The following is a 114,679-nucleotide window of genomic DNA, read 5'->3' on the forward strand; positions in this document are numbered from 1 at the left end:
TCGTCGCCGACGGGGCGCGGCAACCGGCTCTGGCGCACCTCCGTCCGGGGCGACCTGGACGACCTGCTCGCGCGCACGGGGCGGCCGATCGCCTACGGCTACCTCGACCGGCCCTACCCGGTGGACGTCTACCAGACCGTCTTCGGCACCCGTCCCGGGAGCGCCGAGATGGCGTCCGCCGGGCGGCCGTTCACGCCCGAGCTGGTGACGCGGCTCGTCACGGCCGGGGTGCAGTTCGCCCCGGTCACGCTGCACACGGGGGTCTCCTCCCAGGAGGCCGGCGAGGCCCCCGGTCCGGAGTGGTTCGAGCTGCCCCAGGCGTCGGCGAGGGTGGTCAACGCCGCCCGGGACGACGGAGGTCGGGTGGTCGCGGTGGGGACGACCGCGACCCGCGCGATCGAGTCGTCGGTCCTCGGCCGGCGCGTGGTCGCGAGCCGCGGCTGGACCTCGCGGGTCGTCACCCCCGGCCGGCCGCCGCGGGTCGTCGACGGCCTGGTCACCGGCTGGCACGACCCGATGGCCTCACACCTGCTGCTCGTCGAGGCGGTCGCCGGCGAGCGCCTCAGCCAGGCGGCGTACGACGCCGCGGTGGCCGAGGGCTACCTCTGGCACGAGTTCGGCGACGCGGCGCTGCTGCTGCGACGCTAGGGATCCGAGCCTGCCGCGGGGAGGCGTCGAGCCGACGAAGTGGCGTTCGCGGCTCGGTGCGCTACGCTGGGTCTTGTTGAAGGGTCGGCACCACCGACCTGGCCGCGCACCATGCTGCGGCTCGTATCTCGTTTTCCTGGTTTTCGGTTCGCTGGACATCAGTACGGAATGGATGTCTTCAGCAGCTCGGAGGCAACGTGCCCCCGATGCGAGAACAAAGGAACATCATCATGGCTCAGGGCACCGTCAAGTGGTTCAACGCTGACAAGGGCTTCGGCTTCATCGCGCAGGACGGCGGCGGCGAGGACGTGTTCGTCCACTTCTCCGCGATCCAGTCCTCCGGCTACAAGTCGCTCGACGAGAACCAGAAGGTCGAGTTCGACGTCACGCAGGGCCCCAAGGGCCCGCAGGCGGAGAACGTCAGCGTCATCTGACACACCCCGAGGAGCCCCGACCGCGCTGCGGTCGGGGCTCCTCGTGCGTCCGGGGGTTGACGTCAGGTGCACCTGAGCATCCACGATCGACCCATGACCGACGACCAGCCCCTCGTCCGCGAGCTCCGGATCACCCTCACCGTCGACGACTTCGACGCGGCCGTACGCCTCTACCGCGACGCGCTCGGGCTGCCCGAGGTGGCCGACTGGAGCAGCGAGCAGGGACGGGTGCTGCTCCTCGACGCGGGTCGCGCGACGCTCGAGCTCTTCGACCAGGCGCAGGCCGCGATGGTCGACGACCTCGAGGTGGGGGAGCGCGTCTCGGGCCCGGTGCGGCTCGCCCTGCACGTCGCGGACGCCGACGCCTCCGCCGCGGCGCTCGTCGCGGCCGGCGCCACGCCGGTGGCGCCCGCCGTCGACACCCCGTGGGGAGACCGCAACGCGCGGGTCGCGGCCGCGGACGGCATGCAGCTGACGCTGTTCACCCCGGGTGCGGGGTCCTGATCATCCACATCGCCGGGTCGGGGAGGGCGCCGAAGCCGACGTCGGCATAGACCCCGTGCGCGTCGTGGGTGGCCAGCAGCGTCCGCCTGACCCCCAGGTCGTCGAGGTGCTCGACGACCGCCGCGACGAGGCGGGTGCCGAGCCCGCGCCCGCGGTGGCCGCGGTCGACGTACACGTCGCACAGCCAGGCGAAGTTGGCGTGGTCGGTGACGACGCGGGCGTAGGCCACCTGCCGCCCGCCGGCGAACGTGCCGAAGTTGAGCGAGTGCTCGGCCGCGGTCGCGACGGCCTCCCGCGAGCGGCCCGTGGCCCAGTAGGCGTCGGTGCTGAGCCACTGGTGCACGAGGTCGAGGTCCATCGCGGCGGACCCGGTGCGGATGTCGAAGGCGTCGGTCACGGGACACATCCTGCTGCCCGGTCGTTGCGCACCGGGGCGGGCGCGCGGTCAGGTCCCGGCTGACATGGTGGGGGGATGAGCTCCCCCATCGTGACCTCTCCCGTCGTCGTCGTGACCGGTGCCAACGGATTCGTGGGCAGCCACGTCGTCTCCGCGCTGAGCGAGCGGGGTGCGACGGTGCGTGCCGTCGTACGCCGCGTCGGCACCGCACCACAGCACCCGGGCGTCGAGGAGCACGTCGGCGACTTCGCCGACCCGGCCTTCGCCGCGACCGTGGTGGCCGGCGCCGACGCCCTCGTCACCACGGTCCACCCGCTGGGCAGCGGGCGCGACGACCAGCGACGGGTCGGCCTGGACGGCACGATGGCGATCGCGGAGGCCGCGGTCGACGCCGGGGTGCCGCTCCTGGTCCACGTCTCGACCGCCGGCGTCTACGACCGCAGTCCCGGGATGGGCGACGTGGACGAGTCCTCGCCGCTGGTGCCCGACGACGCGTCGGCCTACGGCGTGGTCAAGCGTGACGTCGACGCGGCGCTGGAGCGGCTGGGCGGGGCGACCCGGGTGCTGCTGCGCCCGCCCGCCATCCTCGGCGTCGGCGACACCTCGATCTGGAACTCGATCCGCCCCGCCGAGATCCGCGACGACGAGGCCCAGCGGCACGGCAACCCCGACCAGGCCTTCGCCTGGGTGCACGTCACGGACCTCGCGGACCTCGCCGCCGACCTCGCCACCGGCGCGATCGCGACGGCGGACGACCCCGAGGCCGGGCCGGTCGCGGGCGGGTGCACGCCCGTCAACGTCGCCGGGGGCCCGGCCGCCTACCGCGACTACCTGGGCGCGGTGACCGAGGCGCTCGGCCTCGAGCCGGTCTGGGAGGAGGGTCCGGCGTGGACCGGCCGGATCGTCTCCGACCGCGCCCAGCGCTGGGGATGGACTCCCCGGATCGGCCTCGCCGACGCGCTCGAGGAGCTGCGCCAGGGCCTGCGCGGCTGAGCAGGCCCCCGCCGCCGACCCGGCGCGGCCCGGCCGGCGTCAGACCGCCGGTCGTGCCTCGACCAGCGAGATCGTGGAGATGGTGGGCACCACCCGCGTCATCCGGAAGCCCGCCCGCTCGAGCAGCGCGGCGTACTCCTGCTCGGTGCGCTCGCGTCCGCCGACGAAGAGCAGCATGTCGAGGTCGAGGGACTTGGTGAAGTCGGGGCCACTCCCGGGCGCGACGACGCCCTCCATCAGCAGCAGGGTGGCGTCGGCGGGCGCGTGGTCGCGCACGGTGGACAGGAGGGCGAGTGCCCGGTCGTCGTCGAGATCGTGCACGACGCGGCGCAGCACGTAGAGGTCGCCGTCGTCGGGCACCCGGTCGAAGAACGACCCGGCCTCCAGGCGGCACCGGTCCAACACCCCGGCCTCGCGCAGCCGCCGCTCGGCGACCGGCAGCAGCGCTTGCTGCTCCAGCAGCACGCCGTCGGCCTGCGGGGCGGCGCCCAGCATCAGGGCGAGCAGCTGGCCCTGGCCGCCGCCGACGTCGACGATCCGCCGGAAGGGAGCGAAGTCGTAGGCCGCGGCGACGGTGGGCCAGTCGAGCGCAGTGAGCCGCGACATCGCCTCGTGGAAGATGTCGGCGTAGTCGCGCTCGCGGTCGAGCAGCTCCCACATCGACATCCCGTGCACCGCCTCCGCCTGGGCGGTGCCGGTGGTGATCGCCTCGGGCAGGCGGCCCCACACCGACTGGTAGCGCGGGTCGCCGATCATCAGCACCACGGCCCGCATGGAGCCGTCGACGTCCGAGCGCATCGTCTGGCCGAGCGGCGTCAGCGCGAAGGTGTCGCCGTCCTGCCGCAGCAGCCCCAGCCCGGCGGCGGCCCGCATCAGCCGGTGGGTCGCGTCGGGGTGCGTGCCGAGCCCGGCGGCCACGTCGGCTCCCGTCCTCGGCCCGGCGGCGAGCTCGTCGGCGACACCGAGCCGCGCGAGGGCGTACGCCGTGTTGGCGCCGATGAGGCCCGAGACCAGCTCGAGCACGCCGACCTGCGGCGGCACCATGCGCCGGGTCAGGCCCTGCATCGCCGTGCGGGCGGAGGTGGCCGCCCGGGCGACCCGGACCGGAGGAAGTCTGCTGCTCATGAGGTATCCCCTACGATAGTCAGTGATACTGACCAATATGGTCAGCAACGCTGACCAATGTCAAGGGGAACGATGGACCTGGCCACGCTGATGTACGTGTCCTACCGTGCGATGGACGAGCGGGTGCTGCGAGCCATGCGCGAGGCGGGCTACGACCTCACCGCTGCGCAGTCGCGGCTGGCGCAGCGGATCGCCGACGAGGGCTCACGGCTGACCGAGCTCGCCGAGCGCGCCCAGGTCACCAAGCAGACCGCCAGCCTGCTCGTCGCCGCCCTCGAGCGGGAGGGCATCGTCGAGCGGGTGCTCGACCCCGACGACGGTCGGGCCCGGCTGATCCGGCTGTCCGCGCGGGGCCGCGAGGCCGCGCGCCACGCGGGGCAGGTCGTGGCGGCCGTGGAGCGGGAGTGGACCGATCACCTCGGCCCGGACCTCGCGGACCGGCTGCGCGAGGCGCTGGTGCGCCTGCGCGAGCTGACCGACCCCTACGTGTGAGGCGGCGCCTCGCGCAGCGTGCGAGGCTCGGTGCATGGCTGACCGTGCCCTCTCGCCCGACACGCTCGGCGCCTGGCTGGTCAAGGCCAGCGGCGCCGCACCGTCGACCCGCGAGCACGTGCGCGCCGGGTTCGCCGAGGTGGAGACGTGGTGCGCGCGTCCCACCTACCGCACCGACCTCGTCTCCGCCGGGCAGTCGGTCCTGCTGTGGGTCAGCGGGCGTGAGGCCGACCAGCCGGCGGGCCTCTACGCCCACGGCCGGACCACGGGGCCCGCTCGCGACGGCGTGATGCCGATGGTCCTTGCTCCGCTCGGCGACCCGCTGCTGCGCTCCGAGCTCGTCGGGCACCCCGACCTCGCCGCGATGGAGGTGCTGCGGATGCCGGCCGGCAGCAACCCGTCCTACGTCACGCCCGAGCAGCTCGCGGTGTTGGCCGGGATGCGTCCGGAGCTCGTCGAGCTCCCTGGACCGCCCGGCCTCACCGGATGACCGCCCACCTGCGCGCGCTCGCCGTCCGCACCGCGGACGTGGAGGTCGCCGCGACCTTCTGGGGCGGCCTGCTCGGCTGGCGCCGAGCCGGTGCCGGGCTCCTCCCGGACGCAGATGCGCCCTTCGGCATCACCTTCGTCGACTCCGCCGAGCCGGTCCGGCTGCCCGCCCAGGTCCACCTCCACCTGACGAGCAGCTCCTCGACGCAGCAGGAGACCGTCGACCGGGCGATCGCCCTGGGTGCCGCCCATCTCGACGTCGGCCAGCTGCCCGACGAGGACCACGTCGTGCTCGCCGACCCCGAGGGCAACGCCTTCTGCGTCGTCGAGCAGGGCAACCGCTGGCTCGCCGGCACGCCGTTCCTCGGCGAGCTCGCGTGCGACGGGACGCGCGACGTCGGGGTGTTCTGGTCAGCGGCGCTCGGGTGGCCGCTCGTGCACGACGAGGACGGCGAGACCGCGATCCAGCCGCCCGGGGGCGGGCCGAAGATCGCCTGGGGCGGGCCGCCGCTGGACGAGCGTCGTGGACGCAACCGGATGTGGTTCGACCTGGTCACCGACGACCTCGAGGCCGAGGTCGACCGGCTGGTGGCCCTCGGCGCGACGCTCGTCTCGCGCGGCGACGACGTCGAGCTGGCCGATCCCGACGGCAACGAGTTCCACCTCCGGCGGGAGTGACCACCCTGCAGGCAGTTGGGCGGCTCAGCGCTGGAGCTCGACCGCCTCGGGCGTGTGGAGGCGCACCATGAAGCGCCCGGCGTGGGCCGGGACGGTGGCGCGGGTCAGTCGGGACACCACGACCATCGTGAGGAACGACGCCGGCACCGACCACGCGGCCGGCTGGCCGAGCAGCGCCGCGGTCCAGCCGGTCGACGACGACGTGGCGAGCGTCCACGCCACGGCCGCGCCCGAGCCCAGGCCGCCCACCAGCAGCCCGGCGACGGCGCCGGCCGGCGTCAGCCCGCGCCACCAGATCCCGAGCATCAGCAGGGGAGCGAAGGTCGAGGCGGTGACCGCGAACGCGAGCCCGACCGTGCGCGCCACCGCCACGTCCTGGGCGGGCAGCGAGAGCAGCAGCGGGACGACGACCGCGATCACCGCGGCGACGCGGAAGGCCGCCACCCCGCCCAGGCGCCGAGACCCCCAGCGCCGTCCCGTCACGTCCTGCGACAGCACCCCGGCCACCGCGATGGTCAGGCCCGAGCTGGTCGAGAGGAACGCCGCGAACGCGCCGGCCGTGACGAGGCCGGTGAGCACGGCGCCCACCGCGCCGCCCACCATCAGGGACGGCAGCTCCAGCACCAGCACGTCGGAGCGCCCCGAGACCAGGCCGGGCGCGTAGATGCGCCCGAGCGCGGCGTAGACCGGCGGGAGGACGTAGAAGACGCCGAGCAGCGCGAGCACCGCGAGCGTCGTACGACGCGCCGCCCGGCCGTCGGGGTTGGTGTAGAACCGCACCACCACGTGCGGCAGGCCCATCGTGCCGAGGAACGTCGCGACGATCAGGGAGTAGGTCGTGTAGAGCCCGATGCCGCCGCCGGGCGAGGCCAGCGGGATCGACCACGAGTGCGGGGCGGCTGCCGCCGGGTCGGCCGCGCCGTCGGCCACCCACACCGCCATCAGCACGAAGACCGGCACCAGCAGCGCGGTGAGCTTGAGCCAGTACTGGAAGGCCTGCACGAAGGTGATCGAGCGCATCCCGCCCGGGCTCACCGACGCGAGCACCACCAGGGCGACCACCAGGGAGCCCGCCCAGGGCGGCGCGCCGATCGTCGCGCGCAGGGTGACGCCGGCGCCCTGGAACTGCGGCAGCAGGTAGAGCCAGCCGATCGCGACGACCAGCACCGAGCAGAGCGTGCGCACGTCGCGGGAGCCGAGCCGCGCCTCGGCGAAGTCGGGCAGCGTGTAGGCGCCCGAGCGGCGCAGTGGAGCGGCGACGAGCACCAGCAGCACCAGGTAGCCCGCGGTCCAGCCGACGGGATACCAGAGCATCTCCGCGCCGAAGGTGAGCAGCAGGCCGGCGACGCCGAGGAACGAGGCCGCGGAGAGGTACTCCCCGCCGATCGCGCTCGCGTTGAGCCGAGGCCGCACCGTGCGCGAGGCGACGAAGAAGTCGCTCGTCGTGCGCGAGATCCGCAGCCCCCAGGTGCCGATGACCAGCGTCGCGATCGAGACGAGGACGACGGCGACGACGCCCGGCACCATGTCGGTGCTCACGGCGGGTCCGCCGGTCCGGGGGTGCCGGCCGACCCGACGAGGTCGGCGAAGTCGCGTTCGTGGCCCTCGGCGCGGCGCAGGTAGAGCCAGCCGAGCAGCACCAGCCACGGATAGGTCAGCACCCCGAGCAGCAGCCACGCGAGCGGCACCTGCCACACTCGCGCGTCGCCGAGCGAGGGGACGAGGTGGAAGAGCAGCGGCAGCATGCCCACGGTGACGGCCAGCGCGGCGAGCACTCGCAGCGCGAGCATGAGCTGCTCGCGCAGCAGTGAGCGCATGAACACCTCGCCCAGGGCCGTCTCCGCGTCGATCTCGCGCGTGCCGACGGGGCGTACGACGTCCGCGCGACGCCGCGGCGGTCCGGTCACCCGGACGCGCTCGACGGGCGGCTCGCTCATGTCTCGCGCCGGGTGAGGACCGAGCGCAGCTCGCGGGTGTGGCGCCGGCTCACCGGCAGCTCGGTGCCGCCGATGACGACGCTGACCCGTCCGCTCTCGCTGCGCACCTCCTCGACGTGGGGGAGCGCGACCAGCACGGACCGGTGGATGCGCACGAAGCCGGCCGCGGCCCACTGCTCGGCGAGCGACGAGAGCGGCGTGCGCACGAGGTGGGAGCCGTCGGCGGTGTGCAGCCGGGCGTAGTCGCCCTGCGCCTCGACGTGGGTGATCTCGGATCGGCTGATGAACCGGGTGACGCCGCCACGCTCCACGGGGATCTGCACGTCGCCCGACGGCGCCGGGGCGGCGGCCTCCACGACCCGGCGCACGGCCTCGGCGAGGCGCTCCTCGCGCACCGGCTTGAGGACGTAGTCGACCGCGCGCAGCTCGAAGGCCGCGACCGCGTGCTCCTCGTGGGCGGTCACGAACACCACCCGCGGCGGTGACCGGAAGCGCGAGAGCACCTGGGCGAGGTCGAGGCCGGTGAGGCCGGGCATCTGGATGTCGAGGAACACAGCGTCGACCTCCTCGGCCTGCAGCACCCGCAGCGCGTCGGTCGCGGAGTCGCTGCTGCGCACCTCGCCGATGCGCGGGTCGCGGCCGAGCAGGAAGGCCAGCTCGTCGAGGGCAGGACGCTCGTCGTCGATGACGAGCACCTTCAGCTGTGTCATACCTGCACTCCGGGGGCGAACTTCGGCACCCGGACGATCACCTTGGTGCCCGCCCCGGGTGCGGTCTCGACGACCAGACCGTAGTCGTCCCCGTAGGCGTTGCGCAGCCGCGCGTCCACGTTTCCGAGCCCGATGGAGTCCATCGACGCGTCGCCGGCCAGCGCCTGGCGGACGCGTTCGGGGTCCTCGCCGGTGCCGTCGTCCTCGACCTCGAGGACGCACTCCTGGCCGTGGTCGCGCGCGACGATCGAGAGCCGGCCGACACCGTCGGCCTTGTCGGCGCTGGCCTCGAGGCCGTGGCGCACGGCGTTCTCCACGAGCGGCTGGATGCACAGGAAGGGCACCGCGACAGGGAGCACTTCGGGCGCGACCTGCAGGGTCACCTGCAGCCGCTCACCGAAACGGGCCTGCTCCAGCAGCAGATAGCGCTCGACGGAGCGCAGCTCCTCGGCGAGCGTCGTGTACTCGCCGTGGCGGCGGAAGGAGTAGCGGGTGAAGTCGGCGAACTCGAGCAGCAGCTCGCGCGCGCGGTCGGGATCGGTGCGCACGAAGCTGGCGATGGCCCCGAGCGAGTTGTAGATGAAGTGCGGGCTGATCTGCGCGCGCAGGGCGCGCACCTCGGCCTCCATCAGCCGGGTGCGCGAGAGGTCGAGCTCGGCGAGCTCGAGCTGGCCGCTGACCCACGACGCCACCTCGTCGGCCGCCCGCACCAGGCCGCCGGTGGTGTGCGGGGCGCCGACCACGAGCGCTCCCACGAGGGTGTCGTCCACGACGAGCGGGCTGACGATGGCCTGCCGGACCTGGCAGCCGCCGTCGTCGCAGACCAGGGTGCGCGCGTCGACGATCATCGTGCGCCCGGTCTCGGCGACCTGCCCGATCGTGCCGGGGAGCTGGGGGCGGTGGTGGCTGCCCAGGCCGTCCCACGCGAGCAGCCCGCTGGTGTCACCGAGGCCGGCGGCCGGGGTGCCGAGCAGCGCGCGCAGGTGGTGCACCGAGCGCTGCGCGCTCGCGGTGGTCAGGCCCTCGCGCAGGGCCGGGCTGGCGAGGGAGGCGTTGTGGAGGGCGCGGAACGCGGCGCGGTCCGCCTCGCCGCCCAGCGACGTGCGCCGCCATCTCCAGGCCATGGCGAGACCCTAGCGGCCGCAGGTCGAGTGCCGGGCCACGCGCGTACGACGGCGGGCTCGGCACGCGACCCGCTCGGGGTCAGCGCTCGCAGCGCCGCTCGCGCTCGGCGTCACAGCGGTCGCGGCCCTTGCCGCCGTCGGCCCGGTCGCGGCCCGGGCCGCCGAGCAGCACGTCGTCGCCGCCCTGGCCCCGGATGTCGTCGCGGCCGGGTCCGCCGCGCAGGACGTCGTCGTACGCCGTCCCGATGATCTCGTCGTCGCCGGCCCCGCCGAACGCGGACACCCGGCGGTGCGGGCACTCCGGGCGCGGGGTCGCGCGGTCGAGGAAGGTGACGAGCTCGTCGTCGCCACCCAGTCCCCGTAGCACGCTCTGACCGCACGCGGCGCCGGCCAGGCGGTCGACGCCGGGCGTCCCCAGGAGCGTGACCCGCTGCGCGACGCCGTACAGCATCCGGGGCGGGACACCGATGGTGGTCACGACGCGGCCGTCGAGGCGGACCACGGCCTCCCGTCCGTCCATCACGAGCCGGCGGCCGGGGGCCACCACCTTGATCCAGCCATCCGTCCGCCGGGCCGTCAGCGTGCCCACGATGTCGGGGACCGGTGCGCCGCGGGCGATCGTGTAGGTCACGAGGTCACCGCCGCGGTCAGCGACGACGGTGTCGTCGAGGCTGGCCTCGATCCAGTCCTCCTTGTCGCCTCCATGGAACACGTCCCGCCCCGGTCCCAGGTCGGTCTGCGTGTTGGACCCCGTGGCCGTGGCCACGACCACGTCGTCTCCGGGTCCGGCGTCGAGGTCGACGCCGCTGGGGTAGGTGTCGTTCTCGGCCGTCGTCACGCACACCACGTCGTCACCGTCGCCGGCGACCACGGGCTGGGCGCTGTTGGTGACGATCACGTCGTCACCGGGCGTGCCGGCCAGCTCCTCCCGGGGCGTCCCCACGATGGTGGCGGTCAGGCCGAGGCAGGTGGGCGGGTCGGCATCCTCGACACCACTCGCCGTCGCGGTCGGCCCGAGCAGGGCGAGGCCGAGCAGGGCGCAAGCGGTCAGTGACGTCGTACCACGCATGGGGCCCCCCGAGATCTGGTGTCAGCCGGTCGCCGGTGGGACGCACCGTATCCGCAGAAGGTTGTGGGCCTAGCGGAAGTCGATGAGCAGCATGTCGGTGTCGGTGCCGTCGCTCACGACGGGACCGTCGGGGTCCTCGTCGTCCGGGGCGGGCCCGGTGTCGTCCGGGTCGACCACGACCGCGCGGTAGCAGCGGGTGACGTAGGGGATCTGCATCCCGTCCATCCCGCGGCCGTAGTCGTCGTAGAAGGCGCGCACCCGGGCGAGGTTGTGCTCGCGCTCGTCGGGCTCCATCGCCGCGAAGCTGGAGCGCGAGCGCGCCAGGTCGAGGATCGTCTCGCGGTTGACCTCCTGCCACTGCTTGAAGGTCGCCTCCTCCACGAAGCCGAAGAGCTCGCTCTGCACGAGGTGGCCGGCGGAGCTGGTGTCGAGGTCCTGGCGACCGAGGAGGTCGCCGAGCCGGCGGACCCACGGGATGCGCTCGTCGCGGCTGTTCCACACGAGCGCGAGGTGGCCGCCCGGCTTGAGCACGCGGGCCGCCTCGGAGAGGGCGGCCTCGTGGTCGAACCAGTGGAACGCCTGGCCCACGACGACCACGTCGACCGAGCGGTCGTTGGCCGGGAGCGACTCCGCAGCCGCGACCTTCGCGCTCACCTCCGGCACCCGCTCGCGCAGCACCTCGAGCATCGCCTCGTCGGGCTCGGTCGCGAAGACGGCGTGGCCCTGGTCGACCAACGCGCGGGTGAGCTTGCCGGTGCCGGCCGCGAGCTCGAGGACGACCTTCGCGTCACCGCCGGCGAGCCAGGCCACCGCCTCGGCGGGATAGCCGGGCCGGCCACGGTCGTACGCCTCGGCGACGGGCCCGAAGGACCGTGCGAGGTCGACGGTGGCGGAGGTCTCGCGGTGGTCGTCGCTCATCCGCCTCAGGCTACAAGCGGGGCCCGGCCCGGTGCGCCAGCGACCTGCCCCGGGCGAGCGCCGATCGTTCGGGGGGCCGGGCGGGATGAGCCGGCGCCGGGGTCGGAGGTGGTCGCGACTACCGTCGTCGCCATGACCGACCCGCTCGCCTGGCTCGTCGACCTCGAGGGAGTGCCCTCGGCCTACGCGGCCACCCGGGACGGGATCGACGCGATGCTGCGCGACCGCGGCCTGCGGCGCACGTCGCCGGAGCTGACCGCCGAGTCGCTGCTGCGCGGCGCCCACGCGAGCGCGGTGCTGGAGGGGTCGTCCTCGACGCTCGAGGAGGTGCGCGCGGGCGAGGCCGACGAGATCGCGGCCGACGCCGTCCGGCTCTCGGCGTCGATGCTCGCGCTCGCCCCGCTGCTCAAGACCGCGCCGCTGCAGGCGATCGCGCGGCTGCACACCGTGGTCGCCTCGTCGGCGCTGCCGCCCGACCAGCTCGGTCGCCCGCGCGATGCCGCGTCCGCCGACCGGCTGCGCGGGGTCGCGGAGCTGCTGCTCGCCGACAGCGCGGCGCCGGCCCTGCTGGTGGCCGCCGTCGCGCACGCCGACGTGGCGACCGCCGCGCCGTTCGCCTCCCACAACGGCATCGTGGCCCGCGCGCTCGAGCGGCTCGTGCTGGTCTCGCGCGGCGTGGACTCGAAGTCACTCGTCGTCCCCGAGGCCGGGCACCTCGCCCTCCGCGCGGCGTACGAGTCCAACCTGCGCGCCTACAGCGAGGGCGGGCCGAGCGGGGTGCACGCGTGGGCGCTCTACGGTGCCGAGGCGTTCGCCGCCGGCGCCGAGGCGTCACCGTTGCGGGGCTAGGTAGCTGCGTCCGGACGTGCGAGCGGCACCCGCTCGCGTAGATCGGGTGCCGCCGCCGACACGTGACACCGTGGCTACCAAGCGTGCACTTCTCAATCGCTGCCTCGGGCGGACCCCGAACTGGCCAGCACCCCATCGGATGGGTGGATCGCCGCGTGGGTACCCGGATCACGTGCTGCTGTGGAGTTCTGCTTCAGTTCTAGCCCGGTCCGCGGCGACCTTCAAGGGTTGACTTTGCCCGGTGCCGGTGGGTCAGCTCAGCCGGCCGCGCGCCGTCGGTGGCTGGCCCAGATCAAGCCGCCCGCCGCCACCGCGCCGCCGACGGCGAGGGCCGCCAGCGTGGGTCGGGCCGGGGGCACGGGGAGCCGGCGGCGCAGGGCCACCGGGCGGACGAAGAACAGCACGGGCCAGTCCCGGGCGGCGGCGATGCGGCGCAGCTCGCGGTCGGGGTTGACGGCGAACGGGTGTCCGACGACCTCCAGCATGTGCACGTCGGTGACCGAGTCGCTGTAGGCGTAGCACTCGTCGAGGTCGTAGCCGACGGTCTCGGCGAGGTGCTCGATGGCCCGCGCCTTCTCCTCAGCGTAGGCGTAGTAGTCGATGTTGCCGGTGTAGTGGCCGTCGACGATCTCCATCCGGGTGGCGATCACCCGGTCGGCGCCGAGCATCTCGCCGATCGGCTCGACGACCTCGACGCCGGAGGCGGAGACGATGACGATGTCGCGCCCAGCGGCCCGGTGCTCCTCCATGAGGGTCACCGCCTCGTCGTAGACCAGCGGCTCCACGATCGTGTTGAGCGTCTCGTGGACGATGTCGCGCACCGTGGCGACGTCCCAGCCGGCGCACAGCTGCGACATGAACTCGCGCATCTTGTCCATCTGGTCGTGGTCGGCCCCGCCGGTGAAGAAGACGAACTGGGCGTACGCCGAGCGCAGCATCGCGCGCCGCGAGATGAGCCCGCCCGCCTGGAACTCACGGCTGAAGGCCAACGTGCTCGACTTGGCGATGATCGTCTTGTCGAGGTCGAAGAAGGCCGCTTGGGGGCGGGTCATGTGGCCATCGTAGGCGCCGACCCGCGACGCCGAGGGCTTGCGCCGTTCTCGGTCGGGCCAGCCGACGTCCACAGGTGCCGGCGTACGGCCATCGTCCACAGGCCGCGCGGGTGCGGGCTTCCCGGCGTCGCGCCCGGCGGCGACGCTGGCCGCATGTCCGTCCTCCTGATCACCCGGTCCCCGATCGTCCACGACTCGGTCGTCCCCCTCTGTGCGGCGGCGGGGGCCGGGGTCGAGGTGTGCGCCGAGCCGGCCCTGTCACTGGCCGCCTGGCGCGAGGCCGACCTCGTGCTGGTCGGCGACGACCTCGCCGCCGCGCTGGCCGGGCTCGCCCCGCCGCGACGGGCGGGCGTCCACGTCGTCGGGGTCGGCCTCTCCGACACCGCGTTCCGCTCCGCCGTGGAGCTCGGCGCGACCTCCGCCGTCGACCTGTCGGAGGGGGCCTCGTGGCTGTCGGAGGAGCTCGGCGACGTGGGCGAGCGGGCCTCACCCGGTCGTCTCGTCGGGGTCGTCGGTGGAGCCGGCGGCGCCGGTGCCACGACGCTCGCCTGCGCGCTCGCCCAGTGGCACGCGCGGCGCGCGCCCACGCTGCTCGTCGACGGCGACCCCCTCGGCCCCGGGCTCGACCGGCTGCTCGGCATGGAGGACCTCGCCGGCGTCCGGTGGGAGGCCCTCACCGAGACCGCGGGGCGTCTCGGCGCGCGTGCCCTGCGCGAGGGGGTGCCGCGTCGCGAGCACCTCGGCGTCCTCACCTGGTCGGGGCTGCGCCGTGCACTCGACGCGACCACCGCCCGCCGGGTCCTGCCGGCCGCGGTGCGCGGCCACGACCTCGTCGTCCTCGACCTGCCCCGTCACGGCGGCGCGGCGCGCGCCGAGCTGGTCGATCGCTGCGACGACCTGCTGGTGGTGACGCCGGCCACCGTCCCCGGCGTGGCGGCCGCCGCCCGTCTCGTCGCCGACCTCGGCGGCGCCGGGCGGGCGGCGCTCGTCCTGCGCCCGGGCGGGCTCGGTGACGCCGACGCCGAGCGGGTGACCGGGCTTCCCATCGCCGCCGTCGTCCCCGACCAGCGGGGGCTGGCCGCATCGCTCGACCGCGGCCTGGGGCCGCTGACCGGGCGCGGCCCGCTGGCGCGTGCCGCCCGCGACCTGCTGGCGGCCGCGGCATGAGCCATCCGAGGGTGGCTCCGTTGACGACGACCGGCACCACGACCGGGACCACGACCGGGCAGGCCGCCGGGCCGACCGCGGTGCCGACGGTGCCGGCGGTGGTCCTCGACGACGTGCGGCGCCGGCTGGCGGGCTCGGCCGGCGAGCTCACCCCGCACCGGGTCGCGGAGGCGCTGCGCGCGTCCGGGGCGCCGGTGGGCGACGCGACGGTCCTCGCCGTGCACGACCTGCTGCGCCGCGACGTGCTCGGGGCGGGTCCGCTGGAGGACCTGCTCCGCCTCCCCGACGTGACCGACGTGCTGGTCAACGGCCCCGACGAGGTCTGGATCGACCGCGGCGGCGGGCTCGAGCGTGCGTCGGTGTCGTTCCCCGACGACGCCGCGGTGCGCCGCCTGGCGCAGCGGTTGGCGGCCTCGGCCGGGCGCCGCCTCGACGACGCGACCCCGCACGCCGACGTACGCCTCGCCGACGGCACCCGCTTCCACGCGGTGCTGTCGCCGGTCGCGCGCTCGGGCACGGTGCTGTCCCTGCGCGTCCCCCGGGGTCGGGTGTGGACCCTGCCCGAGCTGGTCACGGCCGGAGCGGTGCCGCCCGACGGCGCGTTCCTCCTGGAGGAGATCGTCGACTCGCGGTGCGCCTTCCTCGTCACCGGCGGCACCGGCACCGGCAAGACGTCGGTGCTCTCCGCGCTGCTGTCGCTCGTCGATCCCGGCGAGCGCATCGTCCTGGTCGAGGACGCCAGCGAGCTGCGCCCCGACCACCCGCACGTGGTCGGGCTCGAGGGGCGCCCGGCCAACATCGAGGGCGCCGGGGAGATCTCGCTGCAGGTGCTGGTGCGCCAGGCGCTGCGGATGCGACCCGACCGGCTCGTCGTGGGGGAGGTGCGCGGCGCCGAGGTCGTCGACCTGCTGGCCGCGCTCAACACCGGCCACGGCGGCGGTTGTGGCACCCTCCACGCCAACTCCGCCGCCGACGTCCCGGCCCGCGTGGAGGCGCTGTCCCTCGCCGCGGGCCTGCCCCGCTCGGCCGCGCACAGCCAGCTCGCCTCGGCGCTCGACGTCGTCATCCACCTGGGCCGCGGCCGCGACGGGCGCCGACGGGTCCTCGAGCTCGGGGTGCCCGAGCGCGACGCCTCGGGGCTCGTCGCCCTCCGCACGGCGGCGACCTTCGAGGCCGACCGCGTCGTGCGCGGACCGGCCGCGGGTGCCCTGGCGGCGCGGCTGCGATCGGTGGCGTGGTGAGCGCGTGGCTGCTGGCGCTCGTCCTGGCCGCAGCCGTGGCCCTCGCGGTGCCGCCGGCGGGTCCCGCGCCGCCCCGTCGACCGGGCCGGAGCGGCCGGCGGGGCCCGGCCCGGGTCGTGGCCGCACGGATGCCATCGGGCCGGCGCGCGGTCGCGGCCGACCAGGCCGCGGTGCTGGAGGTGTGCGACCTGCTGGCCGCCGACCTCGCTGCCGGACGACCGCCCGAGGCCGCGCTCGCCGCGGGGGCTGAGCGCTGGCCGCCGCTCGGCCCCGTGGTCGAGGCCATGCGGTTGGGCGCCGACGTCCCCGACGCGATGCGCCGGCTGGCGGCGCAGCGGCGGGGCGCCGGCGACCTCCGCTGGGTGGCGGGCGCCTGGCAGGTCGCGCAGCACTCCGGCCACGGCCTCGCCGCGGCGCTCGAGCGCACGGCGGAGGGCCTGCGGGCGCGGCGTCGCACCCGCCGCCTCGTCGACTCCGAGCTCGCCTCGGCGCGCGCGACCGCCCGGCTCGTCGCCTGCCTTCCCGTCGCCGTGCTGCTGATGGGCTCGGGTGCCGGCTCCGACCCGTGGGCGTTCCTCCTCACGACGCCGGTCGGCCTGGTGTGCGGCATCCTCGGGCTCGCCCTCGTCGCGCTCGGCCTGTGGTGGATCGAGCGGCTCGCCGACCGGGCGGCCGCACCGTGACGTGGGTGGGCGTGGTGTGCGCCGCGCTGGCGGTGGCCGTGCTCGTGCAGTCGCCGCCGCGGGTGGGCCGGGTGAGCGGCCCGGCGACGCCCCGGCTGCGGCCGCTCGCGGTCGTGGGTGTCTCGCTCGGCGCCTGGCTGCTCGTCGGCGGGCTCGTCGGGGCGCTGGCCGCGGTCGCGGCGGGCGTGGGGGCGCGCCAGGTGCTGGCCGCCGCGGAGGCGCCGTCCGCGCGGCGCGAGCGCGAGGAGGTGGAGCGCTCGCTGCCACACCTGGTCGACCTCTTCGCCGCCACACTGCGCGCCGGGTCGGCGCCGGTGCCCGGGCTCGCGCAGGTGTGCGCAGCGCTGCCCGGACCCGCCGCCGACCGGCTGGTCCCGGTGGTGGAGCGCTCGCGATGGGGGGCGAGCGCTGCCGACGCCTGGTCGGCCGTGGCCGACGATCGCGAGCTCGCGCCGCTCGCCCGGGCGATGGTCCGCTCGCACGCCACCGGGGCGTCGGTGGTGCAGAGCGTGGAGCGGCTGGCCGACGAGCTGCAGCGCGAGTCGCTGGCCCGCGCGGAGGACGCGGCCCGCCGGGTCGGGGTGTCGGCCGCGGTCCCGCTCGGGGCCTGCCTGCTGCCCGCCTTCATGCTCCTGGGCGTCGTCCCGACGGTCGCGTCGCTGTTCGGCTCGGTGGCCCCGTGAGGCGACCGGGCCGGTTTCCGTCCACAGCCCGGCCGTCCCGGGCGGCCTCCACAGGCAGCCGGTCGGGCGGGTGCGCGGCGCCGCTCCACCCCCGACCGTGGTGTCGGCGGGGCTCATCGGGAGCCCCCGACGACAGGGGAGCACATGTTGGTCCAGCGTCACGACGAGTCCGGCATCACCACCGCTGAGTACGCCGTGGGCACCGCGGCCGGGGCGGGGTTCGCCGGCCTGCTCTACACCCTCCTGACCGGCGCGTTCGGCGACCAGCTGCTCGAGCGGCTCTTCAAGCACGTCATGAGCCTGCTCGGCATCGGCTGATGCGTCCGCTCGCCAGGGACCACACGGGCTCGGCCACCGCCGAGCTCGCGATCGGCGTCCCGCTGCTCGTCGCCCTGACCGCCGGACTGGTCTGGATGCTGGCGCTCGGTGCGGCGCAGGTGCGGGTCGTCGACGCCTCGCGGGAGGCGGCGCGCGCGGTCGCCCGCGGTGACGACGTCGCCGCGGCGACGTCCCTGGCGCAGCGCATCGCGCCCGAGGGCGCCCGGGTGCGGGTCCAGGTCGGCGAGGACGAGGTCGTGGTCACCACCACGGCGCGTGTCAGGGGGCCGGGCGGCCTGCTGGGGTCGCTGCCCGGGGTGACGGTCTCGGCCGACGCCCTTGCGCTGGCCGAGGCGTCGTGACGCCCCGGCCCGCGCGAGCCGAGGATGCGGGCGGTGCGACCGTGCTGGTGGTCGCGATGGCCGGCGTGCTGCTGTTCGTGACGGCCGGGCTGGCCGCCGCCGGCGGGCTCGTCACCGCGCAGCGGCGCGCGCAGGGCGTCGCCGACCTGGCCGCGCTCGGCGCCGCGGCGGCGCTCGCCGGCAGCAGCGCGGCCGATCCGTGCGCCGCCGCCGCTCGGGTCGCCGGCGCCCACGGGGCCGCCCTGGAGCGCTGCGGGCTCGCCGGCCCGACGGTCACTGTCACGGTGGCGGTCGCCGGACCCGACGTCCCCTGGCAGGAGGTGCGGGTCACCGCCGACGCGCGGGCGGGGCCGGGGTGAGCACGGGGCCGGGGTGAGCACGGGGGTGAGCAGGGCGGGTGGTGGTTCGCTGCGCGCCCGACTGGGGCCGGTGCGGCACTCAGACCGTGACCAGTCAGCGGTGGACAGACCGGCCGGCCGGCCGGGGCAGGGGTCAGGGAGTGTCGCGGCGCTCGGGGTCGTCGACGCGGCGCTCGGACTCGACCCGCTCGAGCTTCTCGTTGAGCTTGTTGAGCTCCTTGCGCTCGCGGCGGTGGGCGATGCTGCGTCGGGTGCCCCACTTGAGGATCGTGAAGCCCCACAGGATCGCGGCCCCGGCGGCCACCCCGACGAGGAACGACTCGAGCGTCGTGACGTCGAAGCCGAGGAGCTCGCCCCCGCTGCCCGGCTCGCTGACGAAGATCGCGGAGAGCACGGCGATGCCGCCGAGGATGAGGAGGCCGAGGCCGAGGATCACCATGGGGCGAATCTAGTCCTGTCCGGCGGTCCGCGGTGCCCCCGAGAGGAGGGCATCGAGCAGGAGGATCGCGCCGTCCTTGTCGAGGGGGTTGTTCTGGTTGCCGCACTTGGGCGACTGGATGCACGACGGGCAGCCGGTCGCGCACTCGCAGCTCGCGATCGCCTCCCGGGTGGCGTCGAGCCACGCGACCGCGGTGCGGAAGCCGCGCTCGGCGAAGCCGGCCCCACCCGGGTGGCCGTCGTAGACGAACACCGTCAGCAGGCCGGTGTCGGCGTGGCGCGCCGTGGAGACGCCACCGATGTCCCAGCGGTCGCAGGTCGCGAACAGTGGGAGCAGCCCGATCGAGCAGTGCTCGGCCGCGTGGGCCGCGCCCGGCACGTCCACGGCGGCGAGTCCGGCCTCGGCCACGACGTCGTCCGGCACCGTCCACCACACGGCCGTCGTGCGCAGGGTGCGCTCGGGCAGGTCGAGCGGCTCCTCCGCGACCACCTCGCCGGAGGGTTGGCGGCGCTTGAGGAAGGAGACCACCTGGTGGGAGACGTCCACCTCGCCCAGCGCGAGCTCGCAGCCGCCCCACGAGCGGCGCTCGCGGGTGGCGACGATGCCGATGTCGGTCACCTCGCGGGCCGTGGTCGTGTAGGTGGGCTCGTCGCGTCGCATGGTGGCGACGTGGTGCTCGAGGTCGAGGTCCTCGACCAGCCAGGTCTCGCCCTGGTGGACGTAGACCGCACCGGCGTGCGCCTGGTTGTGCGCGCCACCGGCGTCGACCGTGCCGACCACCCGGCCGGTGCCGGCCTCGACCAGCTGCACCGGCGACCCGCCCGCCGACCGGATGTCGGCCAGGTCGGCGGCCCGGCTGCGGTCGGTCCAGAACCATCCCCGGGGACGGCGGCGCAGCAGCCCCAGGGTCGTCAGGTCGTCGACGACCTCCCGGGCGCTGGGGCCGAACAGGGGCAGGTCGGTCTCGGTCAGCGGCTGCTCCTGGGCGGCCGCGCAGAGGTGCGGACCCATGACGTGGGGGTTGGCCGGGTCGAAGACCGACGCCTCGACCGGGGCGCCGATCAGCTTGTCGGGGTGGGTCACCAGGTAGGTGTCGAGCGGGTCGTCCTTGGCGACCAGCACCCCGAGCGCGTCCTGTGCGCCGCGCCCGGCCCGCCCGACCTGCTGCCAGAACGCCGCCCGGGTGCCCGGGAAGCCGGCGATGAGCACGGCGTCCAGGCCGCTGATGTCGATGCCGAGCTCGAGCGCGTTGGTCGCCGCCAGCCCGACCAGGTCGCCGCGACGCAGCGCGGCCTCGAGCGCGCGCCGCTCCTCGGGGAGGTAGCCGCCGCGGTAGGCCGCGACCCGCCCGGGCAGCGACGGGTCGACCTCGGCCAGCAGCTCGGAGGCCGACATTGCGACCTGCTCGGCGCCGCGCCGCGACCGGATGAACGCCAGGGTGCGGACGTCCTCGGCGACGAGGTCGGCCAGCAGGTCGGCGACCTCCGACGCCGCGGCCCGGCGCACCGGGGCGCCGTTCTCGCCGGCGTGCGAGGTGAACGGCGGCTCCCACAGCAGGAGCGAGACCCGGCCGCGCGGCGAGTCGTCGCGGGTCAGCGCGACCACGTCGAGCCCGGTCAGCCGTGACGCGGTGACCTCCGGCTCGGCGACCGTCGCCGAGGCGAGCACGAACGTCGGGTGCGCGCCGTAGATCGCGCACACCCGCCGGAGCCGGCGCAGCACGTGCGACACGTGCGCGCCGAAGACGCCGCGGTAGTGGTGGCACTCGTCGACCACGACGTACTGCACCGACCCGAGCAGTCGCGACCACCGGTGGTGCGCGGGCAGCAGTGAGCGGTGGAGCATGTCGGGGTTGGTCAGGACGTACTCGCCGAAGTCGCGGGTCCAGTCGCGCTCCTCGCGCGAGCTGTCGCCGTCGTGGGCGGCCAGTCGTACGTCGAGGCCCAGCGACGACAGCCCGGCGAGCTGGTCGTGGGCCAGCGCCTTGGTGGGCGCGAGGTAGAGCACCGAGGCGCCCCGCTCGCCGCGCGGACCCCGGGCCGCCCGGATCGCCGAGAGCGCCGGGAGCTGGTAGGCCAGCGACTTCCCCGACGCGGTGCCGGTCGCGAGGATCACGTGGTCGCCCGCGTGGGCGGCGTCGGCGGCCACGACCTGGTGCCGCCAGGGCCGCGCCAGGCCCTGGGCGGCGTACGCGCCGCGCACGTCGTCGGGCACCCAGTCGGGCCAGTCCTCGTGCACCGCCTCGCGGGCCGGGAGCACCTCGAGGTGCCGCAGCCGGTCCTCGCGCCCGGGCACGCCGGCGAGCCGGCGGACCAGCGCGTCGACGGGTGGCAGGACGCCGGGGCGGGAGGGGTTCACCCACGCAGTCTGGCAAAGGGCGGTGACGCCCGCCGGAGGTGGCGTCCGCCACCAACGCGACACCATGTGGAGAGGACTCCTGCGCAACACGTGGGACTCGTGGTTTGATACGACCCGAAAGAACCAGGGGCACGTGCGTGCCTGAAGGCGCACTGTCCGAACGAATTCGGGGACCGGGGAGCAGTCGTGGATCTCACCCTTGCGACACGCGAGGTGGATGGCCGTGCCGTCGTCGCGGTGGGCGGCGAGATCGACGTCTACACCGCGCCCAAGCTGCGCGACTGCATCACCGAGCTCGTCGGAGCCGGCACCTACGACATCGTCATCGACCTCGAGGCGGTCGAGTTCCTCGACTCCACCGGCCTCGGTGTGCTGGTCGGAGGCCTCAAGAAGGTCCGCGCCCACGACGGCTCCCTCGACCTGGTCTGCACCCAGGAACGGCTGCTCAAGATCTTCCGGATCACCGGCCTGGCCAAGGTCTTCGTGATCCACGACTCCATCAGCATCGCCCCCGGCGCCTGACCCACCGGCTGTCCCGCAGCCCGGCCCTGCGCCGCGCGCCACCACCCCTCCGGACGTGTCCGGAGGGGTTTTGTCATGCCCGGATCCGGCGCCCCAGTGTGGTCTGGGTCACGCCGCCCCGTGATCTGGGTCACGTCTGCGTAGACTCCGGCGCGTTCACGGATCTTTTCCAGCAGCAGCTCAAGTCCGAGGAGGACACGCATGACGGGGATCTTGCCCGCGGTCGTTGCCAAGCCCGAGCTCGAAGGCGGCAACCTCGTCCTGGTGGTCGTCGTCGCCCTGATCGCGCTCGCCGCGCTCGGGTTGGCCGCGATGTTCAGGTCGCAGGTGCTCGCCGCGGGCGAGGGCACCGACAACATGAAGACGATCGCCCAGGCCGTGCAGGAGGGCGCCAACGCCTACCTGCAGCGGCAGTTCCGGACCCTGGCCATCTTCGCCGCGATCGCGTTCTTCGCGCTGCTCGTGCTGCCGGCCGACGACACCACCGTGCGCATCTTCCGCTCGGTGTTCTTCATCATCGGCGCAGGCTTCTCGGCGGCGGTGGGCTATCTCGGCATGAACCTCGCCGTGCGCGCCAACCTGCGCGTCGCTGCCGCCGCAGAGACCACCGGCCGCGAGCCCGCCATGACCATCGGCCTTCGCACCGGCGCCATGGTCGGAATGCTGACCGTCGGCCTCGGCCTGCTCGGTGCCAGCCTCGTCGTCCTGTTCTTCCAGGACGAGGCGCCCGACGTGCTCGAGGGCTTCGGCTTCGGTGCCGCGCTGCTCGCCATGTTCATGCGGGTCGGCGGCGGCATCTTCACCAAGGCTGCCGACGTCGGCGCCGACCTGGTCGGCAAGGTCGAGCAGGGCATCCCCGAGGACGACCCGCGCAACGCCGCCACGATCGCGGACAACGTCGGCGACAACGTCGGCGACTGCGCCGGCATGGCCGCCGACCTCTTCGAGTCCTATGCCGTCACGCTGGTCGCCGCGCTGATCCTCGGTTCGCAGGCCTTCGGTGACAAGGGCCTCGTCTTCCCCCTGCTGATCCCGGCCATCGGTGCTCTCACCGCGGTCGCGGGCGTCTACCTGACCAAGCCCAAGGCGGACGAGAACGGCCTGACGACGATCAACAAGTCGTTCTACATCTCGTCGGGCATCGCCGCCTTGGCGAGCGTCGTGCTGTCCTACCTCTACCTGCCGAGCAGCTTCGCGGAGTTCACCAACATCGCCGTCGACCTCGCCGGCGCCGAGGGTGACCCCCGCTTCATCGCCGCCTCCGCAGTGGTCATCGGCATCGTGATGTCCGCAGGCATCCTGGCCCTCACCGGCTACTACACCGGCACGGAGTACCGCCCTGTCAAGGACGTCGGCAAGACCTCCCTGACCGGCCCGGCCACGGTCATCCTGTCCGGCCTCTCCGTCGGCTTCGAGTCGGCCGTCTACACCACGCTCGTCATCGGCGCCGCGGTCTTCGGCGCCTACCTCCTCGGCGGCGCGGCCCTCACGGTGTCCCTCTTCGCCGTCGCCCTGGCGGGTTGCGGCCTGCTGACGACCGTCGGAGTCATCGTCGCGATGGACACCTTCGGTCCCGTCTCCGACAACGCGCAGGGCATCGCTGAGATGTCCGGCGACGTGAGCGAGGAGGGCGCGCAGATCCTCACCGAGCTCGACGCGGTCGGCAACACGACCAAGGCGATCACCAAGGGGATCGCGATCGCCACCGCGGTGCTGGCCGCGACGGCGCTGTTCGGCTCGTACGCCACGTCGGTGTTCGAGTCGCTCGCCGAGGCCAACGTCGGCATCGACGAGGCCTACCTACTGGACTTCAGCGTCTTCAACCCGGCGGTCATCGTCGGCGTGCTGCTCGGTGCGGCCGTGGTGTTCCTCTTCTCCGGCCTCGCCATCAACGCGGTCGCCCGCGCTGCCGGTGCGGTCGTGATGGAGGTCCGCCGCCAGTTCCGCGAGATCCCCGGGATCATGGAGGGCACCGGTCGACCGGAGTACGGCAAGGTCGTCGACATCGTCACCAAGGACTCGCTGCGCGAGCTCGTGACGCCCGGCATCCTCGCGGTGCTGGCCCCGATCGCGGTGGGCTTCGGCCTCGGCGCGACCGCCCTGGCCGGCTTCCTCGCCGGAGCGATCGGCACCGGCACGCTGATGGCCGTCTTCCTGGCCAACGCGGGTGGGGCGTGGGACAACGCCAAGAAGCTGGTCGAGGACGGCCACCACGGCGGCAAGGGCTCGGCCGCCCACGAGGCCACGATCATCGGGGACACCGTCGGCGACCCGTTCAAGGACACCGCCGGACCGGCCATCAACCCGCTCATCAAGGTGATGAACCTGGTCTCCCTGCTCATCGCGAGCGCGGTCGTCTCCCTGAGCGTCGGCGACGACCAGAACGACGTCCTGCGCATCGTGATCGCGCTGGCCGCGGTCGCGATCATCACGGTGGCGGTCGTCATCTCCAAGCGGCGCGAGGTCGCGATCGCCGACGACGGCGACAACTCCGGGTCCAGCTCGCTGGCACCGCACCACGCCTGACCCGCTCCACCCCGGGCCCCGCGAGGGGGCCGGGTCGCTCCACCCGCCCCGGCGGCCGGTCGCTCCTGCGACCGGCCGCCGTCGGCGTTCCGGGGTAGGACGGGGCGGGACTCGCGAGCCGACGGTCGTACGCAGGGCGCGACCGAGGCGTCAGCCTCCCGGACGCCACCAGTTGCGCTCGCCGAGCAGCGTCATCGCGGCCGGCAGCAGCAGTCCGCGGACCACCGTGACGTCGAGGAGGATCGCCACGGTCATGCCGACCCCGACCTCCTTGACCGCGACCAGCTCGCCGGCGGCGAACCCGATGAACACCACCGAGATGGCCAGCGCGGCCAGCGTGACGACCGGTCCGGACGCGGTGATGCCCGCGAGCACCGCGCGGTCGTTGGCTGCCCGGGTGCCGGGTGCGGGGACCGGCCGGTTGCGGCGCGCCACCGGCGGGAGGTCCCACTCCTCCTTGATGCGGGCGACGAGGAACACGTGGTAGTCCATCGAGAGCCCGAAGGCGAACATGAACAGCAGCAGCGGCGTGGTCAGGTCGAGGCTGCCGGTCGCGGTCCCGCCGAGCAGCGGGCCGCCCCAGCCGTGCTGGAAGACCAGCGTGACGACCCCGAGCATGGCCGCCAGCGAGAGCAGGTTGAGCAGCAGGGTCTTCACGGCGATGACCGGCGCCCCGGTGAGCCGCAGCAGGAGCAGGCCGGCGACGAGCACGACGGCGGCGACGGCCAGCGGCGCTCGATCGGCCAGCGCCGCCCGCGCGTCGACCAGCTCGGCGGCGGGGCCTCCGACGTGCACGCGTACGTCGTCGGCGAGCGCGCGGACGTCGGCGACCGCCCGCTGTGCCGCGGGTCCGCTGGTGGTGCCGCGGGGCATCACGCTGTAGCGGCTCCAGCCGTCGGGCAGGCCGTCGCGCAGGAAGACGTCCTCGACGTCGTCGAGCGCGGCCATCCCCTCGGCCAGCGCGGTGAGCCGCGGATCGTCGGGCGGCGCGTCGACCAGCACGTCGATCGGTGCGGTCGCGACGTCGGGGTAGTCGCGCTCGATCACCTCGACGACGGTGCGGGCCTCGCTGCCCGGGGGCAGCGACCGCGCGTCGGAGGCGCCCAGCTCGAGGCCGAGCAGGGGCGTGGCCAGCACGAGGAGGAGCCCGGTCGTGGTGACCAGCACCGGCCACGGCCGCGCCTGCGCCAGCCGGGCGAGGCGGGCGAGCACCGAGCGCTCGGGCGGCCTCGCGGGTCGTCCCCAGGCGCCGCGGTCGGCGGCGGGCACCCGCCGGTGGGCGACGGACAGCAGCGCGGGCGTGAGGGTGAGGCCGGCGGTGGTGACGACGGCGACCGCCACCAGCCCGCCGACCGCCATCCCGGTCAGTAGCGGGTCCCCCAGCAGGAGCAGGGCGGCCACGGCCGACCCGACGGTGACGCCCGAGACCAGCACGGTGCGCCCGGCGGTGGCCAGCGTCCTGCCGAGCACGGCCTCGAGGTCCGGACGGCGACCGGCGGCCGCGCGCTCCTCGCGGAAGCGGGCCAGCACGAGCAGGCTGTAGTCGACGCAGAGGCCCAGGCCCAGCACGCTGACGACGTTGACCGCGAAGTCGCTCACCGAGGCGACGCCTGCCAGACCCGCGAGCGCCAGCAGCGAGACGGAGACCGCGGCGAGCGCCGTGGCGACCGGCAGCACGCCGGCGACGAGTCCGCCCAGGGCCACGGCGAGCAGCACGAGGAGCACCACGAGCGCCGCACCCTCGCCGCGCGCGGCGTCCTGGACGGCCTGGTCGGTGAAGGTCCGCTCGGCCAGCAGGTCGCCGCCGACGGCGACGTCGGGGAAGGGGGTCTCGCGCAGCGCGTCGGCGATGCGGTCGGCCAGGGCCAGGGCCTCGTCGTCGCCGAGCGCATCGTCGAGCCCGACCTCCACCACCGCGCTGCTGCGGTCCTCGGCAACGAGCTCGTAGGCACCGGTCGTCCACGGGTCCCGCACGTCGACCACGCCGGGCAGCTCGCGGATCGCGAACAGCACCTCCCCGGCCGCCTCGCTCGTGGCGGGGGCGACCGGGTCGGCGCCCGAGAGCAGCGCCACGACCCGTTCGCCCTCGGTGTCGAGGGCGTCGAGCCGCTCGTCGACGACGCTCGACTCGGCCCCGGCGCGCGGACCGACGTCCTCGGCCTGGTCGAAGACCGATCCGCCCAGCACGGCACCTGCCACGACCAGCACCGCCCACAGGGCCAGCACCACCGTCCGCCGGCGGTGCACCCACCGGCCCATCCGCTCCAGCACGCGGTGACTCTAGTCACGGCCGCGGCCGCCGGGGGCGGACGTCGGCTGATGGCCCGGACGCCGTCAGCGCTCGCCGAAGTGCGGTCGGGTCAGCTCCTCGGCCAGCCCGCCGAGCGCGGTGTGGTCGTCGGTGTCGCCGGTGTGCGGCCCCTGCAGCCACTGGGCGAACGACCAGACCTCGGAGAGGCGCCACTCGAGGTCGAACAGCCGCACCATCTGCGGGTCGTGGTCGACGTCGCGGCCCTCGTGCACCAGCGTGGCGAGGTCGCGCTCGCGCGGCGCCAGGAGCAACGACTCCCAGTCGACGAGCCAGGTGCTGCCCCGGGCCAGCCACTGGTTGCGCACGTGTGGCTCACCGTGGGTGACGACGTACGTCGCGGGGTCGGCGAGCTGGACCAGGCGCCCGTGCTCGCGTGCCCACCCGCCCACAGCGGCGAGGTGCTCCAGCAGGAGCCCGCGGGCGGCCGGGCCGAGCGGCCCGACCCAGTCGCGCTGGAGCAGGTCGCGCAGCAGGATCGACAGGTCGGACGGAATCTCGGTCCCCCAGGCGCGTGCCGTGGCCGGTGCCGGCGCGGCGTGCAGGTCGGCGAGCATGCCGGGCAGCTCGGGGACGGACGCCTCCGGGCGTCGCCCCTGCAGCCAACCGGTCACGCTCGCCGTGCGCGCGCCGAGCGGCACGGTGAAGGCGTCGTCGGCGCTCGGGACGGACGGCCACACGAAGGGTAGGTCGAGGGCGGCCGCTGCGGCGTACGCCGCCTCGAGGGTCGCCCGCGTGTGGCGGGGGAGGTCGGGGTCGAGGGTCAGGAACAGGATCGGCTCCCCGGCCACGTCCACCCGCCAGTGGTGCGCCCCCCACCCGACCGGCAGGTGCTCGACGGCATCGGCGCGCGGCTCCCAGTGCCGACGGACGAGCGCCAGCACATCGTCATCGGTCACGTCCGGGGGGCGTTCGAGCACCCCGGCATCGTGGCACGGTCGTCTGGAAGGCTGGGGCCATGCCGTCCGACCTCGACCTCGCCGCCCCGCTGCGCGAGGCCCTGCTCGCCGCCGACTTCACCTACGACCGGGTCGCCGAGGCCATCGGGGAGGAGGCCCACCGCGCGCTCGGGCGCAACGAGACCCTGCCCGCGCTGCGGCGTACGACGTCGGGCTCGGCGCTCGACACCCTCGTGCGCCTGTTCCTGCTGCAGGCGCCGGTCGCGCGCGACGCGGCCGAGCGGGCGTTGCCGGGCCTGGTCGACCGGCTCTGCAACGCCGGCCTGCTCGAGCAGAGCGTGGCCGAGGTGGCCGCCCGCACCGACTGCCGGCCCTACGCCACCGACGAGCGCGACCTGTGGGTGGTCTCCGACCTGACGCCCGGCCTCGACGGTGCGCCGGTCGCCGTCGGGCCCGACCACGTGCTGGGCATCTCGAGCGCGTCGACGAGCCTGGCGCAGCTGACCATGCGCGAGCCGGTCGACAGCGCGCTCGACCTGGGCACCGGGTGCGGGGTGCAGGCGCTGCACCTCGCGGCCCACGCCGGCACCGTCGTGGCCACCGACGTCAACCAGCGCGCGCTCTGGATGACGCGCCTCAACGCGGCGCTCAACGAGGTGGAGGTCGACGTCCGCGGCGGCTCGTTCTTCGAGCCGGTGGCCGGCGAGCGCTTCGACCTGATCAGCACCAACCCGCCGTTCGTGATCTCCCCGGCGACGGGGGAGCGGCTGGTCTACCGCGACTCCGGCCTGCCCGGCGACCGCGTCGTCGAGCACATCGTCCGCACCGGGCCCGACCACCTCACCGAGGGCGGCTGGCTGCAGGTGCTGGCCAACTGGGCGATCGTGGCGGGCCGGCCGTGGGACGAGCGGCTCGGCACCTGGCTGCGCGACGACTGCGACGCGCTCGTCGTGCAGCGCGAGACCCTCGACCCCGCCGCCTACGTCGAGCTGTGGCTCAAGGACAGCGGTCACCACGGTCGCCCGGGCTACGCCGAGCGCTACGACACGTGGCTGTCGTGGCTGGAGGAGGTCGGCATCGAGGGGGTCGGGTTCGGCTGGATCAACGTGCGCCTCGGCGGCACCGGTCAGGTGGGCTCGCGCCACGACCTGCTGGAGTGGCCCTACGACGTGGAGCAGCCCATCGGCCCGGCGATCCACGCGTGGGGCGAGTCGGTCGCCGACCTGCGCGACCTCTCCGACGAGGCGCTGCTCGCGACCCGGCTGCGGGCCCGCGAGGACGTGCAGCAGGAGACGGTCGGGCGCCCCGGCGCCGAGGATCCGGAGGCGATCGTGCTGCGCCAGCACCGCGGCTTCCGGCGCGCCCGGACCGCCGACACGGTCGAGGCCGCGCTCGTCGGCGCGAGTGACGGCGACCTCACGCTCGGCCAGCTGCTCGGCGCCCTGGCGACCCTGGTCGGGCGGGACGAGGCCGACCTCCGGTCCGGCTACCTCCCGGTGGTGCGCGAGCTGGTGGGCGAGGGCTTCCTGGCGCTCGGCTGAGCCGTCGCGCCGGGTCGGGGCCACCCGACCGGGTGGGGTGGTCGGTGCCCTTGTGCCGGGAGGTGACCAAAAGACGATCGCTCGTTGACGTGACCCCGCTCACATGCCTACGTTGCAGATCGGCTCCTCGCCACCTCGGGATACAGGAGAACCATCTGATGAAGCACCACCTCCGCGCAGGGCTCACGGTCGCCGCCGGCGCCGCCCTCTGCCTGCCCCTGCTGACCGTGACCACCGTCGCCACGGCGCACGAGGGCCACAGCGACTCGACCGCGCCACCGCCGTCCAAGCAGTTCCAGAAGGTCACCCTCAACGACCGGCCGGGGGAGCCGCTCGACCTCGCCGTGCTGCCCGACGGCGACGTGCTGCACACCACCCGCGCCGGCGTGATCTGGCACCACGACGCCCAGACCGGCACCAACCGCGTCGCCGGCCGCATCCCGGTCTACCTCCACGACGAGGAGGGGCTGCAGAGCATCGCCCTCGACCCGGGCTACGACGGCAAGAAGAACACCTGGGTCTACATGTACTACTCCCCGCCGCTCGACACCCCCGCCGACGACGAGAGCACCGCCTCCATCAACGAGGGCGACGCGCCGGAGACGGGCACCAAGGCCGACTTCGAGCGCTACGACGGATTCCTGCGGGTCTCGAAGTTCCGCTTCGTCGACGGCCAGGTCCAGCTCGGCACCGAGCGCAAGGTGCTCGACGTCCCCGTCGACCGCGGGATGTGCTGCCACGTCGGCGGCGACATCGTCTTCGACTCGGCGGGCAACCTGATCCTGTCGACCGGCGACGACTCCAACCCGTTCCAGTCCGACGGCTACGTGCCGCTCGACGAGCGCGCCGACCGCAACCCCGCCTTCGACGCCCAGCGCACCGCGGCCAACACCAACGACCTGCGCGGCAAGATCCTGCGGATCACCCCCAAGGCCAAGGGCGGCTACACCATTCCCAAGGGCAACCTGTTCCGCCCCGGCACCCCGAAGACGCGCCCGGAGATCTACTCGATGGGCTGGCGCAACCCGTTCCGCATCGAGATCGACCCCGAGACCGACAACCTGTGGGTGGCCGACTACTCGCCCGACGCGAAGAAGTCGAAGGCCGGCCGCGGTCCCGCCGGCCACGGCAAGTGGGCGGTCGTCGACGGGCCCGGCAACTACGGATGGCCCTACTGCGCCACCGCCAGGATGCCCTACAACGACTACGACTTCGCGAAGAAGAAGAGCGGCAAGAAGTTCGACTGCGCGGCCCCGGTCAACACCTCGGTGCACAACACCGGCAAGCGCCGGCTGCCGCCGGTGGAGCAGCCGGAGGTCTGGTACTCCTACGGCAAGTCCAAGCAGTTCCCCCAGCTCGGCAAGGGCGGCATCGCCCCGATGGCCGGCCCCGCCTACCAGTTCGACCGCAAGCTCACCCGCGGCAAGAACCCCGTCGCGTGGCCCGAGCGCTACGACGGCACCCCGCTGTTCTACGAGTGGACCCGCGACTACATCAAGGGCATCCACGTCGACGGCACCAAGGTCGGCATCGAGGACGTGCTCCGCGGCTTCGTCGTGGACAACCCGATGGACATGGAGTTCGGCCCCGACGGCGCGCTCTACGTGCTCGAGTACGGCGACGGCTACTTCGCCGAGAACCCCGACGCGCAGCTCGCCCGCATCGACTTCGTCGGCAAGGGCGGCAACCGCAGCCCGATCCCGAAGATCACGGCGGAGCCCACGGCCGGCCGTGCGCCGCTGACGGTGGCGTTCAGCAGCAGGGGCACCAAGGACCCCGATGGGGACAAGTTGCTGCGCTACGCGTGGGACTTCGACAGCGACGGCACGGTCGACAGCCGCAAGCGCAACGGCACCTTCACCTACACCCAGGACGGCAGCTACCGCGCCTCACTGAGGGTCACCGACAAGGGCGGCCGCTGGGCCTCGGCCGACGTCGACGTCACCGTGGGCAACCAGGCGCCGGAGGTCGAGTTCGTCACCCCGGTCGAGGACCAGGCGTTCCGCTTCGGCGACACGGTGTCCTACGAGCTCAAGGTCACCGACGACGAGCCCGTCGACTGCAGCCGGGTCACCGTGACCTACGTGCTCGGCCACGACACCCACGGCCACCCGCAGTCCACGGCCACGGGGTGCTCCGGATCGCTGGTCACCACGGTGCCCGGTGGTCACGACCCGGCCACCGACGACCTCGCCGCCGTGTTCGTCGCCGAATACACCGACACCGGCTCGCAGCCCGGCCTCAGCGGCTACGCCGAGGTCGTGCTCGACCCGGCCGGCTGACGCAGAGCCCCGAGAGTCCCCCGACAAACCAGGAAGAAGGCTCAGATGTGTTTCGGATATGACGGCGACGCCGCCCTGCGCGAGTCGCTCGAGAGGAAGGGCGCCAGTCGGCGCGGCCTGATCCGCGGCGCCGCGGCGGGCGCGGCCGGCGCCACGGTGCTCGCCGGGAGCCCGGCGTTCGCCGGGAAGCCCGGGCGTCACCCGGGCAAGGGCCGCGGCCACGACCACGGGCGGCAGAGGGAGGTGCCGACCGACCTGATCAGCATCCAGCTCTACACGCTGCGGGACGCGATGACGGATCGGGCGGCCATCCTGCGTCAGCTCGACCAGCTCGCGAAGTTCGGCTACGAGCGCGTCGAGCGGGCGGGTCTCTACCCGAAGGAGACCGGCCTCGACACGGCGGCCAAGCTCAAGGCGGAGTTCGACGCCCGCGGCATCTGGGCCTCCTCGAGCCACGACGGGATCAGCACGGTCGACGGCGACGCCACCCGGCTCGACCCGGCCAAGCTCAACAAGAAGCTCGACGACGCCAACACGTTCCGCCAGAAGTACATCGTCGTGCCCTACCTCAACTCCACCAGCAAGGCCGACTGGCAGCGGTGGGCCGAGCAGATGAACACCGAGGCCGCTGCGGCCAGGCGGCGCGGGCTGCGCTACGGCTACCACAACCACGCCCACGAGTTCACGATCGACCTCGGCGGCGGCCTGACGCCGTGGGACATCCTCACCAGCGAGCTCGACCGTCGCCTGGTCCACCTCGAGGTCGACCTCTACTGGGCCTACACCGGTGGCGTGAACACCGGGGCGGCCGACCCGCTGCGGTTCGCCATCGACGTCATCCGCTCGGCGCCGCAGGAGGTCCGCCAGTACCACGTCAAGGACCGCCACGGCGCCGACGCCGCCGCGCTCTACGAGGAGGAGCCCGGCGACATGGCCGACCTCGGCCTCGGCGTCATCGACTTCCCGGCCATCTTCAAGAAGCACCAGGCCGAGGAGTACATCGTCGAGAACGACACCCCGGACTTCCACCCGGCGGCGACCGCCAACACGGGGTTCCGCTACCTGGAGGGCCTGCAGTTCTGACCCGACAGCCATCCTGACGCGCTCGGGCCCCACGTCCCGCCGACGTGGGGCCCGTGCCGTGCCCGAGCCGCCCCCCGGGCCCCACGGGGCCGCCCCGCGAGCGCCGGGGAGTGGCGATCTCGGAATGTGGCGCTACCGTTGCGGCGCTGAGCAACATTGCAGCAGCGCACATCTTGAGGGAGCGAACACACGTGGCAAAGCTCGTCATCGTCGAGTCCCCGGCGAAGGCCCGCACCATCGGCGGGTACCTCGGCCCGGACTACGTCGTCGAGTCCTCGATCGGTCACATCCGTGACCTGCCCAACAACGCCGCCGACACCCCGGCCAAGATCAAGGACAAGCCCTGGGGCCGGCTGGCCGTCGACGTCGACAACGGCTTCGAGCCCTACTACGTCGTGCCCCGCGACAAGAAGAGCCACATCGCCAAGCTGAAGAAGCTGGTCAAGGACGCCGACGCCCTCTACCTCGCCACCGATGAGGACCGCGAGGGCGAGGCCATCGCGTGGCACCTGCTCGACGAGCTCAAGCCGCCGAAGGGCCTGCCGGTCCACCGGATGGTCTTCCACGAGATCACCAAGCCCGCGATCCTCGCCGCGGTCGAGAACCCCCGCGAGATCAACGACGACCTCGTCGAGGCCCAGGAGGCGCGCCGCATCCTCGACCGCCTCTACGGCTACGAGGTCTCCCCGGTGCTGTGGAAGAAGGTCATGTCGGGCCTGTCCGCGGGCCGCGTGCAGTCGGTGGCGACCCGCCTGGTCGTCGACCGCGAGCGGGAGCGGATGAAGTTCCGCGTCGCGTCCTACTGGGACCTCGACGCCACGTTCGACGCCGGCACCGGTCACGACCCCCGGATGTTCCCCGCCAAGCTCCACAGCGTCGACGGCGTGCGCGTGGCCCGCGGCGCCGACTTCGACAACACCGGTGAGCTGAAGGGCACGTCGGAGCGCGTCCACCTCAGCCGCGCCGACGCCGAGGCGCTGGCGGCCGGCCTGGGCGAGGCGTCGTACGCCGTGCGCTCGGTCGAGTCCAAGCCCTACCGCCGCTCGCCGTACGCCCCCTTCCGCACGACCACGCTGCAGCAGGAGGCCAGCCGCAAGCTCGGGATGAGCGCCAGCGTGACGATGTCGGTCGCGCAGCGGCTCTACGAGAACGGCTTCATCACCTACATGCGCACCGACTCGACCACGCTCTCGGGCGCCGCGGTGGGCGCCGCGCGCGACCAGGTGCGCGAGCTCTACGGTGCCGAGTACCTCCCCGACTCGCCGCGCACCTACGCCTCCAAGGTCAAGAACGCCCAGGAGGCGCACGAGGCGATCCGGCCGGCCGGCGACACGTTCCGCACGCCCGCGCAGACCGGTCTCTCCGGCGAGCAGTTCCGCCTCTACGAGCTGATCTGGATGCGCACCGTCGCCTCGCAGATGAAGGACGCCGTCGGCAACTCCGTCACCATCCGCATCGGCGGCGCCGCCGCCGACGGCCGTGACGTCGTCTTCAGCTCGAGCGGTCGCACGATCACCTTCCACGGGTTCCTCAAGGCCTACGTCGAGGACATCGACGACGCCTCCAAGCGCCGCGACGACGCAGAGACGCGACTGCCCAACCTCACCGAGGGCGCCGGGGTCTCGGCGGCCACGCTGACCCCCGAGGGCCACGAGACCAAGCCACCGTCGCGCTACACCGAGGCGACGCTCATCAAGGAGCTCGAGGACCGCGAGATCGGCCGCCCGTCGACCTACGCCTCGATCATCGGCACGATCCTCAACCGCGGCTACGTCTACAAGAAGGGCACCGCGCTGGTGCCGGCCTGGCTGGCGTTCTCGGTGGTCCGGCTGCTGGAGGAGCACTTCCCGCGCCAGGTGTCCTACGAGTTCACCGCCGACATGGAGGACGTCCTCGACGACATCGCCAGCGGCCGGCGTGACCGGGCCAGCGAGCTCGCGGAGTTCTACTACGGCTCCGGCGACGTGACGGGCCTCAAGACGCTGGTCACCGAGCTCGGCGACATCGACGCCAAGGAGATGGCGACCTTCCCCATCGGCGACGGGATCGACCTCCGCGTCGGCCGCTACGGGCCCTACGTCGAGGGCCCGGCGCCCGAGGACGGCGACGGCGCGCCGGTGCGGGCCAACGTCCCCGACGACCTGCCGCCCGACGAGCTGACCGTGGCCAAGGCCAAGGAGCTGCTGGCCAACCCGGCCGGCGAGGAGCAGGTGGTCGGCAACCACCCCGACACCGGCCTCCAGATCGTGGCGAAGAACGGCCGCTTCGGTCCCTACGTCACCGAGGTGCTGCCCGACGACGCGCCCAAGTCGGCCAAGCCGCGCACCGGCTCGCTCTTCACGTCGATGACGCTCGACACGGTCACCCTCGAGCAGGCGGTCAAGCTGCTCGACCTGCCCCGCATCGTCGGCGTCGACGACGACGGCACCGAGATCACCGCGCAGAACGGTCGCTACGGTCCCTACCTCAAGAAGGGCACCGACTCGCGCTCGCTCACCAGCGAGGACCAGATCTTCGACATCACCCTCGACCAGGCCAAGGCGATCTACGCCCAGCCCAAGCAGCGCGGCCGCGGTGCGGCCACCCCGCCGCTCAAGGAGCTCGGCAACGACCCCGTCTCCGGCCAGCCCGTCGTGGTGAAGGCGGGCCGCTTCGGCGAGTACGTCACCGACGGTGAGTACAACGCCACGCTCCGCAAGGACGACACCGTCGAGTCGATCACCCTCGAGCGGGCGGCCGAGCTGCTCGCCGAGCGTCGCGAGCGCGGTCCGGCCAAGAAGGCGGCCAAGAAGGGCGCCAAGAAGGCACCCGCCAAGAAGACCGCCGCGAAGAAGACCACCGCCAAGAAGACGGCGGCCAAGAAGACGACCGCCAAGAAGGCGACGAAGAAGGCCGCCGAGACGTCCTGAGGCCCCCGCACGGGGGGTGACCGCGCGCGCTCACGGACGTACCGTCTCGAGATGGCCTCCCGCCAGCGCGGCCTCGCCACGGCCCTCACGACCCTGCTCGCCCTGCTGGTCGCGCTGGTGGTCCCCCGCGCGACGGCGACGGCGCCTGCGGGGTCGGCCCCGCCGTCGCGCACGACGTACGACGTGCTCGGCGACTCCTACGGGTCCGGCTACGGGGTGCCGCCCTACGGTGCGTGCGGCCGCTCGCAGTCGGCCTACGGCGTGCTGGTCGACGGTCGCGCGCGGCTCGACCTCGACGACTTCGTCGCGTGCGCCGGCGCGACCGCCACCTCGCTGGTCGCGGGCGGCCAGCTCGACGCCCTCGACGCCGACACCGACCTCGTGCTGCTGAGCATCGGTGGCAACGACATCGGGTGGTCGTCGGCGGTCGTGGCCTGCCTGGGCGGCTCGGACGCGGGGTGCGCGGGTGCGCTCGCGGTGGTCCGTGGGCGCGTGGTCACCCAGCTGCCCGCCCTCCTCGACAGCCTCTACGACCGGATCGAGGCCGCCGCGCCCGGTGCCCGGGTGATCGTGACCGGCTACCCCCGGCTGTTCTCCCCGGAGCACGGTGCCTACCTCGGCGCGAGCCCCGCCGAGCAGGAGGCGCTCAACGAGGGCGCCGACCTGCTCCACTCGGTCATCGCCGCCGCCGCGCGCCGTCACGGCTTCGACGTCGTGGACGTGAGGTCGCGCTTCGTCGGCCACGGGGTCAACGCGCCCGACCCGTGGATCCTGGGGCCGGCCGACCCGGGCGCCTTCCACCCGACTCTCGCCGGCTATGAGGCGTACGCCGGCGCCGTCACCGCGGCGATCAAGCCCGGCCGCCACCGCTGACAGCGCGCACGTCATTCCTCGGTCTCTGGTGCGCGGCCCGGCGCTGCTGGTTGGGTGGGGCCACGGTGGGACGCGTGACCATGGGGGGATCGCGCCACCGTGGACGGAAGTGACGCCATGGCCACCACATCTCGCACATCTCGCACATCCCGCACCTCCCTGCTCGCCGCGCTCACCCTGCTCCTGGGCCCCCTCCTCGTGGTCCAGGCGCCCGCGCCGGCCAGTGCGGCCGCCAGCGTGTTCCCGGTGCCGACCAGCAACGCCGGCCTGGGCCGGATCACCACGGCGCCGGACGGCACCATGTGGTTCGTGATGCGCGACGCCAACAAGGTGGGACGCATCACCCCGGGCGGAGCGATCACCGAGTTCCCCCTCGGGCCGACGACGGTCGCCGGCGCGCGTGTCATGGACCTCGACGTCTCGCCCGACGGCAGCGTCTGGGTGGTCCACGACCAGGGGTGGAAGGCCACTCGGCTCGACCCCGCGACCGGGGGCCTCGACGTCTACGACCTGGGCGGCGAGCCGTACGGCGGCGCCGTGCGCGTGGGGCCCGACAACGCGGCCTGGATCACCATGAACTACGACGAGTCCGGGATCGTCCGCGCCGTTCCCGGCCAGCCGGTCACCTGGGCGGCCAACGCGCCTGAGTGCAAGGACCTGCTGGGCGAGGCCACGGACGGCGCCATGTGGTGTCAGGGAGCCGGGCTCAACACGTTGGTCAAGGTCGGGCCCGACGCCAACAGCGGGGTGACCTACCCGCTTCCCTCGGACACGACCTACCCCATGGGTCTCGCGGGCGGGCCCGTCGGCTCGATCTGGTTCACCCGCAGCACCACGCCCGGGCTCGCCAACCCCGCCGACGGATCGGTCGGATACATCGACCAGGCCAGCGGCGCCACGCAGATCTGGCGGACGGGGTCGCGGTCCGCACCGCACGACATCGTCCGCGGTCCCGACGACCAGATGTGGTTCACCAATCGCGGCGCGGCACCCGGCATCGGCCACATCTCGGCCACCGGTGTCGGTGCGATCAGCTCGGTCGGCAGCTACCAGCCGACCTCGCTGACCTTCGGGCCCGACGGCGCGATCTGGTTCACCGACGAGACCACCAACGCGATCGTGCGGGTCACCACCGACGAGCTGCAGACCACCGACGTCGACCTCGGTGACGGGGTCACGATGATCCCGCCGACCTCACCCACCTCGGCCCGCCCGGTGGGCAGGCTGCCCAAGGCCAAGGGCGTCACCAAGGTCAGGCGCGCCAAGGTCGCGGTGCGCGTGGCCTGCCCGACGCGGGCAGCGGGCGGGTGCGCCGGCAGGGTCGGTCTCGAGCTGGCCAAGGGCGGCACGGCGATCGCCCCGAGGAAGGCGTACCGGATCGAGGCGGGGCGCACGAAGACCGTGACGGTGAGGCTGTCCCGCAAGGGGATGCGCTCGCTGCGAGCCGGGCTCGTCGTCAAGGTGCGCGTCGAGCTGACCGCGCCCGGATCGAGGAAGGTGCAGGCCTCGCGCACGATCAAGGTGCGCCGAGGCTGACCCCGGAGCTGTCCCACCCCGCCCGTAGGGTGTGCTGCGTGAGCGCAGGCGTCTATCCGGAGACCGGGCTCTTCGTGTGCTTCGAGGGCGGCGAGGGGGCGGGCAAGTCGACCCAGTCGCGGCTGCTGCGCGACTGGCTGGTGGCCCGCGGCGAGACGGTCCTGCTGACGTACGAGCCCGGCGACACCCCCGTCGGCAAGGAGCTGCGGCGCATCGTGCTCGACCCGGCCACCGGCGAGCTGTCCGACCGCACCGAGGCGCTGCTCTACGCCGCCGACAAGGCCGAGCACGTCGACCACGTCGTGCTGCCCGCGCTGGCGCGCGGCGAGGTCGTCATCACCGACCGCTACGTCGACTCCACGCTGGCCTACCAGGGCGCCGGTCGCACGCTCGAGGTCGCCGAGGTCGAGGCCGTCGCCCGGTGGGCCACGGGCGACCTGCGCCCCCACCTCACCGTCGTCCTCGACCTCGAGCCGGAGGCCGGCTTCGACCGGTTCACCGAGCGCGACCGGATCGAGGCCCAGTCGCTGGAGTTCCACCAGCGGGTGCGCCAGGGCTTCCTCGACCTCGCGGCCGCCGACCCCGACCACTACGTCGTGCTCGACGCCCGCGCGCCGGTCGACGAGATCGCCGCGCGCGTCCAGCAGCGGGTCACGCCCCTCTTGGGACGCCCGTGAGCACCGCGACGGGCACCGTGTGGTCCGACCTCGTCGGCCAGCGGCCGACGATCGAGGTGCTCCAGCGCGCGGCCGCCGGGCACGGCATGACCCACGCCTGGCTGTTCACCGGCCCGCCCGGCTCGGGTCGCTCCAACGTCGCGCGGGCGTTCGCGGCGGCGCTGCAGTGCGAGCAGCGCACCGGCTGCGGCGAGTGCGAGGCCTGCCGCCTCGGCCTGCGGGGCTCCCACCCCGACATCACCTGGGTCAAGTCGGAGACCTCCGTGCTCTACGTCGACGACATGCGCGACCTGGTGCAGTCGGCGGCCAAGTTCCCCGCCATCGGCCGCTGGCAGATCGTCGTGATCGAGGACGCCGACCGGCTCGGCACCCCGGAGAATCCGCGCACCGGCAACGCGCTCCTCAAGGCCATCGAGGAGCCGACGCCCAAGACGGTGTGGCTGCTCTGCGCGCCGACGGTGCGCGACGTGCTGCCCACCATCCGCTCGCGCTGTCGCACGCTGACCCTCGCGACGCCCGGCACCCGCGACGTCGCGGCGTTCCTGACCCGCGACGAGGGCATCTCCGAGACCATGGCCGGCTTCGCCGCACGCGCCAGCCAGGGCCACATCGGCCGGGCGCGCGCCCTGGCCCTCGACGAGCAGACCCGCGCCCGGCGGCGCGAGGTGACCAGCATCCCGGCCCGGCTGACGTCGCTGGGCTCGTGCATGACCGCGGCGACCAGCCTCGCCGAGCTCGCCAAGGCCGAGACCGAGGCGATCACCGCCGACGCCGAGCGCCGCGAGCTCGAGGAGCTGCAGGCCATCTTCGGCAGCGAGCGCAAGGACACGACCAGCCGCTCCTACCGGGCCGCGCTCGGGGGCCTGGAGAAGCTGCAGAAGCAGAAGGCCAAGCGCCGCGTGCTGGACGTGATCGACCGGGCCCTGATGGACCTCGTGTCGGTCTACCGCGACGCGATCGCACTCTCCGTCGGGGCGCCCGGCCTGCTGGTCAACGAGGAGCTGCGCGACGACGTCGCCGTCCTCGCCCGGGCCGCGTCGCCCGAGGAGCTGCTGCGCATGATCGACGTCATCTTCACCGCCCGCGAACAGATGCTGGAGTTCAACGTGCCCCCTCAGCTGGCGCTCGAGTCCATGACCGTCGCCCTGCGCCTGCCCGGGGGTCGCTGATGCGCAAGGCGCTCGCCATCGTCGCCGTCATGGCGCTGGCGCTGACCGCGTTCGTCGCGGTCGGCCTGGCGGTCCAGGGCACCCCCGACTCGTCCGAGGCGCCCGCCGCCCGGCCCACGCCGTCGCCGACGACCCCGCCGCCGGCGAGCGTGACAGAGCCGCCCGCCCCCGATCTCGCCGACTTCTACTCCCAGCGCATCGACTGGCAGCCCTGCGAGAGCAACGACGACCACGAGTGCGGCCGGCTCACCGTCCCGGTCGACTACGCCGACCCGCAGGCCGAGACGATCGACCTCGCGCTGCTCCGCGTCCCGGCCAGCGGCGCGCGGGTGGGCTCGCTGGTCGTCAACCCCGGCGGGCCCGGGGCCCGCGGCACGACCTACGCCGCGGCCGGCGGGCAGGTCTTCCGCGAGGCGCTGCTCGACGCGTTCGACATCGTCGGCTTCGACCCGCGCGGGGTGGGCGAGTCGGCGCCGGTCGACTGCCTCAGCGACGCCGACCTCGACGCCTACCTGAGCGCCGACCCGACGCCCGACACCGCCGCCGAGCGCGCCGACTACCGCGCCTCGGTGCTGGCGTTCGGCGAGCAGTGCGTGGCGAGCTCCGGCCCGGTGGTCGCCCACGTGACCACGACCGAGGCCGCCCGCGACATGGACGTGCTGCGCGCGGCGCTGGGGGAGGAGCAGCTCGACTACTTCGGCGCCTCCTACGGCACCAAGCTCGGTGCGACCTACGCCGAGCTCTTCCCCGAGCGGGTGGGCCGCTTCGTCCTCGACGGCGCGGTCGACGTCTCCCTCGACGCCAAGTCGCTGGCGCTCGAGCAGGCCGCCGGCTTCGAGACCGCGCTGCGGGCCTACGTGCAGAACTGCCTCGACACCACCGACAACTGCTTCCTCGGCGACACCGTCGAGGAGGGCCTCGCGACGATCCGCGACCTCCTCGACCGCATCGAGGAGGAGCCGCTGCCGGCGGACGAGCGCGAGCTGACGGTGGGCAACGCCTTCTACGGCATCATCACGCCGCTCTACAACCGCGACTACTGGTTCCTGCTGAGCACGGCGCTCGCCTCGGCGCTGGACGGCAAGGGCTCGGCGCTGATGACGCTCGCCGACGCCTACGCCTCGCGCAACCCCGACGGCAGCTTCGCCGACAACTCGGTGGAGGCCAACTACTCCATCAACTGCCTCGACGACCCGACGTCCGTGCCGTTCGCGAAGGTGCCCTCGCTGTACGAGGAGTTCGAGGAGGCCTCGCCGACCTTCGGCCGGGTCTTCGCGTGGGGGATGGCGACCTGCAGCGGCGTCGAGGTGGCGTCCAGCGAGGAGCCGCTGGACATCCGCGGGGAGGGCGCCGCCCCGATCCTGGTGCTCGGCACGACCCGCGACCCCGCCACGCCGTTCGAGTGGGCCGAGGCCCTCTCCGCCCAGCTCGACTCCGCCGTGCTCGTCGAGCGCGACGGCGACGGCCACACCGCCTACAACGCCGGCAACGAGTGCATCGACTCGATCGTCGAGGACTACCTCATCGACGGTGTCGTGCCCGCCGACGGCACGACCTGCTGAGGCGGTCGCCCGAGGACCTTCGGCCCTACGTCCGGGACCCGGCCCTGCCTAGCGTGGGGGGATGGCGACCGTCGAGGCCCGCTGCCCCCTGCGCCCGGGCGACACCTGCTCGCTGTGCGTCCCCGGGACCACCGGGCCGCAGGACTGCCCGACCGTCGCCGAGGTGATGCGCGACCCGGCGCTGCGCGTGCGGCTGGCCGAGCTGCGGCGCGAGGCACGCGCCGCAGCCCGCTGAGGCGGCCGGTCGGGCCGGCCGCCGGGCCTCAGCCCTCGAGGGCGGCGTCGAGGGTGATGTCGACGGCGGCGAGCGCCTTGCTGACCGGGCAGCCGGCCTTGGCCTTCTCGGCCGCGTCGACGAACCCGGCCTCGTCGAGCCCGTCGACCTCACCGCGGACGGTGAGCTTGATGCCGGTGAGCTTGAACCCACCGTCCTCCTTGTCCTCGCCGAGCGAGACGTCGGCGGTGACCTCGAGGGACTGCGGGGTGCCGCCGGCCTCGGCGATCAGCGCCGACAGCTGCATGGCGTAGCAGGAGGAGTGCGCGGCCGCGATGAGCTCCTCGGGGCTCGTCGTCCCGCCTGCGTCCTCCGCGGCGCGCTTGGGGAAGCTGACGTCGTAGGTGCCGACGCCGGAGCTGGTGAGCTCGACCTGGCCGGAGCCGTCCTGGAGTCCGCCGTTCCATGCCGTGCGTGCGGTGCGAGTGGGCATCGTGCCTCCGAGAAGTGGGGGATGGGACAGTCCCTCGAACCTAGCCGGTGCGCCCCACCCGTGATTCGGTGCGGACCGGCCGCTTCCGTATACTCGCCCGCGGTCCACCGAGCACGCTCGGCGGGCCGCGCCGCCTTAGCTCAGTCGGTAGAGCGAGTCACTCGTAATGACTAGGTCGTCGGTTCGATTCCGACAGGCGGCTCTGACTCCCCCGGGGACCCGAGACCCTGGGGGAGTCTTCTATTTCCGGCGGAGCCTATGCGCCGCACAGACCCGCGGCGGGTGGCTTCCGAGGGCATGCGCGGAGGCATGGCTCCCGACCGGCAGGCCCACGCGTCCACCGAAGGGCGCCCGTTCCGCCCAGAATGGGCGCCTCTATCCGCACATGTGTCGGACTTCCCACCGAACACGTGGCGCGCCGCCAAACTGGCCGCGCGCCGGGAACGGGTGGGGAGCCATATCGGAATAGGACAGTTTGTCAGCAACGCTCGACTAGAGTCGCATCGTGCACAGCAATCGAGCCCCTCGTGGGAGGCACCACGTGATCGTGCAGTCTGCGTCCGGGGTGCCCTTGATACTTGGCATGGCTACCTCGGACCCGAAAAGACCCGGTCGGGTTACCGTGGCTGAGCGCGTACACCGTCGCTGGGTGGTGACGGGATAGTGGACAGTGTCCCGAGGCCACAACCGCCTAAGCGCCCCACTGCCAGCACGCCAGCGACGACCTACACATGGCAGGCGAACCCGGTCCGGGAACCAACGAACGCCAACACGGTCCGAAAAGTCGCCGAACTGGAGTCGGCCTTTCCCGTAGCTGCTCAGCACCGTCAAATGCTGCAGGCTCTGGGCTCTCAATTCGTGTACGCCAACGTCGTCGCAGGACGAGATGGTAAGAAGTTGGGCTACGCCCTAGCAAGATTCAGCGGCGCGATCGAGGCCGCATTCGGAATCACTCGAGAGGTGATGTTTTTCTACTCGCCATTCTATGACCTACAGATCCGAACCTTCACACGGGCGAAGGAGCTCCTTTCCGGTTTGTCGCGCGAAGCCACACCGGATTTGATCTTCTTCAGTTCACCTGACGACCGGCTCACAATCAAGCTTGAGGACTGGTCGGTGCTCGGCTTCACAGCGATACCTCTTGCAAGTGAGTTGCCCGGGGAGCCGCTCGAATTGGTGAGCCTGCTTCGCGACTACGTCTACGCACGAGACCTCTTCTACGAAACCACGCCTGTCCGAGGTGAACGCTTCTTCGGCCGGAAGGCCCTGATGCAGGAACTTCGCGATGACATCGAGAATCAGAGAGTCTCAGGGGTCTTCGGGCTGCGAAAAAGCGGGAAGACCAGCGTGCTGCAACAACTCGCCGAGACCCTCTCGTCACCAGGACTGATCCCCATCTTCGTCGACTTAGAGGTGCTCCCCTCGCCTCCAGACGATCCGACGCGTGCCTTTGTAACCACCCTTGCATCGGGGTCCGGAACGGCAATCCGCAAGAGGGGTTTCACGGCTCGCGCACTCGACAAAGTCTTGGACGACCCCCGACCTGAAGCATTGCTCGCCGCCATGTCTCGAACGCTTGAAACTTTGGCCATCGAAGGGACTCGCGTCGTCCTGCTGCTCGACGAGATCGAGTTTCTAACGCCGACCGATCAAGTCGACGTCGCCGAAGGCTCATTTTCCGGAGTTGCACAGACATTAGGGGTGCTGCGCAGCTTGGTGCAGAGCACGGACAACTTCACCTTCCTGCTATCCGGACTAACTAATGACATTCTCGAAAATGGACGATTGTACGGTCGCCCGAATCCGCTCTTCAGTTGGGCCAAAGCCCGCTATATCGGTCCGTTTCCGCGAAGCGAAGCGGACGAGCTTGCGACGGCGATCGGTGCTCGCATGGGCATCGAACTGGAACCCGGCGCCCTTGCAGCACTGTACGATGGCTCAGGGGGCCACGCGTATCTCTATAGAAACCTCGCCTCAGCTGTCGTGGCAGACCTTCCTGTCGTTACCTATCGACGAGTTATGCGCACGTCCGATGTGCTTCATCGCCTCCTGCCCTGGAAGCGCTCCATCGCCGGAAACCTCGACGAAATTTTCGGACACCTTGAGCGGTACTACCCGACAGAGTCGGTCCTACTAGATATTTTGATGGACTCCCCCGACGACTTCGCGACACTCGCAGTGTCGGAGGATCGAGCAGTGCACCATCTTGCAAGCCTCGGCCTGTTAACCGAGTCGAAAGGTACGTTCGAGGGAAGCTCCATTCTGGAGTTGCGTTGAGTGCCGACGTCCACTGGTTCCAGGCAATCGCTCGCGACGCGCGTCGTTACTCCGTCGTGTTTCTTCACCTAGGTCACGCCTTCGCGCCGTATCGCGAGCAACTGGCGACCGTGAACGCCATGTCCACCGCCGTCGCCCAGTATCTGAGCCAGTCAACGCCGCAGGATGACGACAGCATCGTGATCCTTACCGATGTCGAGGCGTGCATAGGCTCAAGGCACATCGAGATGGGTGCGCTCCGGTCGCGAGTAGTGGAAGACATCGACGCCCGCGGACACAAGTTCGTTCTAGTATCTAACGTCGCTCGAGCGGCTTTCCCCACAGTGATCGGCAGCGACCTCCTCGCAAACGCCAAGCATGTCTTCGCCCACCACGAGCCAGTGGGTGACTCTTCAGACCTATTTGCCTCGCTCCCAGGGTGGTCTGAGATGGTTTCGACTCGCGAGAACTTCCTTGCGAATTGCGTTTCGGAGTTAAGCGCGGAAACAGTCGTGACGCTTGGCGAATTGATTTGGGACCTGGCGCTCAGCCCAAACGAGTGCCTAGACGCGTTGGGCGCGCTCGATCGAGAGTCCTTGCGAGGCGCTGGTTTACTGCAGCTAGAGGATGACGAACTGTCGTGGGTCCTTTCGAAAGACTGGAAGGCGTTTCGGGCGGCGATCGCTGTGGCATCGTCCCGTTACATGGTCACAGCCGACTGGCTCGCGCCAGTATTTGTCGATCTGTGGCTAATCGAGCGGCAAGTACGGAACGCGATTCGCGACGCCCTGATGGCTAGCCACGGTAGCGGGTGGCGCTCCGCATGCGCGTCGGGCGACATGGAGCTCGAACTCGTGAGCCGTGCGAAGAAGGATGTGCAGCCTCGAGCGGAGCAGCTCAAGGACCTTCGTGACCCCTTGGAATGGCTGACGACGAGTGAATTGCTCGACCTGCGCGAAGCGCGCCAACTTGGCGAATTGGGTCTGGAGTCGTTCATGTGGACGAAGCTGCGAGCAGACCTGCTACCTATCCGAAATCGGGCGGCTCACATGCGAGTGGTTAGCGAGCGGGACGCTCGTACAGTCGCTACCTGGCGCAAAATTGTCGTGACCAAGCTCTGTTCATAGCAGTAGCACGGCGTCCAGCGCAGCCGTTGAGTGCCTTTCTGCGTCCTCGCAGGACCTCGGTCGCTTCGTCGCGCCTGCCGTCTGGGGTGGAGTGGGTCGGGATGTCACCTCTTGCACCTCAGAAGCAACAGAAGCCCGAAGCAAAGACGACCCTAGGCGGTTGCCAGCTTGAGTAGCCTGTTCGACACCGCGAGAGAGGGGAGCACGTGAAGTATCCTTACGTTGAATCCGATGAATCGTCGTGGGACTTCGAAGCGATCTACTACGACGCGAAGTCGACGTACTTCACGGCAATCAAGCCCACCGAAGAACGATCCGACGCCGGAAGCGACAGGCTCAAGTTCAGCGATACATTGCTTGAGATCGCTGAGCTCGCCGGCGACCCAGACGACATCGCGCATGCGACTCTGTATTGGGTTGCCGATGAGGTGGCTTGCGAGATGCGGGTCTCGACCACTCCGGAAGCACTCATCCGCATCGGAGAGGCCTGGGGCCTGGAACCCGGCGAAGCACTCACCCAGCGCCTCGTCGCTAGTGCTGAGAAGATCTTGGTTGGCCCGGCCCTTGTCGGTACGCTGCGCGCCATTGCATGGGCTATTGGTAGTCGTGCCGTGACGCCCTACCGTCGCGACGTCATCAAGAAGGCTCGCGCGGAGTACGAGAGGTGCGAGCTCGTTTCGGGATGCGCCAGCCTCATCGCTGACGACGCTCACAGCCACCTCATGTGGGCCGAGCGTCTCAAGCCCGGTCAAGAAGGCATACAGGGTCAGCTGGAAGAACGTGGCGGGGCGCTCTTGGGTGCATCCCATGCCAAGGCGTTGCTCGAGCCGTGGAATCCATTCGTTCTGCATCGCCTCGGGGCGGAGATGTCCGAGCACGAGAAGTCGATTCGGCGTGTCAATCAGGTGAACCCCGATTTGGGTGCTGCAATCTCCAAGGTCGCGCGAGAGCTCAACGAACTGCACGCGAGCGCAAGCGAAAACTTCAAGCGCGCCACTGAACGCGCGCGCGGCGATGACTTGCGGGCCTACTTCACTACCCGAGGTACCAGTGGCGCCGGTCTCGAGGCCGACGACATCTCGGCCGAAGCGCGCGCGTTGCTGATCCTCGAACGTCAGTTAGGCAGGGTCGTATGACTGACGACGGCGCAAGCGCGGACCGCGGCCTTACAGAGACGCTCAACGTCGTCAGGGACGGCAACTTCGGGAAGGTTGACGATGACGCAATCAACGAGGTGTTCGCTCTTGCCAGCGCCGCAGAAGCGCGCGGCGAACCAGCCGTCGCCTTGCACTTGCTCCGTTCAGCGGTACCGGACGAGGTCACGCCCCGGGTCACGTTTGCCGACGGCATCCTAAAGACCGAGTTCCCCGAATCTGTGTTGGCGCTGCAAGCACGCGGCAACTACCTCTCCTTGCAACTGGGCCAGTGGGGTGACAGCCCGCGCCACGGATCTTCGTCGGACACTCCGCACGGCTGGGTGCAGATGTACGAGTCGCTAGGGCCAACTGTTCCCGAGCGCGGCCCGAGCCTCCGTTTCTGGATGGACCGTCTCCGCGTAAGCATTTCCGCTGACCACAACAACTACTTCGGGATGGCTGCCTGGTCGCTGGACCTTTTGCGGATGGTCGAAGAAGGACTTGTCGAGCCGGAGGTCCGCCTAGAGGCACTCAGCAACATGGCGGTCGCGATGTCTCACCTGGGATTCCAACGCACATCGCGCGGGCTTTACGAACAGGTCCTTAACGACCCTCTGTTGGAACCTCGAAACCGGGCGAGCGTCGAAGTGAGACTTGGCAGCAACCATTGGAACCAGCAGGAGTTCGACGACGCGCACACCTATTACACGCTCGCTCTTGACCGCTACGCCGCGGAATCGGTCAAGACCTTGAACGACCTCCACAACGTGGTCCGCGCCTTGAGTCGCCGAGCCGACTCGTTCGCGAAGCGCGGGCAGCACCAGCAAGCTTTTCAAGATCTCAGCGAGGGGCTCGCCACCGCGGACCGTGCGCGTGGATTCGGGGCTTACCAATCCGTGCGATCGGTGGATTCAGGCATCCGAAAGGACCTCATCACAATGGTCCGTCATCTCGGTCGTCATCCGCTCACCAGCAGGCACTCACGCGACGTCGTCGGCTGTCTCTTGCGTCTTGGGAACACCTCGCTAGCGAGTTGGATACGCAGAGACGAGAAGCGCGATGACGGATTCGACGAGGTCCGGCCCGCAGGTTCTCATCCCGAAGTAGTCCTCCGGGCACAGGCTCATGCCAGCGCCCGCTGGCATCCGATCTCCGAAAGTGAGATCGACGAACTCCATTCCACTACGGAACCGACCGTCTTAGTGATGACCACGATGGTCAGCAGGCGCCGAATCGAGGGCCTCACGGTCATTCTGGGAGGGGGCGCCGAGGCTTCCTGTCACACGTGGTCTCTAGACGACGAAGCCAATCCCGAGCAATTGAAGCTGTTGGAGGAACTTCTGACGCCGCCCCCTGGTGGGACCGTAAACGTTGACGGCGTGTGGAACAGGCCTTGGGACCCGGCCGCGCTGCAAGAGTTGACGACCAACATGTTCTCAACTGCGGACCTCATGCAGCGCCTGCAGGCAACCGCCTATAAAAGTCTCAGGATCATTCCGCTGGGAAGGATGTGGCAATTCCCGTTCACAGCCATCCCGTTGTCGGGAACTGCACTCGGAGCACGCGTGCCGGTCGTGCTTGCTCCGGGGCCAGCGCTCGGCAAATCTCGTCCCGCGACGCTCACCTGGGCAGCTCACTTCGATCTGAGCCTTAGCAATGCCATCGGCGAACTGCAGGCGGTCGTGGATGCGGCAAGAGGTATGACGGTGCCTCTCAGTCTGTTCGACTCGACTGAGCAGTTCGACGCGCTAGTGCAGGATCAGCCGGTATCCACCTTGGTCTTCTCCGGCCACGGTCAGATAGGACGGGCCGGTGAGCGACTCCTGCTCGCGGGCAGTCGCCCCGCGCACGCCTCTGAGTTGCAAGGTCTCGCCCCCGGCGCCACGGTTGTCCTGAACGCCTGTTGGAGTGGTTCAGTCCAAGACGTCATCGGATCAGACCTCGTACAACAAAGCCTGGAGTTCATCGCCTATGGCGCACATAGTGTGCTTGGCACCATCGGCCCCGTGAGTGACCGCAGCGCCGCCGAGTTCCTGGTCCACTGCCTGCCGGCCTTGGCGGCCGGTGAGCCGCTTGCTCACGCATATCAACGCGTGGTTGCCAGTTTGTCGCCTAGAACTGATCTACCGATGTCCGCTTGGGCCTCGCATGCGACCATCGGTCGGCACACTCGATTCAGCGATCCCAAGGAGACGAAGTGACTACCGAGATCCGCCTCAGCGGCGACGCCGCCGAGCAAGCCCAACATCTGGTGGCCGACTTCGCCCGCCGAGGCATCCGAGTCGAAGCGGTGAGCGACGCCGACCTGCATCGCGACCTGCAGGACTTGGCATCCGACTTCGGCGTCGCATTGGCCGTCGAAGCAACGTTGGCAGTCGTCCGCGAGGTCGTCCGCGCGTGGATGGACCGCTCGGCAATTCGCGACAGCGACGTCGACCTGGCCGATTCCGACGAGAAGCCCGACCCCGGGCCCACCACTAACCCGGACGACCCTGAAGCCTGACCGCTACGAGCCCCCGAAGCGCGTCGGTCTGTCAACGTCTCATCAATGGGGAAGTATGTCTGCGCGCACGTCAGGCGCTAGTCGATCCCACCAAGACTTGTCGACGAACCAGTGATCGGTGACGCCGCTCATCCAGGTGCGTATGAGGTCGTCGCGGTCCTGGTTGGTTGAGCAGCGCTGCGCGACGAAATCCTGCAAAGCATCCGCGTCATCGACCGACGAGGCCAACATGAGCGCGGTCTCATCGCCGTCAGGGACAACAACGAGCAGGATGGTCCACGGCGTTCGAGTACCGGTATGTATACAACCTGAGAGCGCCACTTTCGTCATGCTCTTGTAACGAACGGCCCACGTCCATTGCGGCAATCGCGTCTCGTCGAGTATAGCAACCAAGTCGACGTGATTCCAAAGTGCGTAGGACCTACGTATATCTAAGTGGGCATGCCAGTTCCTTAGCGGAGTGATTAGGTGGGTGCGCCAGCGCTGGTTCTCCTCTACGGTCCCAGCCAACCCCTCGAGGCCAAACTCAACCGCAGAAATCAGTCCCTCGAGCCTTGCTTGGTCTCGAGTTGCCTTCCACTCCTCCCGTGCTGCTGATCGCATTAACTGACGCAGACGGTCTTGGTCATTGCGGAAGTGGCCAGCGTTCTCGAATCCAGCAAACAATCGCTCGTGCTTCAGGCAGTATCCGGGAAAGACTGAAGCTTTGGACGCAACTACAGGTTGCAGACTTAAGCGATGCGGGCTCCGGAGGTCAGGAAACCACACCTTGCCATCTTCGTCGAGAAGCGTGTCTAGGTGCGCTCCTCTGGAAAGAGCGTGGGAGTTGTGTACTGCCTCATTCGTGCACCCTCGAAGCGAACAGTCGGCGCCGTCTGGCGTGCGAAACGGAAGTTCTTGGAGCTCCCTAAAACGCTTCTCGATCTCACTGGTGGCGCGCCATCCGATGTTCGCCGTCCGCAGGGCAAGTTCGGCAGCGGCAAACGCGCGAGCTGCGCCGCTCTCCGTCCACCTACCTTGTTCGCCGCGCGGAGGAGTAGCTACGGCTCGCGTGCCCTGAAGGTTTCCGGTACCAGGCCGGTCGACATCGTCGCTCCATGATGAATCCAGGTCCCGGGACAAGACTGCGCGCCAGACGCTCCGTAGGGTCACGGAGGCATCATCGATGATGGGTGGCCTCGCGTAGTCGTCGCAACGCCGACCCGGTCCGGATGTCGGTTCGGCCTTCACAACTTGACCTGGAGTGCGCCAGCCAAAGCGCCAGCCCAGTAGCTGATCGAACGGCCCCGAGATGGTCGGGCGGACGCGGGTAGGTCGCTGCCTTTGGTTCGGAGATGGCCTGCCATGACCGCCTTCGTGTTCCGGCGCTCTCTTCAACGGCGTGTCATATCGCGACATTCGCCGACGGCGCCCACGGGGTGACGGTCAGCGGTGCGTTATCGGCGGCAGGGGACGGGATAGACGAAAGTGTCCAGACCTGCCCGTCGAGGTGGTTCACTACCCGTCCGCGAGATGTATAGATAGCTGGAGTAGAGAGGATTGACATGGGTCATCGGGCTGACGAAGCGGGTCTCATCGCGGCGTACGACGCGACAGTGCAGTCGCTGCTGAACACCGCGGACGTCTTCAGGCAACTCTTCCCAAACAGGGCCAAGACGCAGTCAGGCCATGCCGGGGAAGAAGGGCGCTGGACCGAGTCACTGCTCGCGGAGTTTCTTCGGCGCAGTCTTCCATCCAGCCTGGAGGTGTCCACCGGCTTCATTCTCGACACGGCGCGCGGGACGCGCTCGTATCAGATCGACATTCTCATTCACGACCCCACCGTCGCCGCGCCAATCCTGCGCTACGGGGACGCGGTGGTCGTTACACCTGAGGCTGTTGTAGGCGTGATCTCGGTGAAGCACACACTGCGACAAGGCAACGTGGCACACGAACTCAGAGAGCTGTCGGAGATCGGTCGCCTTTGTGGAAGGGCAGATACACCCGGCCCATACTTGGGGCTCGTCGGATATTCACGCGACCCCAAGAAGAGTTACAAGAAGTTCGTCAAATCGATCAACAAGACCTATATGAAGGTCTTCACGAGCCTCAGCGAGAGGCCCGAGCGAGTCGCGGCCTGCGAAATCGTTGAGTCCGTAATTGCGCTCGACGGTTACCTACTGCATGCCGCCGCGCTGGCCAGTCAAGGATCGGGCGTGAACGGGAAGAAGCGCGAGAAGGTCCCCGTGATGTGGGGAGGGCCTGGTGACCAGTGGCGCTACGCGCTCGCAGTCGAGCTGGTTGCAGGGGTGACGAAGCGGTACCAGCGGCGCGTGCCCCACATGAAGGGACGAGGTTGGCCGAGCCTGGCGGGACGGACGTTGACCAAGTTCGACGCCATTCCGATCGCGTGCGAATCGCGTCCACCATCAACGACTGCAGCAGTGGACAGCACCACCTGACTGCGACTTGCCCTCGACCGATCGGTGCGATTCGGTAGCTAGCGACAGCCATCGTTTAAGGAGCGGCTGCATGAGCCGGTGACACCTAGCCCATTCCGCCGCCTGTCGGCCTGTTGGAGTTTCGCAAAGAGTCGGGCGTGAGCTGCGCGTGTCGCTTAGCCTGACCTGGATGACGAACAGGCCACAGTGGATTCCCGCGCGTCTGAACGAGCGCAAAGAGCCGGACCGCATCCCTCGACGTGCGATGAGCGACATGATCGCCCGAGGGCTGACGCCAGCAGAGATGGTCTCCGAGTGCCGCCAAGTCGGGCTACGGCCGGCCACGGGGGTGGGCGGATACACCAACGCAATCACCTATGCCTTCAACGACTTGATTGGTCGTGGCCTCGTACGGCGTTACAAGATCTACTTCCTGGTTCCGGAGCATGTCCGAGAGATCGTCGCCCATGAGTCTCGCGCGGCGGGCCAGTACTGGTCGCCGAACGATCGGAGTGGCCTCGTCACGGCGATTCTGAGCCATCACCCTGAGCTGGAGCGGTGCGACGTGCACGTCTGTCTGCGCTTCGGGCCGGTCGAGCATCTGTCGGGTGACTTGTTTCTGCTAGTGCGGGAGTACGAGCTGCTTCTCTTCGGATTCATCCGCGGGGTCTTGAGCTGCGCACTGGGTGAGAACCGAAGAGAGTGGTGGCGAGGGGGCGTGCCGCTTGAGCTTCGCAGGACGCTCGCAAGTGAACGTGAGGAACGTGACCTAGAGGACGACTTTCAGGCCCTCACTTTGATCTCGATGAAGCGGATACTCACCTCAAAGCCCGGCATGGCTCACTTCGTCGCGGCTGCGAAGGTGGCGAGTCAAGCGGAGTTCGACCGAAACGTAAACCGAGTCAACGTCGTTCGCAACGGCCTCATGCACCCTGTGAGGGGTTCGGGCGTTGAGCACGAATCCTTCGTGACGATGCTTGACTGTCTGACCGACCTTCGAGGTTGGGTTGCCAACTCCGAGTCGAGCGGCTTGCTGCACTCCCAGTGGATTCCCGACAGCCATACGCTTCTCAGCGAGGCTGAGTTGAAGTATTGACTGTCGAGCCTGGTCGACGAGCCACTTGCTGTTACCGCGAAGCCTGTTCGACGGCCGCGTCAACCCGCCGCGACCGCTCGGTGATTGCGGTGGCCGATCGATGTTCCGAGCGGCCACCGGTCAACCCCTGCCGATGTGGTCGTACCACTGTTTACGGATCACGGTCACCGTCCGGCTCAAGGCCGGAGAGCCCGTCCGCCCCAGGGGTGAGGCGAGGCGAGCAAGGCTAGTGAAGCCGTCACGCGGGAGCCACTGCATTCCGCCGCGTTGCGGCAGCGGGGTCGCGCGAACGATGTCGGAAGGGGCCTCTACGTTGATGGGGTGGATGAAGCAGCGTGGATCTCCGGGGTCGTTGGGCTCGTAGGTGCCGTAATCGGCGCCGTTGCAGCGCTCTGGGGCCAGGCGGTCGAGGCTCGACGGCGAGCGCGTGACGAGGCGGCTCGCGAGCGCAAGCTCGCGATTGAAGAGGTCCTGGTGCGTTCCCAAGCCATTGACAGGCGGACACGAGTTGGTCCTGATGGCTACGAACCTGGGGTCCCTCACCGGCACGATCACGAGGATTGTTGGCAGCGTCGCGCCCGTCGACTTCATCCTGCTGTTCGATCGACTCAACGAGGAGGTCGGTGCGCTTGAGCGAGCTGCCGCCCGGGTGTGGCTCTTCGCCGACGCAAGGACGGTGGCCCTAACCAATGCAGTGATCGTCGCCGCGGCCGACATGATCACCGTGCACCACGCACCGGTTTCCGGCCGGGCCTGGAATATGGCTCGAGTTGCGCTGACTGGCCGCCACGCCGTGGATGTCGAGGGCATTGCAGCGTCGCGCGAGAGTCTCTCGAAGGCCCGAGAAGCGTTGGTCACTCACACTCGGGGGGTCCTCCAGTTGCCGGCGACCGATCCATTTCAGGTCGAGGGCAATTGAGCCCTGCGAGGCGGCGTCAGGATGCGTCCTATCGCCGCTTTAGCGCCCGTCATTTGCCGTGGACTGCTTGGGGAGACAGCGGCGTCGACTTACACGGTTGTCGGTGGCCCCGGCCATGATGTTCGTATGACTGACACGCAGTCCGATGTCCCGCGCTCGAGCGAGTTCTTTGGGTTGGGCACTGATGCATGGCAGGCGATTGGAGCCGTGGCCACCGCTGGGGCGTTCATTATCGCGGCTGTCGCGGTCCTGGTGGCAATCCTTCAACTCAAGAGTGCTCGTGAGACCGCGGCACGACAGCTTGCGCAGGATCGCGATGCGACCGCCGCGCAGCTGCAGCAAAATCAAACTGCTGCGACTGCGCAACTAGAGCAGACCCGCCTGCTGGCCGCGCAACAGCTGGAACAGGATCGGCTGGCGCTACGGGACCAACTCGCGCACGCGGCAGAGGCGGCCAGGGACCAGTCACGGCCGTACGTGCTACTCAGCGTCGATGTAGGCGATCAAGGTTTCGCCGCGATTGATCTGGTGTTGGAGAACGCTGGTCAGACAGCCGCGCGCGACGTGCGCATCCAAGTAGACCCTCCGCTGGTCCGAGCGCGAGAGACCGCCGACAGCGAGATGAAGGCCGCACGGATCTTCGAGCGCCCCGTCCCGATGCTGCCTCCCGGCTATCGCCTTGTGTCATGGCTCGATTCCGCGGTTGAACGACACCAGAAAAAGGGCGAGCTGCCTGACGAGCATCGCGTGACGATTTGGTACCACGACGGACGCGGAACCGAGTACTGCGAGGAGAGCGTCATCGACCTCACGCTGTGGGACGGCCTCATGTTTGGTCAGCGCTATGGGATCCACGAAGCCGCGAAGGCTTTGAAGGAGATTCACCAACTGCTGAAGAGGTCGCCTGTACTGAAGGGAGGGTTCGAGGTGGTCGTGGAGGAGCGACAGGCCCATACGGACCGAGTGCTCGACGAGAGAACTCAGCAACGTGCGAGGCACGAGGCGATGGTGGCCCGAGTCGAAGATGCTCGACGTGCCGACGCTGCACGCGAGGAGGCCAAGTCTTCGGCCGAAGAGTACGGCCAAGGACAGGAGCAGTAGGCCCGAGCGGCTCACCATTGCTCGGAGGTTCTGGCGTTCGCGTGAGGCCTTTCTTGGCCCACCTTCCGCGTGTCCATCCTGGAGGGTGGGAAGCCTGACCGGGGCGGACAGTCGCTGTGAACAGGAGAAGCAAGTGACCCGTGAGGAATTCGAAGCATCCGAGCCGCCGTCTCTCCCCACCCAGGTCTCGCACGTCGCGGGCAGGCGCGCAGATGGCGGTGAGCGCGGCTGGAGCGCGTTCACACAATTCTCGATGACTATGCCGGACGGCTCAGTCAAGAACTTCGCTTCAGCTCGCACACACGAGCCAGGCAGCCTCACCTACTTGGACACGATCGAGCCCGGAGTGTTCGGCCTCGCTGGCGAACCGGTGTGCCCCATTTGTCTTGACCCTGCCACCGCGCGAGAGCACGTCCCGCAGTCCGCGCTAGGTGGGTCGGTCATGACTCAGACGTGCGCACCCTGCAACAACGGACTCGGTTCTCGCGTCGAGGTCGAACTCGAGCACTGGTTTGACCACACAATCCACCGGGTCTCCTTCAACCACGACGGACACATTCCCGGTCACCGGCGGGTACCCAACATTCAGCTGCTGAAGGAGGCCGACGGCGACGAGGTCGTGCTGCTCGTCGACGGAGCGCTCTCCGACGAGGTCGTCGAGATGCTCCAGTCCGGCACGGCCAGCATCACCTACAGTCCACCAGACCCACGGCGATGGGGACTGGCCGTGCTTAAGCACGCCTATCTGGCGGCGTGCCTCTACATGAAGAGCGTCCCCGAGACGGAGGAAGTTCTTGGCATCCGCGCGGAGCTGATCGCCGCACGCGACTGCGACATGCGGCGCCGACCACCCGGAAGCAAGTTCGCCTCACGACTTCACGTGTACCGATCAGAGTCAGGCAGGCAGGGGCCACCCCTAGCTCTCGTCCTGAAGCAGTCTGACGATGAAGGCGGCAAGCCCGAGGTCCTGATCTCCCTAGCCGGAGTGCTCTTTGTGACGTGGCCATTCCAGAGCATTCGCGTCGAACCGCGCGACGCTGAATGAGACTCCCCTTCCAAGGCGCCGTTGAAGGTTCCCCGCTGAGCCAAGTTCTTGGACCTCTTCGACGGTGACCACGCGCTGGCGAGCTGTTCGGTTCCGTCGTTGTCAGCCGTGGCGCGGCGTCTTCCGTGAGGTCACGTCAGCCGAGTGGCACATGGCATGGGGCGACGCTCAGCGTTGACCTAATCCGCTTACGAGGCTGACCCATTCCGCCGCCTGTCGGGGACGTTCGAAACTGCGGAGATGTGGCGCTAGCACCGCCAGAACGGGCGCATCACCACCCGAGCAACGCGGATAGGACCAAGGCTCCCACTGACCAGATGAGCGGAGGGAGGATCAGTACGACCGCGGCTAGCCCGTATACCCAATTGGGAAGACTCTCGGGTCGACCTGCGCCCGCTCCTGGGATTACGGGCTCGACCGACGGAGCCGACTCGCTTGTGTCGAGCGGTGACGAGCCCATGGCTGAAACCGTACGAGCGCGTTAGGGGTTTGGGCGTGAGTACGGATCCCCAACAGCAGCACCTCGGCTGCCGACTTGCGCAGAACAGTCGCTGGCTCTGCACCGTTGCGATCTGCAGCTCAGCAGCTCGGTTCAGGCGTGTGCCCAGTGTGTCGACTCGAGGTACTCGATCGGCTCAGAAACGTTCGGACTGCAGCGATGGGTGCGTCAATTCGCCGCCTTTGAATGCCGGTCTCAGGCTCAGGCCGGCGGTTTGAACACGATCGCGAACGCACCTAGAAATGATCCAACGGCCGTGAACGCGAAGGACTTGAACACGTCGCCAGCTTCCCCGGAGTTCGCAAACGTGACGAGGATGACAAACAAGGCAACGAGTGCGTAGCAGATCAGTCCCACGCCGAGCCAACCGAGGCCCACGAACACTGCCTTCAACAGCCCCCTGCAACGTGCCAGCCAGGTCGAGGAGCTCGATACGGCAACGTTGGCTACGCCGCGTGGCTTCTGGATCTCGTAACCGAGAAACGCGGCGATAGTCGCAGACACACTGCCAGCTAAGAAAGTGGCCAAGCTGCTCTGCCATTGGTCGGGGGTGAAGGTCGGCTTCGTCTGCGTCGGCGAAAACTGAATGAGCTGGATCGTCAGAATGATCCAAGCGCCAGCAAAGAGCGCCAACGCAGCTGCTGCGAAGAAACCCCTGGCTGCTGACGGCATCTCGCACGCTCCCCAGTTCGAAACTAACGGATGGACTGTCATGGTGACGACAGGTCGTGCACCGCTGAGGGGTCAGAGGCGATTTACCCAATGGTTGGCACGAGTAGAGCGGCCGGTCCTAGTTCCCACCCCGTCCGGTCACCTCAAGAGGCGTCCACCGCCGCGTCGATCGCCGATCCCTCGGATGCTCCCCTGGCAACCGCTCTTCGTCATTGCGCCGCGAATCTGACGGCCGCGCGTGTCATCGCTCCTCACAGGGCTGGACTGGCGACACTGGCTACATGCCGATACAGGGGGACCGCCTTGCCGTACTCGCTTGAAGATCGACTCGTCATCGGAGTTGCCTCAAGCGCGTTGTTCGATCTTGAGGAGTCAGACCGAGTGTTTCGCCGGGACGGTGAAGAGGCGTATCGCCGCTACCAGGAAGCGCAGCTCGAGGTTCCGCTATCACCCGGGATCGCCTTCTCATTCATCCGCCGACTGCTCTCTCTGAACGACTTGGCAGAGCCCGAGGATCCGCTCGTTGAGGTCATCGTGATGTCGCGCAACGACCCCGACACGGGCCTTCGAGTGATGGAGTCGATCGAGCATCACGATCTGCCAATCACGCGGGCCATCTTCATGCAAGGACGTGCGCCGTTCGCGTTCATCCCGACCCTGAACATCGCCCTCTTCCTGTCTGCCGACGACGACACTGTCAGGAGCGCGAACCAGCAGGGATTTCCCGCAGGGCGCGTACTTCCGTCCGCGACCGTCGATGATGACGACGACGATCTGCGCATCGCTTTTGACTTCGACGGCGTGCTCGCAGACGACAAGTCTGAGCAGGTCATGCAGGAAAGCGGCCTACCGCAGTTTCATGAGCACGAGACCGCCAACGCCGTCTCCGCACACAATCCGGGACCTCTACAGCCCTTCCTGCTGAGGATCGCGAAGGTTCAGGAGGCGGAGCGCAATCGCAAACTTGTGGATCCCGAGTACCGCGTGCGTCTGCACGTTGCGCTAGTTACGGCGCGCAACGCCCCATCACACAAGCGGGCCATTCAGTCACTGAAGTCGTGGGGAGTGATGGTCAACGATGCTTTCTTCCTGGGAGGCATCGACAAGGGTGCCGTGATGAGCGTGCTTCGACCGCACATCTACTTCGACGATCAGCAGGGACATCTCGCCTCGACGTCCACGTCGGCGCCTTCTGTTCACGTGCCTTTTGGTGCACTAAACGAAGCCACGGAGGAGTGGGTTCCAGATGATGGAGAAGGCGTCGTAGTAGTGCCATGAGGTACAGCTGGCTGTGTGCGGGTCTGGCTTAACCAGTGCGTCTTTCCGCCGCGAATGGGCCGTATGTCCAGAGTTGAGCCCAGGGGCATGTGTACGTCGGACCCGTCCTGAGGATCGCGGCCCGGCGCTGCGACGGCTATAGCGTGATCTGTGAGAGTGAGTCCTTCTAGCCCGACGCGGTCTGGGGTGGGGACGGAGCCAGCACTCCGGCCGAACGCGCACAGCTTGAACGCGGCGGCGATCCACGCCCATGCGCAGCGCCCGTCGCGGCGCGGTAGGCCGCCGGCAACGCGTCGGGCGCCACCACGCAGCGCCGGTCGAGGCGTTCACGCGTGCGCACTCGATACCGCGCGGCCAGCCCCACTCGCCGGGCGACCCCGCCGGCTCACCCCTCGGGTGAACGTTCACATTCCGCCTAACCGCGGCATCCGGACCCCTTGACCTCCCGAATGTTAGCGCTCACACTCGCAGCATGTGACACCAGTCACACGGGCGAGCAGCCCCTTTGATGTGGAGGAACGACAGTGGTGAAGAAGACCTTGGTCGCCGCGGCGGCGATCTCTTTGAGCACCTTCGCTCTGAGCAGTTGCGGAAGCGACACCGACGCGGCCTCGGGGTCCGACAGCGGCAGCGACGACGGCAAGATCACGATGGGATTCGCCCAGGTGGGCGCCGAGAGCGGCTGGCGCACGGCCAACACGAAGTCCATCCAGGAGTCGGCCGAGGCCGAGGGCGTCGACCTCAAGTTCACCGACGCCCAGGGCAAGCAGGAGAACCAGATCCAGGCGATCCGGTCCTACATCCAGCAGAAGGTCGACGTCATCGCCTTCAGCCCGGTGGTGGAGACCGGCTTCGACGCCGTCCTCCAGGAGGCGAAGGCCGCCAACATCCCGGTCATCCTGACCGACCGAGCGGTCGACGTGGAGGACACCTCGCTCTACGTGACGTTCCTGGGCTCCGACTTCGTGCTGGAGGGCGAGAAGGCCGGCGAGTGGCTGGTCGAGAACGCCAAGGACGCCGACGTGGACGGTGACGGCACCATCAACGTCGTCCAGCTCGAGGGCACCACCGGCGCCGCCCCGGCGATCGACCGCGCCGAGGGCTTCGCGTCCAAGATCGGCGCCGACGACACGATCGAGGTCACCGCGTCGCAGACCGGCGACTTCACCCGTGACGGCGGCAAGCAGGTCATGGAGTCGTTCCTGCAGTCCGACGACTCGATCGACGTCGTCTTCTCGCACAACGACGACATGGGCCTCGGGGCGATCGAGGCGATCGAGGCCGCCGGCCTCGAGCCCGGCAAGGACATCCAGATCATCACGATCGACGCGGTCAAGGACGGCATGCAGGCCCTCGCCGACGGCAAGATCAACTTCATCGTCGAGTGCAACCCGCTGCTCGGGCCCCAGCTGATGGACCTGGCCGCCAAGGTCCTCGACGGCGAGGAGGTCCCCGAGCGCGTCGTGACCGAGGAGACCACCTTCACCCAGGAGCAGGCCAAGGAGGCACTGCCCGACCGGCAGTACTGATCCGCAGCGCGGCCCGCGCCACCCGCGGGCCGCGCCGCCCCCGCCCCCCGCCCCCGGGGAGCAGCACGGCATCAGCCCCAGAGGCCGGAGAGGCCCGGGAGGCCCGAGAGGAACGAGATGACCCAGATGAGGACGCAGCCGGAGCACGGCGCTCGGCCCGGGACGGACCGGCAGCCCGTGATCGAGATGCGCGACATCTCCATCACCTTCGGCGCCGTCCGCGCCCTCGACGGGGTCTCGGTGCGGCTGTTCCCCGGCGAGGTGCACGCGCTGATGGGCGAGAACGGCGCGGGCAAGTCAACCCTCATCAAGGCGCTCACCGGCGTCTACACGATCGACTCCGGCACGGTGCTCGTCGACGGGGAGGAGCACGAGTTCTCCTCGCCGTCCGCCTCGCAGGCCGCGGGGATCAGCACCGTCTACCAGGAGGTCAACCTGGTGCCCAACCTGACGGTCGCGGAGAACATGCTGCTCGGACGGGAGCCGCGCCGCCTCGGCGCGGTCCACGTGCGCGAGATGAACCGCCGCGCCCGCCGTACGCTCCTTCACCTCGGCATCGACATCGACCCGCGCACGGCCCTCGACGAGCACCCGATCGCGGTGCAGCAGCTCGTGGCGATCGCCCGCGCCGTGGACGTCGAGGCCAAGGTGCTCATCCTCGACGAGCCCACCTCCAGCCTGGACGCCGACGAGGTGGAGAAGCTCTTCACCGTCATGCGCCGGCTGCGCGACGAGGGCGTGGCCATCGTCTTCGTCTCCCACTTCCTCGACCAGGTCTACGAGATCGCCGACCGGATGACCATCCTGCGCAACGGCACGCTGGTCGAGGAGCGGATGGTCGCCGAGACCAGCCAGCTCGAGCTCGTACGCCTGATGATCGGTCGCGAGCTCGAGGTGCTCGACCGGCTCGACCGCGCCGCCCCGCACACGGACGCCGAGTCCGGCACCTCCCTGCTGAAGGCGGTGGGCATCGGACGCAAGAACACGCTCGAGGCCACCGACCTCGAGCTCTTCGAGGGCGAGGTCGTCGGCATCGCCGGCCTCCTGGGCTCCGGCCGCACCGAGCTGGCTCGGCTGCTCTTCGGCGCCGACACCGCCGACAGCGGCGAGCTGTCGGTGCGCTCCACCCGGCGCAGGCTCCGCAGCCCGCGCCACGCCATCGACCGCAACATCGCGTTCTCCAGCGAGGACCGCAAGGCCGAGGGCGTGGTCGGCGACCTGACCGTCGCCGACAACATGCTGCTCGCCCTGCAGGCCTCCCGCGGCTGGCTCCGCCCGATCCCGCAGGCCACGCGGGCCCGCCTGGTCAAGGACTACATCGAGGCCCTCGACATCCGACCGGCCGACCCCACCGCCCTGATGCGCAACCTGTCGGGCGGCAACCAGCAGAAGGTGCTGCTGGCCCGGTGGCTGATCACCCAGCCGGAGATCCTCATCCTCGACGAGCCGACCCGCGGCATCGACATCGGCGCCAAGGCACAGATCCAGGCCAAGGTCGCCGAGCTCGCCGCGCAGGGGCTCGCGGTCGTCTTCATCTCCGCCGAGCTCGAGGAGGTGCTGCGCCTCAGCGACCGGCTGGTCGTGATGCGCGACCGTCGCAAGATCCACGAGCAGACCAACGACGACGTCAGCGTCCGCGACGTCCTCGAGATCATCGCGGGCGAGGCCCGCGAGGAGGGGCCGATCCGTGCCTGAGTCCCCGACCCGCGCGCAACGGGTGCTGCGCCACCCGCTCGTGTGGCCGGTGCTCGCGCTGCTGGTGCTGCTGCTGGTCAACGTGATCGCCAAGCCGGCGTTCCTCGACGTGCGGATGCAGGACGGCCACCTCTACGGCAACCTCGTCGACATCGCGCGCAACAGCGCGCCGGTGATGCTCGTGGCCCTCGGCATGACGCTGGTCATCGCGACCCGGGGGATCGACCTGTCGGTCGGCGCCATCGCGGCCATCGCGGGAGCGGTCGCCTGCACGCGGATCATCGGCGCCGGCGACGAGGCCGCGCTCGGCACGGCCGTCGCGGCGATGACCTACGCCATCGTCGTGTGCATCGCGCTGGGCGCCTGGAACGGCTTCCTCGTCTCCGTCCTCGGGATCCAGCCGATCATCGCGACGCTGATCCTCATGGTCGCCGGGCGCGGCATCTCGATGGCGATCACCGACGGCCAGATCACCACCGTCAACAACCCCTGGTTCAGCGACCTGGCCTCGGGCTTCGTGCTGACGCTGCCGCTGGCCTTCCTGGTCGCGGTCGGCATGGTGCTCCTCGCCGCGGTCCTCACCCGGCGCACGGCGCTCGGCATGCTGATCGAGGCGGTCGGCATCAACCCGGAGGCCAGCCGGCTCGCCGGCGTGCGGGCCCGCACCATCATCTGGACCGTCTACGCGTTCTCCGGCCTGTGCGCAGGCCTCGCCGGCCTCGTGATCGCGGCCAACACCAACTCCGTCAACGCCAACAGCCTCGGCCTGTGGATCGAGCTCGACGCGATCCTCGCGGTCGTCATCGGCGGTACGTCGCTGATGGGCGGGCGCTTCTCGCTGGCGGGCACCCTCATCGGCGCGCTCTTCATCGCGACCCTGACCCGCACGATCCCCAACATCGGCATCCCCTCGGAGGTCAACTACCTCTTCAAGGCGATCGTCGTCATCGCGGTGTGCCTCCTCCAGTCGCCGAAGGCGCGCGCCCTCCTGCGCGTGCGTCGGCCGGGAGCGCCCACCCCCGTCCTCGCGAAGACAGGTTCCGCCCGATGAGCGCCGTCACCGTTCCGCCCGCATCGGTCTGGGACCGGGTCCGGACCTACCGCCCGCCCCAGCGCTACCTGCCGATCATCGCCACCGCGGCGCTGTTCCTCGGCCTCTACGGCCTCGGTGGGCTGCGCTACGACGGACTCACCGACCCCCAGGTGCTCATCAGCCTGCTGATCGACAACGCCTTCCTGATCGTCCTCGCCGTCGGGATGACCTTCGTCATCCTCACCGGCGGCATCGACCTCTCGGTCGGCTCCGTCGTGGCGCTGTCGACGATGATCGCCGCCAAGACGCTGGACCTGGGCTGGTCGCCCTACCTGTCGATGGTCACCGTGCTCGCGACGGGCACCCTCCTCGGGCTGCTGATGGGCCTGCTCATCCACTACTTCGACATCCAGCCGTTCATCGCCACGCTCGCGGGGCTGTTCCTGGCCCGCGGGCTCACCTACCTGATCAGCGTCGAGTCGATCTCCATCAAGGACCCCACCTTCACCGAGCTGGCGTTCAGGACCGTGTGGATCGGCGACTACTACATCCGGTGGACCGCCATCATCGCGCTCGTCGTGGTCGCCGTCGCTGCCTACGTCCTGGCGCGCACCCGCTTCGGCCGCACCGTCTACGCGATCGGCGGCAACGAGAGCTCGGCGATGCTGATGGGCCTGCGGGTCGCGGCCACCAAGGTCGGCGTCTACGTGATCAGCGGCTTCTGCGCCGCGCTGGCCGGCCTGCTCTTCTCCCTCTACATCCTGTCGGGCAACAGCCTGCACGCCATCGGCATGGAGCTCGACGCGATCGCCGCGGTCGTCATCGGCGGCACGCTGCTGACCGGCGGCCGTGGCTACGTCCTCGGCTCGCTCCTCGGCGTGCTGGTGCTCGGCATCATCAAGACCCTCATCGCCTTCGACGGGACCCTGAGCTCCTACTGGATCCGCATCATCACCGGCGTGCTGCTCCTGGCGTTCGTGGTCGTGCAGCGCTTCGCCACCAGGCGTCGGGCATGACCGAGTCCTCACCCACGCCGGACGCAGTGCCGGCGCACCAGCGACGTACGCCGGTCATGGCCGACGTGGCCAGGCTGGCCGGGGTCTCCCACCAGACGGTCTCGCGGGTCATCAACGGGCAGAGCAACCTGCGCCCGGCGACGCGGGAGAAGGTCGAGGACGCGATCCGCCAGCTCGGCTACCGCCCCAACACGGCCGCTCGCGCGTTGGTCACCCGCAGGTCCGCGACCATCGGCGTCATCGGCTCCAAGAGCGGCTACTGGGGTCCCTCGACCGTGCACCGCACCATCCAGGCCGCCGGCCGCGCCGCGGGCTACTTCGTCAGCTCGGCCAACCTCCAGAGCCTGACCCGGGAGGAGCTCGTCGACGCGATCGACCACCTGCGCAACCAGGGCGTCGAGGGCATCGTGCTGATCTCGGCCACCGACGACGCGGTCGGCGTCGCCCGGGCGCAGGAGCAGTGGGGCGTGCCGGTGGTCGTCGTCGAGGGCGACCCGCAGAAGGCCCGGTGGACCGTCGGCGTCGACCAGGTGGCCGGCGCCGAGCTCGGCACGCGCCACCTCGTCGAGCTGGGGCACACCGACATCGTCCACCTCGCCGGCCCGCAGGACTGGACCGAGGCCCGCGCCCGCCTCCAGGGGTGGCAGAACGCGATGTACGCCGCCGGGCTCCGTCCGTCCCAGCACGTCACCGGCGACTGGTCGGCCGCCAGCGGCTTCGAGGTGGGGCGCGAGATCGCGACCGACGAGGAGGTCACCGCCGTCTTCTGCGCCAACGACCAGATGGCCCTGGGTCTCCTGCGGGCGCTGAGCGAGGCAGGCCGCACCGTGCCCGACGGGGAGCGCGGCGTGAGCGTCGTCGGCTTCGACGACATCCCCGAGGCGCCCTACCTCATCCCGCCGCTGACGACCGTCCGACAGGACTTCGAGGCCGTCGGTCGTCGGGCCATCGAGATCCTGCGCGCCGCCATCGCCGACGAGCCCGCCCCCGACCGACTCATCAGGCCCGAGCTCGTGGTGCGAGCCAGCAGCGCCGCACCCGTCGAGAGGACACCCTCCCCATGACCGACCGCACCGAGCAGTACGTCGTCGGCGTCGACTACGGCACCCTCTCGGGGCGCGCCGTCGTCGTCCGCGTCTCCGACGGCGCGGAGCTCGGCACCAGCGTCCACCCCTACCCGCACGCGGTGCTCGAGCGGTCGCTGCCCGCCCATCTCGCCGGCACGGAGCGCCCCCTGGCACCGGAGTGGGCCCTGCAGGTGCCCGAGGACTACCGCGAGGTGCTGCGCGTCGCCGTCCCGGCCGCCGTCGGGGCCGCCGGCATCGACCCCGCCCGGGTGATCGGGATCGCCACCGACTTCACCGCCTGCACGATGGTGCCGACCCTCGCCGACGGCACCCCGCTCAACGAGGTCGACGGCCTGGCCGACCGGCCGCACGCCTACGTCAAGCTGTGGAAGCACCACGCCGCGCAGGGCCAGGCCGACCGGATCAACGACCTCGCCCGCGAGCGGGACGAGCGCTGGCTGCCGCGCTACGGCGGGCTGATCTCCTCGGAGTGGGAGTTCGCCAAGGGGCTGCAGCTGTTCGAGGAGGACGCCGACCTCTACGACCGGATGGAGCACTGGGTCGAGGCCGCGGACTGGATCGTGTGGCAGCTGTGCGGCGCCTACGTCCGCAACGCCTGCACCGCCGGCTACAAGGGACAGCTCCAGACGTTCGAGGGCCAGGACGGCGCCTACCCCTCGCCCGACTTCCTCACCGCGCTCGCGCCCGGCTTCGGCGACTTCGTCACCGACAAGCTCGAGCACCGCATCGGCGCGCTGGGCGAGCGCGCCGGCGCGCTGACCGCGGAGGCCGCGGCGTGGACCGGCCTGCCCGAGGGCATCGCCGTGGCCGTCGGCAACGTCGACGCCCACGTCACCGCGCCCGCCGCCCAGGCCGTCGGCGCCGGCCAGATGGTCGCGATCATGGGCACCTCGACCTGCCACGTGATGAACGCCGAGGTGCTGCGCGAGGTGCCCGGCATGTGCGGCGTCGTCGACGGCGGCATCGTCGACGGGCTCTGGGGCTACGAGGCCGGCCAGAGCGGGGTGGGCGACATCTTCGGCTGGTTCGCCGAGCACGGCGTGCCCGCCTCCTACACCGCGGCCGCCGCGGCGGCCGGTGAGTCGGTGCACGAGCACCTGACCCGGCTCGCCGCCGGGCAGGAGATCGGTGAGCACGGGCTCGTCGCGCTCGACTGGCACTCCGGCAACCGGTCGGTGCTCGTCGACCACGAGCTGTCCGGGCTGGTCGTCGGCCAGACGCTCGCCACCCGGGCCGAGGACGTCTACCGGGCGCTGCTCGAGGCGACCGCCTTCGGCACGCGCATGATCGTCGAGACCTTCCGCGACAGCGGCGTCCCGGTCGAGGAGTTCATCGTCGCGGGCGGACTCGCCCAGAACGCCCTGCTCATGCAGGTCTACGCGGACGTCACCCGGCTGCCGCTGTCGATCATCGACTCCGCGCAGGGACCCGCGCTCGGCTCGGCGATCCACGCCGCGGTCGCTGCGGGGGCGTACGACGACGTGCCGAGCGCCGCCAAGCAGATGGGCAAGGTGCGGCGCCACGTCTACGTGCCCGACGAGGCGCGCGCGGCGGCGTACGACCCGCTGTTCGAGCAGTACGTCGCGCTGCACGACCACTTCGGCCGCGCGACCACCACGATGCGGCAGCTCAAGGCGATCCGGCGCGACGCCGTCGCCCGACGCGCCGCTGCGACCACCCACGGAGGAAACCCCGCATGAGCATGACGTCCGTCCCCACCCCCGAGGTCTGGTTCCTGACCGGGAGCCAGGGCCTCTACGGCCCGGAGACCCTGGACCAGGTGGCGTCCCAGTCGCGGGCCATCGCCGATCGCCTCGGCGCGAGCGACGACCTGCCGGTCACGGTGGTGTGGAAGCCGGTGCTGCTCGACGCGGCGTCGATCCACCGGCAGCTGCTCGACGCCAACTCCGACCCCGGGTGCGTCGGTGTCATCGCGTGGATGCACACGTTCTCGCCGGCGAAGATGTGGATCGCCGGTCTCGACGCCCTGCGCAAGCCGTTGCTCCACCTGCACACCCAGGCCGGCATGGAGCTCCCGTGGTCCACCATCGACATGGACTTCATGAACCTCAACCAGGCCGCCCACGGCGACCGGGAGTTCGGCTACATCCAGTCCCGCCTCGGCGTCGCCCGCAAGACCGTCGCCGGGCACGTCGACTCGCCGGGCGTCGCGCGGCGGGTCGCGGTCTGGGCGCGCGCGGCGCTGGGTCGCCACGAGCTGTCGCACCTCAAGCTGGCCCGCTTCGGCGACAACATGCGCGACGTCGCGGTCACCGAGGGCGACAAGGTCGAGGCGCAGCGGCGCTTCGGCGTCTCGGTCAACACCTACGGCGTCAACGACCTGGTGGCCGTCGTCGACGAGGTCGCGGACTCCGACATCGACAAGCTGGTGGACGAGTACGTCGACACCTACGCCGTCGCGCCCGAGCTGCGGCCGGGCGCCGAGCGCGCCGACTCGCTGCGCTACGGCGCCCGGATCGAGCTCGGCCTGCGCCAGTTCCTCACCGCCGGAGGCTTCGGCGCGTTCACCACCAACTTCGAGGACCTCGGCGGGCTGCGCCAGCTCCCGGGCCTCGCGGTCCAGCGGCTGATGGCCGACGGCTACGGCTTCGGCGGCGAGGGCGACTGGAAGACCTCGGTGCTGCTGCGCGCCGCCAAGACCATGGCCGCGGGGCTGCCCGGCGGCACGTCGTTCATGGAGGACTACACCTACCACCTGGTGCCGGGGCAGGAGAAGATCCTCGGCGCGCACATGCTCGAGGTCTGTCCCACCATCACCACCGGGAAGCCGTCGCTCGAGGTGCACCCCCTCTCCATCGGTGGCCGCGACGACCCGGTCCGCCTGCGCTTCACCGCCGACCCGGGCCGCGGCGTCGTCGCCGGCCTGTCCGACCTGGGCGACCGGTTCCGCCTGACGGTCAACGACATCGACGTGGTCGAGCCCGACGCCGACCTGCCGCTGCTCCCGGTGGCGTGCGCGGTGTGGGAGCCCCGACCGTCCCTGTCGACGTCCGCCGAGGCGTGGCTGATGGCGGGCGCCCCGCACCACACGGTGCTGTCGAAGGCGGTCGGGGTCGAGGCGTTCGAGGACCTCGCCGAGATGACCGGCGTCGAGCTGGTGGTCATCGACGACGAGACGACCCCGCGCAGCTTCAAGCGCGAGCTGCGGTGGAACGCGGCCTACCACCGGCTCGCTGAGGGACTCTGATGTCGGGCCCGGTCTCGGACGACCTCCTGCACCAGGTGCTGGCGGCCAACCTGGTGATCCCGCGAGAGGGCCTGGCCACCCTGACCTGGGGCAACGTCAGCGGCGTCGACCGCGACCGCGGCGTCTACGTCATCAAGCCGTCGGGGGTGCCCTACGACGAGCTCGCCCTGGAGCACCTGGTGCCCGTCGAGGTCGAGACGGGGCGCGTGCTCGCCGGCGACCTCAAGCCGTCGACCGACAGCGAGACGCACCGGCTGCTCTACCTCGAGCACGCCGGTCTCGGCGGCGTCGCGCACACGCACTCGATGCACGCCGTGTCCTTCGCCCAGGCGGGCCTGCCGGTCCCGATGCTCGGCACCACCCACGCCGACACCTTCAACGGGCCCGTGCCGATCACCCGGACCCTCACGGCCGAGGAGTGTGGGCGCGACTACGAGCTCAACACCGGCCGCGTCCTGGTCGAGGCGATGGGGGCGGATGCGCTCGGCGTGCCGGGCGCGCTCGTCGCCGGCCACGGCCCGTTCACCTGGGGTGCGACGGCCGCCGAGGCGGTGGAGCACTCGGTGATCCTCGAGGCCGTGGCCGAGATGGCGATGCGCACCTTGACGCTCAACCCGGCGGCCTCGTCACCCGACCACCTCTTCGCGCGACACTTCACCCGCAAGCACGGTCCGGACGCCTACTACGGCAACCCCGACCGCACCCTCTCGAGCCCTTCCTGATGACTGGAGCAACGATGGACTCACGTCCCCTCCCGCGCACGCCCTTCTCCGCCTCGGTCGTCGGCCTCGGCACCTGGCAGCTCGGCGCCGACTGGGGTGAGGTCAGCGAGTCCGACGCGATGGCCGTGCTGGAGGCCTCGGCCGAGGCCGGCGTCACGTTCTACGACACCGCCGACGTCTACGGCGACGGCCGCAGCGAGCAGCTGGTCGGCCGCTTCGTCCACGCGCACCCCGACGCCGGCTTCACGGTCGCGACCAAGATCGGCCGGCGGATGGACCAGGTGTCGGCCAACTACGTCGAGCCCCACCTCCGCTCCTGGCTCGAACGGTCCCGCACCAACCTCGGCGTGGACACGATCGACCTCGTGCAGCTGCACTGCCCGCCGAGCGAGGTCATCGACGACGACGCGACGTACGACGTCCTGGACCGCCTCGTCGACGAGGGCGTCATCACGGCTTACGGGGTCAGCGTCGAGACGTGCGCGCAGGCGCTCAGCGCGATCGCCCGGCCCGGCGTCGCCAGCGTGCAGATCATCCTCAACGCCTTCCGGATGAAGCCGCTCGACGAGGTGCTCCCCGCGGCCCGGGCCGCCGGCGTCGGGATCGTCGCCCGGGTGCCGCTGGCCTCGGGGCTGCTGACCGGGAAGTACGACCTCGACACCACGTTCGCCGAGGACGACCACCGCACCTACAACCGCGACGGCAGCGCGTTCGACGTCGGCGAGACCTTCTCCGGCGTCGACTACGCCACGGGTGTCGAGGCGGCGCAGGAGTTCTCCGCGCTCGTGTCCTCCTCGGGGCTCGACGTCACGCCGGCCCAGGCCGCGATCGCGTGGGTCTGGCAGCAGCCGGGCGTCTCGACGGTCATCCCGGGTGCGCGCAACGTGGACCAGGCGCGGGCCAACGCCGCCGCCGGGCAGGTCGGGGAGCTGCCTGCCGCGTTCGTCGACGGCGTGCGCGACCTCTACGACCGGCGCCTCAGGGAGCAGGTCCACGGCCGCTGGTGAGTCCCGCCCCCGTTGTCGGGGTCGACACTCCGACACCGGATCGTGCGCGTGAACCGCCGCGGTCGGAGGGCCCTCGCCGGCCTCAGCCGTGCGCAGGGCCGGCCAGGGCCAGTGCCTGGTCGCGCAGGCGGGTGGCGCCGATGCTGCCGCTCCACCGCGCGACCTCGGCCGCCAGCAGCCTGGCGCCGTCGACCTCGCCGCGGTCCCGGGCCAGCTCGGCGAGCAGGATCAGCTGGGACAACGTGCTGGACACGGCGCCCGCCCGGGCCGCGCTGGCCGCGGAGTCCTCCCACATCTCCCGGGCGGCCGAGGCGTGGCCGTCCTCGTTGCGGTGGTCGCCCAGGTGCCGCAGCGCCTCGTAGCGGAGCACGTCGTCGGCCGTGTCCTCGGCGGCGGCCAGGCACCGGTCGTAGTGGACAGGCGCCCGATGCCGTTCGCCGTAGAGGTTGTCGAGGACGACGCCCAGGTAGAAGTCCGCCCAGCCCTCGCGGCGCCGGTCGGGGCTGGTGCGCTGGAGTGACTCGACGCGGGCCCGCAGGTCGTCGACCCGACGTCGGTCCCGACCCTCCATGGAGGCGAGGGAGGTGCCGGGCAGGAAGATCTGGGCGATTAACTCGAGACGGGCGGACAGCAGCTCGAGGTCCCAGCGATCGGCCTGGGTCCCGTGGGCCTCGATGACCGGTCGCCGGCGCTCGACGGAGCCGGGATCGGGCGACTCGCCGGTGAGGTAGGCCTCGGCGATGTCGAGCTCGACGAGGACGAGGCACAGGCTCGGGTCCGTCTCGTCGGAGACGGCAGCGAGCGCACGCGCGTCGTCGAGCCTCCCGGCCCGCAGGAGGGCGCGGACGCCGCGCACGAGGGCAGGACACGAGGTGGGCGTCGTCATCTCGGGGACGGTAGTGAGCCACCGGAAGTGACCGCCAGCTAATGGTTCACCCGGGTGAACCATCGCTGCGCGACGGGACCGTGCTGTGCCATTCTCGGCTCATGAGGGATGTCGTCGACGAGCACGTCGAGACGTGGGCGCGCGAGCTCCCGGGGCTGGACCCGATCAAGGAGGAGATCCTGGCGCGCATGGCCCGCATCGTGCGCGAGGTCAGCGACGGCCGTGCCCGCGGCGTCGCCGCCGGCGGGGCGGCGCCCGGGGAGTACAAGACGCTCCTGATGCTGCGCAAGCAGGGCGAGCCCTACCAGCTGAGCCCATCGGCCCTCGCCCGGGTGCTCGGTGTCTCTCGCGCCGTCGCCTCCACCCGCCTCGGGGTCCTCGAGGACAAGGGCCTCGTCCGGCGCGCCCACGACACGCACGACCGCCGCCGCGTCACCGTCGAGCTGACCAGCGCAGGTCACACGCTGGTCGATGCGCTGCTGGAGGGGGAGGAGCTCCGCGAGCGCGACATCCTCCGCCCGCTCGACGAGGACGAGCAGAACGAGCTCGCCGAGCTCCTGCGGCGGGTGGTGCTCCACCTGCCGGTCACCGACTGATCCGGGGCCGCTCGGCGACGCTAGGGGCGGCCGCATGCGAGCGGACGTGCGGGGATGCCGATGACCGCGACCGCGACGACCGCGCAGGTGGGGTCCGAGGGGTCGAGCCGCTCGGGCCTCATCGTGCTCGTGCTCGCTCTGTGCGGCACGTCCGTGTCGTTGATGCAGACCCTGGTCGTGCCGCTGCTCCCCGACTTCCCGAGGCTGCTGGGCACGACCGCTGTCGGGCGTGATCTACGAGTTGTTCGACTGGCAGGCGGTGTTCTGGGGCAAGCGACGCCGCTTCAACCTCGTGCGCGACCTCTACGACCGGCGCCTCAGGGAGCGGGTCCACGGCCGCTGGTGAGTCCCACGCCGCCCTCCCGACGCGCGTGGGAGGAACGACGCGCAGGCGGCGTCATGGTGGTGCTGGCGGCTCGTCTGCGTCGGTCCTTCTTGCGGCGCAGGTCCCGGTTCAGCCTTCGGTCGCCGTGGTAGAGGATGCCTTCCCAGTCGACGGGGCCAGGCGTGTCTGGCTTGTGGGTCACCGGACTCGGTGACGCCACGGGCACGAAGAGCCAGTTGACGACCCCCATCGTCATGTCCGCGAGGGAGTTGCGCACGCCGATGTAGGCGCGGATCGCACCGGCAGCCAGGACCGCGTTGAACAGCGCGAACGCCACGTTCCCCCAGTTCTCGTGGGTGTAGCCCCGCCAGGCCGTGATCAACGCGTAGATCACCACCAGGTAGGGCACGAGGACGTGCAGCCCGGGGGCCGCGGTCCTGTTGCGGACCTTGGGAGTGCGTGCAAACGGGATCTTCTCGCCTGTGAATGCCTGCTGCATGGACTTGAGCACACCGGCCAGGTTGACCGGGAGGAGGACGAGGTTGAAGCCGTAGATCCGCAGCACGTCGAGCCGACGGTGCCCGCTCAGGTGCAGGTCGCTGGCCATGCAGAGGAAGTAGGGCAGGGCGGCGCCGACCACGAGGGGTGAGAGCAGTCGGCCGTCGTAGGGGTAGAACAGCAGCAGGAGGAGCGCGAACGATGCCCATGCGATCGAGGCCATGTAGTTGAACCGAAGGGTGAACTCGCCCCAACCGATGGGAATGCCCGCGGCGGCGCGCGACCTGCGTTGCGCCCAGAACTTGGGAAAGATCAGCAGGCCTCCGTTGGCCCAGCGCCGACGCTGCACCACGAGGGAGCCGTAGTCCGGCGGGGTCGCGCTGTAGCTCAGCCGTTCGGGGTAGTTCATCAAGCGCCAGCCAGCGGCGGCGAGGTCGATGCTCGACTCGGTGTCCTCGATGACGGTGCGGTCCTGGATGTAGGTGCGGATCTCGAAGCCGGCCACCGTCTCGACCTGGACGATGTCGTCGAGCGCGCGCCGGCGGATCACGGCGTTGGCGCCGACCCAGAAGGTGGCGTTGTGGTGGGTCATGCCCTGGTGCAGGATGTGCTGGATGTCGGTCGTGGCTCCGGCGATGCGTTCGATACGGGTGGGCGCTCCCCGGTAGGAGGAGTAGGGGGTCTGGGCGATCGCGACGTCATGGTTCTCGGGCTGCTCCAGGAAGTAGACCAGCCGCAGGCAGTAGTCGCGCAGGAGCTGGGAGTCGGCGTCGAGGGTCAGCACGTACTCACTGCCCGGAACGGTGATGTCGCCGGCCTGCGCATCGCTCGCGGACACCTCGACGAGGATCGTCCCCTCCGCAGACGGGGTGGGCCGCCAGGAACGGCCCATCAGCCCGAGGTAGGCATTGATGTTCATCGCCTTGTTGGCCTCTTGGGACAGCGACGCATAGCTCTTGCGCTCGAAGCTGTCCAGCTTCGCTCCGAAGATCCAGGTCAGCCGACGGTGCAGCTCACGGAGCCGAGTCGCCGACATCTGCCCTCCCTGGTCGAGGGCCGCCTCGATGGCCAGCAGCGACAGGCGGAGCTCGCTGGCCAGTCCCACGAGGACCTGGTCGACGAAGAACTCCGCGACGTGGTCGGCCACCACTTCCTCGTCGGCCATGTGGTCCAGCCACTCGGCAGCGGCGCGGTACTCCGCCGCGAGCGCGGCCAGCTGGCTCGAGCTGGCGAACGGCGCGTCCCCCAGCTCCCGGTGCGCCGCCCCGTACGCGGCAGCCGCCCGGGCGTGGGGCACGGCCATCGCCTCCTCGATGTCGCCGATCAGCCCCCGTGTGGCGTTCAGCCGCTCACGGTCGACGGGGTCACTGGGAGAGGGCGGGTCGTCGATCAGGAGCACCACGCGGAGGTCGGGATACTCCTGCAGCGCCGCGCTCCACAGGGTGAGTCGCACGATGTCCGGTTCCTCGGCGTAGGACGGGATGAGGACAGTGAGGGAGTCGTGGCTGTCGTCGAAGTGGCCGTCCAGGAGACCGCGCGGCACGCGCTCATGGGTCCGGAACCTCGTGAGCGCCCCTTGACGAGCGACGAGATACATCAGGGCCGAGAACGTCAGGGCGGTCACCACGGTGACGTAGGAGAGCGCCTCCATGGTGAAGCGGAATCCACCGACGTCGTTGAGGAAGTGCCGCACGACCGACGAGACGACGTACGCCAGCCAGAACAGGCACGTCGCGGTGATCGCGATCCGACCCCAGGTCAGCTTCGCAGTGCTCGGCCGGGGGTGGACGATCGGCAGCGGCTCGGAGCGGCGCTCCGAGCCCCACTGCCGCCGGCGTCGAGGCACGTCGTGGGTGTCGGTGGCATCGCGCGCCGGGGTGGTGGTGGCTGACATCTCGAAAACGCTCCCCGCACAAGAAAGTGGATTGTCGTGCCGGCCCCCGGCGCGCCTCGTAGGGTAATCACAGGCGAGCGAGGGCGCGCTGAAAAGGCCGGATCCACAGCGCGCGCGGGGGAGTAAAGAGTTGCAGCTGGTCGAGGGACGACGTTTGTCGTGGAGCCGTGTGACCATCGTGCTGGTGGTTGCTGCCGCGTTGGCGTTCGGCTCCCTGCGGGGTTGGGGCTGGTTCCAGGATGCTCGCGTGGAAGTGACCCAGGACTCGTGGTTCGCCGGCTACGTCGACGTGACCGCGACGCCGTCCCTGACGTTCGAGGAGCCGCAGGACGGTGCGGGCGTCAACGCGGTGCTGTCCTTCGTCGTCGCGGCAGCCAGCGACGCCTGCACCCCCTCGTGGGGCACCTACTACTCACTGGCGGAGGCCGACGAGCAGCTCGACCTGGACCGGCGGATCGCGCGACTGCACCAGCTCGGTGGGACCCCGATGGTGTCCTTCGGCGGACAGGCCAACGCTGAGCTGGCGACGTCGTGCTCCGAGGTGGGCGACCTGTACGACGCCTACCACGCGGTGGTCCGGCGATATGACCTGCAGGTCATCGATCTCGACATCGAGGGCGAGGCGCTGTCCGACACGGCCGCCAACGAGCGTCGTGGCGCGGCCATCGCGCGCCTGCAGGACGAGACGGGGGTCAAGGTGTGGCTCACGCTCCCCGTCGCACCCGACGGCCTCACCCAGGACGGACTCGAGGTCGTACGAAGCATGCTCCGCGCCGAGGTCGACCTCGCAGGAGTCAACGTCATGACCATGAACTTCGGGGACAGTCGCGGGCAGCGCCAGACCACCGGGGAGGCTGCAGTGGCGGCCTTGAACAGCACCCACGACCAGCTCACCCAGCTCTACGACGACGCTGAGCAGCGCCTCACCGAAGCGCAGCTGTGGCGAGCGCTCGGCGCCACTCCGATGGCGGGACAGAGCGACGTGGAGGGCGAGGTGTTCACCCTTGACGACGCCCAACACCTCAACGCGTTCGCTGCGAGCAAGCGCCTCGGACGCCTCTCGCTGTGGTCGCTCAACCGTGACCGCGAGTGCAGCAGCAACTGGCCCGACGTCACCCAGGTCTCCGACTCGTGCAGCGGGGTGACGCAGAGCCCGGGCGAGTACGTGCGGGTGCTGTCCCGCAGGCTCGATGGCGCCCCGGTCCCCGAGCCCACGGCAGTCCCCCCCAGCCCCCTGATGACGGATGATCCCGCCACGAGCCCCTACCCGATCTGGGATGCCGACACGGTCTACGTGGAGAGCCAGCGGGTCGTCTGGAAGCGCAACGTCTACGTGGCCAAGTGGTGGACCAGCGGCGATGTGCCGGACGACCCGACCGTCGCGGCATCTGCGACGCCGTGGCGACTGGTCGGCCCCGTGTTGCCGGGCGAGACCCCCGAGCCCACTGCCAGCGTTCCCGCCGGGACCTATCCGAAGTGGAACGCCCGGCAGGTCTACGAGGCGGGCGACCGGGTGCAGTCGGGTGGCACGGCCTACGTCGCACAGTGGTGGACCCAGGGGGTCAGCCCGCAAGCACCCTCGACCGTCGACACTCCGTCCCCCTGGCGGCCGCTGTCGGCGAAGGAGGTCGCTGCAGCCACCCCGTCCACGCGCAGTGCGCGGTGACCTGACACCCGATCCCCGACCCGACCCCCGAGCCGCCGCCACACCTGAGACCGCCCGCCGACCTCGGCCACGTCGTCAGGACGGATCGGGGCCGAACAGGCATCGTCCGCGGACGCGACTAGGGTCGCCCCCATGCGAGCGGACGTGCTGGGATGCCGATGACCGCGACCGCGACGACCGCGCAGGTGGAGTCCGAGGGGTCGAGCCGGTCGGGCCTCATCGTGCTCGTGCTGGCCCTGTGCGGCACGTCCGTGTCGTTGATGCAGACCCTGGTCGTGCCGCTGCTCCCCGACTTCCCGAGGCTGCTGGGCACGACCGCCGACAACGCCTCGTGGCTGGTCACGGTCACGCTGCTGACGAGTGCGGTGGCCACGCCCATCCTGTCGCGCCTGGCCGACATGCACGGCAAGCGCCGCATGGTCGTGGTCTCCCTCCTCGTGCTGCTGGCCGGCTCGTTGCTCGGTGCGGTGAGCGACTCACTGGCCGTGCTCATCGTGGCTCGTGCCATGCAGGGTTTCGCGCCTGCGCTGATCCCGATCGGCATCTCGATGATGCGCGACGAGCTGCCGCCGGAGCGGATCGGTGGTGCCGTCGCCCTGATGAGCGCGACGCTGGGCATCGGGGGTGCGGTGGGGTTGCCGCTGTCGGGCGTGATCTACGAGCTGTTCGACTGGCAGGCGGTGTTCTGGGGCAGCGTGGCGATGTCCACGGTGATGCTGGCGCTGGTCATGCTGGTGGTGCCGGAGTCGGGGGTCAGGACGCCCGCCCGGTTCGACTGGACCGGCGCGGTGCTGATGTCCGTCGCGTTGACGTCCCTGCTGCTCGGCATCTCCAAGGGTGGCTCCTGGGGCTGGACGTCGCAGTGGACCCTCCTGTCCTTCACCGTCGCGGTCCTCTTCTTCGCGCTGTGGGCGCCGTGGGAGCTGCGCACGGGCGAGCCGCTGGTCGACCTGCGCACCTCGACGCGGCGCCCGGTGCTGCTCACCAACATCGCCTCCCTCCTCGCCGGTTTCGCGATGTTCACCAACCTCCTGGTCGCCACCCAGCAGCTGCAGATCCCCGCCTCCACCGGCGTCGGGTTCGGCCTCGACGTCACCGAGGCGGGCCTGGCGATGCTGCCCGGCGGCGTGCTGATGGTGCTGATGGCGCCGGTCTCGGCCTCGATCACCCGCCGGTTCGGCGCCCGGATCACGCTCGTGGCGGGTCTGTGCATCACCGGCTTCGGCTACGTCGTCCGCGTCCTGCTCGACGCCAGCCTCGCCCAGCTCGTGATCGGGGTGTGCATCGTCTCGGTCGGTATCGCGGTGAGCTTCGCGGCGATGCCGGTGCTCATCATGCAGTCGGTGCCGATCGGCGAGACGGCTGCCGCCAACGGCCTCAACACCGTCGTCCGCGCCATCGGCACGTCCACCTGCTCGGCGACGGTGGCCGCGATCCTGGCCGCGGGAGTCGTGGCCGGTGACGCCTATCCGTCCGAGGCCGCCCTGCACTCGATGAGCTGGCTCGCCGCGGTGGTCGCGTTCGCCGCTGCCGGGGTCGGGTTCATGATCCCGGCCCGCATCGCTCCCGTCCTCGCCGGCGCCCCGGAGGTGCCCGGCGCGCCGGCGGCCGGGGTGCGCGGCGACGCCGTGCGCCGCGCGGACATCGGCGCCGAGGTCGTCGTACGAGGTCGGGTGCAGCGCCCGGACGGCAGGCCGGCGCGACTGGCGGTGGTCTCGATGCTCGACCACAGCGGGCGCCAGGCCGACTGGGCCCGCACCGACAACGACGGCCGCTGGTCGGTCGTGCTGCCGGGCGCCGGCGAGTACCTCGTCATCTGCTCCGCCGAGGGCTGGGCGGCGCGCTCGGAGCTGCGCCAGCTCGCGCCCGACGCCGTGCCCGTGCTGCACCTCGACCAGCGGCTCACGGTCGCGGGGGTGATCTCACGTGGCGGGTGGCCCCTCAGCGACGCGCTCGTCGTGCTCACCGACTCCTCCGGCGAGGCCGCCGGCGCCACCCGGACCGACGAGGAGGGCCACTACGAGATCGGGATGCCGCCGCTGGGTCGCTACGTCCTCACCGCGCTCGACCCGCGCACCGGTGCCGCCGAGTCCGAGGACGTGGTGATCAGCGCCCAGCGGCGCCGCTTCAACCTCGTGCTGCCCGACCTCCCCGCGCGGGCGGGTGACGGCGGCACCGCGTAGCCCAGCCGCACGGCTCAGGCGGGGGAGCGCACCATGCTGTTGCTGTGGAGGAGCGTGAGCCGCGCCTTCACGCTGAGCAGCGTCTCGATGATGAAGTCCTCGCGGCCGTTGGTGAGGCGGCTGATCGGGACGGACACGCTCAGGGCGTCGACGCTGTTGCGGTCGAAGGGGAGGGCGACGGCGAAGCACCGCACGCCGATGCACGACTCCTCGCGCTCCACGGCGTAGCCGGCGACCGCCGCGGTCTCGACGATCTCGAGCAGGCGCTGCTTGTCGGTCGTCGTGTGCGGCGTGAGTGCGCTGATCTCCTCGGGGATGAGCTCCTCGCGCACGGCCACGGGCTGCTCGGCGAGGATGGCGCGGCCGAGCGCCGTGGAGTACGCCGGCAGCCGCCGGCCCACTGCCGAGTGCATGCGGAGCGGGTGGATCGACTCGCGCTTGGCGGTGTAGACCACGTCGGCGCCGTCGAGGCGGCCGAGGTGGACGGCCTCCTCCGTCGCCGCGCTGATCTCGTCCATGCACGAGCTCGCGCGCGCCAGCACGGGGTCGCCGTCGAGGTAGGCCGAGCTGACGATCAGCGCGTGGATGCCGACCTGGTAGACGCTGCCGGTCGGGTCGGTCTGCACCCATCCGCGCGCCGTCATGGTGCGGAGCAGCGCGTGCAGGCTGCTCTTGGGGATGCCGAGTCGAGTGGCGAGCTGCAGCTGCGTGCCGGGCCCGTTGGTGGCGAGGTCGTCGAGCACGTCCAACGCGCGTGCCGCGGACTTGACCGGGGCGCTGCCCGAGGGCGTCGGCGCGGCAGATGGGTTCATGGCGGGTCGCCTCTTCTGTGATGGGTTCGGGAGCAGCCACTGCCGCCACCGTCGGGGGTGCCTGCACCCCTGTTGACAAGAGTTTACATACATGGACGGTTCACGTACATGGATTGATTTCTTGGTGTTGACCTGTGATGGTGCTCACGCTAGCGTCCTTCCCAGTTCAGCCACGGGAACGAAGTTCAGAGACGCGAGGAGTGTCCACAAGTGATCCAGGTTCGCTATTCCACGTCACCGTCGGGAGCCGAGACGGCGACCAGCGCCGACCTGCGCGACAACTACCTCTGCGAGGACCTGTTCCGCGACGGTGAGGTGCACGGTGTCTACACGCACGACGACCGGATGGTCATCGGCGGCGCGGTCCCGGCCGGGGGGCAGCTCGACCTGCCCGCCTGGGACGTGCTCGGCGCCACCTCCCACCTCGAGCGCCGCGAGCTGGGCGTCGTCAACGTCGGCGGCGACGGGCACGTGCTGGTGGACGGGGAGAAGTTCGAGCTCGGCCACCTCGACGGCATCTTCGTGGGCCGCGGCAGCGACGTCTCCTTCACCGGCACCGACGCGGCGTTCTACTTCGTCTCGGCGCCCGCGCACGCCACCCACCCCACGACGTTCCTGAGCCACCAGGACGTCGAGCCGCTCTCCCTGGGCAGCGCCGACAGCGCCAACGAGCGCAACCTCTACCGCTACGCCTGGGGCCAGGAGCTCCAGACCTCGGTCCTCCAGTTCGGCCTCACCGTGATCTCCGACGGCTCGGTCTGGAACACCTTCCCCCCGCACCTGCACGAGCGTCGCACCGAGGTCTACCTCTACGTCGACCTCGACGAGGACGACCGCGTCTTCCACTTCATGGGCGAGCCCGGCGCCACCCGCCACCTGGTGGTGCGCAACCGCCAGGCCGTCATCTCGCCGCCGTGGTCCATCCACTCCGGCGCCGGCACCGGGTCCTACGTCTTCATCTGGGCCATGGCCGGCGAGAACAACACCTACACCGACCTGACCCCCGTCGACGTGGCCGACCTGTGACCACCCTGACCGCGACCTCGCGTCGTTCCCCGTTCGACCTGCAGGGCAGGACGGCCGTCGTCACCGGCGCCGGTCGTGGCCTGGGCCAGGCGGTGGCCGTCGGCCTCGCCGAGGCGGGCGCCGACCTGGTGCTGCTCGGACGCCCCGGCAGCCAGGACGCCACGCGCAAGGCCGTCGAGGCGCACGGTCGCGAGGCCGCGGTCCTCGACCTCGACGTCTCCGACCACGACGCCGTGGCCCGGGTGGGCGCGGAGGTCGCCGCCGCGCGCCAGGTCGACATCCTGGTCAACAACGCCGGCATCATCGAGCGCGAGGACACCGTCGACCTGACCCCGGAGTCCTGGCAGCGCGTCGTCGACACCAACCTCAGCGGACTGTTCTTCCTGTCCCAGCACATCGGTGCCTCCATGGTGGAGCGCGGCCGCGGCAAGATCGTCAACGTCGCCAGCCTGCTCGCCTTCCAGGGCGGCATCCGGGTGGTGTCGTACGCAGCGAGCAAGCACGGCGTCGCCGGGATCACCAAGGCGCTCGCCAACGAGTGGGGCCCGGCGGGCGTGCAGGTCAACGCCATCGCGCCGGGCTACATGGCCACCGACAACACGACCGCGCTGCGCGAGGACCCGGACCGCTCGCGGTCCATCCTCGAGCGGATCCCCGCCGGACGGTGGGGCACCGCCGCCGACATCGCAGGCGCCGCCGTGTTCCTCAGCTCCTCCGCCGCCGACTACGTCAACGGCCACGTGCTGGTCGTCGACGGTGGCTGGATGGCCCGCTGACCGACCCGTCCCCGACCCGGACGTCCACCCCCCCGGAGCCGCCCCCGCGGCACCACGACCCCCCTCTCGGACCTCAACCCTGCCAGCCTCTGGCACCAAGAAAGAAGGATCGATGATGAAGTTCACATCTCGTCCAGCCGCGGCCGTCCTCGGCCTGACGCTGGCAGCCGCCGCCCTCACCGGCTGCAGCGAGGAGGCAGGTGGCGGCTCGTCCGGCGGCGGTGCCGAGGCCGGCGGCTGCAGCCCGTCCGACATCAAGCTCGTGGGCCAGGTCCGCAACGAGTCCAACCCGTACGAGGCTGCCTGGCTCGACGGCGGCGACGCGTTCGCCGAGTCGGTCGACCTCAGCCAGGAGCGGATGACCTACGACGGCGACTCCACCAAGCAGCAGGAGCAGATCAGCCAGCTGCTCGCGGGCGACACCGAGTGCCTGGTCATGAACATCCTCCCGAACGGCGACTCCGACACCCCGCCGATCGTCGAGGGCGCGCAGGAGGCCGGGGCCTACCTCGTCACCCAGTGGAACAAGCCGGCCGACATGAACGTCACCGACCACGACCAGTGGCTCAGCCACATCACCTACAACGGTGTCGAGTCGGGCAAGCAGATCGGCGACGCGCTGGCCGAGGCCATCGGCGGCTCGGGCGGCATCATCGCCCTCCAGGGCATCCTGGACACCGGCGCGGCCAAGGACCGCTTCGCCGGGCTCGAGGAGTCGCTGGCGGCCAACCCGGACGTCGAGCTGCTCGACGACCAGACGGCCAACTTCTCCCGCGCCGAGGCGCTCGACGTCACCAAGACGCTCCTCACCAAGCACGGCAAGGACCTCAAGGGCATCTGGGCGGCCAACGACGACATGGCCCTCGGCGCGCTCGAGGCGCTGAAGGCGGCCGGTCGCGACGACGTCGCCGTCGTCGGCATCGACGCGGTCCCCGACGCGCTCACCGCGATCGAGGACGGCTCGATGACCGCCACCGTCTCCAGCGACGGCCCGTGGCAGGGCGGCATCGGCCTGGCCATCGGCTACTGCGTCGCGACCGGCGAGCTCTCGGTCGACGACATCGAGGAGCGCGCCTGGTTCGCTGAGCAGTTCCTGATCCAGGAGGACAACGTCGCCGACTTCATCTCCCCCGAGGTCGACGAGTCCGAGTACGCCTGCGACAACCTCTTCAGCCGCTCGCAGGGCGCCATCTCGTGACCATGACATCCCCCGCCGAGGACGTCGAGGTCGTCGCGACGCGCCCCCAGCCTCGGCGGGGGGTGTCGTTGCGGGACGCCGGTCCCCCGATCGCGCTCCTCGTGATCTTCGGTGTCTTCGCAGCCCTCGGCTCCGACTTCCGCACACTGGGCAACGTCCAGAACATCATGGACACGGCGGCCGTGCTGGCCGTCGTGGCCTGCGGGATCACGTTCGTGCTGATGATGGGGTCGATCGACCTCTCCGCTCCCGGCGTCATGGGTGCCTCGGCGATCGCCGTCGCCCTGCTCGTCGCCAACAACCGCAACGACAACGACCTCGGCCTGCTCGGGGTGCTGGTGGCCGTGCTGGTCGGCGCCGCACTGGGCTGCGTGAGCGGGCTGGCGCTGGTGCTGCTCAAGGTGCCGTCGTTCATGACGACGCTGGGCGTCTCCGCCGTCGGGCTGGGCATCGCCACGCTGATGTTCGCCGGCGTGCAGCCCAACATCTCCGACACGATGCTGGAGTCCTGGGCGGTCGACCGCCTGCTCGGCTTCTCCTACCTCACCTGGATCGCGGCCGGCTGCGTGCTGCTCGGCTACCTCGTCCAGCGCTACTCCCGGCTCGGACGCTACGCGTTCGCGATCGGTGGCGCCGAGGAGGTGCTCGCCCTCTCGGGGGTGAAGGTCGCTCCCTACAAGGTGGCCGCATTCACCCTCGCCGGCTCGTTCTACGGGCTCGCCGGGGTGATGGTCACCAGCCAGCTCGGCGCCGGGCTCGTCCAGGCCGGACGCGGCTACGACTTCGCGGCGATCACCGCGGCGGTCGTCGGCGGCACCCTGCTCACCGGTGGACGTGGCGGGATCCTCCACTCCACCGTCGGCGTCCTGCTCGTCACCGTGCTCACCAACGGCCTGGTCCAGGTGGGCGTCAGCCCCTACTGGCAGGGCGGTGTGCAGGGCCTCATCGTCGTCGCCGCGGTCGCCGCGGCCGTCCTCCCCCAACGTCGAAGGAACCAGGTGACGAAGTGACCACCGATGTCCAGCAGGCGCCCGAGGTGCCGGCAGCAGCCCCCGTCCACGCGCTCGAGGTGCGCGGGCTGGTCAAGCACTACCCCGGCGTGAAGGCGCTCGACGGCGTCGACCTGGTCGTGCGCGAGCACGAGGTGCTCGGCCTGGCCGGCGAGAACGGCGCCGGCAAGTCGACCTTGCTCAAGGCACTCGTCGGTCTCGTCCGCCCGGACGCCGGCGAGATCTGGGTGCGCGGCGAGAAGGTCCGCCTGCGCAGCGTCGTGGAGGCCGCCGGCCACGGCATCGGCATGGTGTTCCAGGAGCAGTCGCTGGTGCCCAACCTCACCGCGGCCGAGAACATCGTGCTCGGCAGCGAGGGCCCCGGCGTGCGCCGTGGCCTCTACCGCTGGGACACGATGCGCCGCCTCGCGCAGGAGCAGCTCGACAAGATCGGCTCCCACATCGACCCCCTGGCCCGCACCGACACGCTCACCTTCGCCGAGCGCCAGATGGTGGAGATCGCCAAGGTGCTGCGCATCGAGGAGCGCTCCCAGCACGCGCCGGTGATCATCCTCGACGAGCCGACCTCGGTGCTGGAGTCGAAGGAGATCGAGACCCTCTTCGCCCAGGTGCGCCGGCTGCGCGAGTTCGCGTCCGTCGTCTTCGTCTCCCACCGCCTCGACGAGGTGCTCGACGTGTGCGACCGGGTGGCTGTGCTGCGCGGCGGCCAGTCGGTGGGGGAGGTGCCCACCGAGGGCGCCGCCCCCGGCGACCTGCACCGGATGATGATCGGGTCGACCGGCTCCGAGGACCACTACCACGACACCGCCGCCCGCCGCGCCGACGAGGAGCGCCGCCCGCGGCTCAGCGTGCGCCACCTCTCGGGCGCCACGTTCCGTGACGTCGACCTCGACGTCCACGCCGGCGAGATCGTGGGCATCGTCGGCGTGCACGGCTCGGGGCGCGAGGACGTCTGCCGTGCGCTCTTCGGTGCCGAGCCGACCACCGCGGGCGACGTCACCCTCGACGGCGAGAAGCTGGAGCTCACCGGCACCCGGGCGGCCTGCGCCGCCGGCATCGGCTACGTGCCGGCGGAGCGCAAGATCGAGGGCATGGTCGGCCCGATGTCGGTCGCCGACAACATGACCCTCACCAAGCAGAAGGCCCGCTGCACCGGTCCCCTCGTGGCGCCCCGCAAGCAGGCCTCCCTCGTCGACAGCTGGATCGAGCGGCTCTCCATCCGCACGCCCCACCGCGGCACCGCGATCCAGCGGCTCTCCGGCGGCAACCAGCAGAAGGTGGTGCTGGCCCGCTGGCTCGTCGCCGGCGACATCCGCCTGCTCCTCCTCGACCACCCGACCCGCGGCCTCGACATCGGGGCCCGCTCGGAGGTCTACCGGCTGATGCGCGAGCTCGCCAACAGTGGCGTCGCCACCGTCCTGCTCGCCGACAGCCTCGAGGAGGCGATCGGCATGTCCGACCGGATCATCGTGATGAACGACGGTCGCGCCACCAAGGAGGTCGCCTGTCCCTCGGGCGCCAAGCCGACCCCCCTCGACCTGGTCAAGGAGATGGTCTGAGTGACGACCCCCGTGCTCGCCACCCCGGCGGCCGAGCAGCCCGTGGTCCACGGCGGGCCCACCGTCGGCCAGCGGCTGACGTCGTTCATGCCGCTCATCGCGCTCCTGGCACTGCTGGCTGCGCTCACCATCGCCGACCCCGACTTCTTCACCCAGCGGAGCCTGATCGCGGTCGTCCGCACGTCGGCCCCGCTCGTCGTCCTCGCCGCGGGCGCCACCCTGGTGGTCCTCTGCGGGGGCATCGACCTGTCGATCGCGGCCCTGTGCTCGCTGTCGACGGTGTTCTTCGCGATGTGGCTGCCCGACCTCGGCGGTCTCACCGTGCCGGCGGTCATCGCGGCGGCCGGCGCCCTGGGGGCGGTGCAGGGCATCGCCCACGTCGTGCTGCGCATCCCGTCGTTCATCGTCACCCTGGGCGGGCTGAGCATCTTCTCGGCGGTCGCCCTCGTGATCTCCGACGCCGGGCCGATCCGGATCGTCGACCGCGAGGCGACGAAGTGGATCACGATGTACGTCGCCGGGATCGTGCCGATGTCGTTCTTCGTGGCCGTCGTCGTGGTGGCCGCCATCGCCCTGGTCCTCAGGCTGACGCCCCTGCAGAGCTGGGTGACGGCGACCGGCTACTCCGAGTCGGCGGCCCGCCTGGCCGGCACGCCGGTCGACCTCGTCAAGGTCGGCGCGTTCATCGTCTCGGGCGCGTGCGCGGGCCTGGCCGCCGTGATGCTCGTGTCGCGCAACTTCAGCGGCAGCCCGACCATGGCCGACAACCTGCTGCTGCCGGCCGTCGCCGCGATCGTCGTGGGGGGCACCGCCATCACGGGTGGTCACGGCAGCCTGTGGCGCTCGCTCGTCGGCGCCCTCGTCATCACGCTGCTCCGCGTCGGGCTGCCCATCGTGGGCGTCCCGTCCGCGTGGGAGCAGATCCTCTACGGCGCGATCATCGTCGCCGCCGTCGCCCTGACCCTCGACCGCTCGAAGGTGCTGATCATCAAGTAGTCCCGACCCCGACTCCCGACGTACGTCCCACCTCCGCTCCGACCCTCGGAAGGCCACCATGTCCGACACCACCTCGCTCCTCCCCGCCGTCCAGTCGTTCCTCTCCTCCCCGAAGAAGCTCCTGATCGACGGCGAGCTCGTCGACGCCAAGGACGGGCAGACCTTCGACACCGTCAACCCCGCCACCGAGGACGTCCTCGTCAAGGTCGCACAGGCCTCCGCGGTGGACGCCGACCGCGCGGTCGTCGCGGCCCGCACCGCCTTCGAGCACGGCTCCCCCTGGTCGCGGTTCTCCCCCCGCGACCGCTCGCACCTGCTGTGGCGCATCGGCGACCTGATCGACGAGCACGCCGAGGAGTTCGCGCAGCTCGAGTCGCTCGACAACGGCAAGAGCCTCGCCTCCGCGCGCGGCGACGTCGGGGTCGCGGCCGAGCTGTTCCGCTACTTCGCCGGGTGGGCCACGAAGATGGAGGGCACCACGATCCCGATGTCGGTGCCCGGCCGGGACTTCCACGCCTACACGCGTCGCGAGCCGATCGGCGTCGTCGCGGGCATCGTGCCGTGGAACTTCCCGCTGACGATGGCCGCCTTCAAGATCATCCCCTCGATCACCGCCGGCAACACCGTGGTCCTCAAGCCCGCCGAGCAGACCCCGCTGACCGCCCTGCGCCTCGGCGAGCTGCTGCTCGAGGCCGGCCTGCCCGCCGGTGTCGTCAACATCCTGCCCGGCTTCGGCGACGCGGGCGCGGCCCTGGTGGCGCACGCCGGCGTCGACAAGGTCGCCTTCACCGGCAGCACCGAGGTCGGCAAGAAGATCGCGGCGTCCGCCTCGGGCAACCTCAAGAAGGTCTCCCTCGAGCTCGGCGGCAAGGCCCCCAACATCATCTTCAACGACGCCGACCTCGACGCCGCCGTCGCGGGTGCCGCGCTCGCCGGCTACTTCAACGAGGGCCAGTGCTGCGTCAACGGCTCGCGCCTCTACGTCCAGCGCGACGTCTTCGACGAGGTCATCGCGGGCGTCGCGGCGGCCGCCCGCGCCATCACCGTCGGCGACGCGTTCGACCCGGCGACCACGATGGGCCCGCTGGTCTCGCAGGAGCAGCACGAGAAGGTCATGGGCTACGTCCGTGGCGCCGTCGAGGACGGCGCCACCCTCACCGCCGGCAGCCCTGACCCGGCGAGGGAGCGCGGCTACTTCTTCTCCCCGACGCTCATCACCGACGTGACCGAGCAGATGGCCGTGCAGACCGACGAGATCTTCGGCCCGGTCATCACCGCCATCCCGTTCGACACCGAGGACGAGGTCGTGGCCGCCGCCAACAACACCGTCTACGGCCTGGCCGCGGGCGTCTGGTCGCGTGACCTCGGCACCGCCCACCGCGTCGGCGGCCGGCTGCGCGCCGGCACCGTGTGGCTCAACACCTGGCACGCCGACGACGTGACGCTGCCCCGCGGTGGCTACAAGCAGTCGGGCTGGGGCCGCGAGCTCGGGTCGTTCGGGCTCGACGACTACACCGAGCTCAAGACCGTCATCGCCGAGCTCCGATGACCGCTGGCGACACCCCGCGGGACCTCATGGAGGTCCTGCGGGGGCACCGCGTCGTGCCCGTCGTGGTCCTCGACGATCCCGACCGGGCCGACGCCCTCGGTGACGCGCTGGTGAGCGGGGGCCTGCCCGTCGCCGAGGCGACGTTCCGCACGCCCGGCGCGGCCGCGGTGCTGCGCCGCCTGGCGGCGCGCGACGACCTCGTGGTGGGTGCCGGCACGGTGCTCACCCCCGCCCAGGTCGACCTCGCCCACGAGGCCGGCGCGGGCTTCGTCGTCTCGCCCGGCCTCAGCGACGGCGTCGTGCGCCGGTGCCAGGAGCTCGGCCTGCCCGTCGTCCCGGGGGTGAGCACCGCGTCCGAGATCATGCGCGCGCTCGACCTCGGTCTCGACACCGTGAAGTTCTTCCCCGCCGAGGCCAACGGCGGGCTCCCCGCCGTCAAGGCGCTCGCGGCCGCCTTCCCGCAGGTGCGCTTCGTGCCCACCGGCGGCATCACCGAGGCGAGCGCGCCGGCCTACCTGGCCCACGGCGCGGTCGCCGCAGTCGGAGGCAGCTGGATGGTGGCCCCCGACCTGCTGGCCTCCGGCCAATGGGCGGAGGTCGCGGCGCGCTGCGCCGCCACGTCCCGCCTGTCCCACCACGACTCCCAGGGAGCGCACGCATGATCGAGACCCGTCCGGAAGCCGAGTGCGAGCTCGACATCGTCGCGCTCGGCGAGGTGATGTTGCGCCTCGACCCCGGCGAGGGCCGCATCCGCACCGCCCGCCGGTTCGAGGTCTGGGAGGGCGGCGGCGAGTACAACGTGGCTCGCGGCATGCGCAAGGTCTTCGGCCTGCGCGCCGGGGTGGTCACCGCCCTGGCCGACAACGAGATCGGGCACCTCGTGGAGAACCTCGTCATGCAGGGCGGGGTCGACACCTCGCTCATCCGGTGGGAGCCCTACGACGGCATCGGGCGCACGGTGCGCAACGGGCTCAACTTCACCGAGCGCGGCTTCGGCGTGCGCGGCGCGGTGGGCGTCTCCGACCGGGCGCACACGGCGATCGCGCAGATGGCGCCGGGCACCGTCGACTGGGACGACCTCTTCGGGCGCCGCGGCGTGCGCTGGCTGCACACCGGCGGCATCTTCGCGGCCCTGTCGGAGAACGCGGCAGCGGTCGCCGAGGAGGCGATGGCCGCCGCCCAGCGCCACGGCACCGTCGTGTCGTTCGACCTCAACTACCGGCCCAGCCTGTGGGCGGGGATCGGCGGCCCCGACCTCGCCCGCGACGTCAACACCCGGCTCGCCTCCCACGTCGACGTGATGATCGGCAACGAGGAGGACTTCACCGCCGCCCTCGGCTTCGAGGTCGAGCACGTCGACGAGCACCTGCGTGAGCTGCCGATGGACAGCTTCGCCGCGATGGTCGCGACCGTCGCGGAGAAGATGCCGTGGTTGAAGGTCATCGCGACGACCATGCGCGGGGTCCACAGCGCCAGCGACAACGACTGGCAGGCCATCGCCTGGTCCCCCGAGACGGGCGTCCTGCAGTCGACGGCACGCGACCACCTCGCGATCTTCGACCGCGTGGGAGGCGGTGACGGGTTCGCCTCCGGCCTCGTCTACGGGCTCCTCGAGGGCGAGGACCTCCAGACGTGCCTCGAGCTCGGCGCCGCGCACGGCGCCCTGGCGATGACGACTCCGGGTGACACCTCCATGGCCACCCGCGAGGAGGTCCGGGCACTCGCCGGCGGTGGCAGCGCCCGCGTGCGCCGCTGAGTGGTGCAAACGCCGGACCCGCTGACAGCCGATCCCCGAGGATGTGAGGCGATGAGACACCACCTGACCCGCACGCACCGGTGCGCGGCCAGCCTCCTGCTCCACCGCGGTCGGACGTGAGCCGCGATCGCGCGCCGGTGGCGCGGCGGCTCGTGCGGCTCGTCGCCGTGCTCCTCACCGGGCTCGTCGTCGCCCTCACGGTCGGCACGGGCGCTCCCGCGAGCGCCCACGCCGACCTGGTGAGCACCGACCCCGCCGAGGGGGCCGTGCTCGACGCCGCCCCCGAGCAGATGGCGTTCACGTTCACCGAGGCGGTCGCCGGGGTCGCCGACGGGGTCCAGGTCTTCGACGCCGTCGGCGGCGTGGTGCCCTCGTCCTCGGCCGTCAAGGGCAAGGTGCTCACGGTCGGCCTCGACCAGGAGGTCGGCGACGGCACCTACGTGGTGGTCTGGCGGGTCATCTCCGAGGACGGCCACCCCGTCAGCGGGTCGCTGAGCTTCTCGATCGGCGCGGCGAGCGAGACGGTGCAGGTGCCACCGGCCGCCGCCGCCACCCCCACCGACGACGTGCCGTGGACCCTCACGGCCGCGCGGTGGCTCGGCTACGTCGGCCTGCTGTTGTGCGTCGGGCTGGCGTGGTTCGTCGCGGCGGTGCTGCCTGCCGCCGACGACGACACGCGGGCACGCCGACGACTGGTCCGGGTGCTGCGCGTCGCCGCGCCGCTCACGGCGGTGGCGTGGCTGGTCGGGCTCCCGCTCACCGCCCTCTACCAGTCCGGCGGCGGCGCCGACTCGCTGATGCAGTCCGCGGCGTGGTCGACGATGGCGAGCACCGAGTACGTGGTCGCGGCCTGCGTGGCGCTGGGCGTGCTGCTCGCGACCCTGATGGTGGGCACCGCCGGGCCCGGTCGCACGCGCGGGCGGTTCGCGCTGGCGGCCGCCGTCGTGGCCGCCTGCGCGCCGGCACTGACCGGGCACACCCGGGCGGCCTCGCCCGAGGCGCTCGTGGTGGGCGTCGACATGCTGCACCTGCTCGCCGGCAGCGTGTGGCTCGGCGGGCTGGTCGCCCTGGTGCTGGTGCTGCCCGTGCTCGCCGGGCGTGGCCCGGTCGCGGCCGACGTGCTCGCCAGGTTCTCGACGGTCGCCGCAGGCGTGCTGGCCGTCCTCGTCGTCTCCGGCACGGTGCTGGCTTGGCGGATCATGGGGTCGCTCACCGCGCTGTTCGACACCGGCTACGGCCGACTGCTGGCGATCAAGATCGGCGTGGCCCTGCTCGTGGTCGCCATCGCCGGGTGGAACAGGTACGCCGTGCTGCCGCGGGTGCGCGCCGCGGGTCCGTCGGACGACCTGGGCTCCGGCGCCCGCCTCGTGGTCCGGGCCGCCGCGGCCGAGGCCGTCCTCCTCGTCGTGCTGCTGCTGGTGACCGGGATGCTGGTCGACCGCAACCCGGAGGCCGATCGAGGCGCCGACTCCGCCGGGGCCGCGGAGCCGGGCGTGCAGACCGGCATGCTCGGCGAGCACGAGGTCGAGGTCACCCTCGACCCGCTCGCCACAGGGGCCAACACCGTGTCGGTGTCGACGCGCGACGCCGCAGGCGAGCCCTTCGAGGGCTTCGACGCACCAAGGATCCGCGTCGAGTCCGACGACATCGATCTCGGTGAGATCGCCCTCGAGTCGATCGCACCGGGGGAGTACGCCGGCGACGTGGTGCTGCCGGCGCCGGGCACCTGGCGGGTGCAGGTGTCGTTGCGGGTGAGCGAGTTCGACAACCCCGTGCAGACGTTCGCCTTCAGCGTCGGCGACGGGTGATCGGTGCCGCGATGACCAGCAACGACGACCGGCCCGGCGTGACGGGCGGTGTTCCCGTCAAGTCCGCCGCCCGCGTCCTCGACCTGCTCGAGGACATCGCGGCGCACGGCCCGGCCACCCGGGCGGAGCTGTCGCTGCGGATGGGCATCCCCAAGAGCAGCATGCACGCGGTGCTGAGGACGATGACCGAGCGCGGCTGGCTCGAGCTCGACCACGCCCGGGGCGCCTATCGCCTCGGGTTCGGCTCGATGGCGGTGAGCGCGGCCCACGTCGAGGACGACCCCGTGATCGCCCGCGCCGCGCCGATCCTCGACCGGCTGGCGGCCGCGACCGGGGAGACGGTGCACCTCGGCCGGCTGCACGGCTCCCACGTGGTCTTCCTCGACAAGCGCGAGTCGGCCCGCCCGGTGCCGATGGCCTCGGCCGTCGGGCGGCGGATGCCGGCCTGGTCCACGTCGCTCGGCCGGGCGGTCCTGGCCACCCGGCCCGCGGCGGTGCGCGAGGCACTGGTGCCGGGGGTGATCACCAGGATGACCCAGCACACCCGCACCGACCGCGCGGTCGTGCTGGCCGCGATCGAGCAGGCGTCCGTCCGCGGCTACGCGGTGGAGAGCCAGGAGGTGTGTCCGGGCATCCGGTGCTTCGCCGTGGCGGTCGGGGCACGGGTGCCGGCCGGCGCCCCGGTCCACGCCGTCAGCGTGGCCGTGCCGCTCGCTCGCCTCGACCGGTCCCGCGAGGCCCGCGTCGTGAGGTCGCTGCTCGAGCTCGGCCCCCGGGCGGCCGGCGGCGCACCCTCGGTCTAGACGGTGGTGCACATACGTGGACAGGGAGTCCTTCTGGTTCACCAGTCTGGATCGACTTCTTGACTCTGTGTGACCACGGTCATACGGTCAGCCCACACGTCGAGCGCCGGCACCCCCCCTGCCTCCCTGGCACGCCTGCCCTCGCGCCGAGCCCAACCCGAGGGATCCGTGATGAAGCTTCTCTGCAGGTCTGCCCGCCCCGACCCGCTCCGGGCCATCCGCCGCCCGGCGACCGCCGCCCTCGCCGCGCTGGGCCTGGTGGCCGGCCTCGGCAGCGTCACCGCCTCGCCCGCCGCGGCGGCTGCCGCGCCCGGTGACGACGTCGCCGCCTGGGTAGAGGTCGAGGACGGCGTGATCAGCGGCGGCCCCGCCTACAACTCCGGCGACCACGGCAACTTCTCGGGCGAGGGGTCCTACACGTTCCGCGAGAGCGGGATGGCCTCCACGATGACGGTGACCGTGCCCGAGGCGGGCGTCTACCCCGTCCACGTGCGCTACGCCGCCGGGCCGCTCAGCGCCGCCGAGAACGTCACGCGCTCGATGGGGCTGCGCACCAACGGCACCCGTCAGCAGCTCGCGTTCCCGATGACCAGCCTCCAGGACTGGGAGGCCTGGGACTTCGTGTCGACCGAGGTGACCCTCGACGCGGGTGCCAACACGCTGGCGCTGGAGTGCGACCGGTCGGTGGACTTCTGCCGGCTCAACTTCGACGCCATCCAGGTCGGCGGCACCACTCCTGACCCCTGCGCGGGGACCCCCGTCCGTCCCGGCTACCGCGCGCTCTTCGATGGCACCTTCGCGTCGTTCGACGGCTGGCGCAAGGCCGGCTCCGGCGGCTTCGGGCGCCAGACCGACTGCACGATCCGCACCATCCGCGGTCGTGGCGCGGAGTGGTTCACCACCCAGCAGTCCGCGCCCTACACGCTCAGGCTCGACTGGCGACGCGACGGCGCGGACGACGAGTCGAGCGTCTACCTCGCCTCCACGAGCCGGACCGGCGCCGACCCGGTCGGCGGCGTCAGGATCCCCATCGGCACCGACACCGGTGCGATCGTGCCGACGGGCGGCACGGCGCAGGCCCCGGACCAGGACGCCGTCGCAGCCGCGGAGCGTCCGGCTGGCGAGTGGAACTCCTACCTCGTGCAGCTCACCGGCTCGCAGGTCCGCGTCTTCCTCAACGGCACCCTGGTCAACACCTACGCCAGCGCGCAGCCCCTGGCCGCCAACGGGTTCATCGGGCTGGAGAACCGGGGCGCGTCCCACGCGGTCGACTTCCGTGGCATCGAGATCAAGGACGGCGTGGCGCCCGACGCCAGCACGTCCGAGGTGCCGATGCACTACGAGTTCGAGGAGCAGGCAGGCGGCACCGCGGCCAACACCGGCACCGATGCGTCCGTGGGGGCGGCCACGCTGGTCGGCGCCACCGGGTGGGCGCCCGACGGCGTGCACGGCGGGGCGCTCGACCTGCCGGGCGGTCCCAACGCCAACACCGCCGACCTGCCCGACAACCTCCTGCAGGGGGCCAGCGACTTCACCACCTCGTTCTGGGTGCGCCCCGACACCATGGGCAACTGGATCAACCTGTTCCACATCGGTGACGGGCTCGGCAACGCCGGCAGCTTCTTCCAGATCCAGATGCGCACCGAGAACGGCGACCGCGGCATCGCAGCGACCTTCAAGGCGAAGGGCTCGAACCTGCAGGAGCGCGTCCAGGCGCCCGACGAGGTCGACGTCGTGGCGGGCCGGTGGAACCACGTCGTCTTCACCCGCTCCGGCGCGAGCGGGACGCTCTACCTCGACGGCGAGGTGGTCGCGAGCAGCAACGACCTGACGATCGACATGGGCGACGTCGGGCCCACGACCAACAACTGGCTGGGGCGCAACGGCTACGTCGACGACCCGTCGTTCGACGGGCTGATGGACGACGTGCGGCTCTACGAGGCGGCGCTGAGCGCCGACGAGGTGAGCGCGATCCACGCCGAGGGCACCGCGCTGCGCACCGAGGTCGCCCTGACGGTCGACCCCGCCTCGCCCTCCGTCGTCGACGAGCCGGTCACGGTCTCGGCGACGGTGAGCGACGAGAACGACGACGCGGCCGAGGGGCAGGCCTCGCTGTGGGTCGACGGAGCGCTCGTCGGCGACCCCGTCGAGGTGTCGGAGGGTGCGGTGGCGTTCCCCGCGCTGGCCCTGGCCCGCGGCTCCCACCAGGTGCAGGTCCGGTTCGCCGGCGACGCGGGCTGGCGCGACTCCCGTGCCACGACGACGCACGTCGTGCGGCGGCCGGTCGACGACCCCGACGCCCCGATCCACTACACCTTCAACGAGGGCAGCGGGTCGACGGCGGCCAACTACGGCACCGACACCACCGTGGGCCCGGCGACGCTGGTCGGAGCGACCACGTGGGCCGAGGGCAGGTACGACGACGGCGTCTCCCTGCCCGGCGGCCCCGCCGGACCGGTGACCGGCTCGAGCCACGTCGAGCTCCCCGACGACATCACCGCGGGCATGGACGAGGAGATCACCGTCTCGACGTGGATCAAGCCGACCACCCTGCCCAGCTGGACCACGCACGTCCAGCTCGGCAAGAGCACCCAGGAGTTCTTCCTCCTGCAGTCGTCGGTCATCAACGGTGACCGGGGCTTCGCGGCCACGCTGCGCGTCGACGACGGCGAGCAGTACCGCATCATGCTGCCCGGCGACTCCGACCTGCCGCTCGGCGAGTGGACCCACGTCGTGGTGACCCTCGGCCCGTCGCCCACGGGCGGAGGCACCACTGGCCGGATCTACCTCGACGGCGTGCTCGTCGACGCGGCCACCCGCCACAACATCCCCGTCGACATCGGTGACGTGGGCGAGGGCGGGACGACGGCCAACTTCATCGGCAACACCAGCTGGAACGACCCCCGTCCGGGCGGGACGGTCGACGACTTCCGCCTCTACGGGTACGAGCTGAGCGCCGAGGAGGTCGCCACCCTCCACGCCGCCGAGCCGCCCAACGCGGCGCCGGTCGCGGTGGCGGACTCCTACTCCACCGGGGCCGACCAGGTCCTCACCGTGGACGCGCCCGGCGTCCTGGGCAACGACACCGATCCCGACTGGAACGACGTCACCGCGACCGGGCTCACCCAGCCGGCCCACGGAACGGTCGACCTGGCCGGGGACGGCTCGTTCGCCTACACCCCGAGCGACGGGTTCGCCGGCACCGACACCTTCACCTACCGGGCCAGCGACGGCGTCGCCGGCTCGGAGCCGACGACGGTGACCATCAGGGTCAACGCGGCCCCGGTCGCGGAGCCCGACGCGTTCGACGCGGTGGAGGGTGCGCCGTTGGTGCTGGCGGCACCGGGCGTGCTGGGCAACGACTCCGACGCGGACGGGCAGGAGCTGACGGCCGTCGACGCGACGCCGCCCGCCCACGGCACACTCGAGCTCGCCGAGGACGGCTCGCTCGTCTACACCCCCCGAGCCGGGTTCTCCGGCACCGACCTCTTCACCTACCGGGCCAGCGACGGCGAGGACCTGTCGGCGCCTGCCACGGTGGTCGTCACGGTGTCGCCTGCGACCGGCGGCGAACCGGGCCTGCCCGACGACGGGCTGACCACCACGGCCCTCGCGGGGGCGGCGCTGCCGGTGACCTACGGCGCGAGCGGTGCGGTGTCGCTCACCCTCTCCCCGCAGTCGGCCACCGGCCTGGTCGAGGTGCGGCGCGGCGGCCACGTGCTCGCGACGGGCGCCGTCACGGGTGGGCAGGCCATGGTGCTGCTGCCGCAGCGCTCCCTCCCGGTGGGGCAGCACGCCCTGACGCTGCACTACGGCGGCGACGCGAAGCACCGTGCGTCCACGGGAGAGGTCACCGTGCTGGTGGAGGCGGCGCCGACCACCACGGTGGCGTCGCGGACGCTCGTGAAGGTGCGGCCCACGCGGCTGAGGTGGAAGCAGGACTTCCGCGTCGTCGTGCAGGTCGGCTCGGTGCTGGGCGAGGCCGGGCCGCCGACCGGCACCGTGAAGGTGCGCATCGACGGTCGCCGGGTGGCGGTGGGCCGGCTCGACGACGAGGGGCGCTACGTCGTGAGGATCCGGCGCAACCTCAACGTCGGGCGGCACATGGTGGCGGTCACCTACAGCGGTGACGCCGCCACCGAGTGGAGCAGGGACCGGCAGCGGATCCGGGTCGTGCGCTGACCCGCGCCGACACCGCGCAGCGAGGGGCCCCGCCGGAGTGATCCGGCGGGGCCCCTCGTCGCGTCGTGGGCGTCCTCGAGCGGGAGGCCGGGTGCGGCTCAGCCCCTGTCGTCGAGGGCGGCCACCACCCCGGCTCGCGACTGGTCCTCGCTCGCCAGCACGCCGCCGTTGGCGACGGTGTCGGGGGTGATCTCGCTGAAGACCATGCGGACGTCCTGGCGGCGTGCGCCGAGGATCTCCACCGCGCTGTCGGCGACGGCCTCGGCGAAGGCGCGGCGCTGCTCGACGGTGCGGCCGCGCAGCAGCTCGACGGTGATGTTGGGCATGAGGGTTCCTTCGATCGGGACGCCTGCGAGGGCAGGACGACGGACAGGCGGGTCGGGAATGTGAACAGATGTCAGCATATGGAACTCGGAACGGGGGGCACAACCGTCGTTCCGAGGGGCGGGCGCCGCCCGCCCGCCGCCTGCCCGAGCCCCACGAGGCCCGGTCGTCCACGTACGTGGACAAGTGGTCCAGATCGTCCAGAATGGTGGACGAGTTTCTTGACTCTGTGTGATGACGGTCATACGTTCGGCCCACGAGTGCCGGCGACAGCCACGCCCTCGAGTCATCCGAGCCAAGCCGAGGGATCCCGAGATGAAGCTTCGCCCTTATCTTCGCGCGCGAGCCTCACGCGTGAAGTCCATGCCCACGTCGTTCGCTCCCGCGGTGGCGCTCGCGGCCGCCCTGGCGGTCGCCGGCGGCGTGGCGCCGCCCGTCTCCGCCGCGCCGGTCGCTGCCGCCGCGCCCGCGGACGACGGCGTCCTCCGGGTGCTGCTCTTCTACAAGACCGGCTACCACGCCTCATGGGACGAGGGCGTCCAGGCCATCCGCGACCTCGCGGCCGACCTGGGCGAGGAGTACGACCAGCAGGTGCAGATCCAGGCGACGGAGGACCCCGCGGCGTTCAACACCGCCAACCTCGCCACCGTCGACACCGTCTCGTTCATGCAGACCGGCGGCGTGCTGTTCAACCTGGAGCAGCGTGCCGCGCTGGAGGAGTACATCCGCGGCGGCGGTGGCTTCACCGGCATGCACTACACCGGCTGGTCGGTGGGTCAGAGCGAGCACGACGTCAACCCGTTCTACCTCCGCCTGGTGGGCGCCATGTCCGAGGGACACCCGGAGGACCCCGGCGTGCGGCCGGGTGACGTCGTCGTCGAGGACGAGGAGCACCCGCTCACCGAGGGCCTGCCGAGCAGGGTCAACCGCCAGGACGAGTGGTACGACTGGACGGTCAACCCGGCGCCGCACGTGCGCACCCTGGTCGAGGCCGACGAGTTCTCCTACGGCATGGGTCGCCAGGGCACCACCCACCCGATCACCTGGTGCCAGGAGATCGACGACGGCCGCTCGTGGTACTCCGGGCTCGGCCACACCGAGACGTCCTACGCCGAGCCCTACATCCGCACGCAGATGAAGCACGGCCTCGCCTACGCCGCGGGTCTGCTCGAGGCCGACTGCTCGCCGCCGGTCAAGGACGAGGAGGGCTCGTGGAGCGGCGTCGTGCCGTGGCCCCTGATGCCCATCAACATGGCGCTGACCACGGACGGCAAGGTGCAGTCCTTCGGCAGCAAGGGCGGCCAGGGCGGCCCGGGCGCGTTCGACTGGACCGGCGACGAGTCGATCTACCAGGGCGGCCAGGTCGAGATCGACATCTGGGACCCGGCCGAGCCGAGGAGCATGGACATGACCCGCGCCGAGCTGCGCGCCGGGATCATCGAGAACGCCACCTACACCGACCTGTTCTGCTCCATGCAGGTGCAGAGCCCTCACACCAAGAAGGTGCTGACCGTCGGCGGCGACGACGGCCTCGGCGAGAACGCGCCCAACGACGCGTCGATGGGCGTCACCAGCTACGACACCAACAACGGCCTGCAGAACGAGGCCCCGATGCACTACGCCCGGTGGTACCCCACCGGCACGACCATGCCCGACGGCTCCGTCGTCGTCCAGGGCGGCAGCCTGAGCGGCGGCCCCGGCGGTCCGGGTGTCCTGACCCCCGAGGTCTACACCCCCGACGAGGGCGCCAGCTGGAGGCTGCTGACCGGCGCCAAGAGCGAGGCGGCCTACGGCAGGCACCAGAACCGCTGGTGGTACCCCCGGGCCTTCGTGACCCCCGGCAAGGGCACGCTGTTCAACATCACCGGCACCCAGATGTACGAGCTCGACCCCGACGGCAATGACGGCACCGGCGAGCTGACGCTGATCAGCGAGCTCCCGGCGAACATCGCCAACCAGGGCGCCCAGGGCAACCCCGTCGGCGCCACGTCGACGGCCGCGATGTACCGACCCGGCAAGATCCTGCAGGTCGGTGGCGGCTGGTGGGCCAACGGCGGCGGCCCCGACGGGGCCCGTGCCGGCTTCACCGTCGACCTGACCACTCCCGGCGGCACCGCCAGCCCGGTCATCGAGCCGACCGAGCCGATGAAGTACCAGCGGCACTGGGCCAACTCGACGATCCTGCCCGACGGCGACGTCCTGGTCACCGGCGGCAGCCGCCAGAACGCCGAGAACGGCGGCTACGTCACCAACGCCGAGATCTGGAACCCCGACACCGGGAAGTGGACCACGATCGAGGTGCCCTACGAGCACGCGCGCCTCTACCACTCCGCGGCGCTGCTCCTTCCTGACGGCCGCGTCATGATCGGTGGCGGTGGCGCCCCGGGTCCGCGCAACTACACGGACGTGGAGTACTACTCCCCGGCCTACCTGTTCGACGGCGACGAGCTCGCCGAGCGCCCGGAGATCACCGAGGCCCCCCAGGAGATCGGCTACGACGGCACGTTCCAGATCGAGGCGTCCACGCCGGTCTCGCGGGTGACCCTGGTCCGCAACGGGTCGGTGACCCACAGCTTCAACAACGACCAGAACTTCCAGGACCTCGACTTCGTCCAGGGCCCCGACGGGATCACCGTCACCTCGCCCGTGGACGCCACCTACGCCCCTCCGGGCGCCTACATGCTGTTCGTCTTCGACGAGGACGGCACCCCGTCGGTCGCCTCGATCCTCGACATCGACCCCACGGTCGCGATGGACCAGCGCACCCCGCAGGTCGTCGAGATGTTCGAGTACCCCCGCTTCCCGGGCAACGCCGGCGCGATCGCCGACATCGCCCCCGACAGCGGCCGGATGGCTCCGTGGAACGTCGACAGCCAGGTCCAGCTGGTTCCCGCCCAGCACGCCAGCCAGGGCGCGCTCGGCAAGGTGGGCTACAGCCTGGCCCTCGGCCAGTCGGGCGCGCTGTCGCGGGTCGTCCCGGGTCTCGACCCGGGCCGCGACTACCGCATCCACCTGCGCTACGCCCGCGACAGCAGGTCTGCCGCACCGGCCGGTCCCGCCAACGCGCGGGTGGCCATCGGCTCGCTCGACCACACGCTGACGGCCGGCACCGACCTGCCCTCGCAGGGCAACGGGCAGGAGGTCGTCTACGGCACCTGGGTGAGCAGCTTCACCGCGAGCAGGCGCAACGAGACGCTCCGCCTCGAGGCGGGTGACGGCGACGCCGGGATGATGATCGACAACCTCGTCATCACCGCGGTCGACCCCGGCACCGGTGACGTCGCGGTCCACTACGAGTTCGAGGAGCAGGAGGGTCGCACGGCGGCCAACACCGGCACCGACAGGTCCGTCGGGTCGGCCGAGCTGACCGGCGAGACCGGGTGGGCGGCCGACGGCGTCATCGGTGGCGCCCTCGACCTGCCGGGCGGTCCCAACGCCAACACCGCCGACCTGCCCGACAACCTGCTGCGAGGTGCGGACGACTTCACCACCTCGTTCTGGGTGCGCCCCGACACGATGGGCGACTGGATCAACCTGTTCCACATCGGTGACGGGCTCGGCGACGCCGGCAGCTTCTTCCAGATCCAGATGCGCACCAGCGGCGGCGACCGTGGCCTGGCGGCCACCTTCAAGGCCAAGGGCTCGAACCTCCAGGAGCGCGTCCAGGCGCCCGACGAGGTCGACGTGGTGCAGGGACAGTGGAACCACGTCGTCTTCACCCGCAAGGGCGCGACGGGCACGCTCTACCTCAACGGCGAGGTCGTCGCCGCGGAGGACGACCTCACCATCGACATGGGCGACGTCGGGCCCACGGCCAACAACTGGCTGGGGCGCAACGGCTACGTCGACGACCCGTCGTTCGACGGGCTGATGGACGACGTGCGGCTCTACGAGTCCACGCTGACCCAGGCCGACGTCACGTCGCTCCACGAGGAGGGCACCGCCCTCGAGACCACGACCACGCTCACGGTCACGCCCGAGTCGCCCTCCCCGTTCAACGAGCCGCTCACGGTCTCCGCGACGGTGACCGACGAGGTCCCGGGCGACCCCGAGGGCGAGGCCGAGCTCTGGGTCGACGGTGGCCGGATCGGCGTGCCGGTCGACGTCGTCGACGGTGCGGTGGCGTTCTTGCCCCTCACGCTGGGCCAGGGACAGCACGAGATCGAGGTGCGCTTCGTGGCCGGGGAGGGCTGGCGCGACTCGCAGGCCTCCACCACCCACATCGTGTCCCGGCCGCCGCCGTCCGCGGGGATCCCCGTCCACTACAGGTTCGACGAGGGACAGGGCACGTCCGTGCACAACTCCGGGATCGACGCGTCCGTTGGAGCGGCGACGCTCGTGCAGGGTGCTGGCTGGGGGACCGGGCAGTGCGCCGGTGCGGTGTCGCTCAACGGCACCGGTCACGTCAACCTGCCCAACAACATCACGGCCGGCATGGATGCGGAGTTCTCGTTGTCCACGTGGATCCGACCCACCGACCTGCCCGACTGGACCACCCACGTCCAGATCGGCAAGAGCACCCAGGAGTACCTGCTGATCCAGTCCTCGACCTTCGGTGGCGACCGCGGGTTCGCGGCCACGCTGCGCGTCGACAACGGGACCGACCACCGCATCCAGCTGCCCGGTGAGGGGGATCTTCCCCTCAACGAGTGGACGCACGTGGTGGTCACCCTCGGGCCCTCCGCGGACGGACCCGGCACGGTCGGACGGATCTACTTCGACGGCGAGCTGATGGCGCAGAACACCATCCCGGTGGACATGGGTGACGTCGGGGAGGATGGCACGACCGCCAACTTCATCGGCAACACCAGCTATCCCGACCCGAAGCCGACCGAGCTGGTCGACGACTTCCGGATCTACGGCTACGAGCTCGACGCCGACCAGGTCGCCGAGGTCGCCACCTGCCCGCCGCCCAACCGGGCGCCGGTCGGTGGCGCGGACGCCTACGGCACCGACGAGGGCACCCCCCTCACCGTCGCCGCGCCCGGCGTGCTGGGCAACGACACCGACGCGGACGAGGACAGCCTCATCGCGACGGGTCTCACCCAGCCGACCGACGGCACGGTGGTGCTGGGCGCCGACGGGTCGTTCACCTACACCCCGCGGGCCGGGTTCTCGGGCACCGACACCTTCACCTATCGGGTCAGTGACCGGATCGCGTCGTCGGCGGCGACGACGGTGACCATCACGGTGCGGAAGGCCGAGGTGCCGCCGGTCAACAGGGCTCCGGTCGGGCAACCCGACGCGTTCAACGCGGTCGAGGGCGCACCGCTGGTGCTCCCGGCGCCCGGCGTGCTGGGCAACGACACCGACGCCGACGGCGACAGCCTGAGCGCGACGGGTCTCACCCAGCCGGCCAACGGCACGGTGGTGCTGGGTGCCGACGGGTCGTTCACCTACACCCCGCGGGCCGCGTACTCCGGCACCGACACCTTCACCTACCGGGCCAGCGACGGCACCGCCACCTCGGCGACGACGACGGTGACCATCACGGTGAAGAAGGCGGCGGGCGGCGGACCGGGCCAGCCCGGTGACGGTCCGGCCACCACGGCGGTCGCGGGTGCGGCGCTGCCGGTGACCTACGGCGCAAGCGGCTCGGTGTCGGTCACGGTCTCTCCGGAGACCGCGTCCGGGACGGTCGAGCTGCGCAAGGACGGAGCCCTGGTCGCGACCGCTGCGGTCGCGGGTGGTCGTGGCACCGTGGTGCTGCCGCCGCGGTCCCTGCCGGTCGGCCAGCACGTGCTGACGCTGCGCTACGCCGGCAACGCCAGCCACCGTGCGTCGTCCGCGGACGTCACCGTCGTCGTCGACCCCGGGCCGACCCGCAAGGCGAGGTCGCGGACCGTCGTGACGATCAAGCCCGAGGTGCTCACCTGGAAGCGCGACTTCAGGGTGGTCGCCAAGGTCGCGTCGCTGCGGGGCGTGCCGGCGAGGGGCAAGGTGCAGATCCGCATCGACGGACGCCTGGTCACGGTGGCCAGGCTCGACGAGAAGGGTCGCTACGTCCTCAAGGTCGAGCGCAACCTCAAGGTCGGCAGGCACTGGGTGTCGGTCACCTACCGGGGCAACGCGAGCACCTCGGGGAGCCAGGTCCGGGAGTGGTTCTGGGTCCGCTGACCTGAGCCGCACCCGGTGCGAGACGAACGGCCCCCGCGGGACTCCGCGGGGGCCGTTCCGTCACCGGGCGTCCACAAGTGTGGACGCACTCAAGAATCCGTTCACATGGTAGGACGAGGTTCTTGACCGTGTGCCACGCGTCGCCCTAGCGTCGTGTGATGCTCACCTCACGTCGGGCCCTGCGGGCCGCTGTGACGACTGCCGTGACCGCCGTTCTCGTGCTCTCCGGCCTCGTGGCGGCCGGCGCGCTCCCGGGCTCGCCCGCGCCGGCTGCCGGCCAGGCGGCGCGCACCTGGGTCGTGGACGCGGTCGACGACGCCGACGGCAACAGCTGGCGCTCACGCGACACCGGCACGTCGCGGGTCACGATCGCGGTCGGCGACACGGTCGAGTGGCGCTTCGAGTGGCCGACGGCCCGCCAGGAGCACGACCTGACGTCGGTGGACACGCCCGCCGGCACCTGGGTGCCCCCGGTGCAGGAGTACCGCACGCCCGACGACCCGGACGGCCCGGTCCGGCACACGTTCACCGCGCCCGGCACCTACTCCTACACCTGCTCCATCCACGGCACGATGATGACCGGCACGGTCGTGGTGACCGAGTCCGGGGAGCCCGGGGGCGAGGCGCCGACGGTCGACGCGAGCGCGACCCCGACGACCGGGCCGGCGCCGCTCGACGTCGCCTTCAGCGGCTCGGCCCAGCAGGCCGGCGACGGCGAGCTGACCTACGTGTGGGACTTCGGGGACGGCGCGACCGGCGCCGGTGCCGAGCACCAGCACTCCTACGCCTCGCCCGGGCGCTACACCGCGACGCTCGCCGCCACCGACGCCGACGGAGTCACCGGGACCGACACCGTCGACATCACCGTGACCGACGCCCACGCCCACCACGAGCTGCCGCACGTCTCCGCGACGGCGACGCCGGCCTCGGGGACGGCGCCCCTCGCGGTGGCGTTCTCCGCCGAGGTGAGCACCAGCGGGCCGTTCCGGGCATTCGCCCACGGGCTCACGGCCTACCCCGAGCTCACCGGCACCGCCACGATGGTGCGCCGGCGCGGTGCCACCCACGCCTCCCTCGACGTGAGCGGACTCAAGGCCCGCGCCATGCACATGGTGCACGTGCACGAGGAGGCCTGCTCGTCCAACAACGCCGGCGCACACTTCCGGTTCGACGAGGCGCTGCCGTTCGAGGAGGCCAACGAGATCTGGCTTCCCTTCACCTCCGACGCCCACGGACGCAGCGGGCTGGTCGAGGTCGTCCAGCCCCAGCGAGCCGACGAGCAGGCGGTCTCGGTCGTCATCCACGACCCCGACAACCCCGCGCTCCGCATCGGCTGCGTCGACCTGGCGCCCAGCGTCGCCGGACTCACCTACGCCTGGGACTTCGGCGACGGCAGCACCGGCCGCGGCACCGACCCGCACCACGTCTACACCGCCAGCGGCACCCACACCGCGAAGCTGACGGTCGCCGACGGTCACGGCAACACCGACATCGCGACCGTGGCCGTGGCCGTGGCCGCGCCCCCCGGGCCGACCCCGGTCGACACCGCGGCCCCCGACACCGCCGTGAGCGGCGGGCCCGAGGGCGTGGTCCGTGCCCGGCGGGCGACCTTCACGCTGACCAGCACCGAGGCCGGCAGCACCTTCACGTGCAGCCTCGACGGCGCCGCGTGGCAGGCCTGCCCCGCGACGGCGCGCTTCACCGGCCTCGACCAGGGCCGGCACCGGCTGCTGGTGCGGGCGAGTGACGCGGCCGGCAACGCCGACGCCACCCCGGCCTCGCACGAGTGGGCCGTCGACCGCACCGCCCCGGTCGTCCGCGCCGTTCGGCCGTCGGTGACCACCGACCGCACCCCCACGCTGCGGGCCAGGGTCCGCGACGCCCACTCGTCCGTACGACGCGTCGTGCTGCAGGTCGACGGCGCCCGGGTCGCGCCGGTGCGCCACGTCGCCCGGCGCGGGCAGGTGCGGTGGACGCCGCGCCGCCCGCTCGCCCTCGGCCGGCACACCGCGCGACTCGTCGTCGTGGACGCCGCCGGCAACCGGCAGGCCGCGACCTGGACGTTCCGCGTCCGCCGATGAGGCGCGGCATCCCCGCGGACGCCGATCTCCAGTACGTTCGAGGTGGCGAGGTCGCGACGCGGCTCGACGATGGTGAGGGGACGCTGATGGTGCGGCTCGGACTGGCACTGGTCACCGTGCTCGCGGTGGCCGGGTGCGGCGCCGACGAGCTGTCGATGACCGAGGCGTGCGCGGAGGTGCGCGAGCCCGTGGAGGACGCGATGACCGCGGGTGACGTGGGGCGGGCCGCCAGCGTGCTCCGCGACGTCGCCGAGCGCGGCGACGCGGAGGTCGAGCGGGTCTTCGGCGACGCTGCCGACGCCGCCGACCACGTCGCGGAGCACGGCAACGAGGACGGCGCCCCCGCGTGGGTCACCGTGGCCTTCGGACACCTCGACGAGGCGTGCGGGGTCAACCCGGGGGACTGACCGCCCGCTGGGCGAGCGCCTCGAGGTGCAGGTCCAGCACCGCCTGCATCCCCGACACGGAGGCGGCGTCGGGTCGCAGCGCGGCGTGCACCGCGAGCCCGTCGACGAGCGCGAAGAGCCTCTCGGCCTCGAGGTCGACGACCTCCGGCGAGGCGTCCGACAGCAGTGCGCCCGCCCACCGGTGGCACGCCGCCCGCAGCCGGTCGAAGGCGTCGTCGCGCAGCGCCCGCAGGTCGTCGTCGACCATCGCCCTGACCGAGAACGCCAGCCACACCTCGTTCTCGACCGCCCGCTCCGGATCGAGCGGCAACAGCTGGGCCAGCGCGGTCTTCGCGGCCGCGAGGCGGTCGTCGGGCAGGTCGAGCGCGGCCACGCGGGCCTCCAGCCGCTCGATGACCAGGTGCATCGCGAACCGCAGGAGGTCGGACTGGCTGGCGAAGTAGTGGCGCAGTGACCCGGTCGACAGCCCGGCCTCGCGCGCCACGTTGCGGACCGAGGCCTGCTCCACCCCCTCGTCGCGGACGACCCGCCACACCGCCGCGGCGAGCTGGCGGCGGCGCTCCTCACGATCGACGGCTCGGGGCACGGCTCTGTGTATCACACCTGTGCTAGCGTGCGTTCTATCACAGTCGTAATAGAACGGGGGTCGGCGATGAGTCTCGACACGAGACCTGACACCAGGACGGCCGCGCCGCGGGGGCGTCGGGCACTGGCGACGGTGGTCGCCCTGTGGCTCGCGGCCAACGCGTACGTCTGGCTCGCCGCGCCGGGGTCGCTGCCGTTCGACTGGCCCGCGCGCGCCGGGCTGAGCACCGGCGACGTCCTCCTCGAGACCAACGTGGGCCTGCTCCAGGTGCTGGTGCTGATGCTCGTGGTGAGGTGGCTGACCCGCCGTCGCACCGACCCCGGGGTCGCCGCGCGCGCGCCGGAGCGCAGGCAGGCGTGGCGGGAGACCCTCGGCCTGCTCGGTTACGGCGCGTGCGGGCTGGCGGGGGGCCACCTCCTGGCGAGCGCGATGGGGTGGAGCCCGTTCGGGCTGCACCTCGCGGGGACCCTGTTCGGCACGCACGCGCACGTGGAGCCGCTCGAGGCGCTGGCGTGGGCGGCCTACAACCTCGCGGTCTACGCGATCGTCCCGCTCGCCTGGTTCGGCCGGCGCTACAGCGCCACGTCGCTCGGCCTGAGGTCGTCGGACCGTCGCAACGACCTGCTCGTGGTGGCCGTCGTCCTCGCCCTCGAGACCTGCTCCCAGGTCCTCGTGCTCCGGCCGGACAGCCTCGACCTCCCGGCGGGCGTCCTGGTGCGGGGAGCCGCCCTGACGTTCGTGCTCTACCTGCTCGGCACCGGGCTGCCGGCGATGGTGTTCCTCTACGCGATCCTGGTCCCGCGGTTCCTCCGCCTCACCGGGTCGGTGACCGCGACGGTGCTGTGCGGCGGCCTCACCTATGCGGCGCTGCACGTGTGGGACGCCTGGGCGGTCCTGGACTCGCCGCGGTCCGCCCTGCTCTCCCTGGTCTTCGTGGTGCTCACCTACCTGGCGCCCGGGATGTTCAAGACCTACCTCACGGTGCGCACCGGCAACGCGTGGGTCCACCTGTGGGCCTACCACGCGTTCGCCCCGCACACGCTGGTCGACACCCCCCACGTCGTGCATGTCTTCCGGCTGTCCTGATCGGTGCGCCGGCTCCCTCCGACGCACCAGGGCTGGCCGCAGTGGGCCTCGCGGGTGCACGCCGAGCTCGAGGTGGCGTCGATGATGTCGCTGTCCGTCTACTCCGACGACGTCGCGGTCGGCCAGGCGATCGCCGCCCACCTGGCGCTGGTGACCGAGGCCGAGCGCCAGATCGACCAGCTCGGCCTCGGGATGCACGACCGGCTCGTCATCGGGCAGGCCCTGGGGATCCTGATGGAGCGGCTCGACGTCACCGCCGACCAGAAGGTCGTCGACGTGGCGGCAGGCATCACCCGCACCCGCAGGCTGGTCGACCTCGAGTCGTCGCCGGGGGTGGACTCGCCGTTCGGTCGGCTGGTGGGCACCGACGGCCAGGGTCCGCGCCGGACGCCGCGGTGGGCGGCCGGTGCAGGGGAGCATAGGGGCCGCGCGCCGCGCTGTCCGGCGAACCGGCAAACTGTCGCGATCCTCCGGCGCGGCGCGCGGTCTGCCGTGCCCGGTTCCCGCCAGCCCCCCGGCCCGGCGGGGTCCCGGATCCAGCCCCCCATGCGGGCACGACCGTACGTCGCGACGGCGCGTGCCGCCGGGCTTTGCCCACAATCCACCCCCAAGGGGGGACTTCCGGACTGCGGGACCGGCGGGGCGCGCCCCTGGAGCCGGGGCGCGATGCCCGAGGATGGGGGCGTGAGCGACGACACGCACGACCGGGTGTTCGGCCGGATGCCCGACGGGCGCGAGGTGCGCCTGTTGACGATCGGGGCCGCGCCGGGGCCCGTGGTGGAGGTGCTCACCCTGGGTGCCACGGTCCACCGGCTGGTGGTCGGGTGCGGCGACGGCGAGCGGCGCAACGTCGTGCTCGGCCACCCCGACGTCGAGGAGCGGCTCGCGAGCAGCGACTACGTGGGGGGCACCATCGGTCGCTACGCCAACCGGATCGCCGCGGGAAGGTTCGTGCTCGACGGCCGCGAGGTCGAGGTGCGCACGCACGACCGCGGCAACAGCCTGCACGGCGGCCCCGACGGGTTCGACGTACGCCTGTGGGACGTCGAGTCGCACGACACCCACGAGGCGGTGCTCACGCTGGTGAGCCCCGACGGCGACCAGGGCTTCCCCGGGGAGGTGTCGGTGCGGGTGCGCTACCGCGTCGAGGGCGACGCGGTGCGGGTGGCGATGCACGCGACGACCGACGCCCCCACCGTCGTCAACCTGACCAACCACGCCTACGTCAACCTCGACGGCGAGGGGGCGGGGACGATCGACGGCCACGAGCTGACGGTGGAGGCCGACGCCTACACGCCGGTGGACGACAGCGGGATCCCGCTCGGCGACCACGCCCCGGTGACCGGCACCCCGTTCGACCTGCGCCGCCCGGCGGTGCTCGGGCCGGTGCTGCGGGCCGAGCACCCCCAGATGGTCGCGACCCGCGGCCTCGACCACAACTACGTCGTGCGCGGCACCGGGCTGCGCCGGGCCGCGGTGCTCACCTCCCCGGCGACCCGCACGAGCGTCGAGGTGTGGACCGACCAGCCCGGCGTGCAGGTCTACACCGGCAACGTCCTCGACGGCACCCGCCGCTCGACCCGCCGCGGCCGCTACCGCCAGGGCGACGGCGTCGCGCTCGAGCCGCAGCTGTTCCCCGACTCGCCCAACCGGCCCGAGTGGCCGTCTGCCGTGCTGCGGCCGGGGGAGACCTACCGCGCGACGCTCGAGTGGCGCTTCGCGCCCGGCGCCTCCGCCTGAGCGCGCGGGATCGCGGACGAGCTGGTGCCGGTCGCGGAGCCGTCGGTCGCCGGCTGAGGCCCGGGACCGCTACCCGGACCGCTTCGGCTGCAGGTCGCGCAGCAGCACCTCGCGGCCCAGCCGCTGCTCGAGCTCGGCGACCTGCGCGAGGAGCAGCTCGGCCGCGGCGATCGCGTCGGTCAGGGCGTCGTGGGCGGCGTAGCGGGGGAGCCCGTAGGTGCGGCGGGCCGCGTCGAGCCGCAACGAGCCCTGCACCTCCCCGTGCACGTCGGCACGCAGCCGGTGCTCGAGGGCGAGGGTGTCCACCACGGTCAGCGGTGCCCGGGCGCCGTACGCCGCCAGCGTGGCCGCGGCGACGAACCCCACCTCGATCGGCGCGTGGTGGGCGAGCAGCACCCGGCCGTGCAGGTCGGCGAGCAGCTGCGGCAGGACGTCAGCCACCGCGGGGGCGTCGGCGAGCCCGTCGTCGGTCAGGCGGTGCCACGTGGCCGAGGCACCCACGCCCACGCCGTCGGGAGGACGTACGCGGTGCTCGCGCGCGTCGGCGAGCCGTACGCGTCCGCCCGCCAGGGGCACCCACCCGAGCGAGAGCAGGTGGTCGGTGCGCGGGTCGAGGCCGGTCGTCTCGACGTCCAGCGCGAGGAGCTCGAGCCGCGACACCGGCGTCGCGGCAGGTGGGGCGGGCGCCGCCGCGAGCTCGCGCACCGGGCCCGGCGGATAGCGATCCGGCCCGCGCGGGCGGCGGGCCAGGAGGGGACGGAGCGCCCTCACTCGAACCCCGGCGGCAGGCGGCTGGACAGGGTCTGCTGCGCGGACCGGACGATCTCGAAGGCGTCGCGCAGGTGGCGGCGCTGCCACTGCGTCAGGTCGGCGGGGCGCACGTTGTTGTCGGGCGTCTCGCCGGCCGCCACCTGCGCCGCCTGATGGTGCAGGCGCAGGTGGCTCATCAGCTCGAGCGCGTCGGCGAGCTCGGTCGCGGCGTCCCGGTCGAGGACGCCCCCCGCGACCGCGGCCTCGAGCCGGCGTCGCGTCGTGAGGGCGGGCGACCCCGCGCGGAGGGCATGGATGCGGGCCAGCTGCACGACCGCGGCGATGGGGCGCTTGATGTCGAGGGTGTCGCGGTGCTCGCCGTGGCGCTCCAGCACGAGTCCGCGGAAGAAGCCGAGCGGTGGGCGCATCGACAGCGCCTGCCGCGACAGGTGGCCGAGCAGGCGTGGGGAGGCGGTCCGCACCGACGCGCGGTGCACCTGCTCGGCGAGCCGCCGCTCGCCCGCGAGGTGGCGCATGTCGTGGAAGATCGCCGCGCGCAGCACGGCGTCGGGGTGCGGCTCGCGCGACCACCGGGTGAACTGGTCCTGCCACTGCGCGACGCTCAGCCGCCACTGGGGGTTGGTGGCCATCACCTCGCCCGGGCAGCGCGGCCAGCCGCACTCCTCGAGCGCAGCGGTGACCCGTGCGGCGAGCTCGGCGAACCAGGCGGCGCCCGCGTCGTCCGGCTCGTGGGCGAGCACGATCGCGTGGTCCTGGTCGGCGGTGAACCCCTCCTCGTCGCGGGCGGCCGAGCCGAGCACGACCCAGCTGTAGGGCACCGGCGGCGGCCCCAGCTCGTCCTCGACCAGCGCGAGCACCCGGCGTCGGACGGCGTCGCCGAGGGCGGTCGCGACGCGGCCGACGTCCGCGGCGGTGACGTCGCGCTCCACGAGCCGGCCGAGCACGGCGCGGATGCCGGGCGCCTCGGCGACGACGCCGGGGAGCGTCGTCTGCCCGCCGATCGCCGCGGCCAGGTGGACGGGGTCGGCGTTCTCGAGCCGGACCAGGTCGGTGGTGGTCACCAGGCCGATCGGCCGTCCGGCGTCGTCGGTGAGCGGGAGGTGGTGGATGTCGCGGGCGACCATCTCCAGCAGCGCCTCGAACGCCGGCGCGTCGGGGGACAGCGTGGCCGGGTCGGGGGTCATCACCGCGCGCACCGGCGTGTGCGGCGGCACGTCGGCGGCGAGCACGCGGTTGCGCAGGTCGCGGTCGGTCACGATGCCGAGCAGCTCGTCGTCCTCGACGACCAGGACGCTGGAGACCCCGGCGCGCGACATGGTGCCCGCGGCGTCGCGCACCGGCGTGCCGGGAGCCGTGGTCACCGCGGGCCGGGTGACAAGGTCGCCGACGCGGGTGCCCAGCGCGGTGCTGCCCGACGTCGCCCGCCGGAGGTTGCGGATCGCCCGCGTGAGCCGCGTGTGGTGGGTGGCGGCGTAGAAGGCGGCGACGTCGGGGTGCGCGCGGCACAGCTCGTCGAACGCCGCCGGCTCCAGGACCAGCAGCAGCGTGTCCTCGACGGCGGTGCAGCGGTGGCGCGTGGGCCGGTGCTCGAGCAGCGAGCTCATCCCGAACGCCTCGCCGGTGCCGATCCGGTCGACCAGCCCGCCGGCCTCGTCGCACACCTCCACGGCGCCCGAGCGCACGACGTAGAGGCCCTCGCCCGGCTCGCCGACGTCGAGGACGACGGTGCCGCGCCTGGCGTAGCGCGCGGTGCACCGGCGGGGGAGACCGGCCAGGTCGCCCGGGGGCAGCCCGTCGAAGGGCGCGTGGCCCGCCAGGAAGTCGCGGACCTCGGCGAGCTCGACCTCCATGGCGCCCATCGTGGCACCGATCCGTCGTGAGGTGGTCCGATCGGCGGGGTGGGTTCGCCGTGGCGGACACCTTGCGGTGGGGTCGGCCGGCGGGGTAGTCATTCGGGGGAAGGCTCGCGGCCCGCCGGGGCGCGCCTGAGCACGGAGGAGTCGCGCATGGCCACGCAGTCGACCAGCACGCCCCGATCGCCGTCACCGCCGAGCGGTCGGTCCCGGATGAGCGCGAAGGCCATCGTGGTGTGGGGCGCGGTCGCCGTCGTCGGCGCCGTCTGCTGGAGCGTCCTGGCGCTCTCCCGCGGGGAGGAGGTCTCGGCCCTCTGGATCCTCTTCGCGGCCCTGTCCTCCTACGCGATCGCCTACCGCTTCTACTCCCGCTTCATCGCCTACCGGGTGCTGGGCGTCGACGACACCCGGGCCACCCCGGCCGAGCGGCACGACAACGGCCGCGACTTCGACGTCACCGACCGGCACGTGCTCTTCGGCCACCACTTCGCCGCCATCGCCGGGGCCGGCCCGCTGGTCGGCCCGGTCCTCGCCGCCCAGATGGGCTACCTGCCCGGCACGATCTGGATCATCGTCGGGGTCATCTTCGCCGGGGCGGTGCAGGACATGGTCGTCCTCTTCTTCTCGATGCGCCGCGACGGCAAGAGCCTGGGCCAGATGGTGCGCGAGGAGATCGGCCTGGTCGGCGGCATCGCCGCGCTGATCGCGGTCTTCGCGATCATGATCATCATCCTGGCGGTGCTCGCGCTGGTGGTCGTCAACGCGCTGGCCGAGTCGCCGTGGGGCGTGTTCTCGATCGGGCTGACGATCCCGATCGCGCTGTTCATGGGCTACTACCTGCGCGTGCTGCGCCCGGGACGGGTCTCGGAGGTCACGGCGATCGGTGTCGCCCTGCTGCTCCTCGCGATCATCGGCGGCGGCTACGTCGAGCAGATGGGCCTCGAGGAGGCGCTGACGCTGACCAAGGAGCAGCTGACGATCGGCCTGGTGGTCTACGGCTTCGTCGCCTCGATCCTGCCGGTCTGGATGCTGCTCACGCCTCGCGACTACCTGTCGACCTTCATGAAGATCGGCGTGATCGTGCTGCTCGCCATCGGCCTGGTGCTCGCCGCGCCGGTGCTGCAGCAGGAGGCGGTGACCGACTTCGCCGTCGACGGCGACGGGCCGGTGTTCGCCGGCAAGCTGTTCCCGTTCGTGTTCATCACCATCGCGTGCGGCGCCCTGTCGGGCTTCCATGCCCTCATCTCGTCGGGCACCACGCCCAAGATGGTGGCCAAGGAGAGCCAGGTCCGGATGATCGGCTACGGCGGGATGCTGATGGAGTCGTTCGTCGCGATCAGCGCCCTCATCGCCGCCTGCGTGATCGACCCCGGTCTCTACTTCGCGATGAACAGCCCGGCCGGCGCCACCGGGGCCGACCCGGCCACCGCCGCGGAGTTCGTCTCGGGTCTCGGCTTCAGCCTCACCCCCGACCAGCTCACCGCGGCTGCCGCGGCGGTGGAGGAGCAGACGCTCATCTCCCGCACCGGCGGCGCACCGACGCTCGCGCTCGGCATCTCGCAGATCTTCACCGAGGCGTTCGGCGGCGGGCTCGCCGCCTTCTGGTACCACTTCGCGATCATGTTCGAGGCGCTCTTCATCCTGACCGCGGTCGACGCCGGCACGCGGGTCGGGCGCTTCATGCTCCAGGACACCGTCGGCAACCTGTGGCCGCGCTACGCCGACCTCTCCTGGAAGCCCGCCGCGTGGTCGGCGAGCGCGGTGGTGGTCGGGCTGTGGGGCTACATGCTCTACGTCGGGGTGACCGACCCGCTCGGCGGCATCAACCAGCTGTTCCCGCTCTTCGGCATCGCCAACCAGCTGCTCGCGGCCATCGCGCTGACGCTGTGCGTGACGTTGCTGATCAAGCACGGCAAGGTGAAGTGGGCCTGGGTGCCGGGGATCGGTCTGGCGTGGGACCTGGTCACGACGATGACCGCCAGCTACCAGAAGGTGTTCTCCGACAACCCGGCCATCGGCTACTTCACCCAGCGCGAGCGCTACGCGGACGCCCTCGACGCCGGCGAGCTGCTCGCCCCCGCGACCGACGTCGACCAGATGGAGCAGGTGGTCTTCAACTCCACGGTCAACGGCACGCTGCAGGCGCTCTTCGCGCTCCTGGTGATCGTGGTGGTCCTCAACGCCTTCGTCATCTGGGCCAAGGCGGTGCGCTCCGGCGGCCTGCCCACCACGGAGGTGCCGTGGCACGAGTCCCACCTGGTCCAGCCCTCCGACTTCATCGCCACCGCCGAGGAGAAGGAGGCGGTGCGCGAGTGGGAGGCCACCGGCCGCGGCGCCGAGGCGGGGAGCCACCGGTGACCCGGGTGGCGGAGGCGGCGCGCACGCTGCGGCGCTACGTCCGCGAGCTCACCGGGGAGGCCCGGTGGGACGACTACGTCGCGGAGTGCGCGGCCTTCGGCGAGCCGCCGATGTCGCGGCGCGAGTTCGAGCGGCGCCGCGACCACGAGCGCGAGCACCAGGCGGGCGGACGCTGCTGCTGAGCCCCGCGTCCGGTGCGCCGGCGTCCCACACCTGGGTCTGAGCCGGTCGGGACCTGCCGCTCCCGGGGCGGCACCTGGGGTGGAGGCCCCGGCGACGGTGGACTTCCTAGCGTCGTCGCGTGATCGACACCGGGACCCGTCTCCTCCTCGCCCTGGCCCTCGCCGCCGTCGGCGTCGCCGTCTTCGCCTGTGACTCACCGGGTGGGGGCAACGGCATCCTCCGGCCCGCCGCGCGGGCGACGCCCCCGGAGGCCGCGGCGCGCGAGCTGGGGGAAGGACTGCACGACGACGCCGCCCTCGGCCGGCTCGACCCGGCACTGCTCGAGGCGGTGATGGCGGCCGCGGAGGACGCCCGGACGACGGGGGTCGACCTGCACGTCACCAGCGGGTGGCGCAGCAGAGCCCACCAGGAGTTGCTCCTCGAAGAGGCCGTGGACAGGTACGGCTCTCTCGAGGAGGCCCGCCGCTGGGTCGCCTCGCCGGACTTCTCTGCTCACGTCACGGGGGACGCCGTGGACATCGGCCCGACCGACGGCGCGCTCTGGATGGCGGACCACGGGTCGGCGTACGGGCTCTGCCAGGCCTTCGCCAACGAGATCTGGCACTACGAGCTGCTCACCACGCCCGGCGGGCGGTGCCCGGAGATGCTGCCGGACAGCAGCTCGCGAGAACGCTGATCGGGGCGCGCGTCAGGAGGTCGCGCGACGGGCCCACCGCCCGGCGGGGGCGGCGGTGGCGGCGAAGACCAGCGCGGTCGCCGCCACGGCGAGGACGGCGTTGCGCAGGCCGAACGCATCGGCGACCAGGCCGACGTAGGCCGGGCCCACCAGGTATCCGAGGTAGGCGGTCGTGGCGATGGCGGAGGTGGCCCGCGCCCGACGGGACGGCGAGGTGTCGCGGAGCACGTGGCTGAGCAGGGTCGGGAAGAGCGTGGCCGTCCCTGCCGCAGCGACGGCGAGCCCGAGGAGGGCGACGGTGACGGTGGGGGCGGTGGCCACGACGACGCTGCCGCCCGCCGCGACGGCGCCACCGGTGGTCAGGAGGAGGAGCGGATGGCTCCTCGACAGCGGCGCCAGGGCCAGCCGGGTGAGTGCGGCACTGGCGGCGAAGGTCGCGGGGGCCAGCGAGGCCAGCTGCGGCGTGGCGTCGAACACGTCGGTGACGAGCACCGCCCCCCAGCTCTGGTGCGCGTTCTCGGTGGCGTAGGCGAGTGCGCCCACCAGCCCCACCACGACCAGGGGCAGCACGCCGATGGCGCGTCCGCCGCCCTCGGGGTCGGTCCGCTCCGGCTCGCCCCGGCGTCGGTCGGCGGCGCCGGCCGAGCCGTCGGGCCGCGCGGCGCCGACGAGCCCGGCGAGGGCGACGACGACAACCGCGACCAGCGCGAAGGCGCTCAGCAGACCCAGCTCCCGGGAGAGCGCGGCACCGACGCCGAGGCTGGCGACGACGACCGCGAGCGAGAACACGCCGTGCGCCCGGGTCAGCACGGCACGAGCGGTGCGCTGCTCGGCGTGCCCGGCCAGCGTGTTGATGGCGACGTCCGCCGCACCCGACGTCGCGCCGACCAGCGTCAGGCACACGACCACCGAGACGAGGTCACGAGCAGCGAGCGCCATGACCACTCCGGCGCCCCCCATCAGCGCGAGCAGCAGCGCGGCCAGCCGCAGGCCCCGCCGCTCGAGCAGCCACCCGGTCGCCACCATCGCCGGGAGCGCACCCGCGCCGACGAACAGCAGGGCCGTCCCCAGCTGCCCGTCGGTCAACCCCGCCTGGGACCTGATCGCTGGCAGCGCGGCGCCCCACGCGCCCCAGAACGTCCCGAACGCGCCGAACGCCGCGTAGGCCGCCACCGTGACGCCGGGCGGTCGCCAGCGAGCACGACGCACCGGCGGCGCGGCCACCTCGTGTGTAACGTTACGCATCGACATCTGTGTAACGATACGCATACGCTGGACCCATGCCAACCCGACGGGACCGACCCACCGTCAAGGACGTCGCGGCCAAGGCCGGGGTCGGTGCGATGACCGTCTCCTACGCGTTCAACCGGCCCGACCGCGTGGCCGCGACGACCCGCGCACGCGTGATGGAGGCGGCGCAGCGGCTGGGCTACCGCCCCGACACCACGGCCCGCGCGCTCCGCTCCGGCAGGACCGGCCAGGTCGGTGTCGTGCTCGGCGAGCACCTGGCCTACGCCTTCGACGACCCCCAGGCATCGACGTTCCTCGCCGGCGTCGCTGACGTCTGCGTCGAGGACGGGCTCGGGATGGTGCTGATCCCGACGCACGGCGACGCCTCGGACGTCGACCGCGTCCTCGCCGCGGCCGTCGACGCCTACGTGCTGTGGACGACCACCGACGACGACCCCGTGCTGGCGGCCGTGGCGCAGAGCGGCCGGCCGGCGGCCATCCAGGGCGGGCCGGAGGTGCCCGGCATCGCGTGCGTCGGGTCGGACGACCGCGCCGCCGCCCGGGCCGTGGCCGCCGCCGCGCTGGCCCGCGGCGACGTGCCCGTCGTCGTGAGCTTCCCGCTCGACCGCCGACGGACGGCAGAGGTCCTCACCGGTGGCGCGGTGCCGAGCGCGGTCCCGTTCCCCGTCACGCGGCACCGGCTCCACGGCTTCCGCGACGCGCTCGCGGCAGCGGGTCACGACTGGAGCGGCACCCCCGTCGCGGTGGTCG

At 71.5% G+C, this 114,679-nt stretch carries 96 protein-coding genes and 1 tRNA gene (2 of these 97 only partly in view); 72 read left to right on the forward strand and 25 right to left on the reverse strand.

Translation table 11 applies throughout. From position 1 onward, the window contains the following. The 3 genes from AC3X7Z_RS07765 to AC3X7Z_RS07775 form a co-directional block, all read left to right on the forward strand. Positions 1–648, forward strand: the 3' portion of a protein-coding gene (locus tag AC3X7Z_RS07765; RefSeq protein WP_489975546.1) for an S-adenosylmethionine:tRNA ribosyltransferase-isomerase. 405 nt of this gene lie to the left of the window's left edge; only the last 648 of its 1,053 coding nucleotides appear in the window; its start codon lies beyond the left edge, outside the window; its stop codon occupies positions 646–648. Between the two features lie 230 nt (positions 649–878). After that, entirely contained in the window at positions 879–1,082 is a 204-nt protein-coding gene (locus AC3X7Z_RS07770) for a cold-shock protein (protein WP_186339957.1), read from the forward strand. Positions 1,083–1,175: 93 nt separating this feature from the next. Further along, positions 1,176–1,586: a VOC family protein gene (locus AC3X7Z_RS07775; RefSeq protein ID WP_186339958.1), complete on the forward strand. Its 411-nt coding sequence runs from the start codon at positions 1,176–1,178 to the stop codon at positions 1,584–1,586. Here the strand turns inward: AC3X7Z_RS07775 and AC3X7Z_RS07780 are convergent. Continuing rightward, positions 1,564–1,983: a GNAT family N-acetyltransferase gene (locus AC3X7Z_RS07780; RefSeq protein ID WP_489975547.1), complete on the reverse strand. Its 420-nt coding sequence runs from the start codon at positions 1,981–1,983 to the stop codon at positions 1,564–1,566. The two genes, AC3X7Z_RS07775 and AC3X7Z_RS07780, sit on opposite strands and share 23 nt — an antisense overlap. 75 nt (positions 1,984–2,058) lie before the next feature. Here AC3X7Z_RS07780 and AC3X7Z_RS07785 point away from each other — a divergent pair, with 75 nt between their 5' ends. After that, positions 2,059–2,976, forward strand: a complete 918-nt coding sequence (locus tag AC3X7Z_RS07785) for an NAD-dependent epimerase/dehydratase family protein (protein ID WP_489975548.1) — start codon at positions 2,059–2,061, stop codon at positions 2,974–2,976. Positions 2,977–3,015: 39 nt separating this feature from the next. On the opposite strand, the gene AC3X7Z_RS07790 is transcribed toward AC3X7Z_RS07785, so the two are convergent. Next, positions 3,016–4,101 carry a methyltransferase gene (locus tag AC3X7Z_RS07790; RefSeq protein WP_489975549.1) on the reverse strand — a complete coding sequence of 362 codons (1,086 nt, stop codon included), beginning with the start codon at positions 4,099–4,101 and terminating at the stop codon, positions 3,016–3,018. A 72-nt stretch (positions 4,102–4,173) separates the two neighbouring features. Here AC3X7Z_RS07790 and AC3X7Z_RS07795 point away from each other — a divergent pair, with 72 nt between their 5' ends. The 3 genes from AC3X7Z_RS07795 to AC3X7Z_RS07805 are packed head-to-tail and all read left to right on the forward strand — an operon-like array spanning position 4,174 to position 5,760. Further along, a complete protein-coding gene (locus tag AC3X7Z_RS07795; RefSeq protein ID WP_241005291.1) occupies positions 4,174–4,593 on the forward strand; it encodes a MarR family winged helix-turn-helix transcriptional regulator in 420 nt (139 codons plus the stop codon). A 34-nt stretch (positions 4,594–4,627) separates the two neighbouring features. Next, positions 4,628–5,083, forward strand: a complete 456-nt coding sequence (locus tag AC3X7Z_RS07800; protein WP_489975550.1) for a hypothetical protein — start codon at positions 4,628–4,630, stop codon at positions 5,081–5,083. Then, positions 5,080–5,760 (forward strand): VOC family protein, encoded by a 681-nt coding sequence (locus tag AC3X7Z_RS07805; RefSeq protein ID WP_489975551.1) that lies wholly within the window; start codon positions 5,080–5,082, stop codon positions 5,758–5,760. Before AC3X7Z_RS07800 ends, AC3X7Z_RS07805 begins: the two co-directional genes overlap by 4 nt. A 24-nt stretch (positions 5,761–5,784) precedes the next feature. Here AC3X7Z_RS07805 and AC3X7Z_RS07810 read toward each other — a convergent pair whose 3' ends face one another. From AC3X7Z_RS07810 to AC3X7Z_RS07835, 6 genes are all read right to left on the reverse strand, one after another. Beyond that, a complete protein-coding gene (locus tag AC3X7Z_RS07810; RefSeq protein ID WP_313960513.1) occupies positions 5,785–7,299 on the reverse strand; it encodes a sodium/solute symporter in 1,515 nt (504 codons plus the stop codon). Continuing rightward, entirely contained in the window at positions 7,296–7,697 is a 402-nt protein-coding gene (locus AC3X7Z_RS07815; RefSeq protein ID WP_489975552.1) for a hypothetical protein, read from the reverse strand. Before AC3X7Z_RS07815 ends, AC3X7Z_RS07810 begins: the two co-directional genes overlap by 4 nt. Next, positions 7,694–8,407: a LytR/AlgR family response regulator transcription factor gene (locus AC3X7Z_RS07820; protein WP_489975553.1), complete on the reverse strand. Its 714-nt coding sequence runs from the start codon at positions 8,405–8,407 to the stop codon at positions 7,694–7,696. The genes AC3X7Z_RS07815 and AC3X7Z_RS07820 overlap by 4 nt, the downstream gene beginning before the upstream one ends. Next, on the reverse strand, positions 8,404–9,531 hold the full coding sequence (locus AC3X7Z_RS07825) for a sensor histidine kinase (protein WP_186339967.1): 1,128 nt from the start codon (positions 9,529–9,531) through the stop codon (positions 8,404–8,406). Before AC3X7Z_RS07825 ends, AC3X7Z_RS07820 begins: the two co-directional genes overlap by 4 nt. A gap of 79 nt (positions 9,532–9,610) precedes the next feature. Beyond that, positions 9,611–10,600, reverse strand: a complete 990-nt coding sequence (locus AC3X7Z_RS07830) for a calcium-binding protein (RefSeq protein ID WP_489975554.1) — start codon at positions 10,598–10,600, stop codon at positions 9,611–9,613. Between the two features lie 69 nt (positions 10,601–10,669). Then, positions 10,670–11,518 (reverse strand): class I SAM-dependent methyltransferase, encoded by an 849-nt coding sequence (locus tag AC3X7Z_RS07835; protein ID WP_489975555.1) that lies wholly within the window; start codon positions 11,516–11,518, stop codon positions 10,670–10,672. A gap of 132 nt (positions 11,519–11,650) precedes the next feature. Between AC3X7Z_RS07835 and AC3X7Z_RS07840 the strand changes: the two genes are divergently transcribed. Further along, positions 11,651–12,367, forward strand: coding sequence for a Fic family protein (locus AC3X7Z_RS07840; protein ID WP_489975556.1), 717 nt, complete (start codon positions 11,651–11,653; stop codon positions 12,365–12,367). Between the two features lie 257 nt (positions 12,368–12,624). Here the strand turns inward: AC3X7Z_RS07840 and AC3X7Z_RS07845 are convergent, their stop codons facing one another. After that, positions 12,625–13,419, reverse strand: coding sequence for an HAD family hydrolase (locus AC3X7Z_RS07845; protein WP_186339971.1), 795 nt, complete (start codon positions 13,417–13,419; stop codon positions 12,625–12,627). Between the two features lie 153 nt (positions 13,420–13,572). Here AC3X7Z_RS07845 and ssd point away from each other — a divergent pair, with 153 nt between their 5' ends. The 7 genes from ssd (at position 13,573) to AC3X7Z_RS07880 (ending at position 18,232) form a co-directional block, all read left to right on the forward strand. Beyond that, positions 13,573–14,586, forward strand: coding sequence for a septum site-determining protein Ssd (ssd, locus tag AC3X7Z_RS07850; RefSeq protein WP_186339972.1), 1,014 nt, complete (start codon positions 13,573–13,575; stop codon positions 14,584–14,586). Between the two features lie 80 nt (positions 14,587–14,666). Continuing rightward, entirely contained in the window at positions 14,667–15,827 is a 1,161-nt protein-coding gene (locus AC3X7Z_RS07855; RefSeq protein ID WP_241005409.1) for a TadA family conjugal transfer-associated ATPase, read from the forward strand. Then, positions 15,824–16,510, forward strand: a complete 687-nt coding sequence (locus tag AC3X7Z_RS07860; protein WP_489975557.1) for a type II secretion system F family protein — start codon at positions 15,824–15,826, stop codon at positions 16,508–16,510. Before AC3X7Z_RS07855 ends, AC3X7Z_RS07860 begins: the two co-directional genes overlap by 4 nt. Positions 16,511–16,515: 5 nt before the next feature. Then, positions 16,516–17,193: a type II secretion system F family protein gene (locus tag AC3X7Z_RS07865; RefSeq protein ID WP_489975558.1), complete on the forward strand. Its 678-nt coding sequence runs from the start codon at positions 16,516–16,518 to the stop codon at positions 17,191–17,193. Between the two features lie 144 nt (positions 17,194–17,337). Then, positions 17,338–17,511 carry a DUF4244 domain-containing protein gene (locus AC3X7Z_RS07870; protein ID WP_186339976.1) on the forward strand — a complete coding sequence of 58 codons (174 nt, stop codon included), beginning with the start codon at positions 17,338–17,340 and terminating at the stop codon, positions 17,509–17,511. Then, complete coding sequence (locus tag AC3X7Z_RS07875) at positions 17,511–17,873, forward strand: TadE family type IV pilus minor pilin (protein ID WP_489975559.1); 363 nt, start codon at positions 17,511–17,513, stop codon at positions 17,871–17,873. The genes AC3X7Z_RS07870 and AC3X7Z_RS07875 overlap by 1 nt, the downstream gene beginning before the upstream one ends. After that, on the forward strand, positions 17,870–18,232 hold the full coding sequence (locus AC3X7Z_RS07880; RefSeq protein ID WP_489975560.1) for an Rv3654c family TadE-like protein: 363 nt from the start codon (positions 17,870–17,872) through the stop codon (positions 18,230–18,232). The genes AC3X7Z_RS07875 and AC3X7Z_RS07880 overlap by 4 nt, the downstream gene beginning before the upstream one ends. 133 nt (positions 18,233–18,365) lie before the next feature. Here AC3X7Z_RS07880 and AC3X7Z_RS07885 read toward each other — a convergent pair whose 3' ends face one another. Together AC3X7Z_RS07885 and AC3X7Z_RS07890 are read right to left on the reverse strand one after the other, a co-directional pair. Beyond that, entirely contained in the window at positions 18,366–18,671 is a 306-nt protein-coding gene (locus AC3X7Z_RS07885; protein WP_186339979.1) for a hypothetical protein, read from the reverse strand. Between the two features lie 9 nt (positions 18,672–18,680). Beyond that, positions 18,681–21,029, reverse strand: coding sequence for a DEAD/DEAH box helicase (locus AC3X7Z_RS07890; RefSeq protein ID WP_489975561.1), 2,349 nt, complete (start codon positions 21,027–21,029; stop codon positions 18,681–18,683). A gap of 186 nt (positions 21,030–21,215) precedes the next feature. On the opposite strand from AC3X7Z_RS07890, the gene AC3X7Z_RS07895 reads away from it, so the two are divergent. Next, positions 21,216–21,551 carry an anti-sigma factor antagonist gene (locus AC3X7Z_RS07895; protein WP_489975562.1) on the forward strand — a complete coding sequence of 112 codons (336 nt, stop codon included), beginning with the start codon at positions 21,216–21,218 and terminating at the stop codon, positions 21,549–21,551. 201 nt (positions 21,552–21,752) lie between these two features. Further along, entirely contained in the window at positions 21,753–24,077 is a 2,325-nt protein-coding gene (locus AC3X7Z_RS07900; RefSeq protein WP_489975563.1) for a sodium-translocating pyrophosphatase, read from the forward strand. 150 nt (positions 24,078–24,227) lie between these two features. Here AC3X7Z_RS07900 and AC3X7Z_RS07905 read toward each other — a convergent pair whose 3' ends face one another. Both AC3X7Z_RS07905 and AC3X7Z_RS07910 read right to left on the reverse strand, forming a co-directional pair. After that, positions 24,228–26,348 (reverse strand): MMPL family transporter, encoded by a 2,121-nt coding sequence (locus AC3X7Z_RS07905; RefSeq protein WP_489975564.1) that lies wholly within the window; start codon positions 26,346–26,348, stop codon positions 24,228–24,230. Positions 26,349–26,411: 63 nt separating this feature from the next. Continuing rightward, complete coding sequence (locus tag AC3X7Z_RS07910) at positions 26,412–27,305, reverse strand: hypothetical protein (RefSeq protein WP_489975565.1); 894 nt, start codon at positions 27,303–27,305, stop codon at positions 26,412–26,414. A 38-nt stretch (positions 27,306–27,343) separates the two neighbouring features. Between AC3X7Z_RS07910 and AC3X7Z_RS07915 the strand changes: the two genes are divergently transcribed. From AC3X7Z_RS07915 to AC3X7Z_RS07960, 10 genes are all read left to right on the forward strand, one after another. Further along, on the forward strand, positions 27,344–28,825 hold the full coding sequence (locus AC3X7Z_RS07915; RefSeq protein ID WP_489975566.1) for a DUF7059 domain-containing protein: 1,482 nt from the start codon (positions 27,344–27,346) through the stop codon (positions 28,823–28,825). 158 nt (positions 28,826–28,983) lie between these two features. Then, positions 28,984–31,107: a PQQ-dependent sugar dehydrogenase gene (locus AC3X7Z_RS07920; RefSeq protein ID WP_489975567.1), complete on the forward strand. Its 2,124-nt coding sequence runs from the start codon at positions 28,984–28,986 to the stop codon at positions 31,105–31,107. Between the two features lie 45 nt (positions 31,108–31,152). Beyond that, positions 31,153–32,190: a sugar phosphate isomerase/epimerase family protein gene (locus AC3X7Z_RS07925; protein ID WP_489975568.1), complete on the forward strand. Its 1,038-nt coding sequence runs from the start codon at positions 31,153–31,155 to the stop codon at positions 32,188–32,190. A gap of 191 nt (positions 32,191–32,381) precedes the next feature. Beyond that, the gene (gene topA / locus AC3X7Z_RS07930; RefSeq protein WP_489975569.1) at positions 32,382–35,099 is read left to right on the forward strand and encodes a type I DNA topoisomerase; all 2,718 of its coding nucleotides are present in this window, start codon (positions 32,382–32,384) and stop codon (positions 35,097–35,099) included. 51 nt (positions 35,100–35,150) lie between these two features. Beyond that, positions 35,151–35,972 carry an SGNH/GDSL hydrolase family protein gene (locus AC3X7Z_RS07935; RefSeq protein ID WP_489975570.1) on the forward strand — a complete coding sequence of 274 codons (822 nt, stop codon included), beginning with the start codon at positions 35,151–35,153 and terminating at the stop codon, positions 35,970–35,972. Between the two features lie 117 nt (positions 35,973–36,089). Continuing rightward, positions 36,090–37,508, forward strand: coding sequence for a Vgb family protein (locus AC3X7Z_RS07940; protein WP_489975571.1), 1,419 nt, complete (start codon positions 36,090–36,092; stop codon positions 37,506–37,508). A 38-nt stretch (positions 37,509–37,546) separates the two neighbouring features. Beyond that, a complete protein-coding gene (tmk, locus tag AC3X7Z_RS07945; RefSeq protein ID WP_489975572.1) occupies positions 37,547–38,185 on the forward strand; it encodes a dTMP kinase in 639 nt (212 codons plus the stop codon). Next, positions 38,182–39,354, forward strand: coding sequence for a DNA polymerase III subunit delta' (locus AC3X7Z_RS07950; RefSeq protein ID WP_489975573.1), 1,173 nt, complete (start codon positions 38,182–38,184; stop codon positions 39,352–39,354). Before tmk ends, AC3X7Z_RS07950 begins: the two co-directional genes overlap by 4 nt. Continuing rightward, complete coding sequence (locus AC3X7Z_RS07955) at positions 39,354–40,916, forward strand: alpha/beta hydrolase (RefSeq protein ID WP_489975574.1); 1,563 nt, start codon at positions 39,354–39,356, stop codon at positions 40,914–40,916. The genes AC3X7Z_RS07950 and AC3X7Z_RS07955 overlap by 1 nt, the downstream gene beginning before the upstream one ends. Before the next feature lie 61 nt (positions 40,917–40,977). Then, on the forward strand, positions 40,978–41,151 hold the full coding sequence (locus tag AC3X7Z_RS07960) for a DUF6767 domain-containing protein (protein WP_186339994.1): 174 nt from the start codon (positions 40,978–40,980) through the stop codon (positions 41,149–41,151). Positions 41,152–41,179: 28 nt separating this feature from the next. Here the strand turns inward: AC3X7Z_RS07960 and AC3X7Z_RS07965 are convergent, their stop codons facing one another. Beyond that, on the reverse strand, positions 41,180–41,623 hold the full coding sequence (locus AC3X7Z_RS07965) for an OsmC family protein (RefSeq protein WP_489975575.1): 444 nt from the start codon (positions 41,621–41,623) through the stop codon (positions 41,180–41,182). A 129-nt stretch (positions 41,624–41,752) separates the two neighbouring features. Here AC3X7Z_RS07965 and AC3X7Z_RS07970 point away from each other — a divergent pair. From AC3X7Z_RS07970 to AC3X7Z_RS07995, 6 genes are all read left to right on the forward strand, one after another. Then, positions 41,753–41,825, forward strand: a tRNA-Thr gene (locus AC3X7Z_RS07970). A gap of 656 nt (positions 41,826–42,481) precedes the next feature. Beyond that, positions 42,482–43,900 (forward strand): AAA family ATPase, encoded by a 1,419-nt coding sequence (locus AC3X7Z_RS07975; RefSeq protein ID WP_489975576.1) that lies wholly within the window; start codon positions 42,482–42,484, stop codon positions 43,898–43,900. Further along, complete coding sequence (locus AC3X7Z_RS07980) at positions 43,897–45,006, forward strand: hypothetical protein (RefSeq protein WP_489975577.1); 1,110 nt, start codon at positions 43,897–43,899, stop codon at positions 45,004–45,006. The genes AC3X7Z_RS07975 and AC3X7Z_RS07980 overlap by 4 nt, the downstream gene beginning before the upstream one ends. A gap of 206 nt (positions 45,007–45,212) precedes the next feature. Then, complete coding sequence (locus tag AC3X7Z_RS07985; protein ID WP_489975578.1) at positions 45,213–46,142, forward strand: hypothetical protein; 930 nt, start codon at positions 45,213–45,215, stop codon at positions 46,140–46,142. Then, the gene (locus tag AC3X7Z_RS07990) at positions 46,139–48,343 is read left to right on the forward strand and encodes a CHAT domain-containing protein (protein ID WP_489975579.1); all 2,205 of its coding nucleotides are present in this window, start codon (positions 46,139–46,141) and stop codon (positions 48,341–48,343) included. The genes AC3X7Z_RS07985 and AC3X7Z_RS07990 overlap by 4 nt, the downstream gene beginning before the upstream one ends. Next, positions 48,340–48,645: a hypothetical protein gene (locus AC3X7Z_RS07995; protein ID WP_489975580.1), complete on the forward strand. Its 306-nt coding sequence runs from the start codon at positions 48,340–48,342 to the stop codon at positions 48,643–48,645. The genes AC3X7Z_RS07990 and AC3X7Z_RS07995 overlap by 4 nt, the downstream gene beginning before the upstream one ends. 42 nt (positions 48,646–48,687) lie before the next feature. Here the strand turns inward: AC3X7Z_RS07995 and AC3X7Z_RS08000 are convergent, their stop codons facing one another. Continuing rightward, the gene (locus AC3X7Z_RS08000; protein ID WP_489975581.1) at positions 48,688–48,975 is read right to left on the reverse strand and encodes a hypothetical protein; all 288 of its coding nucleotides are present in this window, start codon (positions 48,973–48,975) and stop codon (positions 48,688–48,690) included. 1,214 nt (positions 48,976–50,189) lie between these two features. Between AC3X7Z_RS08000 and AC3X7Z_RS08005 the strand changes: the two genes are divergently transcribed. The 5 genes from AC3X7Z_RS08005 to AC3X7Z_RS08025 all read left to right on the forward strand — a co-directional run bounded on the left by AC3X7Z_RS08005 (position 50,190) and on the right by AC3X7Z_RS08025 (position 55,226). Continuing rightward, positions 50,190–51,086 carry a DUF6602 domain-containing protein gene (locus tag AC3X7Z_RS08005; RefSeq protein ID WP_489975582.1) on the forward strand — a complete coding sequence of 299 codons (897 nt, stop codon included), beginning with the start codon at positions 50,190–50,192 and terminating at the stop codon, positions 51,084–51,086. 169 nt (positions 51,087–51,255) lie between these two features. Continuing rightward, a complete protein-coding gene (locus tag AC3X7Z_RS08010) occupies positions 51,256–52,161 on the forward strand; it encodes a hypothetical protein (protein WP_489975583.1) in 906 nt (301 codons plus the stop codon). A gap of 517 nt (positions 52,162–52,678) precedes the next feature. Continuing rightward, positions 52,679–53,080, forward strand: coding sequence for a hypothetical protein (locus tag AC3X7Z_RS08015; RefSeq protein WP_489975584.1), 402 nt, complete (start codon positions 52,679–52,681; stop codon positions 53,078–53,080). 126 nt (positions 53,081–53,206) lie between these two features. Further along, positions 53,207–54,181 (forward strand): DUF8453 domain-containing protein, encoded by a 975-nt coding sequence (locus AC3X7Z_RS08020; protein WP_489975585.1) that lies wholly within the window; start codon positions 53,207–53,209, stop codon positions 54,179–54,181. Between the two features lie 133 nt (positions 54,182–54,314). Further along, entirely contained in the window at positions 54,315–55,226 is a 912-nt protein-coding gene (locus AC3X7Z_RS08025; protein WP_489975586.1) for a hypothetical protein, read from the forward strand. A gap of 700 nt (positions 55,227–55,926) precedes the next feature. Here the strand turns inward: AC3X7Z_RS08025 and AC3X7Z_RS08030 are convergent. Then, positions 55,927–56,397, reverse strand: a complete 471-nt coding sequence (locus AC3X7Z_RS08030) for a hypothetical protein (RefSeq protein ID WP_489975587.1) — start codon at positions 56,395–56,397, stop codon at positions 55,927–55,929. A gap of 303 nt (positions 56,398–56,700) precedes the next feature. On the opposite strand from AC3X7Z_RS08030, the gene AC3X7Z_RS08035 reads away from it, so the two are divergent. Beyond that, complete coding sequence (locus tag AC3X7Z_RS08035; protein ID WP_489975588.1) at positions 56,701–57,675, forward strand: 5'-nucleotidase; 975 nt, start codon at positions 56,701–56,703, stop codon at positions 57,673–57,675. Between the two features lie 484 nt (positions 57,676–58,159). Here the strand turns inward: AC3X7Z_RS08035 and AC3X7Z_RS08040 are convergent, their stop codons facing one another. Further along, positions 58,160–58,324: a hypothetical protein gene (locus tag AC3X7Z_RS08040; RefSeq protein ID WP_260988511.1), complete on the reverse strand. Its 165-nt coding sequence runs from the start codon at positions 58,322–58,324 to the stop codon at positions 58,160–58,162. A gap of 1 nt (position 58,325) precedes the next feature. Between AC3X7Z_RS08040 and AC3X7Z_RS08045 the strand changes: the two genes are divergently transcribed. The 9 genes from AC3X7Z_RS08045 to AC3X7Z_RS08085 all read left to right on the forward strand — a co-directional run bounded on the left by AC3X7Z_RS08045 (position 58,326) and on the right by AC3X7Z_RS08085 (position 68,973). Beyond that, the gene (locus tag AC3X7Z_RS08045) at positions 58,326–59,204 is read left to right on the forward strand and encodes an ABC transporter substrate-binding protein (protein WP_489975589.1); all 879 of its coding nucleotides are present in this window, start codon (positions 58,326–58,328) and stop codon (positions 59,202–59,204) included. Positions 59,205–59,321: 117 nt separating this feature from the next. Continuing rightward, the gene (locus AC3X7Z_RS08050) at positions 59,322–60,899 is read left to right on the forward strand and encodes a sugar ABC transporter ATP-binding protein (RefSeq protein ID WP_489975590.1); all 1,578 of its coding nucleotides are present in this window, start codon (positions 59,322–59,324) and stop codon (positions 60,897–60,899) included. Beyond that, positions 60,892–61,950 carry an ABC transporter permease gene (locus AC3X7Z_RS08055; RefSeq protein WP_206054479.1) on the forward strand — a complete coding sequence of 353 codons (1,059 nt, stop codon included), beginning with the start codon at positions 60,892–60,894 and terminating at the stop codon, positions 61,948–61,950. The genes AC3X7Z_RS08050 and AC3X7Z_RS08055 overlap by 8 nt, the downstream gene beginning before the upstream one ends. Continuing rightward, positions 61,947–62,948, forward strand: a complete 1,002-nt coding sequence (gene yjfF, locus AC3X7Z_RS08060) for a galactofuranose ABC transporter, permease protein YjfF (RefSeq protein WP_489975591.1) — start codon at positions 61,947–61,949, stop codon at positions 62,946–62,948. Before AC3X7Z_RS08055 ends, yjfF begins: the two co-directional genes overlap by 4 nt. Beyond that, positions 62,945–64,012 (forward strand): LacI family DNA-binding transcriptional regulator, encoded by a 1,068-nt coding sequence (locus tag AC3X7Z_RS08065; protein ID WP_206054480.1) that lies wholly within the window; start codon positions 62,945–62,947, stop codon positions 64,010–64,012. Before yjfF ends, AC3X7Z_RS08065 begins: the two co-directional genes overlap by 4 nt. Then, on the forward strand, positions 64,009–65,736 hold the full coding sequence (locus AC3X7Z_RS08070; protein WP_489975592.1) for a ribulokinase: 1,728 nt from the start codon (positions 64,009–64,011) through the stop codon (positions 65,734–65,736). The genes AC3X7Z_RS08065 and AC3X7Z_RS08070 overlap by 4 nt, the downstream gene beginning before the upstream one ends. Next, a complete protein-coding gene (gene araA, locus AC3X7Z_RS08075) occupies positions 65,733–67,244 on the forward strand; it encodes an L-arabinose isomerase (protein WP_489975593.1) in 1,512 nt (503 codons plus the stop codon). Before AC3X7Z_RS08070 ends, araA begins: the two co-directional genes overlap by 4 nt. After that, positions 67,244–67,966 carry an L-ribulose-5-phosphate 4-epimerase AraD gene (gene araD, locus AC3X7Z_RS08080; RefSeq protein ID WP_489975594.1) on the forward strand — a complete coding sequence of 241 codons (723 nt, stop codon included), beginning with the start codon at positions 67,244–67,246 and terminating at the stop codon, positions 67,964–67,966. Before araA ends, araD begins: the two co-directional genes overlap by 1 nt. A 14-nt stretch (positions 67,967–67,980) precedes the next feature. After that, complete coding sequence (locus AC3X7Z_RS08085) at positions 67,981–68,973, forward strand: aldo/keto reductase (RefSeq protein WP_489975595.1); 993 nt, start codon at positions 67,981–67,983, stop codon at positions 68,971–68,973. An 82-nt stretch (positions 68,974–69,055) separates the two neighbouring features. On the opposite strand, the gene AC3X7Z_RS08090 is transcribed toward AC3X7Z_RS08085, so the two are convergent. Then, complete coding sequence (locus tag AC3X7Z_RS08090) at positions 69,056–69,859, reverse strand: hypothetical protein (protein WP_489975596.1); 804 nt, start codon at positions 69,857–69,859, stop codon at positions 69,056–69,058. 101 nt (positions 69,860–69,960) lie between these two features. Between AC3X7Z_RS08090 and AC3X7Z_RS08095 the strand changes: the two genes are divergently transcribed. Next, entirely contained in the window at positions 69,961–70,455 is a 495-nt protein-coding gene (locus AC3X7Z_RS08095) for a MarR family winged helix-turn-helix transcriptional regulator (protein ID WP_489975597.1), read from the forward strand. Between the two features lie 317 nt (positions 70,456–70,772). On the opposite strand, the gene AC3X7Z_RS08100 is transcribed toward AC3X7Z_RS08095, so the two are convergent. Continuing rightward, positions 70,773–73,172 (reverse strand): glycosyltransferase family 2 protein, encoded by a 2,400-nt coding sequence (locus AC3X7Z_RS08100; RefSeq protein WP_489975598.1) that lies wholly within the window; start codon positions 73,170–73,172, stop codon positions 70,773–70,775. 247 nt (positions 73,173–73,419) lie between these two features. On the opposite strand from AC3X7Z_RS08100, the gene AC3X7Z_RS08105 reads away from it, so the two are divergent. After that, complete coding sequence (locus AC3X7Z_RS08105) at positions 73,420–74,838, forward strand: carbohydrate-binding protein (protein ID WP_489975599.1); 1,419 nt, start codon at positions 73,420–73,422, stop codon at positions 74,836–74,838. 158 nt (positions 74,839–74,996) lie between these two features. Further along, positions 74,997–77,021, forward strand: coding sequence for an MFS transporter (locus AC3X7Z_RS08110; protein ID WP_489975600.1), 2,025 nt, complete (start codon positions 74,997–74,999; stop codon positions 77,019–77,021). A 14-nt stretch (positions 77,022–77,035) separates the two neighbouring features. On the opposite strand, the gene AC3X7Z_RS08115 is transcribed toward AC3X7Z_RS08110, so the two are convergent. Continuing rightward, positions 77,036–77,833, reverse strand: coding sequence for an IclR family transcriptional regulator (locus tag AC3X7Z_RS08115; protein ID WP_186340013.1), 798 nt, complete (start codon positions 77,831–77,833; stop codon positions 77,036–77,038). A 210-nt stretch (positions 77,834–78,043) separates the two neighbouring features. Between AC3X7Z_RS08115 and kduI the strand changes: the two genes are divergently transcribed. From kduI to AC3X7Z_RS08175, 12 genes are all read left to right on the forward strand, one after another. Then, positions 78,044–78,859, forward strand: coding sequence for a 5-dehydro-4-deoxy-D-glucuronate isomerase (kduI, locus tag AC3X7Z_RS08120; RefSeq protein ID WP_186340014.1), 816 nt, complete (start codon positions 78,044–78,046; stop codon positions 78,857–78,859). After that, positions 78,856–79,635 (forward strand): 2-dehydro-3-deoxy-D-gluconate 5-dehydrogenase KduD, encoded by a 780-nt coding sequence (gene kduD, locus AC3X7Z_RS08125; protein WP_489975601.1) that lies wholly within the window; start codon positions 78,856–78,858, stop codon positions 79,633–79,635. The genes kduI and kduD overlap by 4 nt, the downstream gene beginning before the upstream one ends. Positions 79,636–79,750: 115 nt before the next feature. Beyond that, complete coding sequence (locus AC3X7Z_RS08130) at positions 79,751–80,833, forward strand: sugar ABC transporter substrate-binding protein (protein ID WP_186340016.1); 1,083 nt, start codon at positions 79,751–79,753, stop codon at positions 80,831–80,833. Positions 80,834–80,835: 2 nt separating this feature from the next. Further along, on the forward strand, positions 80,836–81,843 hold the full coding sequence (locus AC3X7Z_RS08135; protein ID WP_489976005.1) for an ABC transporter permease: 1,008 nt from the start codon (positions 80,836–80,838) through the stop codon (positions 81,841–81,843). After that, a complete protein-coding gene (locus AC3X7Z_RS08140; protein ID WP_489975602.1) occupies positions 81,840–83,402 on the forward strand; it encodes a sugar ABC transporter ATP-binding protein in 1,563 nt (520 codons plus the stop codon). The genes AC3X7Z_RS08135 and AC3X7Z_RS08140 overlap by 4 nt, the downstream gene beginning before the upstream one ends. Then, a complete protein-coding gene (locus AC3X7Z_RS08145) occupies positions 83,403–84,398 on the forward strand; it encodes an ABC transporter permease (RefSeq protein ID WP_186340018.1) in 996 nt (331 codons plus the stop codon). It abuts the gene before it with no gap. A 58-nt stretch (positions 84,399–84,456) separates the two neighbouring features. Then, positions 84,457–85,947 carry an aldehyde dehydrogenase family protein gene (locus tag AC3X7Z_RS08150; RefSeq protein WP_489975603.1) on the forward strand — a complete coding sequence of 497 codons (1,491 nt, stop codon included), beginning with the start codon at positions 84,457–84,459 and terminating at the stop codon, positions 85,945–85,947. Further along, complete coding sequence (eda, locus tag AC3X7Z_RS08155; protein WP_489975604.1) at positions 85,944–86,609, forward strand: bifunctional 4-hydroxy-2-oxoglutarate aldolase/2-dehydro-3-deoxy-phosphogluconate aldolase; 666 nt, start codon at positions 85,944–85,946, stop codon at positions 86,607–86,609. Before AC3X7Z_RS08150 ends, eda begins: the two co-directional genes overlap by 4 nt. Then, positions 86,606–87,703 (forward strand): sugar kinase, encoded by a 1,098-nt coding sequence (locus AC3X7Z_RS08160; RefSeq protein ID WP_489975605.1) that lies wholly within the window; start codon positions 86,606–86,608, stop codon positions 87,701–87,703. Before eda ends, AC3X7Z_RS08160 begins: the two co-directional genes overlap by 4 nt. A 116-nt stretch (positions 87,704–87,819) precedes the next feature. Beyond that, positions 87,820–89,511 carry a copper resistance protein CopC gene (locus AC3X7Z_RS08165; protein ID WP_489975606.1) on the forward strand — a complete coding sequence of 564 codons (1,692 nt, stop codon included), beginning with the start codon at positions 87,820–87,822 and terminating at the stop codon, positions 89,509–89,511. An 11-nt stretch (positions 89,512–89,522) separates the two neighbouring features. After that, positions 89,523–90,314: an IclR family transcriptional regulator gene (locus AC3X7Z_RS08170; protein ID WP_489975607.1), complete on the forward strand. Its 792-nt coding sequence runs from the start codon at positions 89,523–89,525 to the stop codon at positions 90,312–90,314. Positions 90,315–90,485: 171 nt separating this feature from the next. Then, complete coding sequence (locus AC3X7Z_RS08175; protein WP_489975608.1) at positions 90,486–94,496, forward strand: LamG-like jellyroll fold domain-containing protein; 4,011 nt, start codon at positions 90,486–90,488, stop codon at positions 94,494–94,496. A 98-nt stretch (positions 94,497–94,594) separates the two neighbouring features. Here AC3X7Z_RS08175 and AC3X7Z_RS08180 read toward each other — a convergent pair whose 3' ends face one another. Next, positions 94,595–94,822 carry a tautomerase family protein gene (locus tag AC3X7Z_RS08180; protein ID WP_186340022.1) on the reverse strand — a complete coding sequence of 76 codons (228 nt, stop codon included), beginning with the start codon at positions 94,820–94,822 and terminating at the stop codon, positions 94,595–94,597. 361 nt (positions 94,823–95,183) lie between these two features. Between AC3X7Z_RS08180 and AC3X7Z_RS08185 the strand changes: the two genes are divergently transcribed. The 3 genes from AC3X7Z_RS08185 to AC3X7Z_RS08195 all read left to right on the forward strand — a co-directional run bounded on the left by AC3X7Z_RS08185 (position 95,184) and on the right by AC3X7Z_RS08195 (position 103,425). Continuing rightward, positions 95,184–100,937 (forward strand): ThuA domain-containing protein, encoded by a 5,754-nt coding sequence (locus AC3X7Z_RS08185; protein WP_489976006.1) that lies wholly within the window; start codon positions 95,184–95,186, stop codon positions 100,935–100,937. A 158-nt stretch (positions 100,938–101,095) separates the two neighbouring features. Next, positions 101,096–103,018: a PKD domain-containing protein gene (locus tag AC3X7Z_RS08190; protein ID WP_489975609.1), complete on the forward strand. Its 1,923-nt coding sequence runs from the start codon at positions 101,096–101,098 to the stop codon at positions 103,016–103,018. Further along, positions 103,015–103,425 carry a hypothetical protein gene (locus AC3X7Z_RS08195; protein ID WP_186340025.1) on the forward strand — a complete coding sequence of 137 codons (411 nt, stop codon included), beginning with the start codon at positions 103,015–103,017 and terminating at the stop codon, positions 103,423–103,425. Before AC3X7Z_RS08190 ends, AC3X7Z_RS08195 begins: the two co-directional genes overlap by 4 nt. Here AC3X7Z_RS08195 and AC3X7Z_RS08200 read toward each other — a convergent pair. Then, a complete protein-coding gene (locus tag AC3X7Z_RS08200) occupies positions 103,409–104,011 on the reverse strand; it encodes a TetR/AcrR family transcriptional regulator (RefSeq protein ID WP_489975610.1) in 603 nt (200 codons plus the stop codon). The genes AC3X7Z_RS08195 and AC3X7Z_RS08200 overlap by 17 nt on opposite strands. A 66-nt stretch (positions 104,012–104,077) precedes the next feature. Here AC3X7Z_RS08200 and AC3X7Z_RS08205 point away from each other — a divergent pair, with 66 nt between their 5' ends. Continuing rightward, positions 104,078–105,097, forward strand: a complete 1,020-nt coding sequence (locus AC3X7Z_RS08205) for a hypothetical protein (RefSeq protein ID WP_489975611.1) — start codon at positions 104,078–104,080, stop codon at positions 105,095–105,097. A 3-nt stretch (positions 105,098–105,100) separates the two neighbouring features. Beyond that, a complete protein-coding gene (locus AC3X7Z_RS08210) occupies positions 105,101–106,837 on the forward strand; it encodes a galactose-1-epimerase (protein ID WP_489975612.1) in 1,737 nt (578 codons plus the stop codon). Between the two features lie 69 nt (positions 106,838–106,906). On the opposite strand, the gene AC3X7Z_RS08215 is transcribed toward AC3X7Z_RS08210, so the two are convergent. Next, entirely contained in the window at positions 106,907–107,542 is a 636-nt protein-coding gene (locus tag AC3X7Z_RS08215; protein ID WP_206054484.1) for an exonuclease domain-containing protein, read from the reverse strand. A 62-nt stretch (positions 107,543–107,604) separates the two neighbouring features. After that, positions 107,605–109,458, reverse strand: coding sequence for a DUF294 nucleotidyltransferase-like domain-containing protein (locus AC3X7Z_RS08220; RefSeq protein ID WP_489975613.1), 1,854 nt, complete (start codon positions 109,456–109,458; stop codon positions 107,605–107,607). 156 nt (positions 109,459–109,614) lie between these two features. Here AC3X7Z_RS08220 and AC3X7Z_RS08225 point away from each other — a divergent pair, with 156 nt between their 5' ends. From AC3X7Z_RS08225 to AC3X7Z_RS08235, 3 genes are all read left to right on the forward strand, one after another. Further along, complete coding sequence (locus tag AC3X7Z_RS08225) at positions 109,615–111,819, forward strand: carbon starvation CstA family protein (protein WP_489975614.1); 2,205 nt, start codon at positions 109,615–109,617, stop codon at positions 111,817–111,819. After that, positions 111,816–112,001 (forward strand): YbdD/YjiX family protein, encoded by a 186-nt coding sequence (locus AC3X7Z_RS08230; protein WP_186340032.1) that lies wholly within the window; start codon positions 111,816–111,818, stop codon positions 111,999–112,001. Before AC3X7Z_RS08225 ends, AC3X7Z_RS08230 begins: the two co-directional genes overlap by 4 nt. A gap of 119 nt (positions 112,002–112,120) precedes the next feature. Next, positions 112,121–112,678, forward strand: a complete 558-nt coding sequence (locus AC3X7Z_RS08235; protein WP_489975615.1) for a M15 family metallopeptidase — start codon at positions 112,121–112,123, stop codon at positions 112,676–112,678. Positions 112,679–112,690: 12 nt separating this feature from the next. On the opposite strand, the gene AC3X7Z_RS08240 is transcribed toward AC3X7Z_RS08235, so the two are convergent. Next, complete coding sequence (locus AC3X7Z_RS08240; RefSeq protein ID WP_489975616.1) at positions 112,691–113,929, reverse strand: MFS transporter; 1,239 nt, start codon at positions 113,927–113,929, stop codon at positions 112,691–112,693. A gap of 29 nt (positions 113,930–113,958) precedes the next feature. Here AC3X7Z_RS08240 and AC3X7Z_RS08245 point away from each other — a divergent pair, with 29 nt between their 5' ends. Next, positions 113,959–114,679, forward strand: partial view of a LacI family DNA-binding transcriptional regulator gene (locus AC3X7Z_RS08245; protein ID WP_489975617.1) — the 5' portion only. The gene runs 338 nt beyond the window's last position; 721 of the gene's 1,059 nt are visible here — the first part of the coding sequence; the start codon lies at positions 113,959–113,961; its stop codon lies beyond the right edge, outside the window.

The organism is Nocardioides sp. Z24_21 (genome assembly GCF_058134345.1).

Excerpts from the sequence above, each read along its gene's own strand:
- AC3X7Z_RS07925 (WP_489975568.1), top strand. The coding sequence starts at position 31,153 with ATGTGTTTCGGATATGACGGCGACGCCGCCCTGCGCGAGTCGCTCGAG.
- AC3X7Z_RS07875 (WP_489975559.1), top strand. The coding sequence starts at position 17,511 with ATGCGTCCGCTCGCCAGGGACCACACGGGCTCGGCCACCGCCGAGCTC.
- AC3X7Z_RS08050 (WP_489975590.1), top strand. The coding sequence starts at position 59,322 with ATGACCCAGATGAGGACGCAGCCGGAGCACGGCGCTCGGCCCGGGACG.
- AC3X7Z_RS08115 (WP_186340013.1), bottom strand. The coding sequence starts at position 77,833 with ATGAACCCATCTGCCGCGCCGACGCCCTCGGGCAGCGCCCCGGTCAAG.
- AC3X7Z_RS08110 (WP_489975600.1), top strand. The coding sequence starts at position 74,997 with ATGACCGCGACCGCGACGACCGCGCAGGTGGAGTCCGAGGGGTCGAGC.
- ssd (WP_186339972.1), top strand. The coding sequence starts at position 13,573 with ATGTCCGTCCTCCTGATCACCCGGTCCCCGATCGTCCACGACTCGGTC.
- AC3X7Z_RS07840 (WP_489975556.1), top strand. The coding sequence starts at position 11,651 with ATGACCGACCCGCTCGCCTGGCTCGTCGACCTCGAGGGAGTGCCCTCG.
- araD (WP_489975594.1), top strand. The coding sequence starts at position 67,244 with ATGTCGGGCCCGGTCTCGGACGACCTCCTGCACCAGGTGCTGGCGGCC.
- AC3X7Z_RS08045 (WP_489975589.1), top strand. The coding sequence starts at position 58,326 with ATGGGATTCGCCCAGGTGGGCGCCGAGAGCGGCTGGCGCACGGCCAAC.
- AC3X7Z_RS08085 (WP_489975595.1), top strand. The coding sequence starts at position 67,981 with ATGGACTCACGTCCCCTCCCGCGCACGCCCTTCTCCGCCTCGGTCGTC.
- AC3X7Z_RS08205 (WP_489975611.1), top strand. The coding sequence starts at position 104,078 with ATGAGTCTCGACACGAGACCTGACACCAGGACGGCCGCGCCGCGGGGG.
- araA (WP_489975593.1), top strand. The coding sequence starts at position 65,733 with ATGAGCATGACGTCCGTCCCCACCCCCGAGGTCTGGTTCCTGACCGGG.
- AC3X7Z_RS07920 (WP_489975567.1), top strand. The coding sequence starts at position 28,984 with ATGAAGCACCACCTCCGCGCAGGGCTCACGGTCGCCGCCGGCGCCGCC.
- AC3X7Z_RS07965 (WP_489975575.1), bottom strand. The coding sequence starts at position 41,623 with ATGCCCACTCGCACCGCACGCACGGCATGGAACGGCGGACTCCAGGAC.
- AC3X7Z_RS08065 (WP_206054480.1), top strand. The coding sequence starts at position 62,945 with ATGACCGAGTCCTCACCCACGCCGGACGCAGTGCCGGCGCACCAGCGA.
- AC3X7Z_RS08185 (WP_489976006.1), top strand. The coding sequence starts at position 95,184 with ATGCCCACGTCGTTCGCTCCCGCGGTGGCGCTCGCGGCCGCCCTGGCG.
- AC3X7Z_RS07815 (WP_489975552.1), bottom strand. The coding sequence starts at position 7,697 with ATGAGCGAGCCGCCCGTCGAGCGCGTCCGGGTGACCGGACCGCCGCGG.
- AC3X7Z_RS07915 (WP_489975566.1), top strand. The coding sequence starts at position 27,344 with ATGCCGTCCGACCTCGACCTCGCCGCCCCGCTGCGCGAGGCCCTGCTC.
- AC3X7Z_RS08180 (WP_186340022.1), bottom strand. The coding sequence starts at position 94,822 with ATGCCCAACATCACCGTCGAGCTGCTGCGCGGCCGCACCGTCGAGCAG.
- AC3X7Z_RS07990 (WP_489975579.1), top strand. The coding sequence starts at position 46,139 with ATGACTGACGACGGCGCAAGCGCGGACCGCGGCCTTACAGAGACGCTC.
- AC3X7Z_RS07870 (WP_186339976.1), top strand. The coding sequence starts at position 17,338 with ATGTTGGTCCAGCGTCACGACGAGTCCGGCATCACCACCGCTGAGTAC.
- AC3X7Z_RS07775 (WP_186339958.1), top strand. The coding sequence starts at position 1,176 with ATGACCGACGACCAGCCCCTCGTCCGCGAGCTCCGGATCACCCTCACC.
- AC3X7Z_RS08170 (WP_489975607.1), top strand. The coding sequence starts at position 89,523 with ATGACCAGCAACGACGACCGGCCCGGCGTGACGGGCGGTGTTCCCGTC.
- AC3X7Z_RS07790 (WP_489975549.1), bottom strand. The coding sequence starts at position 4,101 with ATGAGCAGCAGACTTCCTCCGGTCCGGGTCGCCCGGGCGGCCACCTCC.
- AC3X7Z_RS07835 (WP_489975555.1), bottom strand. The coding sequence starts at position 11,518 with ATGAGCGACGACCACCGCGAGACCTCCGCCACCGTCGACCTCGCACGG.
- AC3X7Z_RS07935 (WP_489975570.1), top strand. The coding sequence starts at position 35,151 with ATGGCCTCCCGCCAGCGCGGCCTCGCCACGGCCCTCACGACCCTGCTC.
- AC3X7Z_RS08150 (WP_489975603.1), top strand. The coding sequence starts at position 84,457 with ATGTCCGACACCACCTCGCTCCTCCCCGCCGTCCAGTCGTTCCTCTCC.
- AC3X7Z_RS08160 (WP_489975605.1), top strand. The coding sequence starts at position 86,606 with ATGATCGAGACCCGTCCGGAAGCCGAGTGCGAGCTCGACATCGTCGCG.
- AC3X7Z_RS07845 (WP_186339971.1), bottom strand. The coding sequence starts at position 13,419 with ATGACCCGCCCCCAAGCGGCCTTCTTCGACCTCGACAAGACGATCATC.
- AC3X7Z_RS07885 (WP_186339979.1), bottom strand. The coding sequence starts at position 18,671 with ATGGTGATCCTCGGCCTCGGCCTCCTCATCCTCGGCGGCATCGCCGTG.
- AC3X7Z_RS08020 (WP_489975585.1), top strand. The coding sequence starts at position 53,207 with ATGACTGACACGCAGTCCGATGTCCCGCGCTCGAGCGAGTTCTTTGGG.
- AC3X7Z_RS08070 (WP_489975592.1), top strand. The coding sequence starts at position 64,009 with ATGACCGACCGCACCGAGCAGTACGTCGTCGGCGTCGACTACGGCACC.
- AC3X7Z_RS08195 (WP_186340025.1), top strand. The coding sequence starts at position 103,015 with ATGAGGCGCGGCATCCCCGCGGACGCCGATCTCCAGTACGTTCGAGGT.
- AC3X7Z_RS08175 (WP_489975608.1), top strand. The coding sequence starts at position 90,486 with ATGAAGCTTCTCTGCAGGTCTGCCCGCCCCGACCCGCTCCGGGCCATC.
- AC3X7Z_RS07820 (WP_489975553.1), bottom strand. The coding sequence starts at position 8,407 with ATGACACAGCTGAAGGTGCTCGTCATCGACGACGAGCGTCCTGCCCTC.
- AC3X7Z_RS08220 (WP_489975613.1), bottom strand. The coding sequence starts at position 109,458 with ATGGAGGTCGAGCTCGCCGAGGTCCGCGACTTCCTGGCGGGCCACGCG.
- eda (WP_489975604.1), top strand. The coding sequence starts at position 85,944 with ATGACCGCTGGCGACACCCCGCGGGACCTCATGGAGGTCCTGCGGGGG.
- AC3X7Z_RS07960 (WP_186339994.1), top strand. The coding sequence starts at position 40,978 with ATGGCGACCGTCGAGGCCCGCTGCCCCCTGCGCCCGGGCGACACCTGC.
- AC3X7Z_RS08005 (WP_489975582.1), top strand. The coding sequence starts at position 50,190 with ATGGGTCATCGGGCTGACGAAGCGGGTCTCATCGCGGCGTACGACGCG.
- AC3X7Z_RS08225 (WP_489975614.1), top strand. The coding sequence starts at position 109,615 with ATGGCCACGCAGTCGACCAGCACGCCCCGATCGCCGTCACCGCCGAGC.
- AC3X7Z_RS08190 (WP_489975609.1), top strand. The coding sequence starts at position 101,096 with ATGCTCACCTCACGTCGGGCCCTGCGGGCCGCTGTGACGACTGCCGTG.
- AC3X7Z_RS07800 (WP_489975550.1), top strand. The coding sequence starts at position 4,628 with ATGGCTGACCGTGCCCTCTCGCCCGACACGCTCGGCGCCTGGCTGGTC.
- AC3X7Z_RS08130 (WP_186340016.1), top strand. The coding sequence starts at position 79,751 with ATGAAGTTCACATCTCGTCCAGCCGCGGCCGTCCTCGGCCTGACGCTG.
- AC3X7Z_RS08000 (WP_489975581.1), bottom strand. The coding sequence starts at position 48,975 with ATGACGAAAGTGGCGCTCTCAGGTTGTATACATACCGGTACTCGAACG.
- AC3X7Z_RS07940 (WP_489975571.1), top strand. The coding sequence starts at position 36,090 with ATGGCCACCACATCTCGCACATCTCGCACATCCCGCACCTCCCTGCTC.
- AC3X7Z_RS07770 (WP_186339957.1), top strand. The coding sequence starts at position 879 with ATGGCTCAGGGCACCGTCAAGTGGTTCAACGCTGACAAGGGCTTCGGC.
- AC3X7Z_RS08100 (WP_489975598.1), bottom strand. The coding sequence starts at position 73,172 with ATGTCAGCCACCACCACCCCGGCGCGCGATGCCACCGACACCCACGAC.
- AC3X7Z_RS08240 (WP_489975616.1), bottom strand. The coding sequence starts at position 113,929 with ATGTCGATGCGTAACGTTACACACGAGGTGGCCGCGCCGCCGGTGCGT.
- AC3X7Z_RS07795 (WP_241005291.1), top strand. The coding sequence starts at position 4,174 with ATGGACCTGGCCACGCTGATGTACGTGTCCTACCGTGCGATGGACGAG.
- AC3X7Z_RS08095 (WP_489975597.1), top strand. The coding sequence starts at position 69,961 with ATGAGGGATGTCGTCGACGAGCACGTCGAGACGTGGGCGCGCGAGCTC.
- AC3X7Z_RS08090 (WP_489975596.1), bottom strand. The coding sequence starts at position 69,859 with ATGACGACGCCCACCTCGTGTCCTGCCCTCGTGCGCGGCGTCCGCGCC.
- AC3X7Z_RS08015 (WP_489975584.1), top strand. The coding sequence starts at position 52,679 with ATGGCTACGAACCTGGGGTCCCTCACCGGCACGATCACGAGGATTGTT.
- AC3X7Z_RS08010 (WP_489975583.1), top strand. The coding sequence starts at position 51,256 with ATGACGAACAGGCCACAGTGGATTCCCGCGCGTCTGAACGAGCGCAAA.
- yjfF (WP_489975591.1), top strand. The coding sequence starts at position 61,947 with ATGAGCGCCGTCACCGTTCCGCCCGCATCGGTCTGGGACCGGGTCCGG.
- AC3X7Z_RS07830 (WP_489975554.1), bottom strand. The coding sequence starts at position 10,600 with ATGCGTGGTACGACGTCACTGACCGCTTGCGCCCTGCTCGGCCTCGCC.
- AC3X7Z_RS08135 (WP_489976005.1), top strand. The coding sequence starts at position 80,836 with ATGACATCCCCCGCCGAGGACGTCGAGGTCGTCGCGACGCGCCCCCAG.
- AC3X7Z_RS08030 (WP_489975587.1), bottom strand. The coding sequence starts at position 56,397 with ATGCCGTCAGCAGCCAGGGGTTTCTTCGCAGCAGCTGCGTTGGCGCTC.
- AC3X7Z_RS07900 (WP_489975563.1), top strand. The coding sequence starts at position 21,753 with ATGACGGGGATCTTGCCCGCGGTCGTTGCCAAGCCCGAGCTCGAAGGC.
- AC3X7Z_RS07785 (WP_489975548.1), top strand. The coding sequence starts at position 2,059 with ATGAGCTCCCCCATCGTGACCTCTCCCGTCGTCGTCGTGACCGGTGCC.
- AC3X7Z_RS07825 (WP_186339967.1), bottom strand. The coding sequence starts at position 9,531 with ATGGCCTGGAGATGGCGGCGCACGTCGCTGGGCGGCGAGGCGGACCGC.
- AC3X7Z_RS07955 (WP_489975574.1), top strand. The coding sequence starts at position 39,354 with ATGCGCAAGGCGCTCGCCATCGTCGCCGTCATGGCGCTGGCGCTGACC.
- AC3X7Z_RS07805 (WP_489975551.1), top strand. The coding sequence starts at position 5,080 with ATGACCGCCCACCTGCGCGCGCTCGCCGTCCGCACCGCGGACGTGGAG.